This is a genomic window from Jiella endophytica (assembly GCF_004519335.1).
In the GTDB taxonomy this organism is placed as follows: Bacteria; Pseudomonadota; Alphaproteobacteria; order Rhizobiales; family Rhizobiaceae; genus Jiella; species Jiella endophytica.
This window is the reverse complement of sequence record NZ_SOZD01000008.1, coordinates 1-113,428: the sequence shown is the minus strand read 5'-3', so window position 1 is coordinate 113,428 and position 113,428 is coordinate 1. Positions and strand designations below refer to the sequence as shown.

General features: G+C 66.7%; 100 protein-coding genes, 3 tRNA genes, 1 rRNA gene and 1 pseudogene (1 of these 105 cut by a window edge). 66 read left to right on the top strand and 39 right to left on the bottom strand.

Features of this window, described 5'->3' with window-relative positions; all coding sequences use genetic code 11:
• Window positions 1-1,442 carry the 3' portion of a TIGR02302 family protein gene (locus tag E3C22_RS21280; protein ID WP_134763895.1) on the top strand. It extends 1,258 nt beyond the left edge of the window, so 1,442 of the gene's 2,700 nt are visible here — the last part of the coding sequence; its start codon lies beyond the left edge, outside the window; the stop codon is at window positions 1,440-1,442.
• A gap of 267 nt (window positions 1,443-1,709) precedes the next feature.
• The gene (locus E3C22_RS21275; RefSeq protein ID WP_134763894.1) at window positions 1,710-3,074 is read left to right on the top strand and encodes an aspartate aminotransferase family protein; all 1,365 of its coding nucleotides are present in this window, start codon (window positions 1,710-1,712) and stop codon (window positions 3,072-3,074) included.
• Between the two features lie 188 nt (window positions 3,075-3,262).
• On the opposite strand, the gene E3C22_RS21270 is transcribed toward E3C22_RS21275, so the two are convergent.
• Entirely contained in the window at window positions 3,263-3,529 is a 267-nt protein-coding gene (locus E3C22_RS21270) for a hypothetical protein (RefSeq protein ID WP_134763893.1), read from the bottom strand.
• Window positions 3,530-3,915: 386 nt separating this feature from the next.
• Here E3C22_RS21270 and E3C22_RS21265 point away from each other — a divergent pair, with 386 nt between their 5' ends.
• Both E3C22_RS21265 and E3C22_RS21260 read left to right on the top strand, forming a co-directional pair.
• Window positions 3,916-4,491 carry a HupE/UreJ family protein gene (locus E3C22_RS21265; protein ID WP_134763892.1) on the top strand — a complete coding sequence of 192 codons (576 nt, stop codon included), beginning with the start codon at window positions 3,916-3,918 and terminating at the stop codon, window positions 4,489-4,491.
• Window positions 4,492-4,710: 219 nt separating this feature from the next.
• A complete protein-coding gene (locus E3C22_RS21260) occupies window positions 4,711-5,016 on the top strand; it encodes an urease subunit beta (protein WP_134763891.1) in 306 nt (101 codons plus the stop codon).
• A 252-nt stretch (window positions 5,017-5,268) separates the two neighbouring features.
• Here the strand turns inward: E3C22_RS21260 and E3C22_RS21255 are convergent, their stop codons facing one another.
• Window positions 5,269-5,691: a hypothetical protein gene (locus E3C22_RS21255; protein WP_134763890.1), complete on the bottom strand. Its 423-nt coding sequence runs from the start codon at window positions 5,689-5,691 to the stop codon at window positions 5,269-5,271.
• Window positions 5,692-5,948: 257 nt separating this feature from the next.
• Window positions 5,949-6,368, bottom strand: a complete 420-nt coding sequence (locus E3C22_RS21250; protein ID WP_134763889.1) for a hypothetical protein — start codon at window positions 6,366-6,368, stop codon at window positions 5,949-5,951.
• A gap of 182 nt (window positions 6,369-6,550) precedes the next feature.
• Between E3C22_RS21250 and ureC the strand changes: the two genes are divergently transcribed.
• The 5 genes from ureC (at window position 6,551) to ureG (ending at window position 10,745) form a co-directional block, all read left to right on the top strand.
• Window positions 6,551-8,263 (top strand): urease subunit alpha, encoded by a 1,713-nt coding sequence (gene ureC / locus E3C22_RS21245; RefSeq protein WP_134763888.1) that lies wholly within the window; start codon window positions 6,551-6,553, stop codon window positions 8,261-8,263.
• Window positions 8,264-8,307: 44 nt separating this feature from the next.
• Complete coding sequence (locus tag E3C22_RS21240; protein ID WP_245515125.1) at window positions 8,308-8,802, top strand: DUF29 domain-containing protein; 495 nt, start codon at window positions 8,308-8,310, stop codon at window positions 8,800-8,802.
• A 144-nt stretch (window positions 8,803-8,946) separates the two neighbouring features.
• Window positions 8,947-9,384 carry an urease accessory protein UreE gene (locus tag E3C22_RS21235; RefSeq protein WP_134763887.1) on the top strand — a complete coding sequence of 146 codons (438 nt, stop codon included), beginning with the start codon at window positions 8,947-8,949 and terminating at the stop codon, window positions 9,382-9,384.
• Between the two features lie 12 nt (window positions 9,385-9,396).
• Window positions 9,397-10,116 carry an urease accessory protein UreF gene (locus tag E3C22_RS21230; protein ID WP_134763886.1) on the top strand — a complete coding sequence of 240 codons (720 nt, stop codon included), beginning with the start codon at window positions 9,397-9,399 and terminating at the stop codon, window positions 10,114-10,116.
• Complete coding sequence (gene ureG / locus E3C22_RS21225) at window positions 10,113-10,745, top strand: urease accessory protein UreG (RefSeq protein WP_134763885.1); 633 nt, start codon at window positions 10,113-10,115, stop codon at window positions 10,743-10,745. The genes E3C22_RS21230 and ureG overlap by 4 nt, the downstream gene beginning before the upstream one ends.
• Window positions 10,746-10,805: 60 nt before the next feature.
• On the opposite strand, the gene E3C22_RS24595 is transcribed toward ureG, so the two are convergent.
• Entirely contained in the window at window positions 10,806-11,384 is a 579-nt protein-coding gene (locus E3C22_RS24595; RefSeq protein WP_167591853.1) for a DUF1499 domain-containing protein, read from the bottom strand.
• A gap of 380 nt (window positions 11,385-11,764) precedes the next feature.
• Between E3C22_RS24595 and E3C22_RS21215 the strand changes: the two genes are divergently transcribed.
• Window positions 11,765-11,841 (top strand) — tRNA-Arg (locus E3C22_RS21215).
• A gap of 98 nt (window positions 11,842-11,939) precedes the next feature.
• On the opposite strand, the gene E3C22_RS21210 is transcribed toward E3C22_RS21215, so the two are convergent.
• Window positions 11,940-12,332 carry a GFA family protein gene (locus E3C22_RS21210; protein WP_134763883.1) on the bottom strand — a complete coding sequence of 131 codons (393 nt, stop codon included), beginning with the start codon at window positions 12,330-12,332 and terminating at the stop codon, window positions 11,940-11,942.
• A 468-nt stretch (window positions 12,333-12,800) separates the two neighbouring features.
• Here E3C22_RS21210 and murA point away from each other — a divergent pair, with 468 nt between their 5' ends.
• From murA to E3C22_RS21185, 5 genes and pseudogenes are all read left to right on the top strand, one after another.
• Window positions 12,801-14,090, top strand: coding sequence for a UDP-N-acetylglucosamine 1-carboxyvinyltransferase (gene murA, locus E3C22_RS21205; RefSeq protein ID WP_134763882.1), 1,290 nt, complete (start codon window positions 12,801-12,803; stop codon window positions 14,088-14,090).
• A 304-nt stretch (window positions 14,091-14,394) separates the two neighbouring features.
• Window positions 14,395-14,613 carry a translation initiation factor IF-1 gene (gene infA, locus E3C22_RS21200; RefSeq protein WP_019994787.1) on the top strand — a complete coding sequence of 73 codons (219 nt, stop codon included), beginning with the start codon at window positions 14,395-14,397 and terminating at the stop codon, window positions 14,611-14,613.
• Window positions 14,614-14,632: 19 nt separating this feature from the next.
• Window positions 14,633-15,238: pseudogene (locus E3C22_RS21195) on the top strand (Maf-like protein); the annotation flags it as partial.
• A gap of 371 nt (window positions 15,239-15,609) precedes the next feature.
• The gene (gene yacG, locus E3C22_RS21190; protein WP_134763881.1) at window positions 15,610-15,807 is read left to right on the top strand and encodes a DNA gyrase inhibitor YacG; all 198 of its coding nucleotides are present in this window, start codon (window positions 15,610-15,612) and stop codon (window positions 15,805-15,807) included.
• 358 nt (window positions 15,808-16,165) lie between these two features.
• Window positions 16,166-17,302, top strand: a complete 1,137-nt coding sequence (locus E3C22_RS21185) for a sensor histidine kinase (protein ID WP_134763880.1) — start codon at window positions 16,166-16,168, stop codon at window positions 17,300-17,302.
• Between the two features lie 139 nt (window positions 17,303-17,441).
• Here the strand turns inward: E3C22_RS21185 and E3C22_RS21180 are convergent, their stop codons facing one another.
• Window positions 17,442-17,843, bottom strand: coding sequence for a response regulator (locus E3C22_RS21180; RefSeq protein ID WP_134763879.1), 402 nt, complete (start codon window positions 17,841-17,843; stop codon window positions 17,442-17,444).
• A 312-nt stretch (window positions 17,844-18,155) separates the two neighbouring features.
• Between E3C22_RS21180 and E3C22_RS21175 the strand changes: the two genes are divergently transcribed.
• On the top strand, window positions 18,156-20,435 hold the full coding sequence (locus tag E3C22_RS21175) for a two-component system sensor histidine kinase NtrB (RefSeq protein ID WP_134763878.1): 2,280 nt from the start codon (window positions 18,156-18,158) through the stop codon (window positions 20,433-20,435).
• Window positions 20,436-20,528: 93 nt separating this feature from the next.
• On the opposite strand, the gene E3C22_RS21170 is transcribed toward E3C22_RS21175, so the two are convergent.
• Window positions 20,529-20,825, bottom strand: a complete 297-nt coding sequence (locus E3C22_RS21170) for a hypothetical protein (protein ID WP_134763877.1) — start codon at window positions 20,823-20,825, stop codon at window positions 20,529-20,531.
• Window positions 20,826-20,944: 119 nt separating this feature from the next.
• Between E3C22_RS21170 and E3C22_RS21165 the strand changes: the two genes are divergently transcribed.
• Window positions 20,945-21,847: a LysR substrate-binding domain-containing protein gene (locus tag E3C22_RS21165; protein WP_134763876.1), complete on the top strand. Its 903-nt coding sequence runs from the start codon at window positions 20,945-20,947 to the stop codon at window positions 21,845-21,847.
• A gap of 151 nt (window positions 21,848-21,998) precedes the next feature.
• Here the strand turns inward: E3C22_RS21165 and E3C22_RS24685 are convergent, their stop codons facing one another.
• Window positions 21,999-22,763, bottom strand: a complete 765-nt coding sequence (locus E3C22_RS24685) for a cell wall hydrolase (RefSeq protein WP_425364999.1) — start codon at window positions 22,761-22,763, stop codon at window positions 21,999-22,001.
• Window positions 22,764-23,005: 242 nt separating this feature from the next.
• Here E3C22_RS24685 and E3C22_RS21155 point away from each other — a divergent pair, with 242 nt between their 5' ends.
• On the top strand, window positions 23,006-23,452 hold the full coding sequence (locus E3C22_RS21155) for a host attachment family protein (RefSeq protein WP_134763875.1): 447 nt from the start codon (window positions 23,006-23,008) through the stop codon (window positions 23,450-23,452).
• 89 nt (window positions 23,453-23,541) lie between these two features.
• Here E3C22_RS21155 and E3C22_RS21150 read toward each other — a convergent pair whose 3' ends face one another.
• Both E3C22_RS21150 and E3C22_RS21145 read right to left on the bottom strand, forming a co-directional pair.
• On the bottom strand, window positions 23,542-23,994 hold the full coding sequence (locus E3C22_RS21150; protein ID WP_134763874.1) for a GNAT family N-acetyltransferase: 453 nt from the start codon (window positions 23,992-23,994) through the stop codon (window positions 23,542-23,544).
• Window positions 23,991-24,830 (bottom strand): AAA family ATPase, encoded by an 840-nt coding sequence (locus tag E3C22_RS21145; RefSeq protein ID WP_134763873.1) that lies wholly within the window; start codon window positions 24,828-24,830, stop codon window positions 23,991-23,993. The genes E3C22_RS21150 and E3C22_RS21145 overlap by 4 nt, the downstream gene beginning before the upstream one ends.
• Window positions 24,831-25,100: 270 nt before the next feature.
• On the opposite strand from E3C22_RS21145, the gene E3C22_RS21140 reads away from it, so the two are divergent.
• Window positions 25,101-26,303, top strand: a complete 1,203-nt coding sequence (locus E3C22_RS21140; RefSeq protein ID WP_134763872.1) for an MFS transporter — start codon at window positions 25,101-25,103, stop codon at window positions 26,301-26,303.
• Here the strand turns inward: E3C22_RS21140 and E3C22_RS21135 are convergent.
• Both E3C22_RS21135 and E3C22_RS21130 read right to left on the bottom strand, forming a co-directional pair.
• Window positions 26,270-26,953 (bottom strand): DapH/DapD/GlmU-related protein, encoded by a 684-nt coding sequence (locus E3C22_RS21135; RefSeq protein WP_134763871.1) that lies wholly within the window; start codon window positions 26,951-26,953, stop codon window positions 26,270-26,272. The two genes, E3C22_RS21140 and E3C22_RS21135, sit on opposite strands and share 34 nt — an antisense overlap.
• Complete coding sequence (locus E3C22_RS21130) at window positions 26,928-28,118, bottom strand: OpgC family protein (RefSeq protein ID WP_134763870.1); 1,191 nt, start codon at window positions 28,116-28,118, stop codon at window positions 26,928-26,930. Before E3C22_RS21130 ends, E3C22_RS21135 begins: the two co-directional genes overlap by 26 nt.
• Window positions 28,119-28,523: 405 nt before the next feature.
• Between E3C22_RS21130 and E3C22_RS21125 the strand changes: the two genes are divergently transcribed.
• The 3 genes from E3C22_RS21125 to E3C22_RS21115 all read left to right on the top strand — a co-directional run bounded on the left by E3C22_RS21125 (window position 28,524) and on the right by E3C22_RS21115 (window position 32,066).
• Window positions 28,524-29,114: an SCO family protein gene (locus E3C22_RS21125; RefSeq protein WP_134763869.1), complete on the top strand. Its 591-nt coding sequence runs from the start codon at window positions 28,524-28,526 to the stop codon at window positions 29,112-29,114.
• Window positions 29,115-29,274: 160 nt separating this feature from the next.
• Window positions 29,275-31,185 carry a cation:proton antiporter gene (locus E3C22_RS21120; protein ID WP_134763868.1) on the top strand — a complete coding sequence of 637 codons (1,911 nt, stop codon included), beginning with the start codon at window positions 29,275-29,277 and terminating at the stop codon, window positions 31,183-31,185.
• Window positions 31,186-31,187: 2 nt separating this feature from the next.
• Complete coding sequence (locus tag E3C22_RS21115; protein ID WP_134763867.1) at window positions 31,188-32,066, top strand: 50S ribosomal protein L11 methyltransferase; 879 nt, start codon at window positions 31,188-31,190, stop codon at window positions 32,064-32,066.
• 92 nt (window positions 32,067-32,158) lie between these two features.
• Here the strand turns inward: E3C22_RS21115 and E3C22_RS21110 are convergent, their stop codons facing one another.
• Window positions 32,159-32,362: a hypothetical protein gene (locus tag E3C22_RS21110; RefSeq protein ID WP_134763866.1), complete on the bottom strand. Its 204-nt coding sequence runs from the start codon at window positions 32,360-32,362 to the stop codon at window positions 32,159-32,161.
• 295 nt (window positions 32,363-32,657) lie between these two features.
• Between E3C22_RS21110 and E3C22_RS21105 the strand changes: the two genes are divergently transcribed.
• On the top strand, window positions 32,658-34,478 hold the full coding sequence (locus E3C22_RS21105) for an aminopeptidase P family protein (RefSeq protein WP_134763865.1): 1,821 nt from the start codon (window positions 32,658-32,660) through the stop codon (window positions 34,476-34,478).
• Between the two features lie 39 nt (window positions 34,479-34,517).
• Here the strand turns inward: E3C22_RS21105 and E3C22_RS21100 are convergent, their stop codons facing one another.
• Window positions 34,518-34,940, bottom strand: a complete 423-nt coding sequence (locus E3C22_RS21100; protein ID WP_206027003.1) for a BA14K family protein — start codon at window positions 34,938-34,940, stop codon at window positions 34,518-34,520.
• 222 nt (window positions 34,941-35,162) lie between these two features.
• Between E3C22_RS21100 and E3C22_RS21095 the strand changes: the two genes are divergently transcribed.
• Complete coding sequence (locus E3C22_RS21095; protein WP_134763864.1) at window positions 35,163-35,795, top strand: DsbA family protein; 633 nt, start codon at window positions 35,163-35,165, stop codon at window positions 35,793-35,795.
• Window positions 35,796-36,738: 943 nt separating this feature from the next.
• Here E3C22_RS21095 and E3C22_RS21090 read toward each other — a convergent pair.
• Window positions 36,739-37,632, bottom strand: coding sequence for an ATP-binding protein (locus tag E3C22_RS21090; RefSeq protein WP_134763863.1), 894 nt, complete (start codon window positions 37,630-37,632; stop codon window positions 36,739-36,741).
• Between the two features lie 242 nt (window positions 37,633-37,874).
• Here E3C22_RS21090 and yajC point away from each other — a divergent pair, with 242 nt between their 5' ends.
• From yajC to E3C22_RS21065, 5 genes are all read left to right on the top strand, one after another.
• Window positions 37,875-38,216, top strand: a complete 342-nt coding sequence (yajC, locus tag E3C22_RS21085; RefSeq protein WP_134763862.1) for a preprotein translocase subunit YajC — start codon at window positions 37,875-37,877, stop codon at window positions 38,214-38,216.
• A gap of 128 nt (window positions 38,217-38,344) precedes the next feature.
• Window positions 38,345-40,942 carry a protein translocase subunit SecDF gene (gene secDF / locus E3C22_RS21080; protein WP_134763861.1) on the top strand — a complete coding sequence of 866 codons (2,598 nt, stop codon included), beginning with the start codon at window positions 38,345-38,347 and terminating at the stop codon, window positions 40,940-40,942.
• Between the two features lie 3 nt (window positions 40,943-40,945).
• Window positions 40,946-41,329: an Mth938-like domain-containing protein gene (locus E3C22_RS21075; protein ID WP_134763860.1), complete on the top strand. Its 384-nt coding sequence runs from the start codon at window positions 40,946-40,948 to the stop codon at window positions 41,327-41,329.
• A 114-nt stretch (window positions 41,330-41,443) separates the two neighbouring features.
• Window positions 41,444-42,307: a phytoene/squalene synthase family protein gene (locus tag E3C22_RS21070; protein WP_134763859.1), complete on the top strand. Its 864-nt coding sequence runs from the start codon at window positions 41,444-41,446 to the stop codon at window positions 42,305-42,307.
• 34 nt (window positions 42,308-42,341) lie between these two features.
• Window positions 42,342-44,141, top strand: coding sequence for a DUF4153 domain-containing protein (locus tag E3C22_RS21065; RefSeq protein ID WP_167591852.1), 1,800 nt, complete (start codon window positions 42,342-42,344; stop codon window positions 44,139-44,141).
• 30 nt (window positions 44,142-44,171) lie between these two features.
• Here E3C22_RS21065 and trmFO read toward each other — a convergent pair whose 3' ends face one another.
• On the bottom strand, window positions 44,172-45,593 hold the full coding sequence (trmFO, locus tag E3C22_RS21060; RefSeq protein ID WP_134763857.1) for a methylenetetrahydrofolate--tRNA-(uracil(54)-C(5))-methyltransferase (FADH(2)-oxidizing) TrmFO: 1,422 nt from the start codon (window positions 45,591-45,593) through the stop codon (window positions 44,172-44,174).
• A gap of 481 nt (window positions 45,594-46,074) precedes the next feature.
• The gene (locus E3C22_RS21055) at window positions 46,075-46,218 is read right to left on the bottom strand and encodes a DUF1127 domain-containing protein (protein WP_134763856.1); all 144 of its coding nucleotides are present in this window, start codon (window positions 46,216-46,218) and stop codon (window positions 46,075-46,077) included.
• Window positions 46,219-46,614: 396 nt separating this feature from the next.
• Here E3C22_RS21055 and E3C22_RS21050 point away from each other — a divergent pair.
• From E3C22_RS21050 to E3C22_RS21005, 10 genes are all read left to right on the top strand, one after another.
• Window positions 46,615-46,699 (top strand) — tRNA-Leu (locus E3C22_RS21050).
• Between the two features lie 85 nt (window positions 46,700-46,784).
• Window positions 46,785-48,149 carry a trigger factor gene (gene tig, locus E3C22_RS21045; protein ID WP_134763855.1) on the top strand — a complete coding sequence of 455 codons (1,365 nt, stop codon included), beginning with the start codon at window positions 46,785-46,787 and terminating at the stop codon, window positions 48,147-48,149.
• A 183-nt stretch (window positions 48,150-48,332) separates the two neighbouring features.
• Window positions 48,333-50,750 (top strand): mechanosensitive ion channel domain-containing protein, encoded by a 2,418-nt coding sequence (locus E3C22_RS21040; protein ID WP_245515124.1) that lies wholly within the window; start codon window positions 48,333-48,335, stop codon window positions 50,748-50,750.
• A gap of 224 nt (window positions 50,751-50,974) precedes the next feature.
• Window positions 50,975-51,607 carry an ATP-dependent Clp protease proteolytic subunit gene (locus E3C22_RS21035; RefSeq protein WP_134763854.1) on the top strand — a complete coding sequence of 211 codons (633 nt, stop codon included), beginning with the start codon at window positions 50,975-50,977 and terminating at the stop codon, window positions 51,605-51,607.
• A 236-nt stretch (window positions 51,608-51,843) separates the two neighbouring features.
• Window positions 51,844-53,112: an ATP-dependent Clp protease ATP-binding subunit ClpX gene (gene clpX, locus E3C22_RS21030; RefSeq protein WP_134763853.1), complete on the top strand. Its 1,269-nt coding sequence runs from the start codon at window positions 51,844-51,846 to the stop codon at window positions 53,110-53,112.
• Between the two features lie 238 nt (window positions 53,113-53,350).
• The gene (gene lon, locus E3C22_RS21025) at window positions 53,351-55,771 is read left to right on the top strand and encodes an endopeptidase La (protein WP_134763852.1); all 2,421 of its coding nucleotides are present in this window, start codon (window positions 53,351-53,353) and stop codon (window positions 55,769-55,771) included.
• Window positions 55,772-55,942: 171 nt separating this feature from the next.
• Window positions 55,943-56,218, top strand: coding sequence for an HU family DNA-binding protein (locus E3C22_RS21020; RefSeq protein ID WP_134763851.1), 276 nt, complete (start codon window positions 55,943-55,945; stop codon window positions 56,216-56,218).
• Between the two features lie 574 nt (window positions 56,219-56,792).
• Window positions 56,793-57,161 carry a hypothetical protein gene (locus E3C22_RS21015; RefSeq protein ID WP_134763850.1) on the top strand — a complete coding sequence of 123 codons (369 nt, stop codon included), beginning with the start codon at window positions 56,793-56,795 and terminating at the stop codon, window positions 57,159-57,161.
• Between the two features lie 436 nt (window positions 57,162-57,597).
• A complete protein-coding gene (locus E3C22_RS21010; RefSeq protein WP_134763849.1) occupies window positions 57,598-58,212 on the top strand; it encodes a hypothetical protein in 615 nt (204 codons plus the stop codon).
• Window positions 58,213-58,563: 351 nt separating this feature from the next.
• Window positions 58,564-59,856 (top strand): flagellin N-terminal helical domain-containing protein, encoded by a 1,293-nt coding sequence (locus tag E3C22_RS21005; protein ID WP_134763848.1) that lies wholly within the window; start codon window positions 58,564-58,566, stop codon window positions 59,854-59,856.
• A 298-nt stretch (window positions 59,857-60,154) separates the two neighbouring features.
• Here the strand turns inward: E3C22_RS21005 and E3C22_RS21000 are convergent.
• Window positions 60,155-60,229 (bottom strand) — tRNA-Val (locus E3C22_RS21000).
• A gap of 202 nt (window positions 60,230-60,431) precedes the next feature.
• Window positions 60,432-61,121: an HAD-IA family hydrolase gene (locus tag E3C22_RS20995; protein WP_134763847.1), complete on the bottom strand. Its 690-nt coding sequence runs from the start codon at window positions 61,119-61,121 to the stop codon at window positions 60,432-60,434.
• 468 nt (window positions 61,122-61,589) lie between these two features.
• Here E3C22_RS20995 and E3C22_RS20990 point away from each other — a divergent pair, with 468 nt between their 5' ends.
• The 5 genes from E3C22_RS20990 (at window position 61,590) to E3C22_RS20970 (ending at window position 63,833) form a co-directional block, all read left to right on the top strand.
• The gene (locus E3C22_RS20990; protein WP_134763846.1) at window positions 61,590-62,318 is read left to right on the top strand and encodes a peptidoglycan-binding protein; all 729 of its coding nucleotides are present in this window, start codon (window positions 61,590-61,592) and stop codon (window positions 62,316-62,318) included.
• A gap of 80 nt (window positions 62,319-62,398) precedes the next feature.
• Window positions 62,399-62,599 carry a hypothetical protein gene (locus E3C22_RS20985; protein ID WP_134763845.1) on the top strand — a complete coding sequence of 67 codons (201 nt, stop codon included), beginning with the start codon at window positions 62,399-62,401 and terminating at the stop codon, window positions 62,597-62,599.
• Window positions 62,599-63,027, top strand: a complete 429-nt coding sequence (locus E3C22_RS20980) for a hypothetical protein (protein ID WP_134763844.1) — start codon at window positions 62,599-62,601, stop codon at window positions 63,025-63,027. Before E3C22_RS20985 ends, E3C22_RS20980 begins: the two co-directional genes overlap by 1 nt.
• Window positions 63,020-63,391 carry a hypothetical protein gene (locus E3C22_RS20975; RefSeq protein ID WP_134763843.1) on the top strand — a complete coding sequence of 124 codons (372 nt, stop codon included), beginning with the start codon at window positions 63,020-63,022 and terminating at the stop codon, window positions 63,389-63,391. Before E3C22_RS20980 ends, E3C22_RS20975 begins: the two co-directional genes overlap by 8 nt.
• Before the next feature lie 124 nt (window positions 63,392-63,515).
• Window positions 63,516-63,833, top strand: coding sequence for a DUF1476 domain-containing protein (locus E3C22_RS20970; protein ID WP_134763842.1), 318 nt, complete (start codon window positions 63,516-63,518; stop codon window positions 63,831-63,833).
• A gap of 39 nt (window positions 63,834-63,872) precedes the next feature.
• Here E3C22_RS20970 and E3C22_RS20965 read toward each other — a convergent pair whose 3' ends face one another.
• The 14 genes from E3C22_RS20965 to E3C22_RS20900 all read right to left on the bottom strand — a co-directional run bounded on the left by E3C22_RS20965 (window position 63,873) and on the right by E3C22_RS20900 (window position 82,873).
• A complete protein-coding gene (locus E3C22_RS20965; protein ID WP_134763841.1) occupies window positions 63,873-64,436 on the bottom strand; it encodes an RBBP9/YdeN family alpha/beta hydrolase in 564 nt (187 codons plus the stop codon).
• Window positions 64,437-64,565: 129 nt separating this feature from the next.
• Window positions 64,566-65,495: a YceI family protein gene (locus E3C22_RS20960; RefSeq protein ID WP_134763840.1), complete on the bottom strand. Its 930-nt coding sequence runs from the start codon at window positions 65,493-65,495 to the stop codon at window positions 64,566-64,568.
• A 63-nt stretch (window positions 65,496-65,558) separates the two neighbouring features.
• Window positions 65,559-66,272 carry a hypothetical protein gene (locus E3C22_RS20955; RefSeq protein ID WP_134763839.1) on the bottom strand — a complete coding sequence of 238 codons (714 nt, stop codon included), beginning with the start codon at window positions 66,270-66,272 and terminating at the stop codon, window positions 65,559-65,561.
• 65 nt (window positions 66,273-66,337) lie between these two features.
• Entirely contained in the window at window positions 66,338-68,122 is a 1,785-nt protein-coding gene (locus tag E3C22_RS20950; RefSeq protein WP_134763838.1) for a S8 family peptidase, read from the bottom strand.
• Between the two features lie 167 nt (window positions 68,123-68,289).
• On the bottom strand, window positions 68,290-69,327 hold the full coding sequence (locus E3C22_RS20945) for a hypothetical protein (RefSeq protein ID WP_134763837.1): 1,038 nt from the start codon (window positions 69,325-69,327) through the stop codon (window positions 68,290-68,292).
• Between the two features lie 103 nt (window positions 69,328-69,430).
• Window positions 69,431-70,453, bottom strand: coding sequence for an OmpA family protein (locus E3C22_RS20940; RefSeq protein ID WP_167591851.1), 1,023 nt, complete (start codon window positions 70,451-70,453; stop codon window positions 69,431-69,433).
• A gap of 82 nt (window positions 70,454-70,535) precedes the next feature.
• A complete protein-coding gene (locus E3C22_RS20935) occupies window positions 70,536-71,621 on the bottom strand; it encodes a trypsin-like serine peptidase (protein WP_134763835.1) in 1,086 nt (361 codons plus the stop codon).
• A gap of 11 nt (window positions 71,622-71,632) precedes the next feature.
• Window positions 71,633-72,385, bottom strand: coding sequence for a hypothetical protein (locus E3C22_RS20930; protein ID WP_134763834.1), 753 nt, complete (start codon window positions 72,383-72,385; stop codon window positions 71,633-71,635).
• A gap of 40 nt (window positions 72,386-72,425) precedes the next feature.
• On the bottom strand, window positions 72,426-73,607 hold the full coding sequence (locus tag E3C22_RS20925) for a hypothetical protein (protein ID WP_134763833.1): 1,182 nt from the start codon (window positions 73,605-73,607) through the stop codon (window positions 72,426-72,428).
• Between the two features lie 184 nt (window positions 73,608-73,791).
• Window positions 73,792-74,331, bottom strand: coding sequence for a hypothetical protein (locus tag E3C22_RS20920; RefSeq protein WP_134763832.1), 540 nt, complete (start codon window positions 74,329-74,331; stop codon window positions 73,792-73,794).
• Window positions 74,332-74,434: 103 nt separating this feature from the next.
• Window positions 74,435-75,904 (bottom strand): hypothetical protein, encoded by a 1,470-nt coding sequence (locus E3C22_RS20915; RefSeq protein WP_134763831.1) that lies wholly within the window; start codon window positions 75,902-75,904, stop codon window positions 74,435-74,437.
• A gap of 119 nt (window positions 75,905-76,023) precedes the next feature.
• Window positions 76,024-79,134: a caspase family protein gene (locus E3C22_RS20910; protein WP_167591850.1), complete on the bottom strand. Its 3,111-nt coding sequence runs from the start codon at window positions 79,132-79,134 to the stop codon at window positions 76,024-76,026.
• Window positions 79,135-79,448: 314 nt separating this feature from the next.
• Window positions 79,449-80,474: an OmpA family protein gene (locus E3C22_RS20905; protein WP_134763829.1), complete on the bottom strand. Its 1,026-nt coding sequence runs from the start codon at window positions 80,472-80,474 to the stop codon at window positions 79,449-79,451.
• 176 nt (window positions 80,475-80,650) lie between these two features.
• Complete coding sequence (locus E3C22_RS20900) at window positions 80,651-82,873, bottom strand: di-heme oxidoredictase family protein (RefSeq protein ID WP_134763828.1); 2,223 nt, start codon at window positions 82,871-82,873, stop codon at window positions 80,651-80,653.
• Window positions 82,874-83,386: 513 nt separating this feature from the next.
• Between E3C22_RS20900 and E3C22_RS20895 the strand changes: the two genes are divergently transcribed.
• Window positions 83,387-84,808 carry a mannose-1-phosphate guanylyltransferase/mannose-6-phosphate isomerase gene (locus E3C22_RS20895; protein WP_134763827.1) on the top strand — a complete coding sequence of 474 codons (1,422 nt, stop codon included), beginning with the start codon at window positions 83,387-83,389 and terminating at the stop codon, window positions 84,806-84,808.
• Window positions 84,809-84,855: 47 nt separating this feature from the next.
• Complete coding sequence (locus tag E3C22_RS20890; protein WP_134763826.1) at window positions 84,856-86,298, top strand: phosphomannomutase; 1,443 nt, start codon at window positions 84,856-84,858, stop codon at window positions 86,296-86,298.
• Window positions 86,299-86,429: 131 nt separating this feature from the next.
• Here the strand turns inward: E3C22_RS20890 and E3C22_RS20885 are convergent, their stop codons facing one another.
• On the bottom strand, window positions 86,430-86,912 hold the full coding sequence (locus E3C22_RS20885) for a Dps family protein (protein WP_134763825.1): 483 nt from the start codon (window positions 86,910-86,912) through the stop codon (window positions 86,430-86,432).
• 334 nt (window positions 86,913-87,246) lie between these two features.
• Window positions 87,247-87,723: a hypothetical protein gene (locus E3C22_RS20880; RefSeq protein ID WP_134763824.1), complete on the bottom strand. Its 477-nt coding sequence runs from the start codon at window positions 87,721-87,723 to the stop codon at window positions 87,247-87,249.
• A 201-nt stretch (window positions 87,724-87,924) separates the two neighbouring features.
• On the opposite strand from E3C22_RS20880, the gene E3C22_RS20875 reads away from it, so the two are divergent.
• The 8 genes from E3C22_RS20875 to E3C22_RS24680 all read left to right on the top strand — a co-directional run bounded on the left by E3C22_RS20875 (window position 87,925) and on the right by E3C22_RS24680 (window position 94,149).
• Complete coding sequence (locus tag E3C22_RS20875; RefSeq protein ID WP_134763823.1) at window positions 87,925-88,194, top strand: DUF1289 domain-containing protein; 270 nt, start codon at window positions 87,925-87,927, stop codon at window positions 88,192-88,194.
• Window positions 88,195-88,406: 212 nt separating this feature from the next.
• Window positions 88,407-89,492 carry an acyltransferase family protein gene (locus E3C22_RS20870; RefSeq protein WP_245515123.1) on the top strand — a complete coding sequence of 362 codons (1,086 nt, stop codon included), beginning with the start codon at window positions 88,407-88,409 and terminating at the stop codon, window positions 89,490-89,492.
• 338 nt (window positions 89,493-89,830) lie between these two features.
• Entirely contained in the window at window positions 89,831-90,970 is a 1,140-nt protein-coding gene (gene dnaJ / locus E3C22_RS20865) for a molecular chaperone DnaJ (protein WP_134763822.1), read from the top strand.
• Between the two features lie 120 nt (window positions 90,971-91,090).
• Window positions 91,091-91,717 (top strand): class I SAM-dependent methyltransferase, encoded by a 627-nt coding sequence (locus tag E3C22_RS20860; RefSeq protein ID WP_245515122.1) that lies wholly within the window; start codon window positions 91,091-91,093, stop codon window positions 91,715-91,717.
• Between the two features lie 150 nt (window positions 91,718-91,867).
• A complete protein-coding gene (locus tag E3C22_RS20855) occupies window positions 91,868-92,485 on the top strand; it encodes a class I SAM-dependent methyltransferase (protein ID WP_134763821.1) in 618 nt (205 codons plus the stop codon).
• Window positions 92,482-93,066, top strand: coding sequence for an NADPH-dependent FMN reductase (locus E3C22_RS20850; RefSeq protein ID WP_134763820.1), 585 nt, complete (start codon window positions 92,482-92,484; stop codon window positions 93,064-93,066). Before E3C22_RS20855 ends, E3C22_RS20850 begins: the two co-directional genes overlap by 4 nt.
• Window positions 93,067-93,264: 198 nt before the next feature.
• Entirely contained in the window at window positions 93,265-93,882 is a 618-nt protein-coding gene (locus E3C22_RS20845) for an HdeD family acid-resistance protein (protein ID WP_134763819.1), read from the top strand.
• Between the two features lie 30 nt (window positions 93,883-93,912).
• Window positions 93,913-94,149, top strand: a complete 237-nt coding sequence (locus E3C22_RS24680; RefSeq protein WP_134763818.1) for a hypothetical protein — start codon at window positions 93,913-93,915, stop codon at window positions 94,147-94,149.
• On the opposite strand, the gene E3C22_RS20835 is transcribed toward E3C22_RS24680, so the two are convergent.
• Entirely contained in the window at window positions 94,101-94,850 is a 750-nt protein-coding gene (locus E3C22_RS20835) for an SDR family NAD(P)-dependent oxidoreductase (RefSeq protein ID WP_134763817.1), read from the bottom strand. The genes E3C22_RS24680 and E3C22_RS20835 overlap by 49 nt on opposite strands.
• 204 nt (window positions 94,851-95,054) lie before the next feature.
• Here E3C22_RS20835 and E3C22_RS20830 point away from each other — a divergent pair, with 204 nt between their 5' ends.
• From E3C22_RS20830 to hrpB, 6 genes are all read left to right on the top strand, one after another.
• A complete protein-coding gene (locus E3C22_RS20830) occupies window positions 95,055-96,275 on the top strand; it encodes an ABC transporter substrate-binding protein (protein WP_167591849.1) in 1,221 nt (406 codons plus the stop codon).
• Between the two features lie 65 nt (window positions 96,276-96,340).
• A complete protein-coding gene (locus E3C22_RS20825) occupies window positions 96,341-96,634 on the top strand; it encodes a toxin-antitoxin system TumE family protein (protein ID WP_134763816.1) in 294 nt (97 codons plus the stop codon).
• Window positions 96,610-96,960, top strand: a complete 351-nt coding sequence (locus tag E3C22_RS20820; RefSeq protein WP_134763815.1) for an HVO_A0114 family putative DNA-binding protein — start codon at window positions 96,610-96,612, stop codon at window positions 96,958-96,960. Before E3C22_RS20825 ends, E3C22_RS20820 begins: the two co-directional genes overlap by 25 nt.
• Window positions 96,961-96,996: 36 nt before the next feature.
• The gene (locus E3C22_RS20815) at window positions 96,997-98,721 is read left to right on the top strand and encodes an ABC transporter permease (RefSeq protein WP_134763814.1); all 1,725 of its coding nucleotides are present in this window, start codon (window positions 96,997-96,999) and stop codon (window positions 98,719-98,721) included.
• 8 nt (window positions 98,722-98,729) lie between these two features.
• Window positions 98,730-99,455, top strand: coding sequence for an ATP-binding cassette domain-containing protein (locus E3C22_RS20810; protein WP_134763813.1), 726 nt, complete (start codon window positions 98,730-98,732; stop codon window positions 99,453-99,455).
• Complete coding sequence (hrpB, locus tag E3C22_RS20805; RefSeq protein WP_134763812.1) at window positions 99,452-101,950, top strand: ATP-dependent helicase HrpB; 2,499 nt, start codon at window positions 99,452-99,454, stop codon at window positions 101,948-101,950. Before E3C22_RS20810 ends, hrpB begins: the two co-directional genes overlap by 4 nt.
• 50 nt (window positions 101,951-102,000) lie before the next feature.
• Here hrpB and E3C22_RS20800 read toward each other — a convergent pair whose 3' ends face one another.
• Window positions 102,001-102,495 carry a YciE/YciF ferroxidase family protein gene (locus tag E3C22_RS20800; protein WP_134763811.1) on the bottom strand — a complete coding sequence of 165 codons (495 nt, stop codon included), beginning with the start codon at window positions 102,493-102,495 and terminating at the stop codon, window positions 102,001-102,003.
• Window positions 102,496-102,770: 275 nt separating this feature from the next.
• Between E3C22_RS20800 and E3C22_RS20795 the strand changes: the two genes are divergently transcribed.
• The 3 genes from E3C22_RS20795 to E3C22_RS20785 all read left to right on the top strand — a co-directional run bounded on the left by E3C22_RS20795 (window position 102,771) and on the right by E3C22_RS20785 (window position 106,517).
• Window positions 102,771-104,105 (top strand): ActS/PrrB/RegB family redox-sensitive histidine kinase, encoded by a 1,335-nt coding sequence (locus E3C22_RS20795; protein ID WP_134763810.1) that lies wholly within the window; start codon window positions 102,771-102,773, stop codon window positions 104,103-104,105.
• A gap of 617 nt (window positions 104,106-104,722) precedes the next feature.
• Complete coding sequence (locus E3C22_RS20790) at window positions 104,723-105,262, top strand: ActR/PrrA/RegA family redox response regulator transcription factor (protein ID WP_280988021.1); 540 nt, start codon at window positions 104,723-104,725, stop codon at window positions 105,260-105,262.
• 547 nt (window positions 105,263-105,809) lie between these two features.
• Window positions 105,810-106,517, top strand: a complete 708-nt coding sequence (locus E3C22_RS20785) for a class I SAM-dependent methyltransferase (RefSeq protein ID WP_134763808.1) — start codon at window positions 105,810-105,812, stop codon at window positions 106,515-106,517.
• 102 nt (window positions 106,518-106,619) lie between these two features.
• Here the strand turns inward: E3C22_RS20785 and E3C22_RS20780 are convergent, their stop codons facing one another.
• On the bottom strand, window positions 106,620-106,874 hold the full coding sequence (locus E3C22_RS20780; RefSeq protein ID WP_134763807.1) for a DUF3297 family protein: 255 nt from the start codon (window positions 106,872-106,874) through the stop codon (window positions 106,620-106,622).
• A 572-nt stretch (window positions 106,875-107,446) separates the two neighbouring features.
• On the opposite strand from E3C22_RS20780, the gene E3C22_RS20775 reads away from it, so the two are divergent.
• Together E3C22_RS20775 and E3C22_RS24840 are read left to right on the top strand one after the other, a co-directional pair.
• Window positions 107,447-108,949: a L,D-transpeptidase family protein gene (locus tag E3C22_RS20775; protein WP_245515120.1), complete on the top strand. Its 1,503-nt coding sequence runs from the start codon at window positions 107,447-107,449 to the stop codon at window positions 108,947-108,949.
• Window positions 108,950-109,463: 514 nt separating this feature from the next.
• Window positions 109,464-110,375, top strand: a complete 912-nt coding sequence (locus E3C22_RS24840; protein ID WP_245515119.1) for an extensin-like domain-containing protein — start codon at window positions 109,464-109,466, stop codon at window positions 110,373-110,375.
• A 56-nt stretch (window positions 110,376-110,431) separates the two neighbouring features.
• Here the strand turns inward: E3C22_RS24840 and E3C22_RS20765 are convergent, their stop codons facing one another.
• The gene (locus tag E3C22_RS20765) at window positions 110,432-112,408 is read right to left on the bottom strand and encodes a M23 family metallopeptidase (RefSeq protein ID WP_134763806.1); all 1,977 of its coding nucleotides are present in this window, start codon (window positions 112,406-112,408) and stop codon (window positions 110,432-110,434) included.
• Window positions 112,409-113,351: 943 nt separating this feature from the next.
• On the opposite strand from E3C22_RS20765, the gene E3C22_RS20760 reads away from it, so the two are divergent.
• Window positions 113,352-113,428, top strand: a 16S ribosomal RNA gene (locus E3C22_RS20760); the annotation flags it as partial.

The window sequence follows — 113,428 nt, the reverse complement described above, 5'->3', positions numbered from 1 at the left end:
TCGATCTCACCGAAAGCCCCTATGCCGGCGCGAAGGTGGCGCTGACCCTCGTTGCCGAGGACGACGCCGGCCAGACCGGCCGCTCCGAGTCCAGGGTGCTGACGCTGCCGGAGCGGCGTTTCCTCAATCCGCTGGCGAAGGCCGTGGTGGAGCAGCGCCGGATTCTCGCCCTCGACGCCAACCAGGCGGACCGCGTCGTCGAGATGCTCGACGCCGTCACACTTCGCGGCGACGAGTTCATCCCCAATCCGTCCGACTATCTCGCGCTGAAGGCCGTGCGCACCCGCATCGCCACGGCCCACGACGACGATGCGCTGCGCTCTGCCGCGGACTTCATGTGGGAGATCGCCCTCGGCATAGAGGATGGCGACCTCTCGCTGGCCGAGCGCCGGCTGCGGGACGCCCGCGAGAAGCTTGCCGAGGCGCTGGAGAACGGCGCCTCGAACGAGGAGATCGACAAGCTCATGCAGGAGCTGCGCGAGGCGATGCAGGAATACATGCAGGCTCTCGCCGAGCAGATGAAGAACATGCCGCCGATGAGCCAGGAGGAGATGCAGTCGCAGAACTTCCAGGAGCTGCGGCCGCAGGACCTGCAGAAGATGCTCGACCGGATCGAGGATCTGGCGAAGTCCGGCTCGAAGGACGCGGCCCAGCAGCTGCTCTCGGAGCTGCAGCAGATGATGGACAATCTGCAGGCCATGCGGCCCGGCCAGCAGCGCCAGGGGCAGGGCCAGCAGAACCAGATGCAGCAGCAGATGAACAAGATGGGCGAACTGCTGCAGCGCCAGCAGCAGCTGCGCGACCAGACCTACGATCTCGGCCGCCAGCAATATCGTCGCCAGCAGGACGGCCAGCAGCAACCGGGGCAGGAGGGCCAGCAGCAGCAGAATGGCGGCCAGCAGCCGGGCGGCGAGATGACCGCCGAACAGATGCAGGAGATGCTGAAGCAGCTGCAGAAGGAGCAGGGCCAGCTTCAGAAGGAGCTCGATGCCATGGGCAAGGAGCTCGAGGGCATGGGCATGCAGCCCTCCGACGATTTCGGCGAGGCCGGCAAGGAAATGGGCAGTGCCGAAGGCGCGCTCGGCGACGGGCGGGACGGCGAGGCCTTCGGCCATCAGGGCAAGGCCCTCGATGCGCTGAGGCGGGGCGCCCAGAACATGATGCAGCAGATGCAACAGGCGATGCAGCAGGGCCAGCAGCCCGGTCAGGGCCAGATGGGGCCGGGCTTCGGCGGCCGCCAGATGAACCAGTCGAGCCGCGATCCGCTCGGCCGCCAGCGCAACACCCAGGGGCCGGATTTCGGCCAGGATGTCGGCGTGCCCGACGAGATCGACACCCAGCGCGCCCGCCGCATCCTCGACCAGATCCGCAAGCGGCTCGGCAACCAGCTGTCGCCGCAGCAGGAGCGCGACTATCTGGAGCGGCTCCTGCAGACGCCCTGATCGCTTCGAGCGTTTCCGAGCGGTCGTACCTAGGCTCGCGCCGCAGGCGATCCGGCAGGAGATTACGGGGGATCCCGGCAGGCCCTTATGCCGCTGCGGCAGCGTCCCGCACCCGGCAAATCCGCATCGGCGGCGCATTGCGGGCATGGCGAAGGCCGGGTGATCGGCCTATAAGACGGAACGGGGCTGCCGCTCGGCCGCCCGCCCCGTCACGGCGCTCGAGCTGGTGCCTCGTGCCGGGCCTGCCATCCTCCCCTGGAGTTTCCGATGACCCTGCAGCCGAACTCGATCGAGGCGCGCGACGTCGCCTATCACCTCCACAGCTACACCAATGCCCGCCGGCACGAGGAGGTCGGCCCGATCGTCATCGAGAGCGGCGAAGGCGTGCATGTCACCGATACGGACGGCAAGCGCTATATCGAGGCGATGGCAGGGCTCTGGTCGGTCGCCGTCGGCTTCGGCGAGAAGCGCCTCGCGGATGCCGCCAGCCGGCAGATGCAGAAGCTGAATTTCTACCACACCTTCACCCACAAGTCGCATCAGCCGGCGATCGAGCTTGCCGAGAAGCTGATCGCCATGGCGCCGGTGAAGATGTCGAAGGTCTATTTCACCAATTCCGGCTCCGAAGCCAACGACACGATGATCAAGCTGGTGCGCTATCGCGCCAATGCGCTCGGCCAGCCGGAAAAGAAGAAGATCATCAGCCGGATCAAGGGCTATCACGGGGTGACGCTGGCCTCCGCCAGCCTGACCGGGCTCGTCAACAACCACCGGGCCTTCGATCTGCCGATGGAGGGCATCCTCCACACGACCTGCCCGCACTACTGGCGCGAGGGCCATGAGGGCGAGAGCGAAGAGGATTTCGCCAGCCGCTGTGCCGCCGATCTCGAGGCGATGATCCTCGCCGAGGGGCCCGAGACGGTCGCCGCCTTCATCGGCGAGCCGGTGATGGGTGCGGGCGGGGTGATCGTGCCGCCGAAGACCTATTGGGAGAAGATCCAGGCGGTCCTGAAGAAATACGACATCCTGCTGGTCGCCGACGAGGTGATCTGCGGCTTCGGCCGGACGGGCAACATGTTCGGCTGCCAGACCTACGGCATCGAGCCGGACATCATGACCGTCTCCAAGGCGCTGTCGTCCTCCTACCTGCCGATCTCGGCATTGATCATCAACGACCGCGTCTATCAGCCGGTGGCCGACCAGTCCTCCGAGATCGGCACCTTCGGCCACGGTTTCACCGCCTCGGGCCATCCGGTGGCGGCTGCGGTTTCGCTCGAGAACCTCGCGATCATCGAGGAAAAGCGTCTGGTCGAGCACGCCGCCGAGATCGCCCCCTATTTCCAGGAGCAGCTCGGCTCGCTGCTCGATCACCCGCTGGTCGGCGAAGTGCGCGGTGTCGGCCTGATCGCGGCAGTCGAACTCGTCACCGACAAGAAGGCGAAGGTGGCGATGCAGCCGCCGGGGGCGATGGCGGCGGCAGCCTTCGGCCTTGTCCAGGCGAATGGCGTGATTTCGCGGGCGATCGGCGACTGCCTCGCCTTCTGCCCGCCGCTGATCGTCGAGAAGGAGCATATCGACACGATCGTCGCCGCGACCCGCAAGGGGCTCGACGAGTTGAAGGCGACGCTCTGAGCTTTGCGACGCTGCAGAAAATGCAAGGGCGCGACCCGTCCAGATGGCCGGTCGCGCCCTGTTATCACTACGCAGTCACTCTGCCGGGTGCTCTCGGGGCGGCCATGTCCACACGCGTGACCCGCGATGGCCGGGCATGAAAGAAAAATCGCCCCTTCGACATCGGGCGACGCACCCTGCCTTGGATGTCAATTCGTCGTGATTTCCGCAGTGACGAGAGCAGTGACTGGTTCCGAGGCATTGCCGGTCATCATCGTATCGGCAGCGCCCGCAGGCGACTTGCCGACGAAGCGATAGCCCTGTTCGACCTGGGAATAGTAAGCCGGCCCGGTCCTGTCACCAATGGTGACGATGCGGACGATGGGTGGCTGGCTGTCTCCAGCCGGGGCCGCAAAGCCGGCAATGGCGATCACCGCGCCAACGGCCATGAGGCCGCAGAGGATGCGACGGCTCATCAGTTTGCTCCAACCTGTCGTCGGAAAGCTGCCCCGATCATTCGTGCCGGCGCTCTGACTTTCCTTAGCGTCAATGTGTCGATGGATCGACCCGTTTGCAATAGAACGAAAAAGTGAGCGTCTGGTTTCACCCTGCGGGGCGCCTCTCGCAAAAGTCGGTGTTTCCCCGCAAGCCCAACGCGCGGATGCGGATTTTCCGGCGGAAGGTGAAGGAAGTCTGTGCGCTTGCGAGAAAGGCTTTGACAGGCGCGCCGGGCGACAACATCATCTGCGGCGCTCGTTCCGGTCGTCCTCCCGACGGCGCGGAGCAGGGCCTATCGCAATCTCATCGACGGCTGGGGCGCGACCCAAGTCGGGGCGCCGGTCGACCAATTCCGAGGGACTTCATGCCGAAACGCACTCTTCTCGCCGCCGCCGCGGTTCTCGCAACGCCGCTGCCGGCCTTTGCCCATCTCAATCCGGCCGAACACGGCTCGTTCCTCGCTGGCGTCTCGCATCCGCTCACCGGCCTCGACCATAACGTGGTCATGCTTCTCGTCGGCGTCTGGGCCGCGACCTTCAGGGGCTCTGCCCGCTTCGTCATCCCGGCGGCCTTCGTCGGCATGATGCTGGTCGGCTTCGGCCTCGCGATGGCCGGCGTCACGCTGCCCTTCGTCGAGCCGGCGATCCTCGCCTCGGTCGTCGCCGTCGGTCTGCTGGTGGCACTTGCGGTGCGCGTTCCCGCGTTGGCCGCTGCCGCGATCGTCGGCGTCTTCGCGATCTTCCACGGCCACGCCCATGGCTCCGAGCTCGGTGCCGCCGTGGCGCTTTCCTATGCCGGCGGTTTCGCTCTGGCGACGGCCGCCCTCCATGGTGCCGGCCTCTGGCTCGGTTCGGCCGCGGTGCGTCATGCCCAGCCGATCGCCATCCGCGCTGCCGGTCTCGCCGGCGCCGCGGCCGGCCTGATGCTGTTCGCCGCCTGACGCCATGCTTTCGAGGCGGCCTGCCGGTCTCGGCCGGGCCGCCTCGCTTCACTCGAGCGCCGTGCGTCCGAATGGACGCACAAAGGATGCTCCAGGTTATTGAATCTGCGCATCGCGCTTCCAGAAAATCGATTCCGATTTTCGCGCCGATGCTGCAGAGCGCAGGCGACGGTCTTGCGTAGCTGAACGAACCGCTGACGGCAGGACGAGGGCGCGCGCATGATTCCCGGCGAGATCATCACCAAGGACGGCGAGTTGACGCTGAACGAGGGGCAGGAAGCCATCGCTCTGACGGTCAGCAACACCGGCGACCGGCCCGTGCAGGTCGGCAGCCACTATCATTTCGCCGAGACCAATCCGGCCCTCGATTTCGACCGGCAGGCCGCGCGGGGCATGCGGCTCGACATTGCGGCTGGAACGGCCGTCCGCTTCGAGCCCGGGCAGACCCTCGACGTCTCGCTCGTGCCGCTGCGCGGCGAGCGTAAGGTCTTCGGCTTCAATGCCAAGGTGATGGGACGTCTCTGAGCGGCGCTGCGCTGCCGCCTACAGCATCGGCCCGAAAATCGGAATCGATCTTCGGAAAGCAGGATGTGGAAAATCAAAGACAGCGCGGCCTCTGTGCGTCCTGTCTGACGCGCGGCGCCCCAAGGTAGGGCCCGCGGCCCTTTCGGCTCTGGCCGTGTCCCCATCCTGAAGCCGCGTCGCTTTGAAAGCCGCGGCCAGGTTCAGTTTCTTTCAAGACGACCGTTCCCCGCAGCCGGCAGGCACGCCGGCCGCTCAGTCGCCGGCCGCGTCGGGCGTCGCGCTCGGCGCAGCTTCGAGGCCGGAGCGGATGGAGCCGAGATCGATCCCGACGCGCGGGGAGGGCAGCCTCGGAGCCTGTCCCTGCTGCGTCGAATACGGCGTCGTATCGTTGGGGCCTGAAAGGCCGTCACCCATGCTGAGGCTGGTGGTCGCGCTGGTGCCGAGATTGCCGGAACGGGCGAGGGCATCGACATTCGAGCTGTCGATCGCCGAGTTGCCCTCGGTCGCGCGAAGCTGCGTCGCGTCGGGAGATGCGTTGTTGCCGGACTGAACGCCGCTGCCGATGGTGGAGGAAGAGCCGGCGCCGACGGTCTGGGCCGCTGCACCGCCTGCCAGCGCCGCTCCTGCGAGAAGGGCGATGGCCGCAGCAAGCGCGCTGAAATTCGTGATACGCATGAGAATTCTCCATCAGACACGGAATGCGGCGCAGCCTGGCGAAGACGTCAGTCCGCTCCGGGGTTTCTGACCGTTCCTGCCTCGCTCGCCCGTCTGCGATTGCCAGGGTGGCACTTTGCCAGCCGGCCGCTCGGCGAATCGAGGACAGATGAGCCCGGCGCCCGGGCGGCAGGATACCGCCGGAATGTGTCGTTCCAACAATCTGCCAGCGACCGTCTTGGTTCCCCTGTGACGCCGGATGGCAAATCAGCCTTTTCTCAGGGATCCCGTCGGATGATGGCGCGATGCGACCCGCTGGAGCTGCCATGGGTCACTTCGCTGGAGCCCAAGGCGCCGGGACCCTCCTTGGCGAAGCTTCCGGCCCGGCCCGGATCGAGGCGCGGATCACCCTCCCGTGCCCGGCGCTGGATCGATGCGTCGTCGCTCGATCCCCGCGGCACGCGGGGGGTGAGATAGCTGTCGTCGTAGTCGCGGCCGTAATAGCGCTCTTCGACCGTGTCGCCGAAGACCGGGGCGTTGCGGATCCGGCGGTTGTTCAGCTTCGGCGGCGCACCGCCGATGCGCTTTCCCGCCATGGAGGAGCCGGGCACGATGATGCCGGGGCCGGGATCGAACGGTTGCGCCGCCGCCGGCAGGGCCAGCGTCGTTGCGGCAAGGAGGAGGGCGGCGCTTCGCATGGCGGTTGCTTCCCTGAATCAGTCGGTCTCGGCGCGGGCGGGCCTTCATGCCCTTGCTTGGCGCATTCGCCCGAATGAGTGAAGACAAGCTTTCGCGACCGACATATGCTGCCCTTGTTGCAGCGCGGTCCCGCGCCGCCCGTCCGCCTCGAAGGTACGCCGCTTTCCACGAAAGAGACGCCATGCCAGCCAAGATCTCGCGCGCTTCCTACGCCGCCATGTTCGGTCCGACGACGGGCGACAGGGTCCGGCTCGCCGATACGGAGCTGTTCATCGAGGTCGAGAAGGACCTGACGACCTATGGCGAGGAGGTGAAGTTCGGCGGCGGCAAGGTGATCCGCGACGGCATGGGCCAGTCGCAGCATTCGCGCGCCGACGGGGCGGTGGACACGGTGATCACCAATGCGCTGATCCTCGATCACACCGGCATCTACAAGGCCGATATCGGCCTGAAGGACGGGCGGATCGTGGCGATCGGCAAGGCCGGCAATCCCGACACCCAGCCGGGCGTCGACATCGTCATCGGGCCCGGCACGGAGGCGATCGCCTGCGAGGGCAAGATCGTCACCGCCGGCGGCTTCGACAGCCATATCCATTTCATCTGCCCGCAGCAGATCGAGGAGGCGCTGTTTTCCGGCGTCACCACCATGCTCGGCGGCGGCACCGGCCCGGCTCACGGCACGCTGGCGACCACCTGCACGCCCGGCGCCTGGCATCTCGGCCGGATGATCCAGGCGACCGACGCCTTCCCGATGAATCTCGGCTTTTCCGGCAAGGGAAACGCGTCGCTGCCGGCGCCGCTCGTCGAGATGATCGAGGGCGGCGCCTGTGCCATGAAGCTGCACGAGGACTGGGGCACGACGCCGGCGGCGATCGACAACTGCCTCTCCGTCGCCGACGATCACGACGTCCAGGTGATGATCCACACCGACACGCTGAACGAATCGGGCTTCGTCGAGAACACCGTCGACGCCTTCAAGGGCCGCACCATCCACGCCTTCCACACCGAGGGGGCCGGCGGCGGCCACGCGCCGGACATCATCAAGGTCTGCGGGCTCGAAAACGTCCTGCCGTCCTCGACCAACCCGACCCGGCCTTACACGGTGAACACCCTCGAAGAGCATCTCGACATGCTCATGGTCTGCCACCACCTCGACGCTTCGATCCCGGAGGACATCGCCTTCGCCGAATCGCGGATCCGCAAGGAGACGATCGCCGCCGAGGACATCCTCCACGACATGGGGGCCTTCTCGATCATCGCCTCGGACTCACAGGCCATGGGCCGCGTCGGCGAGGTGATCATCCGCACCTGGCAGACCGCCGACAAGATGAAGCGCCAGCGCGGCCGCCTCACCGAGGAGACCGGCGACAACGACAATTTCCGGGCCAGGCGCTACGTCGCCAAATACACCATCAATCCGGCGATCGCCCACGGCATGGCCGGGGAGATCGGCTCCATCGAGGTCGGCAAGCGGGCCGATCTCGTGCTCTGGGACCCGGCCTTCTTCGGCGTCAAGCCGATGATGGTGCTCCTCGGCGGCATGATCGCGGCCGCGCCGATGGGCGACCCCAACGCCTCGATCCCGACGCCGCAGCCGGTGCACTATAGGCCGATGTTCGGCGCCTATGGCAAGGCGATCGGCGCCTCCGCCGTCACCTTCGTCTCCGGCGCGGCGATGGAGAGGAATCTGAGAGACGCGCTCGGCTGCGAGAAGACCTTTCTCGGCGTGAAGAACACCCGCGGCGGCATCGGCAAATCGGCGATGATCCACAACGCCGCAACGCCGAAGATCGAGGTGCATCCCGAGACCTACGAGGTGCGCGCCGACGGCGTGCTGCTCACCTGCGAGCCGGCGAAGGAACTCGCCATGGCGCAGCGCTATTTCCTGTTCTGAGGCTGCGCCGGCCCTGCGGCAGGGCGCGGCGGAAAGGACGAGCGATGATGTCGACGCTTCGCGACACGATGGCACGGCCCGGCAAGCCGGACGACGCGGCGGCGGGCGCTGCGGATTACGACAGGGATTTCTATGCCTGGACGCAGTCGCAGGCGGAGCGACTGCGCAGCGGGCATGCCAATGCCATCGATTGGGAGAGACTGGCCGAGGAGATCGAAAACTTGGGCGGTTCGGAAATCGGCGAAATTGAAAATCGGCTGAATGTCCTCATCCTTCACCTTCTGAAATGGCGGCACCAACCATCGCACCGCTCCAGCGGATGGAAGGGGACGATCCTCGAGCAGCGGCGCCGGATCGCCAAGCGGATGATCCGCAGCCCCAGCCTCAAGGCGCTGCCCGGCCAGATCCTGCAGGAAGAATACGCATCCGCCCGCCTCAAGGCCGCCGGCGAAACGGGGCTTGCCGAAGAGGCCTTTCCGGCAGATTGCCCTTTCAGCGTCGAACAGATCCTCGACGAGGCTTTCTACCCGGAGGCCTGACGCGGCGCCGGAATTGCCCATCGCTTGATGATCGGCTCACGCCCTGCAACACGTCGCCGCCCCGGGATTTCGGATCGCCCCGCTGGCGAAACGCTCGCTGCGGGCGTATTTCTGTGAGCCAACGAAACGATACGGTAAGTTCACATGATCGTCGGAGACAAGGTCGTCAGACGGGGCGAGTGGGCGGAGGCGGCCGACACGATCACGCTCGACGAGACGGCGCGCCACCGTCGGCGCATGGCGATGGTTTCCGATGGCGGCATCGCTTTCCTGCTCGACCTGCCGGAAGCGACGCTGCTGCGCGAAAGCGACGGCATCCTCCTCTCCAACGGCCAGATCATCGTGGTGAAGGCCAAGCCCGAGCCGCTCTACGAGGTCCGCGGCCGTGATGCGGCCCATCTCGTCGCCATCGCCTGGCAACTCGGCAACCGCCATCTCGCCGCGCAGATCTTTGCCGACCGGCTGCTGATCCGCCGCGACGCGGTGATCCGCACCATGCTCGAAGGCCTCGGCGCCTCGGTGGCAGAGACCGAGGCGGCGTTCGATCCGGAGGGCGGCGCCTATCACGCCCATCCCCACTGACGAGCGCTGGCGATGTCGCGATCCAGCTGGTCGAGGGAGGCCGATGCCGGCCTGAACGGCGTCGCCGCGGGAAGCCCGGCGCATCTCGCGCCGCTGATGACGCTGTTCTCGGCAAGCTTTCCGACCGGCGGTTTTGCCTATTCCCACGGCCTGGAAGCGGCGGTGCGCGAAGGATACGTCACCAGCGCAGAAGCCGTTCGCGACTGGATCGACTTCCTCCTGCGGCAGGGCAGCGGCTGGAACGATCTCGTCCTCGCCGCCGGTGCCCATCGTGCGGTCGCGGAGGCAGCCTCGCCGGATCTTCGCGAGCTCTGCGAACTGGCCACTGCCCTGTCCGGCAGCGCCGAGCGGCGCGTCGAGACGACTCGGCTCGGCGAAGCCTTCGTCGCAGCGGCGAGCCCCTGGATCGGCGAATCCCCTTTCGACGGGATACCCATGCCCCTGCCCGTCGCGGCCGGGGCGGTGACGGCCCGTGCCGGCCTGGCGCTGAACGAGACCCTCGTCGCCTACGCCCATAACTTTGCCGGGAGCCTTCTCGCGGCGGCCGTGCGGCTGGTGCCGCTCGGCCAGAGCGAGTGGGTCGGCGTGATGCACGATCTCCTGCCGGTGATCGAGACGAGCGCTCGCAACGCCGCGCGATCGACGCTGGACGACTTGGGGTCTGCCGCCATAGTCTCGGAAATCGCCGCAATGCGGCATGAAACGCTCGGCACGAGGCTCTTTCGTTCATGACATCGGCACATGGCCCCCTCAGGGTAGGAATCGGCGGGCCGGTCGGCTCCGGCAAGACGACTCTGACGGAAAAGCTCTGCAAGGCGGCGCGCGAGCGCTGGTCGATCGGCGTCGTCACCAACGACATCTACACGCGCGAAGACGCCGAGGCGCTGGTGCGGATGCAGGCGCTTGCGGCCGATCGGATCATCGGCGTCGAGACCGGCGGCTGCCCGCACACGGCAATCCGCGAGGACGCCTCGATCAACATCGCGGCGATCCGCGAGTTGAGCCAGCGACACCCGGATCTCGACCTCGTCCTCGTCGAATCGGGCGGCGACAACCTCGCCGCCACCTTCTCGCCGGACCTCGTCGATCTGTCGATCTATGTCATCTCGGTCTGCCAGGGAGACGACATTCCGCGCAAAGGCGGCCCGGCGATCACCCGCTCTGATCTCCTCGTCGTCAACAAGACCGATCTCGCGCCCCATGTCGGAGCCGATCTCGAGCGGATGCGGCGTGATGCGGAGGCGGGACGGGGAGCCTTGCCGACGGTCTTCACCGACCTGTCGCGGGCGAAGGGCGTGTCGGCGATCCTTGATTTCCTGGCGGCGACGGGCGGTCTTTCGCGGATCGAAGCTGCGGCCTGACCGCCGATCATCGATGGCCGCCCGCATCGCTGGGGTCCTGCTGATTCTCGAACGGCAGCCTTACCGCAGGGCGGCGGCAGCCGGCGCCCGGCCGATCTGCCGGTTTGGGCCGGACGTTCGCTCGAGGTCTGCCGCGATCCGCCGCAGTCGCTGGCGATTGGCGCCGAAATCGCCGCGCCCGAGCAGCGAGCGGGAATAGAGCTTGAGCGCCGTACGGCCGTCGCCGGCGATCGTTGCCCTGGCATCGAGCGTGTCGGGAAATTCCAGGACGCGGCTGCGAAAGACGTAGCGCCGATAGGTCTCGTCGCGCCCGTCGTCGACCCGTTTGCCCTGACCCATGGCGATCACCACGGGGTCGAACCTGGCCATGATAAGCTGCGGGGCGGCGTCGAAATGCGGCAGTTCGAAATCGACCCGCTGGCGGCAGGTGCCCTTCGAGCAGGCGAGGGCGTCGTTCGGAACGCGGCGGCGGACGAGATGGTCGAAATCGACGGGCCCTTGGTCGGCCGGCCCGCCGATCCATTCCCAGACACGCTTCGGGCCGGCAATGACGAAGCCGCCCGCGACGACGGCTGTGACACCGAGGACGCCGACGGCGATCGATCGGCGACGCGGGTGGTATCTCGAAACGCGGGACATCGGCGCAACAGCTCCGGTCGAAAGCGGGATCAACGGCGCTGGTGCTTCGCTTGTTCCGCCAGAAGGCCCAGCGCTTTCTCCGCCCATGCATCGGTGCCGATGGGGCCCGGCGGCGGTTTCCCGTCCCTTGCTCAATCGGCGAGAGACAGCCCTGGGGTCCAGAGCGCCATACGTCCGAATGGACGCACAAAAGACACCGTAACTTATTGAATCAACGCACCGTACTTTCCGAAAATCGATTCCGATTTTGCGGCCGATGCTGTAGTCGCGGCGGATCAGGTCGCACTGCAACGGGAAGATCGTCGGCGCACTCCCTTGCCGCAGCACGGCATATAGTTTAGGGGAACCGAAGCTGATTATCCGGCGCCTGACGCCGATCCGCACCCGTAGCTCAGCTGGATAGAGTGTCGCCCTCCGAAGGCGAAGGTCACAGGTTCGAATCCTGTCGGGTGCGCCAGTTTTCCGCCGCTGTCTTGGCCAGCGTGGCCAGATTACCACGGTCATCATCGAACGTCGCCCACAGTCATCACAGGACGTCGCGGAGGCTCCTGCTGGCTACGGCCCGCCGTCTTTCCCGGTTTCGCGGTCGCGCTCGAAATGCGCTGCCAGCGGAAAGGGCGGCAGCCAGGCTTCGCGGCGGATGGTCCAGTTTTCATAGGTCGGGGTCAGCTGGTCAGGCTCGTTGAGGGAGCCGAGATGCAGCTCGATCTCGCCCCCGCTGCGGGCGAACACCGACGAGCCGCAGCGCGGGCAGAAGAACCGCCCGGCATAGTCGCGGGCCTCGCCCTCGATGGTGACTGCCTTCTCCGGATAGATGGCTGCGGCGTAGAACAAGGCGCCGTGATGCTTGCGGCAGTCGAGACAGTGGCAGATGCCGACCCGGTCGGGCCGTCCCGACGCCGTGAACCGCACCTCGCCGCAAAGACAGCCGCCCCGATAGGTCTCCATGCCCGTCTCCCTGATTTCGTGACAGCTCGATCCTAGCGACGACTTCGGCTCTCTGCACGACAGGTCGGGCTATGCAAAGGAGACAGCCCCGGCTCTTCCCGATGCGGTTTCGCGGCGGCGAAGTGGCTCCATCGCACGGCCTCGTGCCTTCGCGCGCCGTACGTCCGATAGGACGCCTAGAGGACACGCTGTCTCTTTGATCCTCCGGATCATCCTTGCCGAAAATCGATTCCGGGTTTCGGGCCGGTGCTGTAGCCGTCGGCATCGGCTGCAAGTGAAGTCTGACCGGTTTGTAAGGTTCCATTCATTGGTGTAGAGACAGCCGCCAGGATGGCGGGCTGCCGTACCTCGCGGGAACGCGCCGCCCTTCTTGACGCCACAATGGCGATGGATCGTCGCCGGGCACCCCGCCGTCGATCTTCCCTTGACCCGAGGACACTGCCGGATCGCCGGCCACCAGGAGCGCTCATGGATCGCATTCGCATTCGCGGCGGCAACGAACTCAACGGCACGATCCCGATCTCCGGGGCGAAGAACGCCACGCTGCCGCTGATGATCGCCTCGCTCCTCACCGACGACACGCTGACGCTGGAGAACGTCCCGCATCTCGCCGATGTCGAGCTGCTGACGCGGATCCTCGGCAATCACGGCGTCGATTTCTCGGTAACCGGCAAGCGGCTTCGCCAGGAATCGAGCTTTGGTCGCACCATCCACTTCACTGCCCGCAACATCGTCGACACCACCGCGCCTTATGAGCTCGTCTCCAAGATGCGGGCGAGCTTCTGGGTGATCGGCCCGCTGCTGGCCCGCATGCACGAGGCGCGGGTGTCGCTGCCCGGCGGCTGCGCCATCGGCACGCGGCCGGTCGACATCTTCATTGACGGCCTGCGGGCGCTTGGCGCCGACATCGAGATTGAGGCCGGCTATGCCGTCGCCAGCGCCAAAGGCGGCCTCGTCGGCAACCGCTACAGGCTGCCGAAGGTCTCCGTCGGCGCGACCCATGTGCTGATGATGGCCGCGACCCTCGCCAAGGGCGAAACCATCCTCGAAAACGCCGCGCGTGAGCCGGAGATCGCCGATCTCGCCGCCTGCCTGACGGCGATGGGCGCCAAGATCGACGGCGCCGGCACGTCGACGATCCGCATCGACGGGGTGCGCTCGCTCTCCGGCGCGCGCCACCGGGTGCTGCCGGACCGGATCGAGACCGGCACCTATGCCATGGCCGTGGCGATGACCGGTGGCGACGTGACCCTCACCGGCACAAGGGCGGACCTCCTGCCGACGGCGATCGAGACGCTGGCCCGGGCCGGCGCCGCGCTGACGCCGGTGGAGGACGGGATCCGCGTCTATCGCAATGGCGGCGGCATCGCGCCGGTGGATGTCAGCACCGATCCCTATCCGGGCTTTCCGACCGATCTGCAGGCGCAGTTCATGGCGCTGATGACCAGGGCGTCGGGAACCGCCAAGATCACCGAGACGATCTTTGAGAACCGTTTCATGCACGTCCAGGAACTGGCGCGGCTCGGCGCGAAGATCTCGCTCGCCGGCCAGGTCGCGCGGGTCGAGGGCGTCGAGCGGCTGAAGGGGGCGCCGGTGATGGCGACGGATCTTCGCGCCTCCGTCTCGCTGGTCATCGCCGGCCTCGTCGCCGAGGGCGATACCGAGGTGAACCGGGTCTATCACCTCGATCGCGGTTTCGAGCGGCTCGAGGAAAAGCTCGGCAATTGCGGCGCTGAGATCGAGCGCATCTCCGGGTGAGGCCGGGTCGGCCGCGTTCGTCTTCCGGAAATCCCGGAGCCTTCGGACCGGCTTGCAATTTGCGGCGATTGCGCCGATTTAAGGGGCGTTTTCCGGTTGACCGTGCCAGGCTCGGCACGCACACGGCTTCATGGCCGCCCGTCGCAAGGACTTTCCGAGGGAAAACCTTCGTCGGGCACGCCAGCCGTCTTGACGTAGTGCAACATCGACGCGATGCGGCGGCACCGGTCCGCTCATCGCCCCATCTTGCGGCGCCGGCCCGTCCGGGCGCCGCAGCCGAACGAATACTAGGATCGCACAGCGTATGGCAAAAGAAGAAGTTCTCGAATTTCCGGGCGTCGTCACGGAGCTGCTGCCGAATGCGACATTTCGGATCAAGCTCGAGAACGACCACGAGATCATCGCCCACACGGCGGGCAGGATGCGCAAGAACCGCATCCGCGTCCTGACCGGCGACAAGGTGCTGGTCGAAATGACGCCCTACGACCTGACCAAGGGTCGCATCACCTACCGCTTCAAGTAAGCCTCGAAGCCGCGCCCGGATGTCTTCCTTGCAACGCCTGGTCCTTGCCTCCGGCTCGCCGCGGCGGCTGGCGCTTCTCCAGCAGGCGGGCGTCGAGCCGGACCGGCTGATGCCGGCCGACATCGACGAGACGCCGCAAAAGAGCGAGCACCCGCGCTCCCTCGCCAAGCGCCTGTCGAAGGGCAAGGCGGAGGTGGCGGCGCGGCGGCTGCGCGAGCTCGACTACGGGCCTGCGACCATCCTCGCGGCAGACACGGTGGTTTCCGTCGGCCGGCAGATCATGCCGAAGGCGGAGCTTGCCGAGGACGCGCTGGCCAATCTTAGAACGCTCTCCGGCCGCACCCACAGGGTCTATACCGGGGTCTGCGTCATCGGACCGAACGGCGCCCTGCGTCAGCGCCTGATCGAGACGCGGGTGCGCTTCAAGCGGCTGTCGCGCCAGGACATCCAGAGCTACGTCGCCTCGGACGAATGGCGCGGCAAGGCCGGCGGATACGCGATCCAGGGACTGGCGGGAAGCTTCGTCGTCCGGCTGGTCGGCTCCTACACCAATGTCGTCGGGCTGCCGCTCGCCGAGACCCTGGCGCTGCTTGCCGGCGAGGGCTACGACATCCACGCCCGCTGGCGCGCGCCGCAGATGGACGTGCCGCCCGAGGACGAGGATCCGGACGAGGATTTCGAGGACGACCGGAAGGCCGAGGCGTTAAGCGACGAGCGGCAGTGGGGCTTCCGGCCGGTGGCCGCGCCGCCGCCGCGGGCTCTGCCGCCGGCGCAGGCGACGCCGCGTGACGACGTGGCGGATGACGAACTCAAGGATGCAGCGCCGGCGGAGCGCCGCAAGGACGGCGAGGGACATTCCGACGGCCTTGCGATCGCGGTCGGCGGGCCCACCGGCGACGAAAAGGCTGCCTCGACGTCTGACGCGCCGGGCGATCCGGCCGGACCGCGGTCGGGCGATGACGATCGCCGCAAGGAGCCGTCGGCGGACGAACGACCATGACCAAGGCAGCCGAACCACCGACGCCGCTGCGCCCGAAGCGCAAGTGCCCCGAATGCGGCAAGCCCTCCGACCGCGCGACCTTTCCCTTCTGCTCGCCGCGCTGCAAGGCGGTAGACCTCAATCGGTGGCTTTCCGGCAGCTACGTCATTCCCGGACCTTCCGTCGACCAGACAGGCGAGGGCGAGGAGAGCTGAGCGGCCTGCCGCCTGCTCTTTCCGTTTGACGGACATTTTTTCGGCCACGGCGGGGTTCGACTGCGTGTCCGCGGAATCTGGTATCCGCCCGCCCGGGGCCCCAAAGCCGGTCGGACGGCCCTGAAGGCTCTCAACGCCGCTCTCTTTTTGTAGATTCACCCCTCGACATCAGACCGTTTTGTCGATGCCGCGAAGGGTCGGGTCGCCCACCCGCCTCAGTTCCCGGATTGTTCATCCGCATTTATATTTTCTGCCGACTAAAGCAGGTAGTTTTGCTTATTCAAGCTAAGATAGACGAAGAAGATACCCTTAAGTAAATTTCAAGATAGCGATTCGGAATACCGCGAGGGGACGCGTTGTGGGCAGTCTGCTGCATCTGGAAAGCAAATGGGGCGGAGAGATCCTGAGAGGCGATCCCGCCGTTCTGCCACTCCCCGATGATCGCGATCTCCAGCTCGAACGGTTCTGCCGGCTCGCCCAGCAGACGCTGCGCGCACCGGCTGCCATCGTCACCATCGGCTCCGACCATCGCCAGTGGGTGAAGGCGTCGCAGGGCAGGGAGGTCGCCGACGCCCTGCCGGCAGAAGAGCCGCTTCCCCTCGAGATCTTCGGCCGTGTCGTCGAGTCGGACCAGCCGGTGGAGCTGCAGTTCGACGCGGCGGCCTGCGAAGGAGGGGCGGCGATCTGGATCGAGACGGGGCCCGCCGCCTCGCTGCTCGCGACGCCGCTTCGCGACCGCGACGGTGGCCTTCTCGGGACGCTGTCGGTTCTCGACGCCCGGCCCCGCAAATGGAACGCCTGGCAGCGCGACGCGCTGACGACGATCGCGGCGATCGTCGAAAATCACATCGATACCGACACCAAGGTCGCGGGCATGCGGGCCGAGCAGTGGCGCTCGGACCTCGTCGCCCGCGAGATGTCGCATCGCATGCGCAACGTCTTCACGGTCGTCTCGGGTTTCGTGACGATCTCGGCGAAGAACCATCCCGGAAGCGCCGGCCTCGCCCAGATGATCCTCGGCCGCATCGAGGCCTTCGCGACGGCCAACGACTATGTCGTGTCGAAACAGTCTCCGCTCGCCGCCGCATCGGACAGGGCGGAGCTTGCAGGGCTGATCGAGGTGCTCTGCCGGGCCTATGACTCCTCCGGCCGGATCTCGGTCGAGGGGGGCGCGCTGCCGGTGAACGAGAAGGCTGCGCTGGTCATCTCCCTCGTCATCCATGAGCTCGGCACCAATTCGCTGAAATACGGCTCCCTGTCCTGCCCGGACGGCCGCGTGGCGATCCGCTGCGAAGAGGCGGGAGCCCGTTTCCGGATCGTCTGGCGCGAATATGACGGCCCCTCGATCGACTGTCCGCCGACCCGCATCGGTTTCGGCTCGCGGATGTGCCAGCAGGCCGTGGCGGGCAGCATCGACGGCAAGGTCACCTATGACTGGCGGCCCGACGGGCTGACGGTCAGCATCGACGCGGCCCGGGCGGCGTTGATCAAGTGAGCCGCGCGGAGCAGCTGCGGGCCAGGGATCTCCTCACGGCGTACGCTTCGGGACATCACGGACGTGCCGCTCGGGCCGCCGCGCAGCCGCAGGCATCGCCGCAACGGGCGAAACTTGCCGGCGCGTCTCCGGCGATCGCTCAGTTGCAGTTGGCCGGGCTCATCTCGATGACCGGCGCCTGCGCCGACAACACGGTCAGGATACCGCGCCTGATGCCGTCGAGCGTATAGGGCTTGTCGATGCAGACGGCCGCGGGAGCGCGTCCGCGGACCTCGTCGCTGCTCCCCGACACGAACAGGACGGGGACGTCGACGAAGTCCCTGATCCGCTCGCTCGCCGAAACGCCGTCGCCACTCTTCAGGCGGAAGTCGGAGATCACCAGATGCGGGCGGAGATCGATCGCCGCCTGCACCGCATCATCCTCGCTGGCCGCTGTGCCGCAGATCTCGAAGCCGATCTCCTCCAGCATCTGCGACAACATCATCGCCGCGAGGAAATCATCCTCGACGATGAGAACTCGGTCTATTCCGCTACCCTGCACCGGACTTATCCTTTCGGGTCTGGTCACGTTGGAAAATAACGCAAATAAAATTTCTTTATTATCATCTATTGACTCACTAATAGAACGAATTTAAACTTGCCCGGGTATACGTAATTTCCGAAGTCCTCTGTTAGCTGGCTGAGGCAATCAGGCGATATTTTCTAAGTATAACTGATAGTGACAAATGATCGGGCCGGGACGAAGTCTGCCCACGTCGATTTGACTGTCGATAGCGGGGTTGATTGTATCGAAGTAACAGAAATCGATGATCTGAAAGGCCAAGGTCATGCCTGACCACCCGACCATTCGGGTATGGCTCCATTGAGCCTGGTCACCAAACTGTCCCTGGCGATGGTCGGTCTGGTCGTGGCAACGGCGCTTTCGGTCGGCCTTCTGATCTACGGCCAGACGAGCCGGGTGGCGCTGCCGCTGGCGCTGGACAGCCTGAGCGACAATACCGGTCTCGTCGCCTCCTATCTGGACGGCTACCTCGCTGCGCCCGAAGACGACATCGTCGCGGCCGCCTCCATGCCGGCCGTCCTCGACTACGTCGCCCGCGCCGATCGGCCGTCCGGCAGCGGCGAAGCGCCGCAGGCTGCGGGGCTCACGACGAACGTCGCGCGGGAATTCACCGCCCTCCTTCAGGCCAAGCCGCAATATGATCAGCTGCGGCTGATCGGGACCGCGAACGAAGGGCGGGAGATCGTGCGCATCGACCGACGCGGACCGGGGGGGCGGCTGCAGCGGGTCGGGGAGGCGGACCTCCAGAGCAAGGCGAGGCGCGACTATTTCGAGAGGATCTTCGCCGAGGAGGGCGACGGCATCTACGTCTCGCCGATCGACTACAATCGAGAGGACGGCGTCGTCGAAGATCCGCCCGTGCCGACGATCCGCATCGGCAAGCGCATTCTCCTCGACGGGGTCGCGAGCGACTATTTCGTCATCCTCAATGTCGACCTCAGGCCGGTGTTTCGCCATCTCGGCAATCTCGACATGGCGGAAGGAAAGATCCGGCTCGTCGACGAAGCGGGAAACTACCTCGTCAACGCCGCGGCGCCCGAGCGGGTGTTCGGCTTCGAGCGGGAGAAGAGCTTCACGGCACCGCAGGACTGGCCGCAGATCGCGGCGGCGCTCGATGCGGCGGAGCCATCCGTCATCGTTGCCGAGGGTGCGAATGGCGAGGCCGAGGCGATTGCTGCCTGGCCGCTGCTGCTGGCCGGATCACGCCGGGTGACGCTGCTGCAATCGGCCGGCGTCGACGGCCTCCTCGCGGCGGCGCGGTCCTCGATCGGAACGAGCAGCCTCTTCGGCGCAGTGCTCTGCGGCCTGATCGCGGTCCTTCTCGCGGTGTTTCTGGCGACCCGGCTCGTCCGCCCGATCCGGCAGCTGACGAAGGCCGTCGACGATGCGACGAACGGCCAGCCGGTCGAGTTGCCGACCGCAGCGGGCGGCGAGGTCGGGGCACTCGCCCGGGCGACCGAACGCTATATCGAACGCGAGGCCCTGCTCTTTGCCCTGGTCCGATCCTCGCATGATCCGGTTCTGACCAAGGATCTCGACGCCGTCATCACCTCGTGGAACGGCGCTGCGGAAAGGCTCTACGGCTATACGGCGACGGAGGCGGTCGGCTCGCGGCTCGACATCATCATCCCGCCGGACCGCATGGAGGAACTCGACCGCTTCATGGCCGAGATCCGCGCCGGCCGGCGTGTCGGATCGTTCCGCACCGTCCGCCGGTCGAAAGCTGGTGAGCGGCTCGACGTCGAACTCACCATTTCGCCGATCCGCAACGCCTCCGGCGAGATCATCGGCGCCTCGACCGTCACCCGCGACATCACCCGCATGCTGCAGGACGCGCGGAGCCTGCAGAGGCTGCAGGCTGAGGCAGCGCACACCTCGCGCGTCACCGCAGCGGGGCAGATGGCCGCAACGCTTGCCCATGAGATCAACCAGCCGCTGACCGCCGTCGTCAACTACGTCAAGGCGCTGCAGCGCCTGCTTCAGGACGGCGGAATGGAGCTGGAGGCAAAGCCGCTGATCTATGCGCGCAAGGCGATCGAGCAGAGCAACCGCGCCAGCGAGATCGTCAAGCGGGTGCGCAGCTTCATCGGCAATCGCCAGACCAATGTGTCTGCGGCGAGACTCAACGACATCGTCGAGGACGGCCTTGCCGTCGTCTTCATGGGCCGCGAGGCCGATCGGATTCTGGTCGAGCGCGACTATGCGAGCGACCTGCCGGAAGTCTATGTCGACCGTACGCACATTCAGCAGATCGTCGCCAATCTCACCGGCAACGCCCTCGAGGCGATGGCCGAGATGTCCGACCGCAAGCTCACCGTCGCGACCCGGCTGAACGGCGAGACGATCGTCGTCAGCTTCGCCGACACCGGAATGGGGGTGGACCAGTCCATCGTCGAGCGGCTGTTCGAGCCGTTCACCACCACCAAGCCGAACGGCATGGGCTTCGGGCTCAATATCAGCCGCTCACTGGTCGAGGCCCATGGCGGGAAGCTCTCGGTGCAAAGCAGCCGCCGGGGCGCCGTCTTCGAATTCACGCTGCCGGTGGGGCCGCCGATCAGCCTTCGCCACTGATCGCGGGACGGCGGTTGTTCCGCCATCCCGCAGCTTCGCGCCACCCCCGGCCTTCTGGGGACAAGGCAATGCGCCTGTCAGCCGGGGGTATGCTCAATCCGTCCGGCCATGCTTGGACGCGGGGCGGCGGCGCTGCATCTCCTCCAGAAGCGTCAGCGCATCGACCTCCAGCGGCATGCGCGACGCCGCCTCGACCTGGTGGCGCTCGAGCCCGGTGATGTCCCGCAGGACGTCGTCGTCGACCCGCAGCAGCGTGGCGATCGCGTCGCGGCGCAGCTTGTGATGCCGCCGCTCCTCCGACCAGCCGCGCAGCCAGCCGTTCGCCCGGCCTGCCCGGACATTGCTTGCCGCGGTGTCTTCGATGCGCGGCGAATAGACCCACTGAAACATCTCGTTCTCCTATGCCCTTCGATGAGAGCGAAGGTGGGCGAACGGGATTGATGAGTCCAACGAAAAGGATTAACGTGTAATGTGAGCTAATCTCATTGATAACGAAAAAGGCCAGCGTGATGAACCAGATGCTGCCGGCGATCGGCAATCTCGACATCGATCTTGCCCGGACATTCGTGGCGATCTGCGAGACGGGCAACTTCACCCGGGCGGCGGAACGGGTGTTCCGCTCGCCCTCGGCCGTCAGCCTGCAGGTGAAGAAGCTCGAAGAGACCTTCGGGCGGCCGCTGTTTCGCCGCGAGACACGGTCGGTGGAGCTGACCGTCGACGGCGAATTCTTCCTCGGCTATGCGCGCAAGATGCTGCGGCTGAACGACGAGGTGGTGGAGTATTTCCGCAAGCCGCCGATCGAGGGGCGGGTCTCGCTCGGCGCGCCTTACGACGCCGGCATTTTCGCGATCCCGCTGATCCTGAAGATGTTTGCCTCGACGCATCCGCATGTCGATGTCGACGTCCGGCTGGAATCGAGCGGCGAACTCCGCCGCCAGTGCCTTGCCGGCGAGATCGACGTGGCGCTGATGGCGACGGACGAGCATCCGGGATTCCTCGCCGTCGAGGCGCATAGCGAGCCGCTGGCCTGGATCGGGCTGCGCAACGGCTCGGCGGCGAGGCGCGAGCCGCTGCCGCTGGCGCTCGCCGATCAGGGCTGCCTGTGGCGGGCGGCGGCACTCGATGCCCTCGACAAGGCTGGCGCCGCCTATCGCGTCGCCTATACGAGCAAGAACTGCCAGGCGCAGATCGCAGCGGTGGAGGCGGATCTGGCGATCGCGCCGCTGCCCGTCAGCGTGGTGTCGCAAAGGCTGGTGCGCCTCGACACGCCGGGCGGCCTGCCGCCGCTCGGCAACTACCGGGTCTATCTGATGAACCGCGAAGGAGCGGGGCCGGTTGCCGATGCCCTGCGCGAGCACGTCCTTGCCAGCTTCCGCGAGATCGCCGGCCGCGGCGCCCGGATTTTTGCCTGAGCGTCTCCTGCGACGGTGCGGGCTGCTGCGACGCTAGCGCGCCGTGCGTCTGATAGGACGCACAAAGGACGTGCTATCTCTTTGATTCACCGCATCGTGCTTTTTCGAAAATCGATTTCGATTTTCGGGCCGATGCTGGACCGGCGCCGCCTCAGTAGCCGCCATTTTCGCGGATGAGATCGTCGATGCTGATCGGCTGCAGCACCGCCTCGCCGGCGCTGCTCGGTGCGGCATTGCTGGCGATCGTGGTCATGCCGGCTCCCGGCGGCGTTGCCGGCATCGGCACGGCCTGCGGCTCGGGGGCTGCCTGCCGGCGGACGGCGACCTTCGCCGGCGACGAATAGCTCTGCTGCGCCGGCGTCGTCTGGTAGCCGAGCAGCATCACCCGCGCGGCGCGGTTCGCCGCCTCGAGCCCCGGCGGGTTGACGAAGGCCGGGTCGCTCTTGCGGCGGGCGTTCTTGCGCTTGTCGTAGAAGACGTTGCCGCCGGCTTCCACCAGGTAGTGCATGTTGGTGTAGGGGAAGGTCATGCCGGCGGTGTGGAAGAACTTGGCGTTGCCGACATAGCGGTGGCGGCCGCCCTTCAGCACCTTGGTCGCCATGTTGGCGGCAAGCCGGCTGCCCTTGCCCATCGAGCGGGAGAGGACGCCGGGGGCGAACTGGTTCGGCTGGCCGACCACGGCGCAGACGGTGTCCGGATAGAGCTTGCTCTCCACCCGGTTCATCACCACCGTGCCGACGGCGAGCATGCCCTCGGGGCTCGAGCGGTTGGATTCGAAATACATCACCCGCGTCATGCATTCGTGCTCGCTCATCACCCGGCGCCCGAACAGCGAGGACGCGCAGCCGGACAGGCTGGTGACGAGCAAAAGAAGGATGGCGGTTCTGAAGGCGCGGGCCGACGTCGGTGAGAGCATTGCGGAACTCGGATGGCCGATTGCGATTCGGGCGTATCGAGTCCGCGATATTGTCCGGCAGGGCTTAACGGGTGGTACCGAACTGCCATGTTTCCCGGATTTTTGCCCGGCAAGGTTAACATTTTCAGAAAATTCGCGGCAATCGGCCACCCCGGTCGATCGGGCAACGGACCCGCGCCTCGCACGTTGTCAGGACGAGGCCGGTGACGGCCGAGGAAAAGAGCAGAAGAAGGGCTGACGTCATGTTGGACAAGCCGATCGACTACAAGACCTGGATCCTCGTCGCCGATGGCGAGAAGGCACTGTTTCTTCAGAACATGGGTGACGGCGAACTGCCGAATTTCGAGATCCGCCGGGTCGAGGAACAGGACAATCCGCCGGACCGCGAGCAGGGCGCCAACCGCCCGGGGCGGATGAGCGACGCCGGCACGTCACACCATTCCGCGGTCGAGGACACCGACTGGCACGAACTCGGCAAGGAGCGCTTTGCCGCCGAGATCACCGGCATCCTTTACAAGATGGCCCATCGCGGCGTCTTCGAGAAGATCGTCGTCGTCGCGCCGCCGAAGATCCTCGGCGAGATGCGCCAGCACTATCACAAGGAGGTCGCGGACCGGGTTGTCGGCGAGATCGCCAAGGACTTCACCAACCATCCGGTCGACAAGATCGAGAAGCTGCTCGCAGCCTGATCGTCGCTGATTTTCAGAACAAGGGCCCGCGCGCCGGAAGCGGCGCGCGGGCCTTTTCCGTGCAAGGCTTCAGCCCGATCGAACAGGCTTCAGCCGGCTGGCCGCTGATATTTGATGAAGGGCGTCTTCTCGCCGATCCGGTCGTAGAGCATCCGGCCGGCATAGTTGAACTCCTGCGTCGTCCAGTAGACCGAAGGACAGCCGGCCTCGTCGGCAACGCGGTAGACCGCCTCGATCAGTGCCCGGCCGACGCCTTTGCCGCGGATGGCGGGATCGGCGAAGAGATCCTGCAGGTAGCAGACATTCTCGATCCTCCAGCAATGGCGGTGGAAGAAGTAGTGGACGAGCCCGACCGGCCGTCCGTCGAGGACGGCGAGGAAGCCCTTGGGATCATAGGGCTCGTTGCCGAGGAGCCGGGCGAAGGTCGAGGCGTAGACGTCGTCTGAGACCTTCGACTTGTAGAATTCCAGATAGCCGGTCCACAGCCGGCGCCATTCGGACTCGTCGGAGGCAACGATCGGGCGGATGACGAGGTCGCTCATCCCTGCCGCCTTGCCAGAAACGCCAGCCGCTCGAAGAGATGCACGTCCTGCTCGTTCTTCAGGAGCGCGCCGTGAAGCTTGGGCAGCACCTTCGTCGGGCTCTCGCGCAGGTCCTTCGCCTCGACGTCCTCGGCGACGAGGAGGCGGATCCAGTCGAGCGCCTCGGAGGTCGAGGGCTTCTTCTTCAGGCCCGGCTGTTCGCGGATCTCGTAGAACTGGGTGAGGGCGGCGCGCACCAGCTCCCGCTTGATGCCAGGGTAATGGACGTCGACGATCTGCTGCAGCGTCTCGGCGTCGGGAAACTGGATGTAGTGAAAGAAGCAGCGGCGCAGGAAGGCGTCCGGCAGTTCCTTTTCGTTGTTCGAGGTGATCACGACGATCGGCCGATGCTTCGCCGCGATCGTCTCGCCGGTCTCGACGACGTCGAAGCTCATCTTGTCGAGCTCCTGCAGGAGGTCGTTCGGAAACTCGATATCGGCCTTGTCGATCTCGTCGATCAAGAGCACGACCCGTTCCTCGGAGGCGAAGGCGTCCCAGAGCTTGCCGGGCCTGATGTAGTTGCGGATGTCGTGGACCCGCTCGTCGCCGAGCTGGCTGTCGCGCAGCCGCGAGACGGCGTCATATTCGTAGAGGCCCTGGGCGGCGCGGGTGGTCGACTTCACCGTCCACTGGATCAGCCTGAGGCCGAGGGCCTCGGCGATCTGGAAGGCGAGTTCGGTCTTGCCGGTGCCGGGCTCGCCCTTGACGAGAAGCGGGCGCTCGAGGGTGATCGCGGCGTTGACGGCAACCATCAGGTCCTTGCCGGCGACATAGGTGTCGGTTCCTGAAAAGCGCATGCATCGTCCCTGTCGCTGCGGCCTCTTCCGGCCCTGTCTGGCGTCGCCGCAACCATAGGCGGCCCCGTCGCCGTTGCAAGGCGGAGGATGTTCGAGGCGAAGACTGTCCGTTCGACCTTTTCGGGCGGTCCGCATCTGGATTGTTCCGCAACCGCGAATACGTTTCGGCGAGACGGGCGGAGGCAATCCGCCCTTTTTCGTTTCCGGCGCCTGCCGGCGCAGACGCCGCCGCCGCCTCGGCGGCGGGTCCCCGTGAAGTGAAAGCCACCGATGAGCCAGACTGCGACGAACACCGCCCCCGCCAATGACAGCGCCGGCCTCGGGCCGGTGCTGACCTTCCTGTTTGCGCTGTCCTGCGGCGCTCTCGCCGCCAATCTCTATTACGCCCAGCCGCTGGTTTCGCTGATGGGCTCAGATCTCGGCCTCGCCGTCGCTGCGGAAAGCTCGATCGTCACGGTGGCGCAGATCGGCTATGCCATCGGCCTTATCTTCCTGGTGCCGCTCGGCGATCTCGTCGAGAACCGCAAGCTCATCCTCCTGACCATGGGGGCCAACGTGGTCGCCCTGACGGGTCTGGCGCTGGCGCCCGGGCTGACGCTGCTCTTTGCCGGCATGCTGATCGTCGGCATCACCTCCTGCGCGGCGCAGATGCTGGTGCCGCTCGCCGCCAATCTGGCGCCGGAGGAGGAACGGGGCGCCGTCGTCGGCAACGTCATGAGCGGGCTTCTCGGCGGGATCCTGCTCGCCCGGCCGGTGTCGAGCTTCCTTGCCGACTATCTCGGCTGGCGCGGCGTCTTCGGCCTGTCGGCGGCGCTGATCGCGGTTCTCGCCGCCGTCTCGCTGGTGCTGCTGCCGCGCCGCGAACCCGGCGGCGAGCGGGGCTATCTCGCGCTGATCCGCTCGCTCGGCCGGCTGTTCGTCAACGAGCCGGTGCTGCGGCGCCGCGGGCTCTACCACGCGGCGATGTTCGCGGCCTTCTCGCTGTTCTGGACGGCGGCGCCGATCATCCTGATGCGCGACCCGTTCGATTTCTCGCCGAGCGGCGTCGCGCTGTTCGCTCTCGCCGGCGTCCTCGGCGTCTTCGCCGCGCCGGTGGCGGGACGGCTCGCCGACCGCGGCTTTTCCCGCATCGGCACGGTCTGCGCCATTGCGATGGTGGTCGCCGGCTTCCTCGTCTCGACCTTCGGCACGACGTCGCTCGCAGCGCTGGTCTTTGCCGCCGTCGTCGTCGATCTCGGAGTGCAGGCCAATCTGGTCTTCGGCCAGCGCGAGATCTTCCGTCTCGCACCGGATATCCGCAATCGCCTCAACGCCGTCTACATGACGACCTTCTTCATCGGCGGGGCGCTCGGCTCGGCGCTGGCGAGCCCGGTGCTGGAAGTCGGCGGCTGGCTCGGCGTCTGCGTCCTCGGCATGGCGATGCCGGGGGCTGCGCTCATTTATTTCGCGCTGGTGGACGGCGCCGGGGACTGACGCTCCCACTTGTCGAGAAACGCCTCGATCGGCAGGACCTGCATGTCGGGAATGGCGTCGAACAGCGTTTCCAGCGGCCAGTCCCACCAGGCGAGGGCGGTGATCCTCGCGGCGATTTCCGGCGGGAAACGCTCGCGGATTGGCTTTGCCGGAACGCCTGCGGCGATGGTGAAGGGCGGAATATCGTGGGTGACGACGGCGCCGGCACCGACCACCGCGCCATTGCCGATCGCAACGCCCGGCATGACGATCGCGCCATGGCCGATCCAGACGTCGTGGCCGATGGTAACGGCGTCCGCCTTGCGCGCCTCGACGACGCTCTGGTCGACGGGAAGCCAGCGGAAATATTCGTTCGGCCGGTAGCTCACCTTGTGGGTGGTCAGCCGCTCCATCGGGTGGGCGAGGGCGTTGATCCTGACATTCGCCGCGATCGAGCAGAACCTGCCGATGCTGGAGTGGATCGCCTCGCCGCCCCGTTCGAAATAGGAAAAGTCGCCGAGCTCGACCTCGCGCAGGACGACACGCTGGCCGATCTCGCAATAGCGGCCGAGTTTGGTGCGCTTCAGCTCCGCAGTCGTGGCGATCTTCGGCTCGCTGTCGCGAAAGCGCAGTTCCTCGAAATTCTCAGGTCGCGGAGTTTCTGGCTGCATCGGGTATCGCGGCAGGTTCGGTTGCTTGCGCATATCCGTAGTCCTGATCCTCGGGCGACGCCACCACCAGCGAGGATACCGGCTCGCCGGAAGGCTCGCGACGCGTCCGCCCAAGGTGGTGGGCGACGGCGAGCTGGATGGCGAGGCCGATCGCGATCGCGGTGAGTTCCAGGGCCAGCGGGAACGAGCCATGGCAGATCACGACGGCGGCGGCGGTGTTCGACAGGACGATGCCGGTGACGAAGATCGGCAGGCTGTTGCGGCCGGCGGCGTGAACTGGCCCCAGCCATGACCACGCGAAGACCCGCTTCAGAGCGTCGAGATTGAAGACGACATAGGCGATGGCGAGCGCGTTGAGGACGCGCAGCGGGCCCTCGCTGGTCTTCGACATCAGGAGATGGCGCACCGGCGAATCGGCGCTGACTTCAAGCTGCATGTAGAGATTGGCGGGGATCGCGACCAGCGCGAAGAGGGCCGCCGCGACGAACACCGGACGCGAATAGGGAAACGGCTCCTCGCCGCGCTTGATCCTGAGGCCCGCCAGAAGGCCGCACAGGAAGATCAGCTGCCAGGAGAACGGATTGAAGAACCAGCCGGATCTCGCCTCGGCAAGGTTCGTCAGGTTGAGATGGAGGAGGCCCGCCGCCAGCCAGAGCCCCAGCGAAAGGCCGAGGGCGAGCATTGCCGAGCGCTGTGCGATGCCGAGAAACAGCGGCACCGCCGCGATTAAAAGGACATAGAGCGGCAGGATGTCGAGATCGGCCGGCATGTAGCGCAGCGACACGGCTTCCAGAGCGTAGCGCCAGGGCGCGGCAAAGACCGGGTCGAGCGCCCAGGCAGAGCGCAGCTCCTGGCTCCAGGGCAGCGGCAGCATCGCCACCGCGGCGAGCATCGCGGCAAGGAGAACGAGATGCACCCGGTAGAGCTTGAAGGCCCGCCGCCACGTCCGCGAGCCGACCCGGCCGAGATTTGCCCGGCCGCCGGGCGGCGCATAGGCGAGCGCAGCGGACATGCCGGCCATCATGACGAACAGCTCCGCGGCGTCGCAGAAGCCGCGGCTCTGCTGCAGCAGCGTCGAGAAGGACACATCGGAATGGTCGACGAAGATGAACAGCAGCGAGATGCCGCGCACGAGGTCGATGCGGGTTTCGCGGGAGCCCGGCATGGAGAGGACAATCCGGTAGAGAGGCGGGGCTCCGATCTAGCACCGCATTGGCTTACGAAGCGTAAGGATATTTCGTCGCCTTTGTCCGGTGGAGAAAAAGTGACCGGGCGAGTCTTCCGCCCCGTCGCACCGGCGCCGGCAATGGGCTAGGGATGGCGGATGGTGAGCCCGCCGACGGAACCGATGCCCGACAGCGCGAAGAAGACGGGTGGCCCCATCCGCCTTGCCGCCGCCGCAGCCGCGATCGCGGTGCTCGGGCTCATCGCCGTCGTCGGTTTCTCCCTGTGGCTTGCAAAGGGCGAAGCGGTTTTCGTAAGGCTCGCCGCAGACGCCTGGGCGAGCTGCTTCTGACCGCTTCGCCGCGCCCCGACAGGGCTGGCCACGCAATCTTCCGGAGTTCGCGGGATGAACACGCGCACGATCATTCAAACCGGCCTTTGGGCCGTCGTGGCTCTCGTCGCCGGGATTCTCGCCGTCACCTACTTCAATCTCGTCGGCCAGAGCAGCGCCTCCGGCGAGCCCTACGGCACACCCTTCACCCTGGTCGACCAGAACGGCACATCCTTCAGTTCCGACCAGCTGAAGGGCAAGCCCTATGCGCTGTTCTTCGGCTATACGCATTGCCCCGACGTCTGCCCGACGACGCTCTTTGAACTCGCCTCGCATCACGACGAGATCGAGAAGAAGGGCGGCGACTTCCGCATCGTCTTCGTCACCGTCGATCCCGAGCGCGACACGCCGGCGATCCTCAAGGACTATGTCGACGCCGTCTCGCCGGACATCGTCGCGCTGACCGGTGAGAAGGGCGATGTCGCCAGGATGGCGAAGGGCTGGGGCGCCTTCTTCGCCAAATCGGGCGAGGGCGAGGACTATCTGATGGACCACACTTCGACGACTTTCCTCATCGACGCGGAAGGCCATCTCGCCGGCACCATCGCCTATGGCGAGGACCCGAAGACCGTCACCGGCAAACTCGACAGGCTGGCCGGCGTCTGAGCCGTCGATCGCCGGATGACCGACCGCGTCGGCGCGATCGACGCGCATTGATTGCGGACGGGCCATGGGCCGTTTCCGCCACCGCCATATCTTTCTCCATCGACGACCGTGCTGCCGGGCGAGAGCCTCTGCCGCCCCGAACCGACAGGATCCCTCGCTGATGCACGATCTTGCCATGCAGCTCGCCATCATCGGCATCGCGGGCATCGCCTCGCAATGGCTGGCCTGGCGGCTCCAGATCCCCGCCATCGTCATGCTGCTCGGCGTCGGCCTCGTCTTCGGCCCGCTGACCGGCCTGATGAACCCGCGGGAAGATTTCGGCGAGCTCTATACGCCGCTGGTCTCGACCGCCGTCGCCATCATCCTCTTCGAGGGCGGGCTGACGCTCAATCTCCGGGAGATCCGCGAAACCTCGACGGCGGTGCGCCGCGTCGTGCTGGTGTCGGGGCCGATGGTCTGGCTGATGACGGCGCTCGCCGCCCACTATGTCGGCGACATGGCCTGGCCGGTCGCCATCATTCTCGGCGCGCTGCTCGTCGTCACCGGCCCGACCGTCATCATGCCGCTTCTGCGCCACGCGCGGCTGCGCACCCGGCCGGGCTCGATCCTGCGCTGGGAGGCGATCCTCAACGATCCTGTCGGGGCGCTCTTCGCCGTCATCGCCTTCGAAGCCTATCTCGTGCTGCGCGGCGCCCACGATGCCGAACACCTGATCCTGACCACCGTCGCCGCTATTGTCCTCGCGATCCTCGGCGGCATCGTCGCCGGGCGGGCGCTGACGACCTTTTTCGCTCGGGGCCACGCGCCGGAATATCTGAAGGCGCCGATTCTTCTCGCCGTCGTCGTCGGCATGAATGCGCTGACGAATCTGCTGCTCGAAGAGGCCGGGCTCCTCACCGTGACCGTCATGGGCGTCACCATGGCGAATGCCCGGCTCGCGAGCCTTGCCGAGCTCCGCAAGTTCAAGGAGACGATCACCGTCCTTCTCGTCTCGGGCCTGTTCATCATCCTAACCGCTTCGCTGCAGCGCTCGGTGATTCTCAGCCTCGAATGGCGGGTGGTGGTGTTCCTCGCGCTGGTGCTGCTGGTCATCCGGCCGATCGCCATCTTCGTCTCGACGATCGGAGCGGGGCTCGGTTTCCGCGAGCGGCTGCTGGTCAGCTGGATCGCCCCGCGCGGTATCGTCGCCGTCGCGGTCGCCGGCCTGTTCGGCACGACGCTGTCGCGGATCGGCCTCGAGGACGCCGACCGGATGGTCGCCTACACCTTCGCCGTCGTCGCCGCGACGATCATCCTCCATGGCTTTTCCCTGCGGCCGCTCGCCCAGCTCCTCGACCTTAGGGTCACCAACCGGCCCGGCATCCTCATCGTCGGTGCCTCGCGCTTCTCCATCGCGCTGGCGCGGCGGCTGAAGGCGCAGGAGGTGCCGGTGCTGATCGCCGACGCCAACTGGTCGCATGTCTCGGAAGCGCGCCTCGCCGAGGTCGACGTCTGGTTCGGCGAGATCCTTTCCGAAGAAGCGCACCATTCCCTCGATCTGTCGCGCTTCGACCACATGATCGCCGCGACCGACAACGACGCCTACAATGCGCTGGTCTGCACCGATTTCGGCGCCGAGATCGGCCGCTCCGAGGTGTTCCAGATCGGCTCGACGGCGGGCAGCCAGCAGACGTCGGGCGCCCGCCACGCCATGCATTTCACCATCGGCGGCATGCCGCTGTTCAAGCCGCCGCGCAGCTACAACGACCTGCGCGACAACGTCATCGACGGCTGGACCTTCCAGGCGACGCGGCTGACGGCGGAGTTCCGGCTCGAACAGTTCCACGAGAGCCGGCCGGAGGGAACGCTTCCGGTGCTGTGGATCAAGCCCTCCCACGAGATCGTTTTCGCCGTCGGCGAGGGCGCCGGAGAGCCGGCGACCGGCGACACCATCATCTCCTTCGGGCCGCCCCGCGCCGAGCGCGAGCAGGAAAAGATCGTCCGCGGCACCTTGACCGAACGCGAGGCGCGCAGGGAAAAGGCGCGCAAGACCTCCGAGGAGGTTTCCAGGCAGAGCGAAGGGACGAGCTGACGGTGCAAGTGCGCTATTTCCTGACGGCCAGGCGCCCGGACGCCGAGGCCGCCTATTCCCGCATCGAGGCAGCCTTCGAGGACGAGGGCGCGCCGATCGCCATCATCGAGATGGACGAGGCGGCGGCCCTGTTCGAGGTCTCGGCCTATCTCGAGGTCGCCGAAGGCGAGGATCGGGCCGAGGAATTCAGGGCGGGGGCGGCTGTCGGCCCCGATGTCGCGATCGGTCGGGAGGACCTGCCGGAAAAGGACTGGATGGCGGCGGTGCTCGCCGAGCTGAAGCCCGTGCGGGCCGGCCGATTCGTCGTTCACGGCGCCCATGACCGCGAGCGGGTCGGCGCCCATGAGCTGGCGATCGAGATCGAGGCCGGGATGGCCTTCGGCACCGGCCACCACGGCACCACGGCGGGCTGCCTGACGATGATCGACAAGGTGGTCCGGCTGAGCCGGCCCCGCTCCGTCCTCGATCTCGGCACCGGCAGCGCGGTGCTCGCCATCGCCCTTGCCAAGCTGGCCCGGCTCGACGTGGTGGCGACCGACATCGACCCCGTCGCCGTCGCCGTCGCTGCGGCGAATGCCAAGGCCAACGGCGTGGCGAGGAAGATCGAGGCGGTCGTCGCGGGCGGCTTTGCCTCGCCGGTGGTGCGTCGGCGCGGGCCCTACGATCTCATCGTCGCGAATATCCTCGCGGGACCGCTGATGCGCCTTGCTCCGGATTTTCGGCGCAACGCCACGCGCGACGCCAATATCATCCTCTCGGGCATTCTCGTCGGCCAGGCGGCGGCGGTGCGCGCGGCCTTCCGCGCCCAGGGCTTCGTCCACCGCGAGACCCTCGTCCGGGGCGAGTGGGTCGCCCTGCACCTCGTCCGGGCGGCTGGGTGATGCCAGCAAAAAGGCCCGGCCACCGAGAACGGTGCCGGGCCTCTTGAATGGATCGCGCCGGTGAAGGGACGGGATCGTCCCCGGCGAATGCCTTACGAACGCTGGGGCGCGCGGCCTTCGAAATGCGACGCGGTCTCGGTGCCGAACGCCTCGGGCGCGAAGCGCTTGCCGTAGTGGGTGGCGATGTAGCGGCGAGCCTCGCGCTCGCGGGCTTCCATCATCCGGTTGATGACGGTGCGCATGATGCCGACGCTCTGCTGGCGCGGGCGGGTAGTGGTGGTCTCGTTGCTGGCCATTTGCCGATCTCCTTGAGAAAGCTGTTTCCGGCCTCCCGTTGCAATGCAATATGCCGATTACGGACGCCCTGCGGTAGCGCCTTCGCCGCATAGGTCCATCCCACTTATTGCAACGCAGCATGGCCCGCCGTTTACCGGGTTGTAACCCTTGCCGGACGGGTCGCGATGGACGCCCTCGGGCCCGCACTTGCGGCGCCGGGCAAAATGCCGGACACAACGCGCTTCGGTATTGTCGTGATGGCGCCCCGGGAAACTGCCGGCAGGTCTCCGGCGACGGCGCAGCGAAAGGGCAGACATGTTCCAGAACTTCGACAATCGTAGCGATTTCTCGCAGAGCGCTGCGCGGATCGCCGAACTGCGGCAGGTTCTGAAAGAGGCCGGCGTCGACGGCTTCATCGTGCCGCGGGCCGACGAGCATCAGGGCGAATACATTCCGCCTTCGGCCGCGAGGCTGGAATGGCTGACCGGCTTTTCCGGCTCGGCGGGCGTCGCCATCGTTCTTAAGGACCGCGCCGCCATCCTGGTCGATGGGCGCTATACGCTGCAGGTGCGCGATCAGGTGGATCTGTCGGTGGTGACGCCGCTCTCCTCGATCGACACGCCGCTTTCGGCCTATCTGAAGAGCGAGGCGGCCGGAAAGAAGATCGCCTACGATCCCTGGCTGCACACGATCGGCGAGGTGGAGCGGCTGAGCGAGATCATGACCGCTTCCGGCGGCGAACTGGTGGCGCTGGCGGACAATCCCGTCGACCGCATCTGGACGGATCGCCCTCAGCCGCCGAAGGGGCGCGCCTTCCTGCATGGCGACAATCTCGCCGGCAAGAACGCGGCGGCGAAGATCGGCGAGGTGCAGACGGCGATCGCCGAAGCCAATGCGGATCTCACCGTCCTCACCGATCCGTCCTCGATCGCCTGGCTGTTCAACATCCGTGGCGCCGATGTCGACCACACCCCGCTGATGCTCGCCTTCGCGATCGTCCCCGCCGACGGCCGGCCGCGCCTCTATGTCGATCCGGACAAGCTCGAGCCCGGCATTGCCGGCCATCTTGCGAGCCTTGCCGATATCGGCTCGCCGCAAGCCTTCGAGCCGGACCTTGCCGACCTGGTAAAGGCTCGCGCGGCGGGCCTCGACCCGGCTCTGGCGGCAGCGCGCCTTGCCGAAATCGTCGAGACCGCGGGCGGGCACATCGTCGAACTCGCCGATCCGGCGCGGCTCCCCCGGGCGATCAAGAACGAGGGCGAACTTTCCGGCAGCCGCGCGGCGCATCGCCGCGACGGCGTCGCGATGGTGCGCTTCCTCGCCTGGCTCGACCGCCAGGTGCCTGGCTCGATCGACGAGATCGGCGCGGCGGAGCGGCTGGAAGCCTTTCGGGCGGAGGCAGGGGAGGCGGACGGCGTTTCCCTCGCAGACATCTCCTTCGACACGATTGCCGGCGCCGGGCCGAACGGCGCCATCGTCCACTACCGGGTCAACCGCGACACCAACCGCACGCTCGGGGCCGGCGAACTCTTCCTCATCGATTCGGGGGCGCAGTATCTCGACGGAACGACGGACATCACCCGCACCGTTCCGATCGGCGAGCCCGAGCCGATCATGCGGACGCGCTTCACCCAGGTCCTCAAGGGGATGATCGCGATCTCGCTCGCCCGGTTTCCGAAGGGGACGCGCGGCGTCGACATCGACGTCCTTGCCCGCATCGCGCTCTGGAAGGCCGGCTGCGACTATGCCCACGGGACGGGCCATGGCGTCGGCGCGTTCCTCGCGGTGCACGAGGGCCCGCAGTCGATCTCCCGGCGCGGCATGGCGGTGCTGCATCCGGGCATGATCGTTTCGAACGAGCCCGGCTACTACAAGGAGGGCGCCTTCGGGATCCGCATCGAGAACCTCGTCATCGTCAGGCCGGCCGAGGACATCGCCGAGGGCGATGCCCCGATGCACGGCTTCGAAACGCTGACGCTGGCGCCGATCGACCGCCGGCTGATCGATCCGGTGCTGCTCACCGAAGAAGAGCGCGGCTGGCTGAACGCCTACCACGCTTCGGTTCGAGAGACACTGTCGGACGCCCTTTCCGCGGACGACGCCACCTGGCTGGAGGCTGCGACCCGGCCGATCTGAGCCGGGCCGCCGAGCACCTTTCGCCGCGCCGCGCGAGGCTCAGCGGCAGAGACGCCGGGGCCCGTGATAGGGCTTGAAGGTGCCCGAGCGCGCATCGAAGGAGCGATATTTCGACGCGCAATAGCGATACCAGGCGCGGGAGCGAACGCGCGGCGCGTCGTAGCGCGGATAGACGCGATAGACCGGGCGCGGCCGGTAGTAATACGGGTCGTAGTAATAGGGGTCGGCAAGGCCGATGCCGATTCCGATCCCGAGGATGCTGCCGATCACCGCGGCGGCGCCGATGCCATGATGATGATGGTGATGACGATAGTGGCGATGCCGATGGCCGGCCTCGGCGGTCACGGCGCCGATCATCGGGGTGCCGGTCGGCACGGCGACCGGCGCGACCGTCAGCGCGACGGCGGTGGCCACGGCGATCAGCGACAGCCGCCGGAACCAGAATTTCGGGGCGAATGGCATCTTGTTTCCTCCCAGGTTGCAGATGAAAGACGGCCCCGCCGCCGAGGCCCAAATCCGGCGGCGACCCGACCTCGCCGGATCTCGCAAGAGCTTGGAAATTCAGACAGAAACGAATTTGTTGACGTATAGTGAACCATACGCCCGCGCATTGCAACTGCCGGTGGGCCCTGCGGCATTGCAGAATGGGCGCCGCGATGCGACAAAGCGACCTGGAGGCTGCCGATGATCGCCCATCTCGTCTATTTCGCCGATCCGATGTGCTCCTGGTGCTGGGGCTTTTCCCCGGCCATCGATGCGATTGCGGCGAAACATCCCGATCTGCCGATCCGGCTGGTGCTCGGCGGGCTGCGGCCGTTCACCAGGACGCCGATGGACGAGGCGGCGAAAGCCAGGACCCGGCAGCATTGGGAGCATGTCGAGGCCGCGAGCGGCCAGCCCTTCGACTACGGCTTCTTCGACCGCGAGGGTTTCGTCTACGACACCGAGCCGGCGGCGCGGGCGGTGGTGGCGGCGCGCCGGCTCGATCCGGCCCGGGTGTTCGCGCTGAAGCGGCGGATCGCCCACGCCTTCTATGCCGAGAACCAGGACGTCACCGATGCCGCTATCCTCGTCACGCTCGCCGACGAGGAAGGGCTCGACCGCGACGCCTTTGCCGCGACCTTCGAGGCGGATGCGACCCGCGAGGAGACGCTGGCGGATTTCGCCGTCAGCAAGGCCTCCGGCGTGACTGGATTTCCGACGCTGGTCGCGGGTCCGGCCGGCGACAAGGGGGACCGCTACGAGCCGATCGCCCTCGGCTTCCTGCCTGCGGACGAGGTGCTCGCCCGCGTCGACGCGTTTTTCGAAGGCCGCTGACGCTGCCGATCCGCCGGGCGCTGCGCGCGTCGGTGTGGGTTGCAGGTCGAAACGACCGCTGCGGTCGAGCAAGAGCACAATGATTTCAGTGGCAGTCGTCTTTGCGCCAAACGTCGGTGCCCCACTTGTTCTGTCCCACTGCGTCAAACCGCATAGCGTGCATGCAATTTAAACAAGGACTTTTGACGAAAAGTCTCGACATCCGGCCAAAATTATGCTTTCCTTACGGTAGGAATTGGCGGAATGTCTTTTGTTTTTCTTGGGTTGAGTGAGCTTTTGACGGTCGTTTGAAAGTCATTCCGTTTGGGATGGCAAGTCGACGTGTCCTGGGAAAGGCGAACCGCTGCCGAGTAAGGTCTGGCAGGGTGCGGACTGGCTGGATGAGGACGGGCCCGGCGAGGAGGGGGACGACCGGTCAGTGACGATAGCCGACGACCGGCCGAGCCCGACTGCTCGGGGCGCGACTTGGCGACCGAAGCAAGCGATCGACGCGCTGAGCCATCTGGATCTCGGCGAGCCGAAGGGTGTGTGCCGGCAGGAAGGGGCGCCTGCCGGCCGCACCTTCGCCTTGTCCCGCCTGTCGAATGCTTGCAAGGACCAGCCCCACCGGCACGCCTGAAGGGCCGAATGCCCTTCAGGGCAGCGGCTCACCCGGCCCCAATTCTGCGGCGACGGGGCTATCTGTCGATCATCGTCGGCTATGGCAGCAGTGAGCGACGGGCGCCCGAATTTCAGTCCGGCCGCTCCGTCGCCCGGCCGGAGCGCCGTGCGTCCCGTATGGACGCACAAAGGACGCTCTCAGTTAAGGACGCTCTCAGTTATTGAGTCACCGCATCGTGCCCTTCAAAAAATCGAGGCCGATTTTCGGGCCGATGCTGCAGGCCGTGCGGCTGGTACGTCCCGCCCACGTCCTGCTTCGTCTCGTGAGACGCTTGCCGGGCTGCTAATCGGCGATTTCGAGCGGTCGGCCGAGGCGGCCGGCAAGGTCCATGATGAATTGGTGGGCGACGCGGCCGGAACGGCTGCCGCGGGTGGTCGCCCATTCGAGCGACTGGCGCCGTACCTCGTCCGGCTCGATGACGTCGCCAAGGCCATAGGCCGCGACATAGCCATCCACCATCGCGAGAAATTGATCCTGGCTGCAATTGTGGAAGCCGAGCCACAGGCCGAAGCGGTCCGACAGCGACACCTTCTCCTCCACTGCCTCGCCGGGATTGATCGCCGTCGAGCGCTCGTTCTCGATCATGTCGCGCGGCAGGAGATGGCGCCGGTTCGACGTCGCGTAGAACAGGACGTTGGCCGGCCGCCCCTCGATGCCGCCCTCCAGCGCCGCCTTCAGCGACTTGTAGGCGGTGTCGTCGTGATCGAAGGAAAGATCGTCGCAGAACAAGAGCACCGGGGCAGGGGCCCTGACCAGAAGCGTCATCAGCCCCGGCAGGTGGTCGATGTCCTCGCGCGGGATCTCGACCAGCCTCAGCGCCGGCCTGCCGCTGGCGGCGATCTCGGCATTGACCGCGGCATGCACGGCCTTGACCAGCGACGACTTGCCCATGCCCCTCGCGCCCCAGAGGAGGGCGTTGTTGGCCGGCAGGCCCTTGGCGAAGCGCAGCGTGTTGTCGAAGAGGATGTCGCGGGAGCGGTCGATCCCCTTCAGAAGGACGATCGGCACGCGGTTGACCCTTGTCACCGGCTTGAGGCCGATCTCCGGCTCGAAGACGAAGCAGTCGGCCGCGTCGAAGTCGGGCTGGCTCGTCTCGCGGGGCGCGAGGCGGGCAAGGCTCGCGGCGATCGTCTCGAGGCTGGCGGCGATGCGGGCGAGGTCAGTGTCGTTCGGCATGGCTAAATCCGTCGATCGGGCGGGATGCTGGGCTGTCGGAGAGCGTCAGGGAAGCCGGCGTGATGGGATCCCGCCTCCATAGGCGCGGATTCGATCCTCTGCAAATGCCGAGGCTTGTTGCATTGAGGTGGGCCGTTCGTATATTGCGGCCACGTCTGGACGGGTCTCCCTCGGGAAATCCGCGCAATTCGACGGCCCCGTTGTCGGCCGTTCGCCGAAAACTCTTTCTGACGAGGTCGATAATGTTCGTGTCCGAGGCTTTCGCCCAGTCCGGTGGTGCTGCCGGGGGTGGAAGTGAATTGTTGTTCAGTATTCTTCCCTTCATCGCGATCTTCGCGATCATGTACTTCCTCATCATTCGCCCGCAGCGGACGCAGATGAAGAAGCGCGAGGAGATGCTGAAAAACATCCGGCGCGGCGACACGATCGTGACCGGCGGCGGCATCGTCGGCAAGGTGACCAAGGTTCTCGACAACGGCGAGGTGGAGGTGCAGATCTCCGATCAGGTGCGCGTCCGGGTGGTGCAGGCATCGGTGACCGACGTCAGGGTCAAGGGCGAGCCGACGGCCGCCAACACCAAATAGCCGAGTTCTTGTTCCAACGGCAGCCAATGCCGTAATCTCGCCAGCTCTGCCGCAGATGCGGCAAGACGGCGACCCACGCTGAAACCGGACCCGGGCGCGGCCCGCGGTCCGACACTTGCGAGCCCGCCATGCTCTATTTCTCGCGCTGGAAGACGATCCTGATCTGGCTGACGGTGCTCGTCGGCATCGTCTATGCCGCGCCGAACGTGCTTCCGCGCAACGTGACCGACAGTCTGCCGGAATTCTGGCCGACCAAGTCCGTCACGCTCGGGCTCGACCTCCAGGGCGGCTCCTACATCCTGCTCGAGGTGGACCGCGCTTCGCTCGTCAAGGAGCGGCTGCAGGCGGTGCAGGACGAGACGCGGCAGCTCCTGCGCAAGGAGCGGATCGGCTATTCGGCGATCACCGCCAACGACCGCTCGGTGACCGTGCGGCTGCGCGACCCGTCGCAGGCCGATGCCGCGCGCACGGCGCTGCAGCCTCTGACCCAGCCGATCTCCAGCGGCCTGATGTCCGGCGGTTCGGTCTCCGAGGTGGAACTCGCCGCACCGCAGCCCGGCGTCATCGCCGTCAATCTCAGCGATCAGGGCATCGACTACCGTGTCTCCGCGGCCGTCACCCAGTCGATCGAGGTGGTGCGCAAGCGCGTCGACGAACTCGGCACCACCGAGCCGGTGATCCAGCGCCAGGGCGACGACCGGATCATGGTCCAGGTGCCGGGCCTCGGCGATCCGCAGCGGCTGAAGGAGCTTCTCAACCAGACCGCCAAGCTGACCTTCCAGCTCGTCGACCAGAGCGCCAATGCCGAACAGGTGGCCAAGGGTTCGCGGGCGCCGGCAGGCTCGGAACTCCTCTACACCAACGACAGCACGCCCCAGCCGGTGCTGGTCAAGAACCAGGTGATGGTCTCCGGCGAGAACCTCACCGACGCCCAGCCGGGTTTCGACCAGCAGACCAACGAGCCCGTCGTCAACATCCGCTTCGATTCGCAAGGGGCCCAGCGCTTCGGCCGGGTGACCCAGGCCAATGTCGGCAAGCCTTTCGCCATCGTCCTCGACAACAAGGTGCTGTCGGCCCCGGTGATCCGCACCGCCATTCTCGGCGGCCAGGCGCAGATCTCGGGCTCCTTCACCGTCCAGAGCGCCAATGATCTGGCCGTGCTGCTGCGGGCCGGCGCGCTGCCGGCGACGCTCGACATCATCGAGGAGCGGACCGTCGGGCCGGGCCTCGGCGCCGATTCGATCGCCGCCGGCGAGATCGCCGGTGTCATCGGCGCGGTCGCCGTCGTCGTCTTCATGCTGGCCGCCTACGGCTTTCTTGGCGTCATCGCCAACATCGCCCTGGCGGTGAACGTCGTCCTGCTCTTCGCCATCCTCACCGCCATCGGCTCGACCCTGACGCTGCCGGGCATCGCCGGCATCGTCCTGACGATGGGCATGGCGGTCGATTCCAACGTGCTGATCTACGAGCGCATCCGCGACGAGCGGCGACAGGGACGATCGGTGGTCCAGGCGATCGACATCGGCTTCCGAAAAGCCCTGGCGACGATCCTCGACGCCAACATCACCACCCTCATCGCCGCTGTCGTCCTGTTCTTCCTCGGCTCGGGCCCGGTGCGCGGCTTCGCCGTGACGCTGGCGATCGGCATCATCACCACCGTCTTCACCGCCTTCACCCTGACCCGCTGGCTGGTCGCCGCCTGGGTGCGCGGCCGCCGGCCGCGCGAGCTGCCGAAGGGCTGGCTGCGCCTCGTTCCGGAGGTCACCCGCATCCCCTTCATGAAGGTGCGGCTGAAGATCTTCGGACTGTCGATGGCGCTCTGCGTCGCGTCGCTGGCCTCGCTCTTCGCCATCGGGCCGAATTTCGGCATCGACTTCACCGGCGGAACGCTGATCGAGGTGCAGGCGAAACAGGGGCAGGCCGATATCGGCGACATCCGAACGCGGCTCGGCGAGGCAGGGATCGCCGATCCGCAGGTGCAGGAATTCGGCACCGACCGCGAGGCGCTGATCCGCATCGGTTCGGCGGGCGACGTCTCCGACGCCTCGCAGCAGGCGCTGGTCGACAAGGCCAGCGGCGCGATCGCGGCGGATTACGACATCCGCCGCACCGAGGTGGTCGGGCCGACGGTTTCGGGCGAGCTCGCCTGGGCGGCGATCCTCGGCGTCCTCGCCTCGCTCTTTGCGATCCTCATCTATGTCTGGCTGCGCTTCGAGTGGCAGTTCGCCGTCGGCGCGATCATCGCCACGATCAACGACGTGATCCTGACCCTCGGCTTCCTGGTGGTGACGCAGCTCGATGTCAGCCTCTCGACCGTCGCGGCGATCCTGACCATCGTCGGCTATTCGCTGAACGACACCGTCGTCATCTACGACCGGGTGCGGGAGAATCTCCGCAGGTTCAAGAAGATGCCGCTCGGCCAGCTGCTCGACCTCTCGGACAACGAGATGCTGTCGCGCACGACCATGACCTCGGCGACGACGGTGCTTGCCCTGGCCGCGCTGTTCATCTTCGGCGGCGAGGTGATCCGGTCCTTCGTCGCCTCGATGCTGTTCGGCGTCGTCATCGGCACCTTCTCGTCGATCTTCGTCGCGGCGCCGATCCTGATCTTCTTCAAGCTGCGCCCGACCGATGCGGCGGCTGCCGCCAAGGCCGCGGAAGCAGCGGAGAAGGAAGAGGCGGAAAACCCGACCGAGCGCGGCACGATCAATCCCGGCCGGGCCTGATCGATGGTCAAGGGAATCGAGATCCGGCAGGCCCATTTTCCGGGCCGCGCGCCGATCGAGGCATATGGCAACGGCGGCTTCCGCTTTGCCGAGATGTCGCATCGCGGCTCGATCCTGTGCCTTCCCACCGGCATCTACGGCTGGTCGGCGACGCAGGAGGAGCCGTTCACCGGCGAGCGACTGGATCTCGTCTTCGAGACGGACATCAAGTTTCTCCTCTTCGGGACCGGCACCGAGATCCGGCGGCTGCCGCCGGGCCTTGCCGAGCGGATGAAGCGGGCGGGGATTTCCTGCGATCCGATGTCGACCGGCGCCGCGGTGCGCACCTTCAATGTCATGCTTTCGGAGGGCCGGCCGGTCGGAGCGGCGCTCGTCGCGGTCGACTGATCCTCCGCCCCGCAGGACCGCTCCCGGAAGACCGTCACGCCGACTCGGCTGCGGTTGAATGCGCCGGCATCGTCGCCACATCGCGGGAACTAGTGTTCCCTGTTCGGAGTCCGGATGACCGATCCCTGCCGCGAACTGGTCGAGGAAAGCGACCGGGACCGCGCCTTGTCGCTGGCCTTCGCGCCGGAACATCTGCGCGATGATCTCGCCGCGCTCTACGCCTTTAATGTCGAGATCGCCCGGGTGCGCGACCAGATCAGCCAGCCAATGCCCGGCGAGATCCGCCTGCAATGGTGGCGCGACGTGCTCGCCGCCGGGGACGGCGACGCGGGCGCGGATGACAGCACGAGCCAGGCTCCTGGCGGGGGCGAGGCAGGGCACCCGGTCGCGAGCCGCCTCGTCGAGGTCGTCGCCCGGCACCGGCTGCCTGCGGCCGCCTTGGACAGGATGCTGGAAGCCCGAATCTTCGACCTCTACGACGATCCGATGCCGTCACGGACCGAATTCGAGGCCTATGCCGGCGAGACGGCTTCGACGCTGATCATGCTGGCTGCGACGGTCCTATCGCGGGAGGGCGCCGACACGATCGCCGATGCGGCGGGCCATGCCGGCGTCGCCCAGACCGTCGCAGGCACGCTGCGGCTTTTGCCGATCCACCGGGCAAGACGGCAGGTGTACATACCCGCCGACATATTGTCGGCCGCGGCCTGCTCGCCGGAGCAATTGCTCGCCGGCGAGGCCGAGCCCTCTACCCGCGCCATCGCCGCGATGGCAGCCTTCGGCCGCGAGCATCTTGCCGAGGCTCGGCGGCATTTTGCGCATGTGCCGCGGGCACTCCGCCCCGCCTTCCTGCCGGCACTGCTCGCATCGCCATATTTGGACCGCATCGAACGGTCAGGAGCGGGTGCATTGCACGAGCCGCCGGACGTTTCGGCGCCCCGCAAGGCGTTCTACTACTGGCGCTGGATGCGCGGCTGACAAAGGGCGAGCATTGCCCGCAATGCAGAGGGACATGGACGTCGAAAAGGCTCCGAGGCTGCGCAAATGGGCCGGCCGCTTTGCCGGGTCGCTCGCAAGGGGCGCCGAGACGGCACTGCTGCGCTTTCCCGTCGCGGCTCTGTGCGTCGTTGCAATCACGGTCCTCGGCAATCTGTCGATCGCCGACATCGACATTCCCGATCCGCAGAACCTCGTCTGGCTGATCGCGGCGCTCTACGGCGCTGCCGCCGCCTCGATCGCCGCGACGCTCGTCGGCGAGACGAGGGGAGCAGGGCGTCCGACGCAGAGGCTCGCGGCGCTCGTCGCTGCTGTCATTGCCGGCGCCGCGGTGTATTTCTGCGGACGGGCGGACAATCACCTGCCGGCGCTGACCTCGGCGCTGACGCTGGCGATCCCGCTGGCGCCCTATGTCGGGCGGGGCGGGCCGCTGCGCTTCTGGACCTTCACGCTTTGGTCGGCGGTCGGTGCGGCACTCGCCTTCCTGTCCGTGCTTCTCTTCATGCTCGGCCTTTCGGCAATCCTCGAGATGATCCGCTTCCTCTTCGAGATGGGTCTCAGCTCGACCGCCTACGAGCACATCTATGCCACCGCCTTTGCCCTCGTCGGCCCGCTCTTTGCGATGGGGCGGCTGCCGCGCGAATTCGACGAGCGGGTCGGCACCGGCGAGGACCGGCTGATCGGCGGCGTCAGGCTGTTGATCGACTGGGTGGCGACGCCGCTGGCGCTGGCAACGGCGGTCATCCTGCATCTCTACGCCGCCAAGATCGCGCTGACCGCGACGATGCCGAAGAACGAGATCGGATGGATCGTCACCTTCGATGCGCTGCTGGTCCTGTCGCTGCGGATCGCCGCCGAGCCGTTTCTGAGGAACGGCGCCCTGCCGGCGCGGCTGTTCGGGCGGTTGTGGGCCATCATGCTGCTGGTGCCGCTGGCGCTGGCGAGCCTCGGGATCTTCATGCGGATCTCGTCGGAAGGCGTCAGCATCGAGCGCTACTATGTCGCGCTGGCGATCCTCGCCGCCTTCCTCGTGGTCGCGGTGCAGCTCATTCCCAAGCTTGCCGGCGACATCCGGGTGATGGCGGCGATCCCCCTCGTGCTTCTCGGACTGTCCGCCTTCGGGCCATGGGGCGCCTCGGGGCTCACCGGTCGCAGCCAGGTCGCGCGGATCGTCGAGGAGTTCGGGGCGCGGGTGCCGGGGACCGAGAGCATCGCCGTCAGGCCGGCGGCAGGGCGGAGCCAGGCGGCGCAGGCGCGGCTGCGCTCGCGGCTCTACGAGCTTGCCGGGGCCGACCGGCTGGGCGATCTCGTGCCCTATCTCGATCCGGAGGTCGGAGATCGTCTGGACATGGCGCTTAACAGCGAACCGGAGCGGGCGATCGCCGTCGTCACCGACGCCCTTGGCGCCGACGTCTCGGCCTGGACCCATGCACGGCCGCGGGGCTTTGCCGCCTTCAAGCCGGGCGAGGTCGATCTCGCCGGATATGATCGCGCGGCGCTCCACCGGATCGCGACGCCGAACGAGGCTGACGCTGCCGACGAGGCCGACGGGATGGCCTTCAGGCTCGATGGCGGCGCACTGGTCGCGACGCTCGGCGAGACCTCGGACCGGTTCGACCTGGGCGACGCAATCAAGACGCTGCCGCCGGAGCTCTTCTCCGCCGTCGCGCGGCAGGTCACGCCGCCGGCCCTCGATCTTCGGGCAGAGGACGGGAGGCATCTGCGCCTCTCCATCCGGCGGCTCGCCCAGAGCGACGAAGGCGACATCAACTTCCTCGAATTCGACGCCTTCTATCGTTCGGCGGAATGGCGCTGAGGTAAGCGCCGCACGGGCGGGTTGCCGGGGCTATTCGGCGGCCTGCCGCGTTCCCGCCGCGGCCAGCCAGGCGGCAAAGTCGGCGAGCGCCCGGCGGGCGAGGGCGTTCTTCTTGGCGACGGCCTTTTCCTTGCCGCGGAAGCGCTTCTGGCCTTCGGGCTTCTGGATGGCGCCGGGCTCGAGCGCCGGGAACAGGCCGAAATTGACGTTCATGGGCTGGAAGGATCGCTTGCCGCCATCCTCCTCATGGGCGAGATGGCCGCCGGTGATGTGGGCGATCAGCGCCCCCGAGGCCGTCGTCTGCGGCGGCACGGCGATCGACTCGCCGCGCCTTTCGGCGGCGGTGAAGCGCCCCGCCATCAGCCCGACGGCCGCCGATTCGACATAGCCCTCGCAGCCGGTAATCTGGCCGGCGAACCGCAGATGCGGCCGTGCCTTGAGGCGCAGCGTCCCGTCGAGAAGCACCGGCGAGTTCAGATAGGTGTTGCGGTGGAGGCCGCCGAGGCGGGCGAATTCGGCATTTTCGAGCCCGGGGATCATCCGGAAGATGCCGGCCTGGGCGCCGTATTTCAGCTTCGTCTGGAAGCCGACGATGTTGTAGAGCGTGCCGAGCGCATTGTCCTGGCGCAGCTGAACGACGGCGTAGGGCTTGATGTCGGGCTGGTGGGCGTTGGTGAGACCCATCGGCTTCATCGGCCCGTGGCGGAGCGTCTCCGGTCCCCGCTCGGCCATCACCTCGATCGGCAGGCAGCCGTCGAAATAGGGCGTGCCCTCCCACTCCTTGAACTCCGTCCGGTCGCCCTCGACGAGGGCGGCGACGAAGCGCTCGTAGGTCTCCTTGTCGAGCGGGCAGTTGACGTAGTCCTTGCCGGTGCCGCCGGGGCCGACCTTGTCGTAGCGCGACTGGAACCAGGCCTTGTCCATGTCGATCGAATCGAAATGGACGATCGGTGCGATGGCATCGAAGAAGGCGAGAGCGTCCGCGCCTGTGGCACCGGCGATCGCCTCGGCGAGGGAAGGCGCGGTGAGCGGCCCGGTGGCGACGATGGTGGTGCCCCACTCTTCCGGCGGGAGGCCTTCGACGACGCCCCGCTCGATCGTGACGAGCGGGTGGCCGGAAAGGGCTTTCGACACGGCATCGGAAAAGCCTTCGCGATCGACCGCCAGCGCGCCGCCGGCAGGCACCTGATGCCGATCAGCCATGGCCATGATCAGCGAGCCGGCAAGCCGCATCTCGGCATGCAGCACGCCCACCGCGTTGGCGGTGGCGTCGTCGGAGCGGAAGGAGTTGGAACAGACGAGTTCGGCGAGGCCGTCGGTCTTGTGGGCCTCGGTGCCACGCATCGGGCGCATCTCGTGAAGGACCACGGGAAGGCCCGCCTCGGCGATCTGCCAGGCGGCTTCCGAGCCGGCGAGACCGCCACCGACGACATGAATGGGTTGGTTCGACATGAGCCGTATTTAAGCGAGAGACGGGCGATGCGAAACCGTCATCTTCGCCGCGGGCGCATCGCTGCCGCCCATCCGGGAGGCCAGAACGACGAAACCCGCCGGGGGAGGACCGGCGGGCTTCGCTTGTCTGGCCTGCATTTGGGAGGAGGATCTGCAGGCCGTATCCGCTCCGGCCCGGGAGGAGGTGGGCCTTTGCGAAATTCAAAACTCTGAACTGACCGAAATGCGCCCGCCGGGGGAGGACCGGCGGGCGACATCGGTAGGTCTGCCGGTTGGGAGGAGGTTGGCAGACCCGTCTTCCGCCGTAGCCCGGGAGGAGGTGGGCCTTGGCGAAACCTTCAAACTTTGCCCCGAATGCGCCCGCCGGGGGAGGACCGGCGGGCGACATCGGTAGGTCTGCCGGTTGGGAGGAGGTTGGCAGACCGTTTTCCGCCTAGGCCCGGGAGGAGGTGGGCTTCGGCGAAACCTTGAAACTCTTGACTTAGACGGCAGTGCGGCGAGCGACGGCCGGGATGTCGGTGCGGGCGATGCCGAGGTCGGCAAGCTCGCGCTGCGACAGACGGTTCAGCTCGTTGACGGTCTCGCGATAGCGGCGCCAGGACTGGTAGGAGCGGACAAGGTTCATGGCGGAACCTCCTTTTCAATTCGAACTTCAGCCTTCGGGGAAGCGTTTTTTCCGCTTCGTCCCTCGTGTTGATTGCAAAATATGCTGGGCCGCCCGTTGCCGGTAGAGCCTCGGCTGCATGGCAGCAATGCGGATTGTGCAATGCAACATAGAGCATTAATGAATTAGCGAACACAAGGAGTTGGCAGCGATTGCTCAAAAGCGCGCCGTCCCGTTTGAAGTCTATTGGTCAACGAAGGTGCTTTATCCTTGGCGCTCCGCCGGCAGATCGCGGACTGGCGATCGTCCCTTTGAAGCCGATATCCGCCTCCGGAACGGTCGGTTTTGCCCTTTCGTGGTCGAATTCGCGGTGATATAGAGGCCCGCGCTTCGCAACGTCCGTGGCCGGCGCGCCTGGCGGGTGTGGCGGAATTGGCAGACGCACTTGGTTTAGGTCCAAGCGCCGAGAGGCATGGGGGTTCAAGTCCCTCCACCCGCACCATTTGCCGAATTCAACGAGAGTGCGCTCGGCCAGGCCCTGGAGAGGCCGGCCCGCGCAGCGAACAGGATCAAGAAGGTAATACAATATGCAGGTTACGGAAACCAAGGCCGAGGGCCTGAAGCGCGAGATCGAGATTGTCGTGCCCGCCTCGGACCTTGAAGCGCGCCTTCAGACCCGCCTCTTCGAGGCCAAGGACAAGGTGCAGCTGAAGGGTTTCCGTCCCGGCAAGGTGCCGGTCGGCCATCTGCGCAAGATGTACGGCAAGTCGCTGATGGCGGAGATCGTCAACCAGATCCTCAACGAGACGCCGGGTTCGATCATCGCCGAGCGCAAGGAGCGCGCGGCGATGCGTCCGGAAATCGCCATGAGCGAGGACGAGGCCGAAGCCGAGAAGGTTCTGAGCGGCGGGACCGATTTCAAGTTCACCCTGTCCTACGAGACCCTGCCGGACTTCGAGGTCAAGGACACCAGCGGCATCAAGATCGAGCGGCCGATCGTCGAGGTCTCGGACGAAGAGGTCGACGAGCAGGTCGAGCGGATCGCCGAGAACGCCCGCACCTACGAGGAAAAGGACGGCGCCGCCGAAAAGGGCGACAAGGTCACCATCGACTTCGTCGGCAAGATCGACGGTGAGCCCTTCGAGGGCGGTGCGGCCGAGGATTCCGACCTGGTGATCGGCTCGGGGCGGTTCATCCCCGGCTTCGAAGAGCAGTTGATCGGCAAGAAGAAGGGCGACGAGACCGTCGTCGAGGTGACCTTCCCCGAGGATTACGGCGCCGCCCATCTCGCCGGCAAGGCTGCCAGCTTCGAGACCAAGGTCAAGGCCGTGCAGGGCCCGACCGAGACGGCGATCGACGACGAGACCGCCAAGAAGCTCGGCCTCGAATCACTCGACAAGCTCAAGGAGATCGTCCGCGATCAGATCCAGAGCCAGTACGGCCTGGCGACCCGCCAGAAGGTCAAGCGCCAGCTGCTCGACGCGCTCGACAAGGACTATGACTTCGCCCTGCCGGAGAAGCTGGTCGAGGCCGAGTTCGACAACATCTGGAACCAGGTGCAGCGCGAACTGACCGAGAGCGGCAAGACCTTCGAGGACGAGGACACCACCGAGGAGAAGGCCCGCGCCGACTATCGCCGTCTGGCCGAGCGCCGCGTCCGTCTCGGCCTGGTGCTCTCCGAGATCGGCGAGAAGGCCGGCGTCGAGGTCGGCGAGGAGGAGATGCAGCGCGCGCTGTTCGAGCAGATGCGCCGCTATCCCGGCCAGGAACAGGAAATCCTGAAGATGTTCCAGGAGAATCCGGACGCCATCCAGAGCATCCGCGCGCCGCTCTATGAAGAGAAGGTCGTCGACCATCTGCTGGCCCAGGTCGACGTCACCGACAAGACGGTGACGAAGGACGAGCTGATGGCCGAGGACGAGGCCGAAGACGGCGTGGCCGCCGGCGCCTGAGCCCGATCAGACGTCACAATCGCAGAAGGGCCGGCGATCGTCGGCCCTTTTTCGTTCTGCCCCACTGTCGTCAAAGCGATTGGCGATAGGCAGCCCGATTCGACGCCGCTTCGCGGCCGCCACGCACGTTTCCCGCCGGGCGCTTCCCGGCTGCCGGACCCTGAGAAAAGACCTTTCCCGATCATGATGCTGAGCTGCCTGCGTTCCCGCCTTGCCCGCTGCCTGACGAGCGGTCTTGCCGCTTTCGTCATCCTGCTGGCGGTGGCACCGCAGCTGGCATCCGCCCAGTCGCTGCCGTCGCTACCAGGCGCCACCGGCTCGGACACGGCGGCGAGCGGCGACAGCGCGGCGAAGTCTTCCGAGCCCTCGCTCGACGACCTGATCAAGATTCTCGAGAACGACGACACCCGCAAGAAGCTGGTCGAATCGCTGAAGGCGGCGGCCTACCAGGCGCCCAAGGACGGCAAGGCGGACCAGGCGGCCGACGCCAATCCCGAAAAGCCCGGCGAGATCGTCCGGACGCTGCCGGGGCAGGTCGCCGAATATACGCGGATGATCATCGGCGTCGTCGCCGAGAGCGTCCAGGAGGTGCCCCAGTATCTCGAGCTCTCCGCGGACATGCTGTCCGGCGCAAGTTCGATCGACCTCCCCAGCATCCTGCGGGCGATCCTGCCCGTCGCCCTCGTCGCCCTCGTCGTATTCGCGATCCTTTTCGGCAGCCGATATCTCGAGCGGCGCATCTTCGCCCGGCTGGCGCACGGCGCCGAACATGCCAGCCCGATCCGCAAGCTCGCCTATCTGATCCTCTCCGGCCTCGTCGAAGCCTTTGTCGTGGTGCTGAGCTGGGCCTGCGGCTATCTGGTGGCAACGCTCTACAGCGGCACGCGGCCGGGATTCAGCCAGGCACTGTTCCTCAACGCCTTCCTGCTGATCGAGATGATCAAGGTCGGCCTGTCCGCCTTCGTCGCGCCGAACTATCCCTCGCTGCGGCTGACGCCCTTCTCCAACCGGCAGGCGAGCTACTGGTATTTCTGGCTGTCGCGGCTGGTCTCGATCCTCGGCTACACCTTTCTCTTCGTCGCGCCGATCGTGCAGTGGGCATCGACCCAGGCAGCCGCCGAGGCGACCCAGTTCATCGTCGCCTTCGGTTCGCTCTGCCTGACGATCGGCCTCATCCTGAAGAATCGCGGCGTCGTGCGCGAGCGGCTGAAGCGCGCCCGCAAGAACGGCGACACCAGCTTCCGGGCGTTCGTCCATGCGCTGATCGGGCAGATCTGGTGGGTCCTCGCCATCGCCGCGGCGATCGCCGTCTTCGTCGTCTGGCTGCAGAGCCCGCGCGACGGCTTGCAGTTCGTCGCCGTCGCGGCCGGCAAGTCGATCGCCGCCATGGCGCTGGGCGGCCTTCTGTTCTCGACCCTGTCGCGGATGATCGCCCATGGCGTGACGGTGCCGCAGGAGCTGAAATATCGCCTGCCGCTGCTCGAGCGCAGGCTGAACGGCTTCGTGCCGAAGATATTGACGGTGTTCAGCGTCGTCGTGGTGATCGTCGTCTTCACCTATATCCTCGACGCCTGGGACATTTCCAATTTCGCCGGCTGGTTCTCCTCCAACACCGGCCAGACGATCATCGCCGGATTCCTCGGCGCCCTGCTGATCGTGGTCATTGCCGTCGGCATCTATCTCGGCGTCTCGTCCTGGATCGAATACCGGCTGAACCCGAATTACGGCCGGGTCCCGACGGCACGCGAGCGCACGCTTTTGTCGCTCTTCCGCAATGCCTTCACGATCACCCTCGTCGTCGTCATCTCGATGCTGGTGCTCTCGCAGATCGGCATCGACATCGCGCCGCTCCTCGCCGGTGCCGGTGTCGTCGGCCTCGCCATCGGTTTCGGTGCGCAGAAGCTGGTGCAGGACATCATCACCGGCGCCTTCATCCAGATCCAGAACGCCATGAACGAGGGCGACGTCGTCGAATTGAACGGCGTGTCCGGCGTCGTCGAGCAGCTGACCGTTCGCTCGGTCGGCCTTCGAAGCGTCGACGGCACGTGGTACCTGATCCCGTTCTCGTCGGTCGATCAGGTGGCGAACTTCTCCAAGGACTTCGCCTACTACGTCGCCGATATCGGCGTCGCCTACCGCGAGAACGTCGAGGACGTGAAAGCGATGATGATCGACGCCTTCGAGGAGCTGAAAGGCACCAATGTCGGCGAGAACCTGATCTCCGGCTTCGACATGTGGGGCGTCAACGAACTCGGCGATTCGGCCGTCGTCGTGCGTGGCCGCGTGATGACCAAGCCGGGCACCCAATGGGGTGTCGGCCGGGCCTATCGCGAGATCGTGAAGCGGATTGCCGACGAGCGCGGCATCGAGATCCCGTTCCCGCACATGACCATCTGGTTCGGCGAGGATCGCGACGGCAAGGCGCCGCCGATCCGCATGCGCAACGACCCTGCGGCCAGGCAGAAGGTCGTCGAATCGGAAGCCGTGCAGCGCCCGAGCGAGGACCGGGACATGACCAGACACGGGACGAGCGAGGCGGACGGACGGCCGATCCCGCCGGATCAGGTCGATATCGACAGCGCCGGCGGCGGCCGCGGTTAACCGCGACGGCGCGTCCGGCAGGGCGCCACCGCCGCAGTGGCGGTGCGTCGCGGCCGATAGGCAGCAAGGCTTGGCATTTACTCCATTGCCAGACTGCCGGCGCCGCGACCGGCGGACGGGTTGCGAAGCGCCGGCGCTACGCCCTATCTAGGACGAACGCTTTCTTCCGCTGATTCCCGGCGGGAGTGGCACAGCCCATTTTTCGCGACCTTTGAGACACCACGATGAATCACCCGATCGAAACCGCGATGAACCTCGTTCCGATGGTGGTCGAACAGACCAATCGCGGCGAGCGCGCCTATGACATCTTCTCGCGACTCCTCAAGGAGCGGGTGATCTTCATCACCGGTCCGATCGAGGACTCCATGGCGACGCTGGTCTGCGCCCAGCTGCTGTTCCTCGAGGCGGAAAACCCGAAGAAGGAAATCGCGCTCTACATCAACTCCCCCGGCGGCGTGGTGACCTCCGGCATGGCGATCTACGACACCATGCAGTTCATCAAGCCCGCCGTCTCGACGCTCTGCATCGGCCAGGCCGCTTCGATGGGGTCGCTGCTGCTCTGCGCCGGCCACAAGGACATGCGTTTCGCGACGCCGAACGCCCGGATCATGGTGCATCAGCCTTCCGGCGGCTTCTCCGGCCAAGCCTCGGACATCGAGCGTCACGCGCAGGACATCATCAAGCTGAAGCGGCGCCTCAACGAGGTCTATGTCGAACACACCGGCCAGGACTACGAAACCATTGAACGCACTCTCGACCGTGACCACTTCATGACGGCCGGCGAGGCACAGGCGTTCGGCCTGATCGACAAGGTCTATTCATCCCGCGAGGCTCTGGAGAAGGAATTGTCCCGATAGGGGCAATTCGCGCCGGTTCGTCACTTGCCGGCCACAGTTGAACGTCGATAATGTCGGGAATCCTCGTTAAGGGCCACATAAGCAATTGGCGTTATGCCGTATGATGTGGATTGCTATGTGAGGTTCTAAGAGGAATCGGCGCTCCCGCACCGGGTTCGAATGCACGCCCTCGTCGGGCGCAGTTTCGCAGTAGAGACGCAAACGGGTGCCGTTTACCCGATCGGAAGGAAAGACGAATGAGCAAAACGAGCGGCGGCGATTCCAAGAACACGCTCTATTGCTCTTTCTGCGGAAAGAGCCAGCACGAAGTCCGTAAGCTGATCGCCGGGCCGACGGTCTTTATCTGCGACGAGTGTGTCGAACTCTGCATGGACATCATCCGCGAGGAAAACAAGTCCTCGATGGTGAAGTCCCGGGAAGGCGTGCCGACCCCGCAGGAGATCATCGCGGTTCTGGACGACTACGTCATCGGCCAGTCCTACGCCAAGAAGGTCCTGTCGGTCGCGGTCCACAATCACTACAAGCGCCTGGCGCATGCGGCGAAGAACAATGACGTCGAGCTGGCGAAGTCGAACATCCTGCTGATCGGCCCGACCGGCTGCGGCAAGACGCTGCTCGCCCAGACGCTGGCCCGCATCCTCGACGTGCCGTTCACCATGGCCGATGCGACGACGCTGACCGAGGCCGGCTATGTCGGCGAGGACGTCGAGAACATCATTCTGAAGCTTCTGCAGTCGGCCGACTACAATGTCGAGCGGGCGCAGCGCGGCATCGTCTACATCGACGAGATCGACAAGATCTCCCGCAAGTCTGACAACCCGTCGATCACCCGCGACGTCTCGGGCGAGGGCGTCCAGCAGGCGCTTCTGAAGATCATGGAAGGCACCGTCGCCTCGGTGCCGCCGCAGGGTGGCCGCAAGCATCCGCAGCAGGAGTTCCTGCAGGTGGATACGGCGAACATCCTGTTCATCTGCGGCGGCGCCTTCGCCGGCCTCGACAAGATCATCTCCGACCGCGGCCGCAAGACCTCGATCGGCTTTGCCGCCAACGTCGAATCGCCGGAAGACCGCCGTTCGGGCGAACTGTTCCGGAAGGTCGAGCCGGAGGATCTGCTGAAGTTCGGCCTGATCCCGGAATTCGTCGGCCGCCTGCCGGTGCTGGCGACGCTCGAGGACCTCGACGAGGTCGCTCTGGTGCAGATCCTGGAGCAGCCGAAGAACGCGCTGGTCAAGCAGTATCAGCGGCTGTTCGAGATGGAGAATGTCGACCTGACGTTCCATGAGGACGCGCTGAAGGCCATCGCCCGCAAGGCGATCGAGCGCAAGACCGGCGCCCGCGGCCTGCGCTCCATCATGGAGGCGATGCTGCTCGACACGATGTTCGACCTGCCGACGCTCGAGGGCGTCCAGGAAGTCGTGATTTCCGAGGAGGTCATCGACGGCAGCGCCCGTCCCCTCTACATCTACGCCGACCGGGCGGATGAAAAGGAAAACGTCTCAGCGTGACGAATCGTCTCGCCCCTTCGGACTTCCAATCGTCGGATGCCCGCCCCGGTTAACCGTGGCGGGCATTTCTTTGTCTTGCGTGGATCTGTTGCTGCAGCGCCAAAAGGCGCCGGAGCGCTTGAAAATCAGGGATTCCGACGCCAGATTGGGTTCGGCGAATGGCCTCTCGCGCAAGCGCTTAGGATTAAGGTTTACGCTTGAGGGCCGCACACGGCCTTGGCCGTAGAAAGGAAAAATCATGTCCAACACGCCAGAACGCCCCGAGGTGGATGAGACGGCGCTGTTTCCCGTGCTGCCGCTTCGGGACATTGTTGTGTTTCCGCATATGATCGTGCCGCTCTTCGTCGGCCGCGAGAAGTCGATCAAGGCTCTCGAGGAGGTCATGGGCGCGGACAAACAGATCCTGCTGGCCACCCAGAAGAACGCCGGCGATGCCGATCCTGCGCCCGACGGCATCTATCCGGTCGGCACGGTGGCCAATGTGCTGCAGCTCCTGAAGCTGCCCGACGGGACCGTGAAGGTCCTGGTCGAAGGCGTGTCGCGGGCGATGATCCGCTCCTTCACCCAGCGCAGCGAATGGCACGAGGCCGAGGCGGATGTCGTCGGCGATGGCGAGGACGATCCGGTCGAGGTCGAGGCGCTGGCGCGTTCGGTGGTCTCGGAGTTCGAGAACTATGTCAAGCTGAACAAGAAGATCTCTCCCGAAGTGGTCGGCGCCGCCGGCCAGATCGAGGACTATTCCAAGCTCGCCGACACCGTCGCCTCGCATCTCGCGATCAAGATCCCTGAGAAGCAGGAAATGCTCTCGCTGTTCTCGGTGCGCGAGCGCCTCGAGCGGGCGCTCGGCTTCATGGAATCCGAGATCTCCGTGCTGCAGGTGGAAAAGCGCATCCGCTCGCGCGTCAAGCGCCAGATGGAGAAGACCCAGCGCGAGTACTACCTCAACGAACAGATGAAGGCGATCCAGAAGGAGCTCGGCGACGGCGAGGACGGCCGCGACGAGATGGCCGAGATCGAGGAGCGCATCAAGAAGACCAAGCTGTCGAAGGAGGCGCGGGAGAAGGCGAATGCCGAGCTGAAGAAGCTCAAGCAGATGTCGCCGATGTCCGCCGAGGCGACGGTGGTGCGCAACTATCTCGACTGGCTGCTGGGCCTGCCCTGGGGCGTGAAGTCGAAGATCAAGATCGACCTGAAGAAGGCCGAGGAGATCCTCGACGCGGACCATTACGGCCTCGACAAGGTCAAGGAGCGCATCGTCGAATATCTCGCCGTGCAGAGCCGCCAGAACAAGCTGAAGGGCCCGATCCTGTGCCTCGTCGGCCCTCCGGGCGTCGGCAAGACCTCGCTCGCCAAGTCGATCGCCAAGGCGACCGGCCGCGAATATGTGCGCATGGCGCTTGGCGGCGTTCGCGACGAGGCCGAGATCCGGGGTCACCGGCGGACCTATATCGGCTCGATGCCGGGCAAGGTCGTCCAGTCGATGAAGAAGGCGAAGAAGGCCAACCCGCTGTTCCTGCTCGACGAGATCGACAAGATGGGCATGGACTTCAGGGGCGATCCGTCCTCGGCGCTGCTCGAGGTGCTCGATCCCGAGCAGAACGCCACCTTCATGGACCACTATCTCGAGGTCGAATACGACCTGTCGGCGACGATGTTCGTGACGACGGCCAACACCCTCAACATCCCGGCGCCGCTGATGGATCGGATGGAGATCATCCGCATCGCCGGCTACACCGAGGACGAGAAGGTGGAGATCGCCCGCCGGCATCTGCTGCCGAAGGCCGTGCGCGACCATGCCCTGAAGGACGGGGAGTTTTCGGTTTCCGACGACGCCCTGCGCGAGATTGCGCGCCGCTATACCCGCGAAGCCGGGGTGCGTAATTTCGAGCGCGAGCTGATGACGCTCGCCCGCAAGGCGGTGACCAAGATCCTCAAGGGGGAGACCACCACCGTCGAGGTGACGGCCGAGAACATCTCCGACTATCTCGGCGTGCCGCGGTTCCGCTATGGCGAGGCCGAACTCGACGATCAGGTCGGCGTGGTGACCGGGCTTGCCTGGACCGAGGTCGGCGGCGAGCTGCTGACGATCGAAGGCGTCATGATGCCCGGCAAGGGCAAGATGACGGTGACGGGCAATCTGAAGGACGTGATGAAGGAGTCGATCTCCGCTGCGGCCTCCTATGTCCGCTCGCGGGCCCTCGACTACGGCATCAAGCCGCCGCTGTTCGACAAGCGCGACATCCACGTCCACGTGCCGGAGGGAGCGACGCCGAAGGACGGGCCGTCTGCCGGCACCGCGATGGCGACGGCGATCGTCTCCGTCATGACCGGCATTCCGGTGCGACGCGACATCGCCATGACCGGCGAGATCACGCTGCGCGGCCGGGTCCTGCCGATCGGCGGGCTGAAGGAGAAGCTGCTCGCCGCGCTGCGGGGCGGCATCAAGAAGGTTCTGATCCCCGAGGAGAACGCCAAGGATCTGGCGGACATCCCCGACAACGTGAAGAACGAGCTCGAGATCGTCCCTGTCTCGCGCATGGGCGAAGTCCTCCAGCATGCGCTGGTGGAGCCGCTGAAACCGGTCGAATGGTCTGAAAAGGAAGAACCTTTGGCAGGACCGGAACCGGTGGAGGAGGGCGCAACGGCTGTTGCGCACTGACCTCACCTCGCGGATTATGTGAGAAATGCCGCCTTTACGGGCGGCATTTTTTTACACACCCGGCAATTCCAGGCTCTCGGACATTGCCGAATTAGAGCCTTTCCGCAAAAGTGATCGCTGGTTCTCTGTATGGAATCAGATGGGCTCAGACGCCCGACAAGGAGGATGCCTATGAATAAAAATGATCTCGTCTCGGCCGTTGCCGAACAGGCGGAGCTTTCGAAGCAGCAGGCCGGCTCTGCGGTCGATGCCGTTTTCGACGCGATCGAGTCCGCGATGTCCAAGGGCGACGATGTCCGCCTGGTGGGCTTCGGGACCTTCTCGGTCTCGCACCGTGCTGCCTCGAAGGGACGCAATCCCTCGACCGGCGCCGAGGTGGACATTCCGGCTCGCAACGTGCCGAAATTCGCGCCCGGCAAGGGCCTGAAGGACGCCGTCAACAAGTAAGACCGTTTTCGGGTCCGGCCTGCAGACGCAGGCTGGACCCGCGGCCGCTTTCCCGAAGTTTCAGGATACCGTGATCGCGACCTGTCGCTGGCGGGTTTTCGGGGCGGTTGCGGGCAGTGGCCCGCACGACAATCGATACCCTTTGCATGATCGCTTGCCCGGGGCGTGCCCCGGCAAGGGGCATCGGACCGATGTCCAACGCTATCCCGCGCATCGCCGTGTCGTTGCCGACCGGCCCGGGACACCCGTCCGACGGCGTCAAATCGCATCGACCGGCCATCCAGTCTTCCAATCCCGACAGATCCTTTGTCCCGTTGCCTCCCGACAGGGCACCGAGCGCCGGCGGTCGTCTGTATGATCGCGCGTTCTGCCGATTTGCGCGTGCGGGGGCTGGCGCGATGCGCCTGAGTTTCCGCCTGCGAGGCCTGGCCGGAGATTGCGCGTCGTCAAGGACGATCACGCCCGATTGATCATCGGAGTTGGTAGGTGGCTGAAAACAAAGATGTTTCGGCACCGCAACTGAACAGCCGAGTGAGCATTTTACAGGCATCGGAAATATCTCAAGGACGATGTCATGAAACTCCTCGTCGCGGCTGCGGCCGCCACCCTTTTCGCTGCGCCTGCCTTCGCCCAGACCGGGACGGGCACTGCCGCGGAGACTTCCGCCCAGATGGATTCCTCGCGCTCCAACGAAGAAGCGCCGACGACTTCCGGCTCGGCGACCGACTGCGCCGCGAATCCGACCGCGGCCCAGTGCGACGACGCGGCCACGACCAACTCGACCGGCTCCACCATGTCGACGAGTGGTGGAACCATGAACAGCAACGAGGCGACCAACTCGGATTCGGCCGGTTCCTCGACTGCCAAGAGCGGCGACATGGGCAACGGTTCGGACACCACGGCGCCGGCAGGCGGCCTCGTTCCGGGGCAGACCAGCAACTGACCTAGCTGAAGGCTTGTCTCGCGCGCGACCGCGCGCTTGCGATGAATGAGCAAAGCTTTGGGGGATCGCCCGAGTGACATGGGCGGTCCCTTTTTGCGTGGCCAGAGCCACGGCTGGACCTGTCGCTATCAGTGACCGTGGGACGTAACCTGCGTCCTTGTGGGCGCAATTACACCCGGACGATTGGCCTGTCGTTTCAGGTTGCGATGGACTGCCAGCAACCCAGCCGGCAGACGCTGCGGGATCTTTTCTCCCCTCGCACGCCGCTGCGCGTCACCTCGGCCGGCAGCCGCTCGCAACAAAACGTCATCCAACGGTCCGATTTATGCCGGGATGGGATCGGAGATTCCGCGCGACGCTGAATCGATGGCGCCCCGCTGCTGAAAGCGGAACGGGGCGATCGTCGGAATCGACGGAGAAGCGGATGATCGGTTTCGTGCTGCGGCTGTCGCGCCGCTTCGCTTCGCAGGCGCTGCTTTCCGGTTCGGTGATGGTGGCGCTGCATGCGCTGGGCGGCGGGGCAGGGCTGACGACGCTGATCTTCGGCAAGGAGGATGGGCCCGCTCCCGCTGTCGAGGCGCCTTTGCCGACCGCCACGATCGGGCCAATGCCCGGGATTGATCAGTCGCCCGCTGCAGAGCCCGCCGGGGCGGATGCGCCGCCAAGCCAAACCCTGGCCGATGCGACGTCGGCGCCGAAGACCTCGTCGGAGCCGGCCGGGCGGCAGCTGGCGGAAGCGACGCCGCCGAAATCGCGCAGCGGCAAGGATCAGACGATCCCCGCAGGCGTCATCCTGTTCGACACCTGCTTGCGCGGCTGCGAATCCCGCGATCCGCTGCTGGCCGATGACGAAATGCCGAAGACCGGCTCGGGCCGAGGAGCGGCGAGCGGCACTCACTCATCGTTCGCCGCGCAAGCCGAGCCCGATGATCCCGACCTTGCGGCACGGATCACCCGGCCCATCGCGACGGGCGCGCGGTTCGTTTCCGGCGAGGTCGGGTCGCTGGTCGACGGTGCCGGATCGGCGTTGTCTTCGGCCGTTCACTGGTAGCGGCAAGGCGGAAGCGGCTCAGAGGCTCGCATCTGCCAACATCGATCCGGAACGAAGAATGTCAGCGATGACAGGGGCTTGCCGGGCCGTGGCGAGACCTCTCGCCGGATGCAGGACCGCGGATTGCGCACTCGACCGCGTTTACCGATCATTAGGGCTAAATTCTCTTTTCAACCACGGGGCGGCCTATCGTTCGTCGCCGTTAGGTTTTTCTAACGAGCTGGCGCGGCATCAACTCCCCATCGCGATGCGTCCCCCGACACCACTGCCGGGCGCAGGCATGACGCCGTATCGCGTTACCGGCCAGCCCGGAATGTCCCAATCTTGTGCTTGCGTATGGGACGCAGACTGATGACCAGCATCGTTACCAACACCTCCGCCATGACGGCTCTCCAGAGCCTTCAGTCGATCAACGACTCGCTCGACACCACCCAGGGCCGCATCTCGACCGGCTACCGGGTTTCGGAAGCCAAGGACAACGCCGCTTATTGGTCGATCGCCACCACCATGCGGTCGGACAACAGCGCTCTGTCCGCCGTCGCCGATTCGCTCGGCATCGGTGCCGCCACCGTCGACGCCGCCTATACCGGCCTCGACTCGGCCAAGGACATGCTCGATTCGATCAAGGCGAAGCTGACCACAGCGACGTCGGACGGCGTCGACAAGTCGAAGATCCAGTCCGAGATCACGGCCCTCCAGGGCCAGCTGAAGACGATCGCCGACTCGGCCTCGTTCTCCGGACAGAACTGGCTGTCGACCGGCTCTTCCACGGCCTTCGCCAAGGAAATCGTTTCCACGATCGCTCGTGACACTTCGGGCTCGCTGACCGTCGGTTCGATTTCCGTCGACATCACCAATATCCGCCTCTTCGGCGACATCGACGCCGGCGGCGCGCAGTCGGGCATTCTCGACAAGACCATCGACCTCAACACCTACACCAACACCTCTGGCGTGGCGGCAACGGTCGAGACGACGGCGGTTTCCTTCGCCAACACCGACGACCTCGTGAGCTTCTCGGTCAAGCAGGGCGGCGCTGCGGCGAAGACCGTCGAGATCACCGACCAGACGCTGCTCGATGCCGGCCTGACCGACACCACGATCCGGTCGAACGCCGACCTCGCGGCGGTCCTCACCCAGGCGCTGAAGGATGCCGACATCACCGGTATCGACGTCTCGATCGACGGTTCCGACAACGTCGTGTTCTCCTCGACGGACACCTTCTCGCTGGGCGACGCGGCCGCCTCGGGCACTTCCAGCATCACCGCAGCCAGCCTCGGCCTCAACACAACGGCGACCGCGACGTCGGCGGCCTCGGCCGGGGCGATCTCCGTCATGGACATCGACATCAGCTCGGTCACCACCACCGACATCAAGAACTACATCAAGGTCGTCGACGAGGCGCTTTCGCAGGTCACCAGCGCGGCATCCAGCCTCGGTGCCATCCAGAACCGCGTCGAGATGCAGACGGAGTTCGTCTCCAAGCTGATGGACACGATCGACACGGGCGTCGGAACGCTGGTCGATGCCGACATGACCGAGGAGTCCACCCGGCTCAAGGCGCTGCAGACCCAGCAGCAGCTCGGCGTCCAGGCGCTGTCGATCGCCAATGCCTCTTCGGAATCGTTGCTGTCGCTCTTCCGCTAAGGGCAGCGGCGCGGGATCCTCATCCCGCTCGATCCGTTCGGACCGTGAGGATCATCTCGATCCTTGGTCTGTTCCCGACATCTGGAGGGCCCGGCCATCGCCGGGCCTTCGTCGTTTGCGCCGAGCCTTCGACACGACGGTCCACAGGCATGCGTCCAGCGCGGTCATGCGGTCTCGCAACGGCAGGGACCGGCAGGCACGACGCACAGGACAAGGGACGAGACCGCGCGGTTCCGCGGTGTCGGCTCACTCGAAGCCGGCGGGCACTTGGCAGATTGTTGGCTGTGGCTGGATGAAATGGTGGGCGCGACAGGGATCGAACCTGTGACCCCTTCGGTGTGAACGAAGTGCTCTCCCGCTGAGCTACGCGCCCGCATCCGCCTTCGGGGGCGATGCCGTCTTTCGTCCCGCACGTTTCCGGCGGACATCCGCCTCACACTTTTCTGGATACGCGCTCGGCGCCGCTGGCGACGCAAGGGCTGCCTATAGGGCTCGTCGGCAGCTTCCGTCAATAGCCGATCGTCACGGCAGCGCATTCCATTGGGCCGCGGTCACGGCGAGAGGCGGTGGATCGCCTATGGCAGGTCGCCGGCCCCGCCGGAGATCAACCGGGCGACGAAGGCCGGCGTCAGTTCGGCATAGTCGGTGATCTTGGCCGAGGCTCTGCCGCGGGCCGCGGCGTCGGGCGCATAGCCGAAATCGACGAGCACCGAGGGGACCTTCGCGGCGAAGGCCGATTCGATGTCGGCGGCGGAATCGCCGATCATCAATGCCCGCTCCCTCGCCGCGCCGGCTCGCTCGATCGTCGCTTCGATATGGGCAGGGTGCGGCTTGCGGAAGGCCACGGTGTCGGCGCCGCAGATCGCCGCGAAGCGGTCGGCAAGACCGAGCGTCTCGAGGAGCAGCGTTGCCAGGCCCTCGCGCTTGTTGGTGCAGACGGCGAGCCGGTAGCCGGCACCGGCAAGGCCGTCCATCGCCGAAACGACGTTCGGATAGGGACGCGACCGATCGGCGATATGCGCCGCATAGTGGTCGAGAAAGCGTTCCAGCGCGGCTTCCATCTCCGGCTCGGTCAGGACCCGCCCGCGGCGCTCATAGGCGGCGGTGAGCATGGCGCGGGCGCCGTGGCCGGCATGGGGACGAACGACGGCCAGCGCATCCGCCTCGTGACCGTCGACGCCGAGGCAATGATTGAGAGCGGCGGCGAGATCCGGCGCGGTGTCGACCAGCGTGCCGTCGAGATCGAAGATGACGATGCCGGCCATGCGCTGCTTCCTCCTGTCCCGGGCCGTCGCTGCGGCGAGGCGGATCCTTATGCTGAGGGCGGCAGGCGAGCGTCAAGGCCGCGGGCGGTCGTGGATGCCATGTCCCGCAGGCTGAGCGTCCGGGTCGGTTCCGAGATCGCTGCCGCGATGGGGCGTTTTGCGAAGGGTCGCTGACGAAACGCTCTTGATACGTCACGCAACCTGTAGTACAAATCAGGAACATCGGGTCTGCCGCCCCGTTTTAGGCGCGGCCGACAGGGTGTCGGCTGCCACCGATGTCGACGCTGACAAATCTTCTCCTGCCAGTTCCGATCTCCATAGGCTTCAGGCGAGGCATTCGAGCCTGAACGCGGGCGTGGCCTGCTGGCCGACACTCCGGGCCTGAGCCTCTCCACGACATGATCGCCCGGTGCGCTTCCAGCGTGCCGGGCTTTTTCGTTTTCACGATCCCCATCGAAGGAGCGAACCATGACATTCGAAGCCTGGCTGCAGAGCCGGCTGACGGCGCACGGATTTGCCTGCGGGCCGATCGACGGCGTCGTCGGCCCGATCACCACGGCGGCGATCCGCGCATTCGAGGCGGCGAAGGCGTTGCCCGTCGACGGCATGGCCGACGAGGCCGTCGTCTCGGCCCTCAGGCAGTCGTCGAGCCGGGTCGATCCTAAGACCGCGGCCGCCGTCGAGCATCGCGAGGTGCCCGAGGCGGAGGTGCAGAAAATTGCCCTCGTCGGCAACACCTGGCCGCGGCAGAGCGGCGTTCCGGCATTCTACGGCGCAGTCGGCACCCGCCAGACGCGGATCGAGGTGCCCTTCGACATGGTGCTCGCCTGGTCGAAGACGACGCGGGTGAAGACGATGACGCTGCACGAGAAGGTGGCTGCGTCCGCGACCCGGGTGCTGCAGCGCGCCGCCCAGACCTATTCTGCGGCCGACCGTGCGGCGCTCGGCATCGATCTCTTCGGCGGCTCGCTGAACGTTCGCCGGATGCGCGGCGGCTCGGCCTGGTCGATGCATGCCTGGGGCATTGCGATCGATTTCGATCCCGAGCGCAACCAGCTGAAATGGGGCGTGCCGCAGGCCCGGCTGTCCCACTCCGACGCCCTGCCGTTCTGGCAGGCCTTCGAGGCCGAAGGCTGGCTCTCCCTCGGCCGGGCGCGGAACTACGACTTCATGCATGTCCAGGCAGCGCGGCTCTGAGGCCGCAGGAAAGCCGATAAGCGGGCGAGCGCAAGCGTCCGTCGCCGATCCCATCCCCCGATCACCGGAAAGGACCTCTCATGGATATCGCCAAGATCGCCAAGGCCATCGCGGCCACCGGCGCGACCATCGCCGCCACCGGCACCACCGTCTTCGCCACCGTGCCCGACGGTGTCGAGATGCCCTGGTACGCCTGGCTGGGGCTCGGCGTCTTCAACGCGCTGCTCGGCTTTGCCGTCGTCTATCTGGCGCCGAAAAACGCCGCGGCGGACGAGCGGTGATGATCCTCGTCCATGTGCGGAAGAAGGCGCGCAAGCGGGCGTCGGAATGGTTCTGCGCCCTCAATCTGGCGCTCTTCGGCCTGACCCTGCTCCTGCCCGGCGCGACGTTTTCCGCGCCGGGCTATGCGGCGTTCGACGCGGTGCTCGGCGAGGTCCCGACCGGAGCGCTGGCGCTGGCGCTCGGGCTCACCTGGGCGGCCGGGCTGGTGGTCAACGGCGTGCTGCAGAACCTCACCTCGACGGTGCGGGCGACCTGCTGCTTTGCCGGGTCGATCGTCTATGCCCTGATCACTGCCGCTTACACGATCGGAGCGGCGAGGAGCGGCCTGCCGAGCCCGGGCGCTGCCGGCAACGGCGCGATCACCATCCTTGCGCTCTTCTGCCTCTATTGGATCGGCGAGGAGAAGGGCTGCCGCGACGATGTTTGACGCAAGCACGCTTCCCGAATGGGTGCTGTGGATCGGCGGCGGCTTCGGCGTCGCCGTGTCCACCGTCGTTCTCAAGCTGGGGCTGAAGAGCGGCGAGAGGACCGGCGAGACATCGGAACCCGCGCGCCTCGACGCGGCGCTGGTCGACGGCGTTTCGGTGCGTCATCTGGCGGCGTCGGTCGAGGGGCTGTCGCTGACCATGCGCGACCTCGACCGGCGATCTGCCGAGCGGGCGCGGGAGAGCGGCCACACGGCCGTCCAGCACGCCGAGGCGCTCGGCGATCTTGCCCGCGATCTCACCCGGGAGGTCCAGGAACTGCGGCTCGAACTGCGCCAGATCCGGGCCGAACTCAGCCGCGGCTGACGGATCGCCAGCCTGCGCCCGGATCGCTGTGACGGAAGGGAGGAATCGGCTTCAAAAAGCGCCGATCTTTCCTTATGTCAGGAACGACCCGCCCGGCACGGGCCCACAGCTGAGGAAACACGGCATGTCCTTCAACGATCGCGCCCAGGATTTCGAGTCGCGCTACGTCCACGATCAGGAGCTGCGGTTCCGCATCGAGGCGCGGCGCAACAAGCTGCTCGGGCTGTGGGCGGCGGAAAAGCTGGGCCTCAGCGGCGAGGACGCGACGCGCTATGCGCAGGACGTCATCAACGTCGCCTTCCAGACACCTGGCGACGACGGCATCTTCCAGAAGCTGAGGGCCGATTTCGACGGCGCTGGCGTCGACCAGTCGGACCACCAGATCCACCGCCATATGGGCGAGTTCCTCGCCGAGGCCGAGACCCAGCTCCGCAACGACTGACCGCCGGCTGCCGGCAAAACCGGCAGCAAGGGCAGGCACTCAGTCGCCCGGCCGCGGCAGCTGGCTCATGAAGCGGCCGAAGGTCAACAGACCCTCCGGCCAGGGACCATGGCCGCTCTCGGCATTGACGTGGCCGACGTCGCCAGCGTCGACGAACAGCGATCCCCAGGCGCCGGCGATGTCCTCGGCGGCGTCGAAGGACGAGAACATGTCGTTGCGGCTGGCGACGACGAGGCTCGGAAAAGGCAGCGGATCGCGCGGATAGGGGCCGAAGGTGCGCAGATGCTTCGGCCGGATCGCCTCGTCCGCAACGTCCGGCGGTGCGACGAAGAAGCCGCCGGCGATCGGCCGGTTGATCTTCGGCAGCGCCTGGATCGCCGCGGCGACGCCGAGCGAATGGGCGACGAGGACGACCGGCCTTTCGCAGCCGTTCACTGCATCTGCAACCGCGTCGGTCCAGTCGTCGACGACGGGCTTCGACCATTCCAGCTGATGGACCCGGCGGGCGGTCGAGAGCTTGCGCTCCCAACGGCTCTGCCAGTGATCGTCCGGTGATCCCTTGTAGCCGGGAATGATGAGGATATCGGCTTCGGCAACGCGCATGTCCTGCAGATGCGAAGTGGCGCCGCCGAAGTCAACACTTCGCCGGCGCCGAAAGTTTGAAGCCTCGCCCGGCGGGTCCGCCCGAGATGCCGGGCGAGAGCCGGCCACGCGCTTGCGCCGCCTCGCCGGTCAGCTGGCCGGCACGAAGGCGAGCTCGAAGGTCACCGGCGAGGAGGGCGTGATCGGGATGTCGCCGGCGGCCTCGCTGAGCTTCTGCAGCCCGTCCTGCATGTTGAAGTCGGCGGTCGAGACGGTGACCGGCTTGGCCGAACTCACCGCCACCAGCCCGTCGCCGAGCTTCGAGATGACGACCGGGACCATCAGCTCCTTGCTGACGCCGTGGATCGACAGGGTCACCGGCAGTTCGTAGCTGATCTGCGCATTGTCGAAGAGCGAGTCGATCTGGGCCGGATCGAACTTGGCGGTGATCGTCGCTTCCGGGAACTGCTCCACGTCGAAGAGCAGGAAGCGCATCCTGACGTCGCGGATGTCGATGCCGGTCGAGACCGATTCCAGCCGGATCTTCACCTCCGCTTCGCCGCCAGGGGTCACCGAGCCAGTGAGATCGCCGAACTGGTGGGTCTCGACGACGGTGCCCTTCTTGATGGTGACGAAGTTCAGCCGCGAGCGGGCCTTGTCGAGGCTCCAGCCGTGGGAGAAGAACGCCGCCTTCGCGCTCGGCTCCGGGGCTGAGGCCTCGCCCCGCGCCGATTCCGGCGTCGCGGCGGTGACCGCGGCGACGCTGGTGCCGTCCGGGGCGGGCGGTGCGCCGGACGGCGCCTTCACCCAGCCGTCGACGTTATATTTTACGTTGGCGACGGTATAGAATTCGAGCCGGTGCCAGGTGTTGCCGGCGCCATCCGAATGTTCCTCCATGACGCAGGCCTGCGTCGCCTCGGGGAGGATGGCGACGGCGAGCCCTGCGCCGGCGTCGGGCTTGTCGAAGAGTTCGGTCCGGCTGTCGATCGCCTCGTAGAACTCGCAGGCTCCGGCCTCGCCGGCGAGGCACAGCATCGCCGCGATCACGCCTGCTGCCGGCATCATCTGTCTGATGAGCATGGGACGCTCCTTTTTCGCCTTGTCTGAAAGGGGCCGCCAGCGAAGCGGCGCGTTCGTCGGGCTCTATTGGCAGCCGCTGGCCGCCCAGGTGGAGAGCGCCTTCTTGTAGGGCCCGCCATAGGGATGCTGGATGCGGATGATGCTCGCGGGGTTCGCCATGTAGGACTTGCCCTGGTCGCAGAGCCTGTCCTTGTTCCACTGGTGGCAGGAGGTGCACTGCTTCTTCCAGCGGGTTTCCGGCAGGCCCTCGATCGGCGAGAACAGGGGCAGGCTGTTGGCGAGCTGTTCGATGCTGCGGCCGCGCACCGGGAAGGGACCGAAGGGCACCGGGTCGCTGAAGTTGAGCGTCACCGGATCCTCGCCGCCCGCCGGGGCGTCGCCCGTCGAGGGCGGCGCTGCCGCCGTATCGTCGCCCGGCTGCGCGTCGCCGGGTTGGCCGTCGCCGGCCACCGGGGCGGGGCCGCCGGCAGGCGCCTCGACTTTGGCGAGGTAGCGCAGCGACGTCCAGCCCTCGACCTTCTGGGTGGCGCTGCCGTCCGGCCGGCTCTTCGACACCACCAGGCCCCAGTCCTGCCCGCCCGCCGGCTGGTTGCTCGAAACGCAGACGAGTTCGTTGTAGCGCAACACGTCGAGGATCGTGCCGAAGACGTTCGGCTCGGCCCGCATGTTGAGCAGCCGGGCCTCGACGCGATAGGTGTCGCAGGACTGGGCGAGCGCCGGGGCGGCGAGGGTCAGCGCTCCGACGACGGCCGCGACGATGCTGATGATCCTAGGCATGAGGTACCTCGTAACTTTGACTCAAGGGGGCGAAAGGGCTCATTCGCCAGGCATTGCGGCCGGCGTCATCGGGAAGAGCGGGCGACGGAGGTCGCCGGCGCGTCGGCCGGCGGCGAAAGCTGAAGAAGCCCGGCCCCGCAGCCTTTCGGGCATTCGGTGCTGGAGCGGGGAAGGGCGGTCGAGACGAGCGCCTGGCGGGCTTCGGCGGCGGTGATCGCCGGCCGTTCCGAAGCCAGCGCCGCCACCGCGGCGGCGACCAGCGGCGAGGCCATGGAGGTGCCCTGGTAGGGCGCATAACCGCCGGAGACCATCGAGACGATGCCGTCGGGCACCATGTTGCCGTCGTCGTCCCGGGTGACGTCGCCGCCGGGGGCGAGAATGTCGATGCGGGGACCGAAATTCGAATAAGGCGTCATCACGCCGCGCGCGTCCGATGCTCCGACGGTGATGACGCCGGTGCAGCTGGCGGGCGTCGTCTGACGGGCATCCTCGGCGCTGTTGCCGGCAGCGACGACGATGATCGTGCCGGCGGCCAGCACCTCGTCCACTGCCGCCTGATAGGCGACCGGGCAGGCGGAGGGGCCGCCGAGCGACATGTTGATCACCTTGGCCGGATTGGGGTTCGCCGGAACGCCGGTGACCGCCAGCCCGGCAGCCCAGCGCATCGCGTCGATGATGTCGGAGGTGGTGCCGCCGCAGCGACCGAGGGCACGCACCGGAACGATGCGGACGGGAACGCCCGGATAGCCGATGCCGATGCGGTTGTCGCTTCGGGTCGCGCCGGCGATGCCGGCGACATGCGAGCCGTGCCAGCTGCTCTCTGTCGCCGGCGATCCCTTGAAGCAATGGTCGGCAGGCGCGCCGTCGCCGGTATCGGTGGCGTCGGCATCACGCCCGCCGCCGTCATTGGCGACGAGGTCGAGCGAGATGAAATCGTAGCCTGGCAGCACCCGCTCGGTGTCGAGATCCTCGTGGGCGGCGACGAGGCCGGTATCGACGATCGCGACGATCGGGGCCGGACCGGTGAGCTGGCGATGGGCGTCCCGCCAGGTCTGAAAGCCGGTGCCACCCGGCAGGGCGGTGGCCGAGAAGGTCTCGGCATGATCCAGAAGTTGCCACTGGAAGACGGCGAACGGATCGTCCGACAGCTGCGGCACGGCGTTGGCGAGCGGCCTTTGCCCCGGCAAAGGCTGCGGCGCGCTGCCGATGCCTGGCGCGTTGCCGCGGGCGACCGGCGCGGGAAGCCGCCCGGCGTTCGGCGCAGGACCGGCGCCGAGAATGGCATTGATGCTGTCGGCCGCGGAGGAGCCCTGATTGGCGAAGAGGAAGAGGTCCGGCTCGACGGCCTCGACCTGCGGCATCTGGCGCAGTTCCTCGACGAGATGGGCGGCGTCCGGAGCGAGGTTGGCGGCAAAGTCGTTCGGATCGGCGGGGACGGCGGGAGCGGCGGGGCGGCCGCTCTGCTCGTTGCTCGCCGCGGGCAGCTCGACGACGAGGCTCTGGCCGCCGCTGGCACTCGCCGCTTCGATCGCGGCGACGACGGCGTCCATCCGGCCGTCGGAGGATTCGCGCTGGCGGCGTGACGCCTCGGTCTTCAGGCTCTCGCGGTTTTCGCCGGCCTTGAGGGTGACGAGGACGCGGGTCGGATTGATCAGGCGGGGCGCCTGGTCCGCCAGTGGCGAACCGATCGTCGGCTTCAGCAGCTGGCCCGCGGGGGCGGGTGTCTGCTGGGCGAAGGCCGCGCCGGCAAGAAGCCCGGCTGCGAGCGATCCGGTGAGGAGGCCGGCGCCCTTCAGGGCGTGGGCGGGCAGCCGGCGGGAACTCTGGGCACTGCGATCAATCCTACGCATCTCTCGGAAGCTCCAGGATATTTCGACGGGCGAAAGGGGGATGGTCGGGTCGGGCGGCGATATCCGTCCGCTGCGGTTGCGGGCCTGGCAGGCATGCCGGCCATTGCGTCTCATGCTCGAGGGGATGATGCGGCGCCCGTCCGGTCGGGACGGGCGCCGCAGTCATGTCAGTTCTCGCGGATGCCGAGAGCTTCGACGACGATCTCGTTCGAGCCCTGGGTCTGCGGTTCGGCGACGACGCCCATCAGCTCCAGCATCAGCCGGATGTTGCGCAGGATGCGCTGCTGGTCGGAGCGGGTCTTGTAGGAGAAGGTGATCTCGGAGAAGTCGGACGAGCTGACGTCGAGGTCGAGAGCGCACTTCCAGTAGGCCATGTACTCTTCGACGGCGTTCATCTGGCGCTGCTCGAAGCCCCGGAAGGTCACCGAGAAGGTGGTCGGGATGTTGTCGCAGACGCCGCCGCCGACACCGCCATGGGGAAGCGTCGCGACATCGGTCTCGATCGCGTCGTTGACCGGCGCGTCGTCGATGAGGCCTGCCTTGCCGGCACCGCCGCCGCCATACTGACGGCCGAGCAGCGCGGCCAGCTGGATCGCCAGCTTGTTGCCGGCATTGCGGGCGAGCTTCTCGCCGTTGAGCGAGACGAACTCCTTGATGCAGTGCGGATCGGCCGGGGTGCCGTTCAGCCCGGCGGCGCAGCCGGAGAAGGACACGCCCTTGGTGTCGAGGTCGAGATTGTCCGAGCCGACGAAGCGGCCGCTGCGCACGTCGATGGCGCGGTAGTTCAGCGACATCTGCAGCTTGACGATGCCGCTGTAGGGCTCGGTCACCGCACGGGCGTAGATCGTGTAGGGGACGACGATGTCCATCTGCGGGTTGTCGATCGAACGCACCACCGAGATCAGCTCCTCGTCGGTGCGGCGCTGGCGGTCCTGCTGATAAAAGTTCAGCGTCAGCGCGGTCTCGTCATAGACGTCCATGCCTTCGATGCCGTACTGGCGCAGCCGCGACTGATAGGCCGGGGCGTTGAGCGTCTGGTTGATCGTCGAAAGCACCGCGTTCTGGATGCGGTTGTTGCGAACCAGGCTCTCCTGGTCCCAGTCCTCCTGCATGACGAGGAGGTTGATGGTGGCGGCGCTGGCCGCTCCGGTCAGGGCGCAGATGCCGAACATCGCGGCAGCAGCGGTCTTGGCAAGCATCTTCATGGGGGATCTCCGATTACTGAAGGGTTCACTGGACTGTTGAACTGATGGCACGGCGTTGCGGCCGGTCCTGAAAGGCGAAAGGTCTTGCGTGGCGTGCCCTCCCTCAGTTCGCGATCGCGGAGTTCTGATTGTCCGCCGGACTGGCCGGCGGGCGGGCGACCGGAGTCGTGGCGTCGGCCTTCGGCGCCGGATCGGGGTCCGGTTCGGGCGCTTCGACCGCCACGGGCTCGGGCTGGCTGCGGCGGATGTCGCCGCAGGGGACCGGCGTCGGGCGATTGCCGAAATCGTCGAGGCCGGTGTCGGCGGGACGCGGATCGGCGATGCCCTCGGTGCCTTCGCAATCGACCGCGGCAGGTCCCGGCCCGGCGTCGTAGGCGGCAAGGCCGAGGTCCTCGGCGCTCGGCGCCGCGCCCTTGCGATAGGTCGGGCGGGGCGCCTCGAAGCGCTCGGAGGTCGGGCCGGAATAGCCGTCCTCGATCAGGGTGATCTCGACCCGCCGGTTGATGCCGTCGCGCGGCCGCTTGCGATCGGCAAGCCGCGTCTCGCCGAAGCCGACGACGATCAGCCGGTCGGGATCGATGCGGAAGTTCTTGACGAGGTAGCGCTTGGCCGACAGCGCGCGGCTTTCGGAAAGCCACTGATTGTAGCCCTCCTTGCCGGTCGAGTCGGTGTGGCCGGCGACGAGATACTGGCCGCCTTCGAGCTCGCTCGCTTCCAGCGCATAGCCGAGATCGTCGAGCACCTCGGCCGTCTCCGGCGTGATGTCGAAGCTGTCGAAATTGTAGTAGACGGCGAGATCGACGGAGTGGTTGTAGTTGAGGATCACCTTCTTCACGCCGCGGTCCGGCAGCGGGATCTCCATCTCGATGATGCGGTTGGCGTAGGCCGCGTCGGAATAGCGGCTGCGGGCGGCCGGTTTCAGCGTCCGGATGATCCGCTCGGCCCGTTCGCTCATCGCGCCCTTGGTCTGCTGCGCCATGGCCGGACTGCCGGCACCGACGAGCGCCGGCGCCGCCGAGGCCATGAGCGCTGCCAGGAGCAGCCGCGCCAGCCGGGTGCGGCCGTGCCGGCGGGCAGGCCTTGCGCCGCTTCCGGCGCCGTTCGTTCCGACTGTCGAACCCGTCATCTTCGCCATTTCCTTCAGCCTTCTGATGCGGTTGATCGGTTGTCCCGAGGGGAGTGGAAACCCCAGAGCGTTTCGCTCGGCCTCACTGGCCGATGAGGTCGTTGTAGGGTCTGGCCGGATCGCCTTGCCCGATCGCCTCGTTCGAACTGGCGGCAGCGGCCGGCTGGCGGGCGCTGGTCGGCTGGGCGTTGGTCGGTTGGGCGTTGGGCGCCGGCTGGGTCGCGGCGGCGGCGGTCGGAGCATCCGGTGGCGTCGGCGTGGCGGCCGCGGCGACGGGCGCCGATCCGCTCGTTGGCGGTGCGAGGTGCAGGAAGGCGCTCTCGGCGATCACGTCGGTGACGTTCGAGCCCTCGTTGAAGCTGTTCGGGTCGTTCTCGTTGAGCCCGCCGGTGTGGTGGATGCCGACCACCTGCCTCTCGGAGTTGAAGATCAGCGCGCCCGATGAGCCCGGCAGCGTATCGCAGCGATGGCGCAGCTTCGGCCCGTCCGCCTGCTTCTCGGCCGCATAGCAGCGGAACTGCGTCATCATCTTCGGCTGGCCGGCGGGATGATGGACGATGGTCAGGCGTTCGAGCGGGCGCGAGCGTTCGCGGGCGAAGGGGATCGGCAGGAGGCCGGCGGGCGCCGGGCCGGCGAGCCGCGACAGCGAATAGTCGAGATTGGGGTCCTTCTCGACCGGCGTCGTCTCGACGGGAATCCGCGTCGTCTGGCTGTCCGGGCCATAATAGTCGAGGAGGATCGAGGCCTCGAGCACCTTGCCGGAAAAGCCGGGAATGCAGTGGTAGTTGGTGAGGACGAGATTGCCCTCGACGATCGTCGCCGTGCAGGTCGACAGGAACTGCTGGCCGTTCTCCTCGACTTTCAGGTCGAGCCGGCCGATGGCCCGCGCCAGGCGCCGCATCGGATCGTCCTCGCGCAACAGGCCGATCGGCTCGAAGACGTTCTGCCGGTCGACGACGTCGCGGGCGGCGTCGCCGAGCGACTGGTGCAGCGGCAGGACGTCCTTGCCGTAGTCCTCGGCCGGCAGCTTGAAGTCGACGGCGCCTGCCGCCGAGGGGAGGGCGGCGGCACCGAGCATCGCCGCGGCGAGAAGTGCGGCAAGCCGGCGTCTTGCAAGCGCGGCAGTGGGGGCGGCATTGGGGGCGGAATGAAAGGCGGGGCGCGCCATGACGAGGCTCCTCAGCTTCCGGGAGTTCTGTTGACGAGTCTGAGGCCGAAGCTCTCGACGGTCGGATTGGCGGCATCGATCTGGTCGTCCCAGACCGCCTCGACGCCGATGGTCAGCGCCTTCACGTCGAGCGGCCGGATCGGCGTCATGATTTCCCGGCCGGGGCCGAGGGCGATGCCGGAATTCAGCCGGCTGTCCGAGACGATCGCGACGGTCTTCAGCTCCTCGCCGACCCGGACGACGACCGTGCGCTTGTCGGATTCGTTGCGAAGCCCGAGGAGGCACAGCTGGCCAAGATCGAAATCCACCGTGCCGCCGACATTCGGGCTGTGGCGCACGCGGGTCGACGGGCGGATGTCGAAGAGGACGTCCTGGCACTTCTCGCCGGGAAGCGGGTGCACCGAGATGACCGCGAGGTTTTCCACCGGGTGGTCGCTGGTGACCCAGCGTTCCTCGCTGCCGCGGTCTGGCGCGGCGGCAGGGGCGGCCTGATCCTGCGGCACCGGTTGAGGCGCCGGCTGCGGCGCCGCCTGGGGCGTGCCGGGGAAGGGCTGCGGCCGGATGCCGGGCGTTCCGGCATCGGCACCGGCGGCGGGCTGCTCGCCGCCGAGGATGGCGTTGATGTCGGCCTGGGCGAGTGCCGGAACCGGCGAGGCGAGGCCGGCGGCGACACAGGCGGCAAGGCCTGCGGCCAGCGCGAGAAGACCGCGCGGCCGGGCGAAAAGGACGGTGGAGCGTCCGTCGGAGCGAAGCATTCGGGTCATGCCATTCCTCCCTCGTGACGGAACGCCGCCAGGCGGCTTGCTAGTCGATTGCGATGCTGACGCGGCTTTCGAGCCCGGTCGGGTCGCGCATCACCGCGTCCGCCTGCATGGGATCGGGCGGCCGGGTGAAGTAGAGCAGGGTGGATTCCCCCGACGACAGTTCGCCGCCGGTCAGGACCGAGGCTCCGCCGGGGATCGCCAGGCTGGTCAGCCTCGCGTCGACGAACAGCTTCTGCGCCTGGTCCGACAGGTTGCGCAGCCTCAGGCCGCACAGCCCCTCGCGGGCCTTCAGGGCATAGCCGCCCGCCTGCCGCAGCGCCGGTTCGATGGCAAACTGGCCACCGGTGTAGATCTTCTCCTGACATGCCGCTCTCGTCTCCGCGTAGAGCCCGTCCACCGCGAGGTTGTCGCTCGCGGCGATCAGGGCCCGTTCGGGCTGCCGCCCCGTCTCGGGAGAGGGAGTGGAACGCTCAGACGACAAAACGGCGTAGCCGGCGGCCGCCGCGGCGAGAATTGCGGCAAGGCCGGCGACCGCAAGGACCGGCCGGCCGGGCCTGCGCCCTTCGGGAAGGGCCGCTGCGCCGCCGGCGGCGGAGAGGCCGGCGAGTGGCATCGGCGCTGCGAGCGGCAGGACCTCGGCGCCGGCTGGCTCGGATCCGCTCTCACCGGTGTCGATCGCGAGGTCGAACGCGTCGAGAACCTCCGCCGCGCTGGCGGCGATCGTCAATTCGACGCCGAACTCCTCGCAGAAGGCCTCGATCGTCTCGCGCTCGGCAACGCTCTGCGGCGGCGGGACGACCATGACGGCCCGCTGGCCCAGCGTTTCCGCCTCGGCGAAGATCGGCCGGGAAAGCTCGAGCTTCAGCGGGATGTGGTAGTCGGCGCTCTGCGGATTGAGATCGGCATCGACCATGCCGGTCGCCCAGACCAGCATCGGTTCGGCCTCGGTGAGCCTTCCGGCGGATTCGAGCAGATGGGCGATGAGCACCGGCAGTTCCCAGGACCTGCCGCAGTCGAGCGCGTCCGAGAGGCTGAGTTCGACCGACGGCAGATCCGCGACGACGAGGCGGAGCGGCCCGTTGACGAAGCGGTGGTAGTCGGAAGACAGCGCCAGCGGACGGAAGTCGCCGGCCGTCGCCATGTAGCTCGCCGGCACCCGCGGCCGCCGCTTGATGGCGCGCAGTTCGACCGGTTTCGCGGTAGTCGGGATGATGACACGCATACGCCTTCGCGCGTTGACGCTCGCCGCGAGACGCGCCGCATCGAGAACAGGGTCGGAAGCCGGACTGTGCGTGAACTGACGCACGGTTTCAAGCGCTTGCATCCGATTGTTCTCGATACCTTCCTCGCAAACTTCATGATCGGGCCGCTTTGGCCTTGCGGAAGTTGCGGTAATTTCGACCGGGTTACGACAAGTAGATTTCCGTCTTCGGATCCTTCAGGAGATCTATCACTCTGCGATCGCCGTCCGATGACGGATCGAGCCCGATCTGAAGCACACCGCCAATAGGATTACCCAACGGAATGTCGAGTGACAATCTCATTTCTTCATGGATCAAGGTAAGGTGACGGGGGAGCTTGCCTTCGGCGTCGGCCGAGACGACGACGAAGAAGGCGTCGCCCTCGTCGACGAGCTCCATCCGGAAGCCGCCGATGGTGCGTGCGACGTCGGTCTCGGTGCTCGCCGCCCGGGCGACCGTCGAGAAGGCGAGGCTGCGGCTCTGGAGATAGCGGCGGCGTAGCCTGAGGAGGCCGATCGGCACCGGTCCGGCGCCGGCATCGGCGGTCCGGCCGGCGAGAAAGCTGGCGATGTCGACGCGGCCGGTGCGTTCGGCCGGCTCGAGGCCGTCGCCCGCCAGGTCACGCGCCGCGCGGCGATCGGCAAAGCGCCGCTCGGCTTCTGCGAGAAGCTCCGGGGTGGTGATCTGGTCGAGGCGGATGGTCACGGTCTTATCCCTTTTCGGTTCGGCCCCTCTTCGGACCTTGTTCTTTGATCGCTACGGTTCACTCGTCGGTGCTGCGGATCGCCCCGTCGAGGCGTCGCGAATGTCAGCCGGCATAGAGCCGGCGAAGCTGCTCGGCGAAACGCGACCGGTCGGCTTCGAAGCCGATGTCGAGGTCCTCGTTGCGCCGCGCCCGGCCGCGAACGGCCGTGCGGTATTCGGCGAGCGCCCTTGCCAGCGCCATCAGCGGCCGCTCGACGGCGGAAAAGGCGATGCCGAGCTCCTCTCGCGGCCTTGCCAGAGACTGGCTGCGCCGTGTCTTGAGGAGCGCGACGCCCTCGGCTCTGATGGCATCGGCCCGGGCATTGCCGGTCGCTTCTTCGGTGCGGACGGCAAAGGCGATCTTCAGCCATTCCGTCATCGCGGTTTCGAGCTCACCGATCTCGCCCATCAGCACGCCGTAGCGCCGGGCTTCGACGCAGGTGACGCGCTCTTCGAGCGAGAGGGTGGCCTTGCCTGTCCTCAGAGAATTGGAAAGCGCAGACTGGATCGGGTGAAAGGCAAGCAGCCGCAGCGTTGCGACCGGCAGGCTGCAGCCGAAGCCGCCGGCCGAGACGATCGGCGCGGCCAGCATCTCCTCGCGCTTCTTGATCAGCTTGACGTCGCTCTCGGCGATCGCCTTCAGGGCCGCCGCAGCGGCGCTCTCGCCGCCCTGATACGCCGCGGCGGCCTGCTCCGCCTCCTCCGCGACGTCGCCGAGATCGTCCTCCTCGGTGTCGAAGGGGTCGACGAAATCGACTGCCAGCTCGGCCGAAATGCCCGGCGCGTCGATCTCGCCGGCCCGCCGCATGGCGGCGCGCGAGCGCGCATCGGCCAGCGCGTCGACATAGTCCTTCAGGGCGAAGAAGCTCGCCTGATAGGTCTTGAAATGGGCGTTCGCCTCGGCCGACCAGAATTCGAAGACCGTGTCGTCGGTAATGGTGTCGCCGACCCCGGCGAGATAGGCGCGCAGGATCGAGAAGGCCGACGTCGCGTGGCCGTCGTCGAAATGCTCGGTGCGATAGCGGTAGAGGATCCTGGCGATGGACCGGACCGCCGTGTCGATGGCGGCCTTGTCGGTCAGCCCCGCCTTCAGGCAGGCATCGAGCAGGCCGGCGACCTCTTCCGAATGGCCGAAGCCATTGCAGGAGATCAGGAATTCCAGATATTTCTGGAGCAGCTTGTGGCGAAAGCGGTCGAGCAGGAGACCGCCGCCGGGCAGTTTCAGGTGATAGGATCCGCCCTCGTTGGCAGAGACGGCCGGATGCCGGCTGGCGCCGAGATGGGCGAAGCAGTCATTCGCCGGCATCCAGAGAAAGTCGAGCGCGCTGGACAGCCCGGCGCCGGTCTCGCCGAGGAGTGCCAGCGTGCCGGCCAGCGCCCAGACCGGCTTGTCGCGGTTGGAGCCCCAGCCATTGGCGATCGTCTGGGCCAGTGCGAGGCGGAAGCGCTCCGAGGCGTTGGTGCCGTCGACGAGGGCCTCGAATTCCGTTCTTGCGGTTTCGGACCAGGTGAAGAGCGTGTCGGGCTGCCCCATGCTGATTGCCTCTCGCGTCCTTGAAAGGGTCAAGTCTTTGAACGGGTCGAGGGGCCGGGCCGCATTCTTGCGTCCCGTCCCCTCGCATGGCGGCCCACGCAACGCCTTTTCGCGTCGTTTCAGCCCTTCTCGTCGAATTCCCGCACCAGCTGGCGGGCATGATCGGCATAGCGGCCGGTGGGGCGCTTTCTCAGATATTCGACGAGGGCCTCGCGGGAGCGCTCCACCAGGACGGTCTGCCAGTCGGTCTCGTCCTGCAGCATCTCGATCCGGTCGCGTGCCTCGCGCAGATGCTTGCCGCTCGGATATTGCAGCACGTAGCGGCGATAGGCCTCGACCGTGTGGAGGTTGGAGACTTCCTCCCAGGTGGCCTCCTGGGCGAGCAGGCTGGTCAGCCGCTCCTTGATTTCGGGGACGTAGACGCTGGTCGGATAGTGCTCGAGAAAGGCGTCGTAGTCGGCGGAGTTCGAGGAGAGCATCACCGTCTTGTAGGACTTCAGATCCTCGCTCTCGACGGCGGCGGCCCGCTCCGGCGCATGCGGGATGGTGATCGGGTTGTCGTCCCGGGAGGCGAAGTCCGGCCGGCTCTCGATCTCGGCGACGAGCTTGATCGCCTCGCCCATCCGGCGGCAGGCGCCGCAGACCGGCGGCAGGTCGTTGCAGCTGGCGAGGTAGCGCAGCAGCCCGTCATAGGAGCGGTCGGCCGGAAACTGCGTCTCGACCGTCTCATGGGCACGCTGGCAGATGCCGGCGACCTTCTTCTCGCCGTCGCGCTTCTTGGTGCAGTCCTCGCAGTTCTGGACATAGTACCAGTAGGCGTCGAGGGTCCCGTCCTTTTCCGCCGCGGCCCAGAGCGCCTCGTCCTTCAGCGCGCCGGGATCCGGTTGCTTCAGCGCGGCGAGGCGATCCTCCAGCGGCTTCTTGTCGCCGCAGCATTCGCAGCCCTGCAGATAGGCGCCGATCTCGAGTGCGCTGCCGCGCTTGAGGAGTTCGGCGGCGTGCCGCTCCTCGGCCCGGCAGATCGCCTCGCGCCGCCGTTCGGTCTGGACGAGATCGCGGAGCTCCTCCTTCAGCGGGCAGTAGACGCAGCCGCGAAGATAGGGCTGGATGCCGCCGAGGTCCTTGGATTCGAGGATTTCCCGCGCGGTGAGCAGTTCGTAGTGCTCGCGCTCGGTTGCCTCCTCGCGGCCGATGCCGTCGCCGGGCAGGGTGAAGATGATGTCGCCCGCCGCGGCGCCGTCGATTTCCGGCGTCTGGCGGAATTCCGGACGCAGCTGCTTGATGCGGCGCGACATCCGTGTATCGAGGAAGCTCTCGAGTTCCGCCACGGTGACGCGGCCGTCGGCATTGCCGCCGAAGCGGGCCTCGTCGGCCTCGCCGTAGAGCGCCGAGACGAGGGCATCGGTGAAGACGCCGTGGCGGTAGTCGGAATCCCAGACGGCGACCTGATCGGAATGGGCCGCGGCAATCAGCGTCACGCCCTTGCCGGCCTTCAGCACCGGGGCCGCGCCGGAATTCGGCGCGCTGATTCCGGTGACGAGATCGCCGGCGTCGGAGCGGCCGGAAAAGCAGCTCTCCAGCATCACCACCACCCGGCCCTTCGGGAACGCCTTTTCGCGCATGGCGGCGAGCTGGCCGATCATGGTGTTGAGGTCGTAGCCGGTCAGGTCGAGCCGGTCCGGCCGGCTGTCGGCGCCGAGGAGATAGGGCGTGCGGTCCGACCCGCCGCCCATGAAGGAGCGCGAGCCGTGGCCGACGAAATAGACATAGACCTCGGCATTCGGGCCGCTCACCTGGTTGGCGATGGTGCCCGGCTTGTCGGCGTCGCCGAACAGATATTCGAGCTCGGCCTTGGTCAGATCCTCGTAGCGGGTGATGTTCGCCGGGGCGAGGCCGAACTGTTCGACGAAGAGCTTCTCGATGGCGCTCGCGTCGTTGCTGGCGTAGCGCACATCCTCGGCATAGCGGTAGGTGTGGTTGGCGATGATGAAGAGATGGCGCTGCGGCTGGCCGGTGTCGTCGGCAGCGGCGGTGGCGTCCTTGGTCGCCGCGTCCGCCTGCACGGTCTGATCGGCCTGGTCGACCGGGGTGGCAGCTGCCGGCTGGTCGGCCTTGGCGGCGTCCGCGGGCTTTTTGGGGGCCGTTTCGGGTTTGGAGGCGGTTGCGGGAGCCGCCGGCTCCGTCGCGGCTTCGACGATGGCGGCCGGGCGGCAGCCGTCGAGCATGCCGTCGTCGGCGACGGCCAGGGCGCGGCGCCGCGCCAGCACCGTGTCGGCCTGGCGGATGGTGATCGTCAGGTCGACGATGCGGCTGTCGCGCTCCGGCAGGCGGTAGGCGACCTCCATGACGATGCCGCCATCTTTCGCGTCGCCGTCTTTCGTGCCGCCCTCGGGCGTGTTCTGCCCGGTCATCAGCGCCGGCAGAGGCTTGCCGTCGAGCCAGGCGGCGAGCTCGCCCTCCTGCATCTGGAAATAGGCGGTGGTGAAGGTGTCGGCGGCGCGCTGCGACAGCGAGCAGTTGCCGTCGATCCGCATGTCCGGCCGGAACGACAGGCTGGCGGCGCTCGACAGCTTCGGCGCGACGCCGGCGAGCACCGACTGGTAGGCGCCGGAGAGCTCGACGAGGTCGACGCTGGAGCCGCGGAAGTCGCCGATCGCGGTGAAGGACGGCAGGTGAAGATTGACGCCGACGGTGCGGTTGCAGCTGTAGGAGCCGGAGCCGGAGCGCGCGAAGATCGAGATGGTCAGGCGCGAGACGTCGACCGTCGGCCGCGATGCCTGGACGGCGACGGCGAAGGTCGAGGCGTATAGCCGGTTGACCATCTGCTCGAGCTGGCGGCCGCTCTCGCCGCCGGAGCCGAGGATCGGCAGAAGCACGCGGGCGTTCTCGGCGGTGTTGACGTTGATCGCCAGGCCCGAGCCCCGGATCGCGTCCTGCATCGCGCCGTTAATGCGCGAGCGCAGGCTCTCCGACACGTGCGGGTCGCCGGCGGGAAGGCCGAGATAGGTGAGATCGTAGGGGCGGGGCGCGTCGGGCGCGATGCAGTTGGAGGTGAGGATGCCGGCGATCGCGGCGGTCACCTCGGCGCGGACGGTGTCGACGACGGGCGCTCCCGGCCGCAACACTTCCCTCTCGGCAGCGCCTGCTGCAGTTCCGGCAAAAACCAGGGCGAAAAAAGTGTAGACGAAGAGATGACGCAGGAGAAATCCGCTTTTCAGAACTCCGCACATCGCCGTTGCGTCCTTTATGACCGTGATAAGTCTATCATGAAGCCGTTCGATTGGAAGCCATGGGGACGGTTGCTCGCAAGAGAGGGCCGCCGCAAGTCTCGAAGGCCGGAATGATGCAATCTTACGTAGCGTGACTGAGACATGAACACGCGGCTGCGGGAGCATCGGGTGTCGCTGGGCCGTCGCCGGAGGCCTGGTGCAGCGAATTCGACATTCGAGCTCCGATCGATGTGGGCTGCAGATCAGATGTCGGAATCGAACCGCTCGCCTTGGCGTGTCGAACGGGCCGGCGTTGGCCGGCCCGCTCCGATCGGTCAGTGCCCGACCTTGCAGACCTCGATCAGCCGGCCGCCGCCGAAATCGTCGAGATCCTGGAAGCCCGCCGCGACGACGCGTCCCTCGACCCTGTAGCCGGCATAGGGATAGGCCGGCACACTGCAGGTCGGCTCCGCCTCGACGGCGTCGCGATCGGCGACCCGGTCGCCGGCCTTGTCGAGATCAAGGCCGAGCAGCGAGATCACCACCTGGCGGTTTTCCGCGGCCAGCGGATCGTCGATCCCGGGCGCCGTCGCTTCGCCGATCGGCGCTTCGACAAAGCGCTCGACCTGGATGTCGAACTTGTCGGCGAGGTAGGACTTCACCGTCTCGATGCGCTTCTTCGAGATCGCCTCGTTCTGCTCGCGGGTGCCGGTGGCGTCGGTATAGGCCGAGATCAGGATGCGGACGTCAGTCTCGGCATAGGCGAGAAGGATGTTGCCGATGCGGTCGAGATCGGCCGTCGCCGTCTCGCTGAGATCGCCGCTGCCGGACGCAAAGAGGATCGGCCGGCCGACATCGCTGCGCGGCTCGGGCTGTTCCATCTCGGAAGCCATGCCGTCCATCTCGTCCGCCGGAGCGGCAGAGTGGATGACCCGGGCGAAAGGCGAATAGGTCCGGTAGGTGGTGATCAGCCGGCCGTCGCGGTTCACCGTGCCGAAATCGTCGAGGTCGGTGAGGTCCCGGCCGTAGCCGTAGTCGTCACGGTCGTAGCCGTAGTCGACATAGCCGTAGCCATGATCGCCGTAGCCATGGTCGCTGTAGCCATGACCGTACCCATAGTCGGCATGGCCGTAGCCGCGGGAGACATATCCGGCGCGGTGGCCGTAGCCGCCGGAAGAGCCGTAGCCGCCGCCATAGCGCGGGGCGTAGTGGCCGGTGGAGCCGGCATTGATCACGTGGTTGATCTCGGCAGCGCTGGCGCGCGGCGCGTAGTAGCCGTCGGCCCGCGCGGCCTGCGGCTGGAGCGCCGCGCCGGAGAGCATCACGGTCAGGATGGCAGTGGTCGAAAGGATCGAGCGCATCGTTGATCTCCTCAGGGTCGAAAAGCTCGCTGGATTTCGCTTGCCGAGTGGAAGCCCCAGACCCGATCCGGCGGGGCGGGGTGCAAAAGCCGACGCCCGACCGCGAATTTCGGGTCGGGCGTCGTCCGGTGCTGATGGTCGGGACCCCGGGAAGGAGGGCCGCCGGGCTCCGGCGTTCAGCGGTTCTGGTCGACGGCGTCGAAGCCAGTGTCCCGGGGCAGCCGGAGGGTGTGGAGGAAGGCAATCAGGGCGTTCTGATCCGCCTCGGGCAGCGCCTGGAAGGCGGCGACCGCAGCGTTCGCCTCGCTGACATAGCCGGAACCGTTGTCGGCACAGGCATTGTCGGAGTGCTTCAGGATCGCGTCGCGGATGCTGAGCGCCCGGCCGTCATGCAGCCAGGGACCGGTATCGGCGAGGCCCCAGAGCGGCCGGGTGACGAACTGGTCCCGCGGCACGAAGACGCCGGCACGGTCGGTCTGCTGATGGATGACGTCGGCGAGGCAGCGGCCCATCTTGTGGCGCTTCAGGTCCGAGAACAGCGGCACCACGATGGCGCCGGTGGCGTCGGAGGCAAGCCGCGGCTGCGCGGCGAGGAAGACGCGGTCCTCGAAGGGCGTGTTCATGTTGAGATTGAAGGCGAAGGCCGCGCCCGCCGGCAGCTGCCGGCCGGTCGATTCCTTGGCCGTTGCGGCCGCGGCGACCGCCCGTTCCTGGGCGGCGGTCTGGCCGCCCTCGAGGAACTCCTGCTCGACCGGCAGCGGCAGGCCGCGCGGCGCCGCCTGGCCGAGGCCGACACCGTTCTCGGTGACGGTCAGGACAGGGGCGGTGCCGGAGGATTCCCGGGCGACGATCCGCATCGATTCCTGGTCGGGGCGCGGGTCGTGGACCCGGACGACGGGGTTCAGCACGGTCTTCGACGACTGATGGCAGGTGACGCAGGCGACCGACGGATCACCGCCGGCGCGGCCCTCGAAGATGCTGCGGCCGCGCGCCACCTCGGCCACCTCGCCGGCGTCCGTCGGCGTGAAGACCGAGGGCGGGCGGGCACCGAGGGCAAAGGTCGTCAGCGCCGTGACCTCGCCGATCGAGACCTCGTGGACGAAGCCGTCGCCATCGGGGTCGGGATTGGCGCCCTGGGCGATCAGCTCGTCCGGAACCATGCCGAAATGGAAGTTCAGCGCGTCGCGCACGAAGTTGCGCATGTTCGAGGCGATGCCCTTCCATTGGAAGGGACGGACGATGAAGTCCTCGCTGACGCCCTCGATCCGGTCGCAGCGCTCGGTCAGGCCGGGCTCGCTGCCGCAGGGCTGCAGGAGTTCGCCAGGGGCAGGTGCGCCCTGGTCGACGCGCACCTGGTAGCGGCCGAAGCTGGTGCCCTTGGAGTTCAGCCGGATCTCGTACCACTGGCCGCGGTTCTGCACCGCCTGGTCGATCGCCGCGCGGCGCTGGGAGAGAAGGTCGAAGCTCATCTCCTCGGCGAGCTTCTGGGTATAGCCGGCGCCGAAGACATGCGGCGGATTGCGCAGGAAGACGGCATACATGTTGCCGGGATCCGTCACGCCACGCTCGGCAAAGGCGTCGACCACCCATTTCGGGGCCGGCAGCTCGAGCAGCGGGTTGATGATCGCCGCCGAAGTCACCGCACCGGCGCCGGAGACGCGGTCCGGACGCACCGTCCGGCCGGGAGTCGCGCCGCCGGCCGGCGTCTCGAAGCCAGCGACGTTGTGGCATTCGAGGCAGGCCTGCGCATCGAGGCCATGGACGCGCATCCAGGGGATCTGGGCAAAGGCGGCCATCGGCCCGATGCCGTTGCCGTTCATCTGGTGGCGCTTCTGCTCGCGCGGGCCCGTCGGTCCCTCGCCATAGCCCTCGACGGAGGTGAAGGACTGGGTGAACAGGTGGCGGCCGATCTCCATCATCTGACGGAAGCCGACATTGCCGCTGGAAATCTCCTCCTGCGAGAGGCGGATGCCGGTGCCGAGCGAGGGTTCGTCGCCGCTGGTCAGCCGGGCGAGGACCGGCGCGCCGGCGCCGGGCATCGGGGCCGGGCCACCGCCCGAATAGTTGGGGTCGGCGTCGGCGGCGGCCGGCTGTTCGGCGGCGGCCGGCGGGGCGATCGGTTCGGGATCCGCCTTGGCGGCAGGGTCCGGCTGCGCATCCTGCTGCGGATCGGGAGCGGCTGCGGCAGGCGGCTGTTCGCTCACCGGCGGCTCTGCGGCTGCGGGCGGCTGCTCGGCGGGCGGGGGGGCCTGCGGGTTCTCGACCTGGGGCTGGCGCTGGCCGCCGCCGAGGATCGCGTCGTTGATGGCGTCGCTGAGCTGCGCCTTGAGCGGCGTCGACGCGCCGACGAAGAGACACAGCGCCGTGCCGGCGAGGATGGCATTGCGGTGCTTGGGCATCGGTTCAGGCCTCACGGATGGGGAAGGGGCGTTGCAGGCGTCGCCGGCTCGGGCAAGCCGGCGCCGGGAAAAGGGAGTGAAGCGGATGCGTGCGAAGGAGCCGGTGCCTGCCCTGTCGGTCATGATCACTCATCGACGATCCAATCTCTGCAGCGTGCCGGGTTCGCCACGGCCGCAGTGGAAGCACCAGAGGGATTTGCGCGCTGCCCGGCACGCATGGTCGGGCGGGCAGCAGCGATCCCGGGACGTATCGCGGCCGGAAGGTAGCCCTGATCATTTTGCTTACGCAACGGAAATTAATGTGATCGGTGTTGCGCGTGCAGAGCTTGGGCGACGCGTCGGGCGGCTTGCCGCCCGTTCACCATGATCGGCGTGCAGCCCGTCGGTCGGCGGGCCGCGTGATATGCTCGCCCTATGGAAAGCCGCGGCGAAGGACGGTATGGCTTGCACCGACCCCGCGGGGGAGCCAGCAACCGTCTGACCCGGCCGAAACCACAAGCGGTGAATTTCTCCATGGCAGCATCGCCCACCATCATCCCGATCATCATGGCCGGCGGCGCCGGGTCCAGGCTTTGGCCGGTGTCGCGTGACACGATGCCGAAGCAGTTCATCCAGCTCCTCGACGGCGGGCTGTCGGCCTTCCAGGCGACGATGCGCCGGGTGGTCGGCGAAGGCTTCGGCCGGCCGATCGTCGTCACCAACAACGACTTCCGCTTCATCACCGCCGAGCAGCTGGCGGCGCTCGGCATCGAGGCCGAGATCGTGCTCGAGCCCGAACGCCGCGACAGCGCCGCGGCCGTCGCCGTCGGCGCGCTGATGGCCGAACGCCAGGGCATCGGCGGCGTCTGCCTGCTGCTGGCATCGGACCACGTCATCCGCGACGAGCCGGGCTTTCGCGAGGCGGTGCGCAAGGCAGCGAGCGTTGCCGCGACCGGCCGGATCATGACCCTCGGCATCACCCCGGACCATCCCTCGACGGCCTATGGCTACATCCATCCGGGCGCCGAGAGCCTCGGAGAGGGCGCCCGCTCGATTGAGCGCTTCGTCGAAAAGCCCGACCGGGCGACGGCCGAGGGCTACATCGCCGAGGGCTATGTCTGGAACTCCGGAAACTTCGCCTTTTCGATCGAGGTGATGCTGGGCGAGCTCGAGGCCCATGCCCCGAACGTCCTGTCCGCCGCCCGCGAGGCGGTCGACAGGGCGGCGCGCGACCTCGACTTCGTCCGGCTGGATGCTGCCGCATTTGCCGCCTCGCCGACGATCTCCATCGACTATGCGGTGATGGAGAAGACCCGGGCGGGCGGCGTGCTCGCCGCCGAATTCGGCTGGTCGGACATCGGCTCGTGGGATTCGCTGCATCAGGTGAAGGACAAGGACGACAACGGCAACTGCCTCGAAGGCGACGTCCTGGCGATCGAGACGACCAACAGCTTCGTGCGCTCGGAAGAGACGCTGACCACCGTGCTCGGCCTCGACGACGTCGTCGTCGTCACCACCCATGACGCGGTGCTGGTCGCCTCGATGGCTGCCGCACCGCAGGTGAAGACCCTCGTCGGCGAATTGAAGAAGGCCGGCCGGCGCGAGGCGGGCGAACACCTTCGCATCCACCGGCCCTGGGGCTGGTACCAGCGGATCGACATCGGCGACCGGTTTCAGGTGAAGCACATCTGCGTCAAGCCCGGCGGCCGGCTGTCGCTGCAGCGTCACCACCACCGCGCCGAGCACTGGGTGGTCGTCCATGGGACTGCGGAAGTCACCATCGACGGCGAGGTGAAGTTCTATCACGAGAACGAGGCGGCCTATCTGCCGATCGGCTGCGTCCACCGGCTGCACAATCCCGGCAAGATCGACCTGAAGCTCATCGAGGTGCAGGTCGGCAGCTATACCGGCGAGGACGACATCGTCCGCATCGAGGACGTCTACGCCAGAAGCTGAGGGCCTCGGCGCGGCGCTCTTCTGGCAGGCAAAGGACGAGGACGGACATGACCAGCCTGAAATTCGGCACCAGCGGGCTGCGCGGCCTCGTCGGCGATCTCCTCGGCTGGCCGAGCTACGGCTACAGCCTCGCCTTCCTGCGCCATCTCGACGTGGCGGGGCTCGCACGCAAGTCGCGCGAGCTGCTGGTCGGTCGGGATCTCAGATCGAGCAGTCCCGAGATCGCCGGGCTTGTGCTCGCCGCCGCAGAGGCTGCCGGCTTCGAGCCGATCGACTGCGGCGCGTTGCCGACGCCGGCGCTGGCTCTTGCCGCGCTGGAGCGCCAGGCCGCGGCGATCATGGTCACCGGCAGCCACATTCCCGACGACCGCAACGGCCTGAAATTCTATTCGCCGGCCGGCGAGATCGGCAAGGCGGACGAGGCCGGCATCCTCGAGGCCTTCGCGGCCCTCGGCGAGCGGGATCTCCTCGAATTCGAGGCGCGCGGCGAATGGCAGCGACCAGCCCAAACCCTCGACGCGGTGACGCCCTATATCGAGCGCTACGCGGCCTTCTTCGGGCCGGACGCCCTCACGGGTCTCACCATCGGCGTCTACCAGCATTCCTCCGTCGCCCGCGACATCCTGGCGGAAACGCTGGAGAGGCTCGGGGCCGAGACGCTTCGCTACGGGCGGGCTGACAGCTTCATCCCGGTCGATACCGAGGCGCACCGGCCGGAGGATCTGGAACTCCTGAAGGGCTGGGCCGCGGAAAAGCGCTGCGACGCTTTCGTCTCGACGGACGGCGACGCCGACCGGCCGCTCGTCGCCGATGCCGAGGGCACGGTCTTGCGGGGCGACGTCATCGGGCTCCTCACCGCCCATCATCTCGGCTTGTCGACCATCGTCACGCCGGTAACCTCGAGTTCGGCGATCGAGCGTTCGGGGATCGCCAGGACCGTCCGGCGCACCAGGGTCGGCAGCCCCTTCGTCATCGCGGCGATGGAGGAGGGCGCGAAGGCGGGCGAGCCCGGCATTGTCGGCTTCGAGGCGAATGGCGGCCTGCTTCTCGGCTCCGACGTCGAGCGCGAGGGGCGCAGCCTCGCGGCCCTTGCGACCCGCGACAGCCTGCTGCCGATCATCGCGGTCCTCGCCGAGATGGCCGCGACGAAGACGCCGCTGGCAAAGCTCGTCGACGGGCTCGATGCCGGGTTTACCGCGGCCCATCGCCTGCAAGAGGTACCGGCGAGCGAGAGCTCACCGTTTCTCGAAAGACTGGCGGGCGACCAGGCCTATCGCGAGGCGTTCTTCTCGGCCATCGGCGAGGTAACCGACGTCAACCACCTCGACGGGCTGCGGATCTCCCTTCGATCCGGCGAGACGGTGCATTACCGCGCCTCGGGCAATGCGCCGGAGCTTCGGTGCTATGTCGAGGCGGCCAGCGGCGAGGCCGCCGGCAGGCTGCTCGAATGGGGGCTTGAAGCCGCGGAAAAGGCGCTCGCCCGTGGCTGAGCGCATCCCCAAATTGGCCGCGCTCTGAACGCAAAAACCCCGCCGGCATCGGCGGGGTTCGAAATCATCGCAACATTCTCGGGGACGCCCGGCCGCCCGTGGGGATCGGCCGTGCCCCGGAATGGCCCGGATCAGGCCGCCGAGCCGCGCAGATGGGCGCGCAGCATCCAGGCAAACTTGTCGTGCACCTCGATGCGGGCGGTGGCCATGTCGTTGGTCGCCCAGTCGCCATGCTGGTCGGCGACGGCGGCGAGGGCCGAGAGCGTCGAGGACAGCGTCTCCTGGTCCTTCAGGAGGACCTCGATCATCGTCTTCGCGTCGGTCTTGCCGTCATGCTCGGTGATGGCGCTGCGCGACAGGAAGACGCTGAGCCGGCCCTCGGCATGGGCGTCCATCGCCTTGATGCGCTCGGCGAGAAAGTCCTGACCCTCGAAGTGATCCTCGTAGATCTTCTGGAACAGCTCGTGCAGCGGGCCGAAAGCCATGCCGGTGACGTTCCAATGGAAGTTCTGCGCCTTCATCGTCTCGACGGCCGTTTCGGCCAGCGCCTGGGTCAGACCCTCGACGATCTCTTCCTTGGCGGTCGGTTCCATCTTCGCGGCCACGAGAGCCATTGCAGTCTCCTTTCTCAAATCTCGAATCGCAAACGCCCTGCGGCGTCCTTGGTTTCCCACAATAGAACGCTTCTAAAGAACATGGTACCCCGAGCCCCGAAGAATTTTCCGGACATGGCACACCCGTTTCCGCAAACCCGGATTGTTGGGCATCAGGCGTGTGCCACCGGCGTTCTGGCCGCCCTTGGAGCGCGCCGATAAGAGGAGCTTGATGCCGGAACCTGGCAGGCGAACGCCGTCGGCCGGACGGGCAAGGTCCGTGCGAGGGTGCAGGGGCGTGCGGGATGAAGCCGGGGGTCGAGACGCGATTGCTGCCATGCCGGCCCCTTCTGGCTCAAAGGTGGTTGGCGAATGCCTCGGCGAGGAAACGCAGCCAGCGCCGGCCTTCAGGCCCGACGCGCCAGGAGATCAGCGCGGAGCCGGCCTTGCGGTCGCCCTCGCGCCAGGCATCGAGCAGGCGGAGCAGCCAGATCTCGTCCTCCGACGGCCGGCGGGCGCCGGGGCGATAGAGGGAGAGCTCGCGATTGGCGTGTTCGTCGAGGGCCCGGAAGAAGATATTGGCGAGATCGTCGATCCTCGCTTCCGCCTGGGCGGACAGGACGAGGCAGGCGCGCTCGACGTCCGGCTTCGGCGACAGCCGGCTCTTCAGCGCGAACCAGCGCAGGCGGTTCAGCCGGACGACGTCCTCCTCGGCGAGCTGCGGCACCCGCTGTGCCACCGTCGGGCACTGGAAGGTTCCGCCATCGCGCTGAAAGGGGAGAATCACGGCACCGGCGAAAGCCGGTTCTGCATAGGCGAATGCTGCGCTCATCGGGTCGTCCGTCGAGGATTCCCGGCTTTCCGGCTGATGCGCACCGGCCAGTCTGGAATCATTCAAAAACTTGACAATCACTGTCAGCCTTTATAGCAGCCAAATCCGCCGGGTCAAAGTGACGATCCGCTGCGTTGCGTCCACCTTGGTCGGACGCCTGCTTTTCCCGTCCCGGCGAATTGGCCGGGCTCTTTTCAGAGGATGTTCGTGGCGAAACGATGGGCCAAGGCGCCGTCGCCCTGTATCGGCGTCTGCAAGTTCCGCGGCGAGGATGGCAGCTGCATCGGCTGTTCGATGACCCGCCGCGACAAGAAGCGCTTCAAGCGGCTGGAAAAGAAGCCGAAGAAAAAGGCGTTCTTCCGCGAACTCGTCGCAAGGCTGGTCGAACGCGGCCGGCTGTCGCGATGGGAGCGGGTCTATCGTCGCAAATGCGACCGCAAGGCCGTTCCCTGTCCGCTCGACCGGATCTGACTTCGCATAAGTCTCCGCCGCGGGATCCACTGTTGCGCCGAACGGTCTGCGCCAGCTTGTCCGGCAATACTGTCAGCCGGGCGCTGGTCTCCCTGCGGTTGCGGGCGTCTTAACCGAAAATTCGGCATTTCGTTGCGGCGGCCGATGAACGGCGGAACAATGGATCGCCGTGGCGACGATTAAAGTCGCCGCACCTTCGGCGGAGGCCTGCCTTGTATTTCCGGATCTTCGATTGCTGGCGCTTCGTCGCCGCGATCCTGATCATGGCCTATCATTTCCTGTTCTGGGCGCCTTACGGCGTCGAGACGGGAACGAGCGTGCTCTATCGGCTGCTGCCGCTGCTCGACATGTTCTTCATGATCTCCGGCTTCTTCATCACGACCCGCTATCAGGCAAGGGTCGGCGACCTTGCCTCCTATGGCCGGTTCATGCGGGCCCGCGCGGCGCGCCTCTTGCCGCTGCACTACGTCATCACGCTATTCTTTGCCGCCGTGGCGCTCCTCGCCTTTGCGATGGGCGCGCCGAACTATCCCTGGCGGCACGACCTTGCGGCGCTGCCGTTCCACCTCCTGCTCCTGCACGCGCTGGGGACGACCGACGGGCTCGCGCTCAACTATCCGTCCTGGTCGATCAGCGCGGAGTTCTTCTGCTATGCGCTGTTTCCGCTGGTGCTGATCGTTCTGAGGCGAGGCGGGCTCGCGGCGCTTCTGGCCGCCATCGCTTTGTGGATCGGCGTCCTCGAGATCGCCTCGGCGCGGGGCTGGTTTCCAAGCGGTCACTGGATGACCGCCGATTCCATGGGCGCCTATCGCGCGCTCGCCGATTTCATGATCGGTGCGGCCACGGCAGTCGTCGTCGAGCGCCGGCTGCTCGACGTCAGGAGCCACTGGCCCGGTCTCCTGACGACGGCGCTGGTCGTCGTCGCCATGCTGGCCGGCTGCGACTACTATGTCGTTATGCCGCTGATGATCGCCGCGCTGACGCTGACGGCGCTCGCCGAGACCGCCGCGCCCGATTCGACCGCGATGCTGGCGCCGCTGATGCCGGTGACGCGGGTCGCCTTCGGCATCTACCTGATCCATCCGGTGATGGAGTTCATCTTCCTCGAAGTCGTCTGGTATCACGGCCTGCGGCAGATGAACGTTATCGACTTCTATGTCTTCTGGACCCTGCCGATGCTCGCGACGGTGGTCGTGGCGGTGCTTTCCGGGATCTACTTCGAGCCGCTCTGCGCCAGGATGCTGAGTTCCCGCAAGGGGGGATCGCCCCGCGCCGGGCCGGGTCTTGCCTCGGCCTGAGCCTTTCGCCGAGGGGCGGCCGCCCAAAGCCCGGCGGACTATGCCTCAACTGCGGCCTATGGTATCGGCGAGCGAACGTTCCTAAATGAGCGGGCAGTCTGCAGCGCGAAGTCCGGCGCGGAACACCATTTGCGCGACGATCGAACGCTGCGAAAGATGTCGCCATCTGTGGTGGCGGTCGCGATTCCGTCCGCCCATGACCGATGGCATCTACGGTTCAAGGTCCGGCGCCGCCCGGGCCATCACGAATGTCCGGATCGCTCGGCGGCACGAGCGGCGGGCGGTCGCACGCCACGCGGCCGCGGCGTTGGCCGGCACGACAATTGATGGAAGCGTGAATGAAGGTCGATTACTACGAAATGCTCGGCGTGGCCCGCGACGTGGACGAGAAGGGGCTCAAGAGTGCGTTTCGCAAGCTCGCCATGCAGTTCCATCCGGATCGCAATCCGGGCGACGCCGAAGCCGAGATGAAGTTCAAGGAGCTCGGCGAGGCCTATGAGGTCCTGAAGGATCCGCAGAAGCGCGCTGCCTATGATCGCTTCGGCCATGCCGCCTTCCAGAACGGCGGCGCCGGTGCCGGCGGGTTCAGGGGCGACTTCGCCTCGTCGATGGCCGACATCTTCGACGACATCTTCGGCGAGATGATGGGCGGACGCGCCCGCGGGCGGCAGGGCTCCGGCGGCCGCGAGCGCGGTTCGGACCTTCGCTACAACATGGAGATCACCCTCGAGGAGGCGTTTTCCGGCAAGACCGCCGAGATCGGCGTGCCGACGACGATCCAGTGCGACGTGTGCTCGGGCTCCGGCGCCAAGCCGGGGTCGAGCCCGAAGGCCTGCCCGACCTGCGGCGGCGTCGGCCGGGTGCGGGCGGCGCAGGGCTTCTTCTCGATCGAGCGGACCTGTCCCAACTGCCAGGGCCGCGGCCAGGTCATCACCGACCCCTGCGACAAGTGCGGCGGCGAGGGCCGGCTCCCCGAGGAGCGCAGCCTCTCCGTCAACATTCCCGCCGGCATCGAGGACGGCACCCGCATCCGGCTGGCCGGCGAGGGCGAGGCGGGCCTCAGGGGCGGGCCGGCGGGCGATCTCTACATCTTCCTGTCGATCCGTCCGCACGAGTTCTTCCAGCGCGACGGCGCCGATCTGTTCTGCAAGGTGCCGGTCTCGATGACCACCGCCGCGCTCGGCGGCAACATCGACGTCCAGACCCTCGACGGTAATGCCAGCCGGGTGAAGATCCCCGACGGCACCCAGTCGGGCAAGCAGTTCCGGCTGCGCGGCAAGGGCATGCCGGTGCTGCGCTCGCAGCAGACCGGCGATCTGTTCATCCAGGTGGCGATCGAGACCCCGCAGAACCTCTCGCGGCAGCAGCGCGAGCTGCTGGAGGAGTTCGAGCGGATCTCCTCGAAGGAAAATTCGCCTCAATCCAGCGGCTTCTTCGCCCGGATGAAGGAATTCTTCGAAGGGTTGAGCGACGGCTGAGCCGCCCCATCTTCAAGATACCGTTTCGTATCGGCGGCTGATGTTCAGGACACGCCGGTTCCCGCAACAGGCCGGACTCGTATCGTCCGGCGAGTCTCCCGGTGGGATGGAGGAAAAGGCGTGCTCGAACTACCGCAGCGGCGATCACCTGCAGCCGCGCGCCCGCGCATCAAGGTCAGCGACGAGGCGCGATTCTTTCGCGGGTGGCTGCAGCGGCCGTTGATCACCGGAGCCGTATCGCCTTCCTCGCGGGCGCTCGGCCGCGCTATGGCGGCCTATGTTCCCGATCCCGCAGCCTTCTCTGCCAATTCCAAGGTTCTGGAACTCGGTCCCGGCACCGGCGTCGTCACCCAGATGCTGATCGCCCGCGGCGTACCGGAGCGCTCGCTGGTGCTCGTCGAATATTCGAGCGAGTTCTGCAAGCTTCTGAAGAAGCGCTTCCCGGACGCCGAGGTCATTCAGGGCGACGCCTATTCGATCGGCGCTTCTCTGCCGCAGTGGATCGGCGTCGATCCTCTTGAGGCGGTGGTTTCCAGCCTGCCGCTGTTCACCCGGCCGGACGAGATGCGCGAGACGGTCATCGGACGCTCGCTCGAGCGGATGCAGCCTGGCGCGCCCTTCATCCAGTTTTCCTATGCCCTGACCCAGCCGGTGAAGCCGGCGCGGATCGGCGCGCGGCTGGAGCTCAGCCCGTGGATCAAGCGGAACCTGCCGCCGGCGCGCGTCCTCGTCTATCGGTCCGCCTGATCCGTCCCCGGGCGGAGAGCCCGGCAATGCACGACCGGCGAGGGCGGCAATGCCGCCGGAAACGATCGTGGCGAAGCAGACGATGCAGCGTGTGGCGGGCAACCCGCCCCGTTCCGAGACGACCCGTTGTTCGAGTCCTGAGGGTTTATCATGAGCCGACCGAATCCGCAGTCCCACGAGAGCGACTGGCTCCCCTTCCTGGCGACCTGGGTGCGCAGCCCGGCGAAGATGGGCGCGGTGGCGCCGTCGAGCCGGTCCTACTGCCGGATGATGGTCAAGCACGCCACGACCGAACTCGACGGACCGATCCTCGAACTCGGTCCCGGCCTCGGCGTCGTCACAAGGACGTTGCTCGAACAGGGCGTTGCACCCGAGCGCATCACCTCGATCGAATACGACCGCGAGTTTGCCGAAAAGCTGAAGAAGCGCTTTCCGGGCGTCAACGTCATCCAGGGTGACGGTCTCGATCTCGACAAGACGCTCGGTCCGGTCGGCGAGAGCCCGAAATACGCCGCCATCCTGTTCGCCATCCCGATCGTCAACATGGCGCAGTCGACGCGCCAGGCGCTGTTCTCGCGCTATTTCGAGCGGCTCTTGCCGGGCGGCAACCTCACCCAGCTTTCCTACATGGTGACGCCGCCGGTGCGGCCGGTGCCGGGGGTGTTCACCGTCAAGTCCTCCCGCCGGGTCTGGAACAACATCCCGCCGGCGCGGGTGTGGATCTACGATCAGGACCGCCAGAGCGCCGCGGGAGACGTAGCCGCTTGAGCACCAATGTCCTGATCATGCCGGGCTCGCTCCGGCTCGGCTCCTATAATCGCCGTCTCGCTTCGGAGGCGATGCGGCTGATCTCGGTGACCGACGCCGTCGTCAGCCGCATCGATCTCGCCGATTATCCGCTGCCGATCTATGACGGCGACGTCGAGGCCGAGACGGGCGTGCCGCACAACGCCCAGCTGATCGCCCAGCGCATTGCCGCGCAGGACGCCCTCCTGATCGTCTCGCCGGAATACAACGCTTCGATCCCGCCGCTTCTGAAGAACACCATCGACTGGGCGAGCCGGGTGCGGAAGGTGCAGGAGCGCCCCGTCCAGCCCTTCAAGGGCCTCGTCGTCGGTCTCGCCTCGGCCTCGCCGGGCCGCTTCGGCGGGCTGCGTGGTCTCGAGGCGGTGCGTATCGTGCTGCGCGCCCTCGGCGCCGAGGTGCTGACCCAGCAGTGTCTGGTGCCGCGGGCGGCCGAAGGCTTCGACGAGAACGGCCGGCTGACCGACGACGTCGCCCGCTCGAGCCTCGAGACGCTCTGCGAGAAGCTGCTCGACACGGCGCGGAGCCTCACGCGCCACGGCTGAGGCAAAAATTCTGTTCGATCACGGCGCCGTCATCTGGAAAGATCGGCCTGCGGCTATGATCTTGTCGGTGGAGGAAGCCGATGGTCCGGGCTGGACGCTTCCAGGTCGGATCCCGTTTGCTCGCGGCCGAAGCCGCGATCGCGTGACCGTCGGTTCCGACTTCGAATGTCCGATGGGTTCAGAGTTGAGGATGAAACGATGTCGATCGAGCCGGGAACGGGTGATCCGATCAATGCCAGCGCCAAGCAGCGCGAGGCCGTGAAGGCGGTCCAGCGCTATCTCCACGACCACTGGAAATATTATGCCTTCCAGGGCGGCCTGATGATCGTCGTCGGTTTCCTGGCACTGCTCGTGCCCTTTGCTGCGACGCTGGCGACGACGCTGTTCTTCGGCTGGCTTTTGATCCTCGGCGGTGTCGTCGGCGCAATCGCCGCCTTCCGCTCGAAGGAAGCGCCGGGCTTCTGGTCAAACCTTCTCCTTGCCGTCCTCAGCGTCATTCTCGGCGCCGTCATCATCGCCGACCCGTTCGCCGGCAGCGTCACGCTGACCTGGGTGCTCGCGGCGTTCTTCCTGCTCTCGGGCCTGTTCAACCTGTCGATCGCCCGGGCGGTCCGTCTGTCGACGACGCGCTTCTGGCTGGTGATCCTCTCAGGCATCATCGACATCGCACTCGCCGTGTTCCTCATCCTCGGCCTGCCGGGCACGGCGGTGTGGGCGGTCGGCGTATTCCTCGGCATCTCCTTCATCTCGTCCGGCTTCGGGCTGCTGTTCTCCGCGCTCGACGCCCGCAACAACCCGCCGGCGAACAGGGTGTGACGATCGCAAGGGACGCGAAAAAAGGCCTGGATGGTCGACCGCCTGCTGGCTCAGACGCCGAAGACCTATGCCGAGGAGATGGGGATCGATCTCGCCCGCAATTCGCCGATGCCGCTATTCCTCTGGCTGGTCGCGATCGTTATCTTCTCGGCGCCGATCTCGACGGCGCTTCGGCTGAGATCCACAGAGGCTGAGCTTCAGCGTCACATCGCCGGTGGTCAGACGTGCTGGCCGCCATTGATGTGGAGTTCGGAGCCGCTGACATAGCTCGACTGGTTCGAGCACAGGAAGAAGATCACGTCGGCGACCTCCGAGGTCTGGCCGAGCCTGCGCAGCGGGATGTCGTCGATCATGTTCTCGGTGCCCGGCGACAGGATCGCCGTCTCGATTTCGCCAGGCGCAATCGCGTTTACGCGGATCCCGGCCGGGCCGAAATCGTGGGCCATCTCGCGGGTCAGCGAGTTCAGCGCCGCCTTCGACGTCGCATAGGCCGTCCCGGCAAAGGGATGGACGCGGCCGCCGGCGATCGACGTGACGTTGACGATCGAGCCTTTGGCAGCCGAAAGCTCGCGGAACAGCCCGCGCGCCAGCATGATCGGCGCGAAGAAGTTCACCTGGAAGACGTCGCGCCACATGTGCATCGGCGTCTGGATCGAATCGAGCCGCCCACCGCCGCTGGCCTTCGGGGAGATCGCCGCATTGTTGACCAAAGCGTGCAGCTGCGAGCCGTTCGCCTCCAGCCGCCGGCGGATCTCCGAGGTGGCGTAGCCGACGTCTTCCGGATCCGACAGATCGACCCGGATGTGGTCCTCGGGGCCGGCCGGCCAGGGGCAGTTTTCGGCGAAATCCTGCCGCGAGCAGGTGATCACCCGCCAGCCTTCCCGGGAGAAGCGCTTGACGGTGGCATGGCCGATGCCCCTCGATGCGCCGGTCAATACCAGCGTCTTGCGTTCGTCGCGCTCGCTCATGTGCTGCGTCCTCCGGGCCGGCTCGATGGCCTGCCGTGGGTTTAATCGAAACTCTGCCGTCATTCCTTATCCGAAGCGCCGGCCGTTGGCACCGGGTCATGCGTCATGCTTAGTGTGCGTGAAACGGAAACAATTCGTCTCGCCGAGCGAAGCTATGACGAAGCGGGCACCGCCGCTGCGGCAAAGAAGGGTCGAGGAGAGGATATGGTTCAAAAGCGGATCGCTGCCATGGTCGTCGCAGCCGGGCTGACGCTGACGGGCGCTGCGAAGGCCGAGGAGGCTGTGCCCGCAGGCTGGCAGACGGTGCTCGACCAGGCCAAGGGCCAGACCGTCTATTTCGACGCCTGGGGCGGCTCGCAGAACATCAACGACTATATCGGCTGGGTCGGCGAAACGGTCGGCGAGCGGTTCGGCATCACGCTGAAGCATGTGAAGCTCGACGACACCGCCAGCGCCGTCTCGACCGTCGTCGCCGAAAAGGCCGCCGGCAAGGACGATGGCGGCTCGATCGATCTCATCTGGATCAATGGCGAGAATTTCGCCGCGATGCAGGAGCAGGGGCTGCTCGCCGACGGGTTTGCGACGACGCTGCCGAACTGGCGCTATGTCGACATCGCCAATCCCAGCGTGACCGTCGACTTCACTTTGCCGACCGAGGGCCAGGAATCGCCCTGGGGCGGGGCCAAGCTGGTGTTCTTCTCCGACACCGCCCGCTCCGGGTCGGTCGACGACATGCCGAAATCGGCGGTGGAACTGCTGGACTGGGCAAAGGCCCATCCCGGCCGCTTCTCCTATCCGACGCCGCCGGACTTCGTCGGCTCGAGTTTTCTCAAGCAGGTGCTGGTCGAGACTGTCGCCGACAGGGATGCGCTGCAGAAGCCCGTGGACGAGGCGAGCTTCGCGACGGTGACGAAACCGCTGTGGGACTGGCTCGACCAGATCCAGCCGGTGCTCTGGCGCTCCGGCCGCGATCATCCGCAGAACTATCCGGCGATGAAGCAGCTTCTCGCCGACGGCGAGCTCGACATCATCTTCGCCTTCAATCCGGCCGAGGCCTCCTCGGCCATCGCCGCCGGCGAACTGCCGGATACGGTGCGCTCCTTCGTGTTTCCGGGGGGCACCCTCGGCAACACCCACTTCGTCGCGGTCCCCTACAACTCCTCGGCCAAGGCGGCGGCGAAGGTGGTCGCGAACTTCCTGATCTCGCCAGAGGCCCAGCTTCGCAAGGAGGATCCGCGTTACTGGGGCGACCCGACCGTGCTCGCCATGGACAAGCTCGCCCCGGAGGACCGCGACGCTTTCGCCGAGATCGACCGCGGCATCGCCACCCTGCCGCCGGCGAAGCTCGGACCGGTGCTCGCCGAGCCGCATCCGACCTGGATGACGCACATCGAGGCCGAGTGGCAGAAGCGCTACGGAACGTGAGGTGATTGTGATGCAGTGTTGGAGCAATTGACAACGCATGGTGCCGCTGGTTTCATTCCTGTGAAATGAGGGCCGAACTTCTGATACGCGAGCGGCGTCAGGTCGCTCCGGATGCCTTCATCGACGCAAAGGTATGGCGTGTTCCGTTGCCCGTTCGCGCTTCGGACCACGCCTTCAAATACTCGCTGGCGCTTGTGGCTGGCGATGTCTGCGTCTTTCGCTACGACAACGAGGCGGGCAAGGGCGATCATCTGCATCGAGGCTCGGTCGAACTGCCCTATCGCTTCGTCTCCATCGAGAAGCTGATGAACGATTTCATTGGGGATGTACGAGAATGGCTGATGCAAAGAACACCGTGAAACTCTCTGTATCCTCGGACGAAGACTTCAGAAGAAGGGTCGAGCAGGCATTCACGGGTATTCCTCAGGGCAATCACATCAGCTTTGCGACCCCGGAGCTTCTTTGGCAGACCCTGACGGCAAAGCGCTGGGAGATTCTCAGGGCGATGACTGGAGCCGGACCGATGGCGATGCGGGAGGTCGCTCGTCGTGTGGGACGCGATGTCAAAGCGGTTCACGGCGACATTACGGCCTTGATCCATGCCGGTGTCCTGGAGCGAAGCAAAGCTGGCGTCGTGTTCCCTTACGACGCCATCCACGTGGATTTCGTCGTAGAGGCGGCATGAATGTTCGGGCTGTGATTGCCAGTTGCCAATGCCGTCATGGCTGATGACCTGCCGGTGCGTCGTTCTCGATCAGTCGCCGCCGTCGCCGTTCCCCTGATCCTGGCTCTGCCGGTAGCCATCGGGCTTGTCGGCGTTCTCCTGCCGGCCTTCGGCTACCTGCCAGCGCTCGGCGGCGATGACTTCTCGCTCGATCCCTTCCGCCAGCTCCTGGCGACGCCGGGTCTGATGGTCTCTGCGCTGCTTTCGCTCGCCAGCGGCCTTGTGACCACGGCGATCGCGACCCTCGGCGTCGCGCTGCTCCTCGCAGCCTATCATGGCACCACCGCGGTCCGGGTGATGCGGCAGGCGCTGGCGCCGCTGCTCGCGGTGCCGCACGCCGCGGCGGCCTTCGGCCTTGCCTTCCTGATTGCGCCCTCCGGCCTGATCTTCCGGCTCCTCGCCTGGCCGCTCGGCATCACCCGTCCGCCGGATCTCCTCATCATCGGCGATCCGCTCGGCCTGTCGATGATGGCGGCGCTCGTCGCCAAGGAGATGCCCTTCCTGCTCCTCGTCGCTTTCGCCGCGCTGCCGCAGGCCGACCCCGACCGGCGCCTGCGGCTCGCGGCCTCGCTCGGCTACGGCCGGATGGCGGGTTTCCTGCTCACCGTCTGGCCTGGCGTCTACCGGCAGATTCGCCTGCCGGTGCTGGCGGTCGCGGCCTATGCCTCTGGCGTGGTCGACGTCGCGCTGATCCTCGGGCCTTCGACGCCGGCGCCGCTGGCGGTGCGGCTCGTCGCCTGGATGAACGATCCCGACCTTTCGCGGCGCTTCGTCGCCTCCGCCGGCGCACTTCTGCAGCTCGCCGTCACGGCGGCGGTGCTCGGCACATGGTTCGCGGGCGAGCGCATCGCGGCCGCGATCGGCCGACGGATCACCACGGGCGGCAGACGCTTCGGCCGGGACGGGGCGTTGCGGCCGGTGGCGGCGATGCCGGTCATCCTCGCCGGCGGGGCCGTCTTCTTCGGTCTCGTCTGGCTGTCCGTCTGGTCGATCGCGGGCTTCTGGGCGTATCCGGCGATCCTGCCGCCGAGCCTCAGCCTCGCCACATGGAGCCGCTCGCTCGCCGGCGCCGGCGGTCCGCTCGCCAACACCTTTCTCGTCGCGATCCTATCGGCGAGTGTGGCGCTTTTTCTGGTGATCGTCCTTCTCGAAGCCCGGCGCCGGCAGTTCCGCGCCTCGGCGGGGCGGGTGGTCCGGCTGACGCCGGCCGTCGCGGCGCTGATCTATCTGCCGCTGCTGGTGCCGCAGATCGCTTTCGTCTTCGGCCTGGAAGTTGCGATCCTCGCGGCCGGCCTGGAGCCGTCGATCCCGCTTCTGGCCGCCGTCCATCTGGTCTTCGTCGCGCCCTATGTGGCGCTGGCGCTCGCCGATCCCTGGTTCGCCGTCGATCCGCGCTACGAACAGGTCTCCGCCAGCCTCGGCCACGGCGCGGTCACGACGTTGTTCCGCATCCGCCTGCCGATTCTCACCCATGCGGTGCTGACGGCGCTCGCCATCGGCTTTGCGACATCGGTCGGGCAATATCTGCCGACGCTGCTGATCGGCGCAGGGCGGCTCACCACCATCACCACCGAGGCGGTGGCGCTCTCCTCAGGCGGCAACCGGCGGGTTATCGGCGCCTATGCGCTGCTGCAGACGCTGCTCCCCTTCCTTGCCTTCATTCTCTCGGGCACGTTGCCGCGCTTGCTCTCGGGCGGGCGATTGGCGATGAAGCGCGGATGAACCGTCCGATGGCAAATCCGCCCGGCAGCGCCCCGACCGGCCCGGTCGACGGGCTGACGTTCCAGGGTGTCGAGATATCGCTCGCCGGCCGGCGGCTGCTCTCTCTCGATCGCGTCGTCGCCCCGGGCGAGACGCTGACCGTGATGGGACCGTCGGGTTCCGGCAAGTCGACACTCTTTGCCTTCGTCGCCGGGTTTCTCGATCCGGCCTTCACCGCCCGCGGCCGGATCGCCCTCAACGGCACCGATCTGACCAAGTTGGCGCCACAGCGCCGGCATCTTGGGCTGGTGTTTCAGGATGCGCTGCTCTTCCCGCACATGTCGGTCGGCGAGAATCTTCTCTTCGCCCTGCCGCCCGGGATTCGCGGCGGCAACGCGCGACAGGCGGCGGCGGAGGCGATGCTCGCCGAAGTCGGGCTCGCGGGCCTGTTCTCCCGTGATCCGGCGACCCTCTCCGGCGGTCAGGCGGCGCGGGTGGCGCTGGCCCGCACGCTCCTCGCCGAACCGCGGGCGCTGCTTCTCGACGAGCCCTTTTCCCGGCTCGACCAGGCTTTGCGCGCCGCGACCCGCGACCTCGTTTTCGCCCGCATTCGCGAACGGAACATCCCGGCGATCCTGGTGACCCACGACCCCGCCGACGCTGCCGCAGCCGGCGGCGATCTGGTGGTGATCGGCGAGGCGGAAGCCGGCGAGGGTGAAACTGTCGGAGCGCCGACGGCGGCGACCGCCCCATGAGCGCCGGCTGGGTGCATGAACTGCCCGGGGACGCGCGGGGCCTGCCGGTCGTCGAGGTTCTTGGCGAGCTTTCCGACGCCCTTGCGCGTCACGGCAGCGCCGTCCTGGTCGCACCGCCCGGCGCCGGCAAGACGACGCTGGTGCCGATCCATCTGCTGCGCTCGGGGCTTGCCGGGCGCATCGTGCTGATCGAGCCGCGCCGGCTCGCCGCACGGGCGGCCGCCAGGCGCATGGCCTCGCTGCTCGGCGAGGAGGTCGGCGAGACGGTCGGCTGGCGCATGCGCCTCGACACGAAGATCTCCCGCAAGACCCGGATCGAGGTCGTCACCGAGGGCGTCTTCGCCCGCATGGTTCTCGACGATCCCGAGCTTGCCGGCATCGACGCCGTGCTGTTCGACGAGTTCCACGAGCGCTCTCTCGACGCCGATTTCGGCCTGGCACTGGCGATCGACGTTGCGACCGGGCTGCGCGAGGATCTGAAGCTCCTGGTCATGTCGGCGACGCTCGACGGCGCCCGGGTGGCCAGGCTGCTCGGCGATGCGCCGGTGGTGGAAAGCCAGGGAAGGGCCTTTCCGGTGCGGATCGAGCATCGCGACCGGCCGGGCACGATGACGATCGAGGATGCGGTGCTGTCGGCCGTGCGCGCCGCACTCGGCGACGAGACGGGCAGCATCCTCGTCTTCCTGCCCGGACAGAAGGAGATCCGCCGCGTCGCCGAGCGGCTGGAGCCCCTGCTTCCCGAGACCGTCCATCTCGCGCCGCTCTACGGCGCGTTGGAGGCGAGCGAGCAGGACCGGGCCGTCCGGCCCGCGCCGCCGGGCACCCGCAAGATCGTTCTTGCGACGGATATCGCGGAGACCTCCCTGACCATCGAGGGCGTGCGCGTCGTCGTCGATTCCGGCCTGAAGCGGCGGCCGGCCTTCGAGCCCGAGACCGGCCTGACGCGGCTCGAGACCGTCAGGGTGTCGCAAGCTTCGGCGGAGCAGCGGGCCGGCCGCGCCGGGCGCACGGCACCCGGTGTTGCGATCCGCCTCTGGCGGGCCGAGCAGACCGCCGCGCTCGACGCCTTCGACCAGCCGGAGATCCTGGCGAGCGACCTTTCAAGTCTTGTGCTCGATTGCGCGGCCTGGGGCGTCAGCGACCCGGCGCAACTGTCGCTGCTCGATCCGCCACCTGCGCCCGCCGTCAGGGAAGCTGCAAAGCTTCTCAGCGATCTCGGCGCGCTCGACGAAGACGGCCGGCTGACGGCTGCCGGCGAAGCGATGCGCCGGCTGCCGCTGCCGCCTCGGCTGGCTCACATGGTCGCGGCGGCCGATCCCGAGGACAGGCAGACGGCGGCGGAGCTTGCCGTGCTCCTTACCGAGCGGGGCCTTGGCGGCAACGACGTCGATCTTTCCGCAAGGCTCGGCCGGTTCCGCAGCTCGCGCGACCCGCGCTCAAAGGCGGCGCTCGGCCTGGCGCGGCGCATCGCCGGTACGGGGGAGGGCGGTTTGCGCGATGCCAGGGTCACGGAGGCGGCATGGAAGACCGACGGCGATGTCGGCGCGATCCTGGCACTCGGCTATCCTGATCGCGTCGCGCTGCAGCATGGGGCGAAGGGCCGCTTTACCCTCGCCAATGGCCGCGGCGGGATGCTGGATGCGGCAAATGCCCTTGCGCGGGAACGGGCGCTGGTGGTCGCGGAGATGCAGGGGCCTGCTTCGGGCGGCACGATCGTTTCCGCCGCAGTTTTGGAGAAACCGGCGCTCGACCGTCTCGTCGCGGCCCGCGCCGGCGAGGAAGAGATCGTCGAATTCGTCGCCGAGGCGAGGGCGGTGCGGGCGTTTGGGGTGCGGCGGTTCGGCAAGGCAACGCTCGACAGCGTCCCGATGCGGTTGCCGAACGACGACAGGGTTGCGTCGGCGCTCGCCGGCGGTATCGCCCGGCTGGGCCTGTCGCGGCTCGATCTCGGCAAGGAGGGCGAGCGGCTCCTGGCGCGACTGCGCTTTCTCGCGAAAGCCTATGGGCCGCCATGGCCGGACCTCTCCGACGCAGCGCTCGGAGACAACGCCGAAGCCTGGCTGCTGCCCTATTGTCCGGGCGCCGCGAGTTTCGAAGACCTGACGCCCGGCCGGATCGTCGCAGCGCTCGAAGGGCTGATCCCGCCGGAGTTCATGGGACGGCTGGAGATGCTTGCACCGAGCCACTTCGATGCGCCGTCCGGCTCTCGGGTGCCGATCCGCTACGAGATCGACCAGCCCGTCCTGTCGATCCGCGTCCAGGAACTGTTCGGGCTTTCGACCCACCCGACGCTTGCCGACGGACGCCTGCCGCTGACGTTGGAACTGCTGTCGCCGGCGCATCGGCCGATCCAGATCACCCGGGACCTTCCCGGCTTCTGGCAGGGCTCCTGGCGGGACGTGCGGGCCGATCTGCGCGGCCGCTATCCGAAGCACGAATGGCCGGAGGATCCGGCCGTCGCAAAGGCAACGGCGCGGGCAAAGCCGCGCCGTTGACCGTCTCGCTCATCTGAAACGCCGCCGCAGGAGAGCGCCGGCGAAGCGCCTCAGGCTGCGGCCTTGTTGATGCCGCCGACGGCGATCTCGGTCATCGTGCGATCGCCGTGCTCGGTCGCATCGAGGCATTTCTGCAGTTTGTGGGCATCCTCGCTGAGGCCGAGGCGCTTGGCGAAGGCGGCGAGACAGCCATAGCCGGCGATGCCGTAATGCGCCATGCGCTGATACTGGGTGATGATCATCGCGTCGCGGGCATCGGCGTCGGTGATGTCCTCGTCGAGCCCGTGGGAGCGGGCCTCCTTGACGAGGCCCTCCATGCCCTTGCAGAACTCGCCGGTCGGATCGGCGCCGTGCGACTTGATGATCTCGGAGAGCGTCCGGCGGCCTTCCTCGATGCCTTCGACGCCGGCCGTGAGCGCGCGCTTCAGCTCCGGATGGCTGGCCGCCTCGGCGAGCTCCCGCGTCACCTTTTCCGACTGGGTGTTGGCACTGAAGATGTCCTGCAGCTGGTCGATATAGATGTCCTTGAGATTGGCGATAGCCATGGCCGTCTCCTTCAGGTTGGGGTTCGCGGGTCCTCGAGGCGCTGGATGCTGCCTCGGCGGCGAAATGCTCGCCGCCCTGTCCCGCAGGTTGGTCGGTAAATCGCCTTGAGCGGCCCGGCGTTCCCCCATGGCGGCGCTGGTTTCTTGGCTGGCTAGCAATCTTGCCGGGCGATGGCGCAGGACGGTCGGGCGCGCTTGGCGAACAACCCGGGGGGCGTTCATCGCCGACCAGCGCCTTATAATGGTGCACTGAACTTCATTGCGGACTGGACGACATGAACGAAGCAAGCCCCGAGACCCGCCAGCATCATGCGCTGGAATTTCCCAGCAGCATGCGGGAGAGCCAGCGGCTGAGACTGGCGACGCTGGTGCGGCTGCGCTGGCTCTCGGTCGCCGGTCAGGTCACCACCTGCATTGCGGTCGCCTGGGGTCTCGGCTGGAGCTTTCCCGTCCTGCCCTGCTTTGCGCTGATCGCGACATCCGCGGGGCTGAACCTCTATCTCGCCAGCCGCTATTCCGGCAGTTTCCGGTTGTCCTCGACGGCCGCCCTCGCGGTCCTGACTTTCGACATTCTCCAGCCGACCGGCCTCCTGATGCTGACCGGCGGCATCCAGAACCCCTTCATCGTCTTCCTGATCGTGCCGGCGCTGATCGCGCCCGCCACGCAGCCGCCGCTGACGGTCATCGCGATCACCAGCTTCGCCGTGGCGGCGACGACCCTCCTCGCGGTCGTCCATCTGCCGCTGCCCTGGTCGGAGGTCGGCGGCGTGATGCTTCCCGGCGGCTACGTCGCTGCCCTGTGGTTCGCGATCGTCACGACGCTGCTGTTTGCGGCGGTCTATCTCTACCGTATCGCGGCGGAATCCCGCGCGCTCGCCGATGCGCTTTCGGCGACGGAGCTGGTGCTGCAGCGCGAGCAGCATCTCTCCGCCCTCGATGGCCTCGCGGCCGCGGCGGCTCACGAACTCGGCACACCGCTCTCGACCATCGCCCTCGTCGCCAAGGAGATGAAGCGCTCGCTGCCCAAGGACCAGCCGACCCCCGACGACATCACGCTCCTCGTCGAACAGTCGGAGCGCTGCCGGCTGATCCTGCGGCGGCTGACGTCGCTTTCCGCCACCAATGAGACCCATCTCGCCAATCTCTCGCTGCTCGCCCTGATCGACGAGGTGGCCGAGCCGCACCGCAATTTCGGCGTCGAACTGGATGTCGAGGTGGTCGAGCGGGAGGGCGAGGAGCCGATGGCGAGGCGCAATGCCGCGGTGATCTACGGTATCGGCAACATCGTCGAGAATGCGGTCGATTTCGCCCAGTCGGCGGTGCTGATCCGTACCGGCTGGACGAACACCACCGTCTGGGTCGAGGTGCTCGACGACGGGCCGGGATTTCCGCCGGCGCAGCTCAGCCGGATCGGCGATCCCTACATGCCGAGGCGCGACTATCGCGACCACCGCAATGCCGGCGGGCTCGGCCTCGGCCTGTTCATCGCCATGACGCTGCTGCAGCGCTCCGGCGCGACGGTAAAAATCGCCAACCGGCCGAAGAAGGGTGCGATCGCCGCTGTCGTCTGGCCGCGTCCGGTCTATTCGGCGAGCATGTCTTCGGGGTGAGCCGGCCCTGTCGCCGTTGATTCGCCTCAAACGCCCGGGAAAGGTGCCGAAAGCTGCGGTGACGTGTCGCAGTGCCGGGCCGAGGAGCCGGCTTCCTCGATAGCCGGAAAAATAAATCGGGTCGTAAGTCAACCACCATCTTCAACTGAAGTGATCGCCCGCGACGATCATCAGTGCCAGGGCTGACCAATTCGGACAGGACTGGCGAAAGGGCTTTCCCGGCGACGGCTAACAGCCCGTGAAATCATGCGTTTCGGGCAAATTCGCGCGGCGGCAGATCTACTGTGCCGTCGCCAGTGACCTCCACAATAAAACCTGATGTTTTTCGTAGAGTTCGCTGATGCCTCAATGTTTTCAACGCTTCCGATCAGCGCCGCGAAACTGTTTTATGAAAAGATGATGGCGATCAAAAAAAATTTAGTTCACGTCTGACGCATCTGCGCAATTAGTCGCAGCGTAGCTGGGAGAGTTGAGGGCGCGACGTTTGCGCGCACCCACCGTGAAAACCACCTGGACGTGCATTGTGCGTCTGGAGACACCGGCCGGTTGCCGGACCGCATATGGGATGAAAGAGATTGGGCCGCAGAATGCTCGAGCACACAATGACATTGCCAGACATGCCGCTGCCAGTGGGCGATCCGTCGCTCCTGCTCATCGATGACGACAAGCCGTTCCTCCAGCGCATGAGCCGCGCGCTGGACCAGCGCGGCTTCCGCGTCAGCACCGCGGAGAGCATCGCCAGCGGCCTCTCCGCCCTCGAAGACCACGCCCCGGCCCACGCCGTGGTCGACATGCGGCTCAGCGACGGCAACGGCCTCGACGTCGTCGCGGCGCTGCAGCGCAAGCGTCCGGATGCGCGGGTCATCGTCCTGACCGGCTACGGCAACATCGCCACCGCCGTGACGGCGGTGAAGCTCGGTGCGATCGACTATCTCGCCAAGCCCGCCGATGCGGACGACGTCACCGCGGCGCTTTTGCGCTGTTCCGGCATCAAGGTGGAACTGCCGGACAATCCGATGTCCGCCGACCGGGTCCGCTGGGAGCATATCCAGAGGGTCTACGAACTCTGCGACCGCAACGTCTCGGAGACGGCGCGACGCCTGTCGATGCACCGGCGCACGCTGCAGCGGATCCTCGCCAAGCGCGCCCCGCGCTGAGCGGACAGGCAACTCGCGCGAAACGCGGGAACGCCCGGCATCGGCCAGGCTCCCGCCGGTGTGCCGGTTCGGGCGATGAAGACATTCGTCCGCGCAGCCAAACATACGCCTCGATGCGTTGCGGGCCGCCATGCCCGCCGCCACGGTCTCTGTCATATCCCCTGTTCGCGGTGATCGCGCGGTTCGTTACCTCGCGAGCGAGGAGCCGAAGGCCATTTTCGTTCCAAGCTTTGATGTGCCGATCCGATTTTGATCCGATGCCCTGTCAATTTCGGTCGATCGTCGCCGCGGAAATATTCGATCTTGCTTGAAATCGGTCCATTTCGGGACAGTCGTTTCCAGCCCAACCCGACGCATCCCGTAATGAGGCAGGAATGTCTTTGGTATTTTTCCAATCGATATCGCCAGAGAACATCTGTACTCGACAGTATTAATTCACGAAAACGTTGAATCGCTTTGACTAGAAAATTGGTCAGCCGCATTGATCTTCGCGAACTCCTCCGACGTATCTGGTTAACAGATCGTTAATGTTGGAGTTCGCGTTTCGATGACCACTGCAAATCTCGAAGGCAGCAGCTGGGTCAAGCCAGACCCGATGAGTAACCCGCAAAGCCTGGAGCGCCAGTTCCGGACACGGCGCTTTCGCCATGTGCGCCAGCTGCTTGAGGCGGCCCTCGAAAAGCAGGAGCGGATCGAGGTGCTCGATCTCGGCGGCACCGAGGCCTATTGGTCGATCGCCGCGGACTTCATTGCCGAGCATCAGGGCCGCATCTCGATCACCCTTCTCAACAACGAGCCCATCGACCCGCCGAAGAGCGACGTCTTTCAGGCAATTTCGGGTGATGCCTGCGACGGCGAACTCTTCGCCGGCCGCAGCTTCGACGTCGTGCATTCGAATTCGGTGATCGAGCATGTCGGCGAGTTCGGCCGGATGCAGGCCTTTGCGGACAATGTCCGGCGGCTTTCCGACGCTTATTTCGTCCAGACGCCGAACTACTGGTTTCCGCTCGAGCCGCATTTTCGCGTCGTCGGATTTCAGTGGCTGCCGGTCGCAGTCCGCGCCGCGCTGATGCAGCGCTACAATCTCGGCTTTTTCCCGCGGGCGCAGAGCCGCGAGGAGGCCCGCCGCAATGTCGAGGAGATCCGGCTGCTCGACGCGAGGATGATGAAGCGGCTGTTTCCGGAGGCGACGCAGATCGAGGAGCGCGTCGCCGGGCTGACCAAGTCGATCATGGCGCTCCACCCGGCCGGTTGACGCGGGCCTTTCCGGCGAGATCGCGATCGGCCCCTGACGGGCCGGTCGCGTCATCGGAATCGTTTTCCGACCTCGGCGCCCGCGGCGTCGTAGGCGTCGTGCCTATTCGGCCGCGTCGTCGGCCGACTTCCGCCACACCTCGACCGGACCCTTCAGCTTGATGGTCAGCGGCTTGCCCTTGCGATCCATGGCCTTGCCGGCCTGGACGCGGATCCAGCCCTCGCTGACGCAATATTCCTCGACATTGGTTTTCTCTTCGCCCTTGAAGCGCACGCCGACGCCATCGGCGAGCGCAGCCTCGTCGTAATAGGGGCTCTGAGGATCGATGCTCAGCCGGTCGGGAAGCTCGCTGGTCATGTCTGTTACTGCTCCGATTTCGATGGCGCGCACCCTAAACGCATGACGTGCGGTGTTGGGAAGGCCTTGCTCGCGGATATTTCCGCTGAAGGCCTGCAAGTGGCGAAAACCGCTCTGGTCTTTCCACTGCGCTGGTGGTTCGATTCCGACATTTGCGTCCGTCTTGTATCGAGCTCGCGGCAAATGTCGGAATCAGAGAACCACTAGGTCAATCTCTGTTTCTGGTGGAGCTTTCGAATTCGACATTTGGTGCGAAGCCCACAGCGGCCGGGACGCAAATGTCGAATTCGCTCCACGAGGGGCATTACGCCCAAGGCCCGATCCTGGAACACGACGCCATGCGACGTGGTTGATGGGCTCGGGTAGCGGGCAGGGTTCGGGGCGCTCGCCGGATGGCCATTTTCATGTCCGGTTCATCTGGCAAGCCCCAGGATCGAAAGCCATGTTTTGCTGCGCCGAACTGACGAATCGCCGCTTCCGGCGCGGCGACGGGGCGCATCCTGGCCCATCCCGAATGGCTTTGGCGCTGAAGGACGATGCGCCGGACGACGAGGCGAAGGACGATCGAACTGATGACGAGACCGGTACGAGCATGCCTGACGGGCATCATTCTCCTCGGCGCGATGGCTGCACCGGCCATGGCGCAAGGCGCGTCCGAAGGCGGCGCGACCGTTCGTCTCGCCCAGGGCTATGGCGGCGGCGTTCCGGACGGGGCCGTCGAGGTCTATGTCGATCAGTACGGCCAGCGGGTCTATCTCGACCGGCGAGGGCGGGTCATCGGCGTCGACGGCGGACGGGCCAACCGTTTCCAGCGTCGGCGCGACCAGTTTCGCGACCGCCGCGGCGCGATCATCGATGCGCCGCCGCCGCCGGGCGTGACGCTGCAGGGCCGCGTCGATGTCGGCCGGCAGGACGGCTACCGGGACTATGACGGCTACGACAGGCCGCAGACCATCGACCCCTATGACGATAATGGCCAGGACGGCGGCTACGGGCCGGACGGCGACAGGCGCTACTACGAGGAAGGCCCGGTCCAGGCAACGCCGCTGCCGGCACCCGGCGGCGAGGGCGATACGCTCCGCGAGGCGGGGCTGCCGCAGACCAATCAGGACCAGCCGCTCAGCACCGGCCCTGCTGCGGGCACGCTCGGCAGCGAACCCTTCCCGAGCGGTGAAGGCCAAACCATCGAGGAGAGCAATCCGGCACCGGCGGTCGAGGCCCCGGGCAAGGCCGACAAGGCTCAGGTCGCGGCGCTGCAGATCCTGCTCGACCGGGCCGGCATGTCGCCGGGCGTGATCGACGGGCGCATGGGCGGCAACGTCAACAAGGCGGTGGCCGCCTATCGCGAGAAATTCGGCAAGACGCTGCAGACCGGAGATCCGAAGGTTCTCGCCGAGGAACTCGACGTGACCGGCGGCCCGGCGATCACGGAATACGAGATCACCAATGAGGACGTTGCCGGACCCTATGTCGCCTCGATCCCCGGAGACTATGCCGAGAAGGCGAAGCTGCCGGAGATGAGCTTCGAGCGGGTTTCCGAGCGCCTCGCCGAGCGCTTCCACATGGACGAGAACTATCTGAAGGCGATCAATCCCGGCGCCGACTTCAACCGCGCCGGAACCCGCATCAAGGTCGCCAATATCGGCACCAATGTCAGCGGCGACGTCACGCGGATCATCGCCGACAAGGGCCGCGAACAGGTCCGCGCCTATGGCGCCGACGGAACGCTGCTGGCCGCCTATCCGGCGACCATCGGCTCGACCGACACGCCGTCGCCCTCCGGCACGGTCGAGGTCAACCGCGTCGCCTTCAACCCGAACTACACCTACAATCCGAAGGTCAATTTCAAGCAGGGCGAGAACGACAAGGTGCTGACCATTCCGCCGGGTCCGAACGGTCCGGTCGGGACGATCTGGATCGCGCTGTCGAAGCCGACCTACGGCATCCACGGCACGCCGGAGCCCTCGAAGATCGGCAAGACCAACAGCCACGGCTGCGTGCGCCTGACCAATTGGGACGCCACCGAGCTTGCCAAGATGGTCAAGCCCGGCGTCACCGTGGAATTCGCCGAATAGCCTGGCAGAGGCCGCCTTCCGTCATACCCGTCCTCATCGGGCATGATCGGATGGGGAGCCTTTCGGGCGCCTCGTGCGTTGCCTCCCTGTTCCCGGCTACCGGCCGGCCGAGTCAGGACGAGTTCACATGGGCGTCTTCGTTGGCAGTCTCACGAAACGCCATGGGGCGCGCCGGCGCCTTGGCGGCGCATCGGCCCCGGCGCGGTCGCCGAATGGTCGCCGAACCGCCATCGCAAAAATCCTCGCCGCGGCGATGATCGCGGCGCCATCTCTAGTGTTATCCCCGCAAGCGGGCGCCGCCGCCACTTTGCCATCTGCCGACCATGCACCAAAGCCGGTGCCGAGGCCGGACAGCGAACCGGCAAAAGGCGAGACTGACACGAAGTCCCCAAAGGACAAGGCCTCGAAGGACGAATCCGCAAAAGACGCGGCCGCGAAGGACGGGGCCGAAAAGGATGCGCCGAAGGGTGGCGCTCCTGCGGGCCTCGACGAACCGGCAGCCGATCGGTCCGCCGTGCCCCGCAAGGGCAGTCTCGAGCCGGTCGCCGGTGGCACCTCTGCCGAAGAGCCGCTGCCCGATAGCGGACCGCTTCCCGAAAAGCGACCCGACGCACCGGCCGATGCGGAAGCCGAGCCCGTAACGGGCAATGCCCATGCCGACCCGGCGACGCTCCGCTCCGAAGCGGTCAGCGTCACCCCGGAACTTGCCGTGGAGGCTGCCGCCGCGGTGGTCGATGCGCAAAAATGCGAGGGCGAGCTGAAGCGCCGCGGCGTCGAATTCTCCGTCGAAAAGAGCATTTCGGAAGGCCGCTGCGGCGTGCTGCGGCCGGTCTCGGTCGAAAGGCTTTCTTCGGGCATCCGCGTCGGACCGAAGACCGAGCTTCTCTGCCAGACGGTCCTTGCCCTCGACGACTGGGCAAAGGATGCGGTGGTGCCCGCAGCAGCCGCGGCTTTCAGACCGAAGCGCAAGGTCGTCGCGATCAGCCAGGTCTCGACCTATGTCTGCCGGCCGCGGTCCTCGGAGGACAAGATCTCCGAACATGCCCGCGGCAGCGCCATCGACATCGGCTCCTTCACCCTCTCGGACGAGAGCACCGTCGCAGTGCGTGCGGTTCCTGGGACCGGTGGGGCAGCGAACAATGCCGGCGATGAGAATACCGCGAAGCCCGGTGACGACGAGGCCTTTGTCGAGGATCCAGCCGAGGACAGCTCGGACGGTGACAACGACGCCGACGCTGCCGCCGCGAAAAAGCCGACGCCGGCCAGCGGCGAGAATGCCAGCGAGGCGCAGTTCCTCGATCGGATCAGGGCGGCGGCCTGCGGGCCATTCAAGACGGTGCTCGGTCCGGGCACCGATGCCGATCACGCGACGCACTTCCATCTCGACATGGCCGCCCGGCACAACGGCTACACTTACTGCAAGTAGTCACGCCCCTCGCGGTCGTGGCTGCCGTCAGCGGTGACCTTCCGGCGAAACTGCCGTCACTGCGCGGCCAGCAGCGGCGCGTCGACATTGTCCTCGAGCAGCGCGTCGATCCGGTCGCGTTCGCGCTTGAAGGTGGCAAGGTCGGTGCCCTTCAATACCTTGCCGGGCGGGATCTTGATCCGCATCGGGTCGACCGGCTTGTCGTTGACATGCACCTCGAAATGCAGGTGGTTGCCGGTGGAAAGCCCGGTCGAGCCGACATAGCCGATCACCTGGCCCTGGCGCACCCGCGCCCCGGGCTTGATGCCTTTGGCGATGCCGCTCTGATGGGCATAGACGGTTTCATAGCCGTTGGCGTGGCGGATGGCCGTTTCGCGGCCGTAGCCGCTGGACCAGCCGGCCTTGGTGACGACGCCGTCGCCGGCGGCAAGAATCGGCGTTCCCCGCGGTGCCGCCCAGTCGACGCCCCAATGCGGACGGACATAGCCGAGCACCGGATGCTTGCGGCCGGTGGAAAAGCTCGAGCTGAACCGGGCGTTGGGCACCGGCTTCCTCAGAAGGAAATGGCCGGCGCTCTGGCCGTCCTGGTCGAAATAGTCGGCAACGCCCGATTCGGACGGCCGGAAGCGGTAGTAGCGCTTGACCATGTCGCCGAGATGGACCTCGACATAGAGGAGCTCGCCCGGCTCCTCGTCGTCGCCGTCCTTGGTCATCGAATAGAAGACCACGAGACGGTCGGTCGGCGAGAGCCGCGCCTGCAGGTCGATGTCGGTGGCGAGCATGTGGACCAGCTGGCGGCACATGCGAAGGTCGAGGCCATAGGAGAGCGCCGCCTGGAAGATGCCGTCATAGACCGTCGGCATGTCGCTGCGGATCGGCGCCTCGTTCTCGTTCTCGTCGATCGCCTCGGCGACCGAATCTGACATTTCCGGCGAGATCGACGGCTCGAACGGGCCGTCCTGCGTCGCCGCGACGGTGGCGAGATGGTCGCCGCCGCGATAGGCCGACAGCCGCACGACGGCATTGTCGGCCGCCTTGTCGGCGTCCTCGTCGGTGGCCGGCTGGGTCTCGACGCCGATCCTGAGCGCGTCGCCGGGCTCCAGGCTGTCGCTGCCGACGAGCTTTGCGAGCGCCTCGACGGCGGCTTCCGCGCCGGGACCGTCATGGCCGGCGCGGGCGAGGATCTCGGCCATCTTGGCCTTCTGCCGGAACGGCACGATCTCTTCGTGGAAGCGTGGCAGGTCGTCGTCGCGGGTGTCGGCGACCGCAAAGGAGACGTTCTGGGCGACCACCCGGAAGGCGGAGCCGGGTTCGTATTCGGTCACCGGATCGGGATTGAGGCCGAAGCGGAACGGATCGACCGTGCCGAGCGAGGCGACCTGCACCGGCTGGCTGCCGAGGCGCGAGGCGACGGAGCGCACCAGCCCTTCCGCCGCCGTGGCGTCGAGATCGACATTGCGCTCGTAGGAGGTCGGATTGAAGTCGAAACTGGACACCTTCAGCCGGACCTCCGACTCCACCCGCGCGCCGTAGATCTTGGTCGATTCGGCTTCCGTCGCCCGTTCCTCGCCGTCGTCCTCGGTGGTGAAGATCGCCAGCGGGTCGAAGGAGGGATAGTCGGTCGTCGCCTGGTAGCGGGCAGCCAGCAGCATGCTGACATAGCCGAAGGGGAGGGTGCGCAGCACCTCCCGGTCGCCGCTTCGCGTCAGCGTCGAAAGTTCCATGATCTGCCGCGAACGGGCGACGGGGAGGGCGGTGGCGACGACGCGCTCGCCCTTGGCGAGATCGCCGTCGACGGCATCGGTGGCGGCCATCGCCATTGCCGGGCGCGCTGCACCCTGATGTCCGTCGAGGGCGGCCGAAAGCGCAATGCCCATCAGCGCCGTCGATGTCAGACCGGTGAGAAGGGTGCCGCTCAGCCAGCGCGCCGAGACCTGCCGCTTGTCCGGCCGGCGGCGGCGATCGGCGATCAGCGCCGGCGCATCTCCGAGGGCCGGGCGAAAGCTGGGCCTGTCATGCGGCGTACGGTTCATTCCTCTCCCCAGAAGGCCTTGATCCGGAACGTCGGCTCCGTCCGCTCCCGAGAGGAGCAAGCTGGCCTTGACCCAACAAGTTGGCGAAATCCCGGCCGATCCCCTCGGCACTGGTCCCCTCGCCAGCCGGTAGGGACTTCTTAACCGATAGCCGAGCGCGGCCGGTCGCTCAAGCTCGTCAAACGGCAGCACTGGGGAAGGGCTGACGGGCGAGGGGCTGACGGGGGAGGGGCCGCGGCGATGTCTCCGGGCCAAGGCCATTCATGAGAACCCGCAGCCGCGGAACCGGCCCGCCTTGGCCCGCCAGGGCCCGCAGGCGCCTGGAATCGGCTCCCGGCGGGTTTTTTGAAGTTTTTGCGAAAGGGCCGTTGACAGGCCGCGAAACCATCGCCTATATGGCCCTCATCGACGACGGCGGTGGCGCCGGGCCGCTCCAGACGGAGCGGACAGCCTCCGGTTCGGGAGAGAAATCTCCAACCGGATGGTTTTCGCGCCTCCTACGTCGCTATCTTTTGAGTTTTGTCGACGGGTTCGGCCTTCACCACGAGGGTCCGATGTCTTTCGCACTTCTCGCCGATCACCGCCCGTGATCGTGATCTTTGACATTGTTGGTAGTAGAGACAAGAAAGAGAAGCGTGGGCGGCGGAAGTCCTGCGGCTTGGGCTGGTCGGTATCCTTTCCGATTGGTTCGAGTTTGTGAGATGACCCAAGTCGTTTCATGTTTCTTTTGGATGAGAAGTCTCTCCGGTTTGTTTGATGGCTGGCCTGGTCCTTCGGGGTTGGGTTGGCGATCGTGACTGGAGGGAATGGCATCTTTGTCGGCTGTTTCGCAGGATTGCGGATCGGCCTTTTGGCGTTCGGGCTTTCGGGTTCGGTGCCTGGCAGGGATGTTGAGAATTCTCGTCAAAGCTTTGAGACAGTGACGGCTGGGACAACTCTTATCAAACCTGAGAGTTTGATCCTGGCTCAGAACGAACGCTGGCGGCAGGCTTAACACATGCAAGTCGAACGCCCCGCAAG

Coding starts and splice junctions, on each gene's coding strand:
- E3C22_RS20915 (WP_134763831.1), bottom strand. CDS start 75,904: ATGGGGCAGCCCGACACGCTCTTCACCTGGTCCGAAACCGCAAGAACG.
- E3C22_RS20945 (WP_134763837.1), bottom strand. CDS start 69,327: ATGAAGATGCTTGCCAAGACCGCTGCTGCCGCGATGTTCGGCATCTGC.
- E3C22_RS20810 (WP_134763813.1), top strand. CDS start 98,730: ATGGCAAATCCGCCCGGCAGCGCCCCGACCGGCCCGGTCGACGGGCTG.
- E3C22_RS21105 (WP_134763865.1), top strand. CDS start 32,658: ATGTTCCAGAACTTCGACAATCGTAGCGATTTCTCGCAGAGCGCTGCG.
- secDF (WP_134763861.1), top strand. CDS start 38,345: ATGCTCTATTTCTCGCGCTGGAAGACGATCCTGATCTGGCTGACGGTG.
- E3C22_RS20905 (WP_134763829.1), bottom strand. CDS start 80,474: ATGCGCTCGATCCTTTCGACCACTGCCATCCTGACCGTGATGCTCTCC.
- E3C22_RS21015 (WP_134763850.1), top strand. CDS start 56,793: ATGAAACTCCTCGTCGCGGCTGCGGCCGCCACCCTTTTCGCTGCGCCT.
- E3C22_RS20925 (WP_134763833.1), bottom strand. CDS start 73,607: ATGCGTGTCATCATCCCGACTACCGCGAAACCGGTCGAACTGCGCGCC.
- E3C22_RS20900 (WP_134763828.1), bottom strand. CDS start 82,873: ATGCCCAAGCACCGCAATGCCATCCTCGCCGGCACGGCGCTGTGTCTC.
- E3C22_RS20835 (WP_134763817.1), bottom strand. CDS start 94,850: ATGAGCGAGCGCGACGAACGCAAGACGCTGGTATTGACCGGCGCATCG.
- E3C22_RS21155 (WP_134763875.1), top strand. CDS start 23,006: ATGTTGGACAAGCCGATCGACTACAAGACCTGGATCCTCGTCGCCGAT.
- E3C22_RS20775 (WP_245515120.1), top strand. CDS start 107,447: ATGACGAGACCGGTACGAGCATGCCTGACGGGCATCATTCTCCTCGGC.
- E3C22_RS20950 (WP_134763838.1), bottom strand. CDS start 68,122: ATGCGTAGGATTGATCGCAGTGCCCAGAGTTCCCGCCGGCTGCCCGCC.
- E3C22_RS20980 (WP_134763844.1), top strand. CDS start 62,599: ATGATCCTCGTCCATGTGCGGAAGAAGGCGCGCAAGCGGGCGTCGGAA.
- E3C22_RS20960 (WP_134763840.1), bottom strand. CDS start 65,495: ATGCTCATCAGACAGATGATGCCGGCAGCAGGCGTGATCGCGGCGATG.
- trmFO (WP_134763857.1), bottom strand. CDS start 45,593: ATGTCGAACCAACCCATTCATGTCGTCGGTGGCGGTCTCGCCGGCTCG.
- E3C22_RS20970 (WP_134763842.1), top strand. CDS start 63,516: ATGTCCTTCAACGATCGCGCCCAGGATTTCGAGTCGCGCTACGTCCAC.
- E3C22_RS21020 (WP_134763851.1), top strand. CDS start 55,943: ATGAATAAAAATGATCTCGTCTCGGCCGTTGCCGAACAGGCGGAGCTT.
- E3C22_RS20910 (WP_167591850.1), bottom strand. CDS start 79,134: ATGTGCGGAGTTCTGAAAAGCGGATTTCTCCTGCGTCATCTCTTCGTC.
- E3C22_RS20875 (WP_134763823.1), top strand. CDS start 87,925: ATGTTCGTGGCGAAACGATGGGCCAAGGCGCCGTCGCCCTGTATCGGC.
- E3C22_RS21265 (WP_134763892.1), top strand. CDS start 3,916: ATGCCGAAACGCACTCTTCTCGCCGCCGCCGCGGTTCTCGCAACGCCG.
- E3C22_RS24685 (WP_425364999.1), bottom strand. CDS start 22,763: ATGCTCTCACCGACGTCGGCCCGCGCCTTCAGAACCGCCATCCTTCTT.
- E3C22_RS21095 (WP_134763864.1), top strand. CDS start 35,163: ATGATCGCCCATCTCGTCTATTTCGCCGATCCGATGTGCTCCTGGTGC.
- clpX (WP_134763853.1), top strand. CDS start 51,844: ATGAGCAAAACGAGCGGCGGCGATTCCAAGAACACGCTCTATTGCTCT.
- murA (WP_134763882.1), top strand. CDS start 12,801: ATGGATCGCATTCGCATTCGCGGCGGCAACGAACTCAACGGCACGATC.
- E3C22_RS21005 (WP_134763848.1), top strand. CDS start 58,564: ATGACCAGCATCGTTACCAACACCTCCGCCATGACGGCTCTCCAGAGC.
- E3C22_RS20940 (WP_167591851.1), bottom strand. CDS start 70,453: ATGACGGGTTCGACAGTCGGAACGAACGGCGCCGGAAGCGGCGCAAGG.
- E3C22_RS21125 (WP_134763869.1), top strand. CDS start 28,524: ATGAACACGCGCACGATCATTCAAACCGGCCTTTGGGCCGTCGTGGCT.
- E3C22_RS20895 (WP_134763827.1), top strand. CDS start 83,387: ATGGCAGCATCGCCCACCATCATCCCGATCATCATGGCCGGCGGCGCC.
- E3C22_RS20880 (WP_134763824.1), bottom strand. CDS start 87,723: ATGAGCGCAGCATTCGCCTATGCAGAACCGGCTTTCGCCGGTGCCGTG.
- infA (WP_019994787.1), top strand. CDS start 14,395: ATGGCAAAAGAAGAAGTTCTCGAATTTCCGGGCGTCGTCACGGAGCTG.
- E3C22_RS21175 (WP_134763878.1), top strand. CDS start 18,156: ATGGCTCCATTGAGCCTGGTCACCAAACTGTCCCTGGCGATGGTCGGT.
- E3C22_RS20785 (WP_134763808.1), top strand. CDS start 105,810: ATGACCACTGCAAATCTCGAAGGCAGCAGCTGGGTCAAGCCAGACCCG.
- E3C22_RS20930 (WP_134763834.1), bottom strand. CDS start 72,385: ATGACCCGAATGCTTCGCTCCGACGGACGCTCCACCGTCCTTTTCGCC.
- hrpB (WP_134763812.1), top strand. CDS start 99,452: ATGAGCGCCGGCTGGGTGCATGAACTGCCCGGGGACGCGCGGGGCCTG.
- E3C22_RS21275 (WP_134763894.1), top strand. CDS start 1,710: ATGACCCTGCAGCCGAACTCGATCGAGGCGCGCGACGTCGCCTATCAC.
- E3C22_RS21230 (WP_134763886.1), top strand. CDS start 9,397: ATGTCGCGATCCAGCTGGTCGAGGGAGGCCGATGCCGGCCTGAACGGC.
- E3C22_RS21065 (WP_167591852.1), top strand. CDS start 42,342: ATGGACGTCGAAAAGGCTCCGAGGCTGCGCAAATGGGCCGGCCGCTTT.
- E3C22_RS21130 (WP_134763870.1), bottom strand. CDS start 28,118: ATGCCGGGCTCCCGCGAAACCCGCATCGACCTCGTGCGCGGCATCTCG.
- E3C22_RS20890 (WP_134763826.1), top strand. CDS start 84,856: ATGACCAGCCTGAAATTCGGCACCAGCGGGCTGCGCGGCCTCGTCGGC.
- E3C22_RS20885 (WP_134763825.1), bottom strand. CDS start 86,912: ATGGCTCTCGTGGCCGCGAAGATGGAACCGACCGCCAAGGAAGAGATC.
- E3C22_RS20795 (WP_134763810.1), top strand. CDS start 102,771: ATGAACGAAGCAAGCCCCGAGACCCGCCAGCATCATGCGCTGGAATTT.
- E3C22_RS20955 (WP_134763839.1), bottom strand. CDS start 66,272: ATGCCTAGGATCATCAGCATCGTCGCGGCCGTCGTCGGAGCGCTGACC.
- E3C22_RS21150 (WP_134763874.1), bottom strand. CDS start 23,994: ATGAGCGACCTCGTCATCCGCCCGATCGTTGCCTCCGACGAGTCCGAA.
- lon (WP_134763852.1), top strand. CDS start 53,351: ATGTCCAACACGCCAGAACGCCCCGAGGTGGATGAGACGGCGCTGTTT.
- E3C22_RS24680 (WP_134763818.1), top strand. CDS start 93,913: ATGGTCGACCGCCTGCTGGCTCAGACGCCGAAGACCTATGCCGAGGAG.
- E3C22_RS20995 (WP_134763847.1), bottom strand. CDS start 61,121: ATGGCCGGCATCGTCATCTTCGATCTCGACGGCACGCTGGTCGACACC.
- E3C22_RS21145 (WP_134763873.1), bottom strand. CDS start 24,830: ATGCGCTTTTCAGGAACCGACACCTATGTCGCCGGCAAGGACCTGATG.
- E3C22_RS21135 (WP_134763871.1), bottom strand. CDS start 26,953: ATGCAGCCAGAAACTCCGCGACCTGAGAATTTCGAGGAACTGCGCTTT.
- E3C22_RS20780 (WP_134763807.1), bottom strand. CDS start 106,874: ATGACCAGCGAGCTTCCCGACCGGCTGAGCATCGATCCTCAGAGCCCC.
- E3C22_RS20855 (WP_134763821.1), top strand. CDS start 91,868: ATGAGCCGACCGAATCCGCAGTCCCACGAGAGCGACTGGCTCCCCTTC.
- E3C22_RS20820 (WP_134763815.1), top strand. CDS start 96,610: ATGGCTGATGCAAAGAACACCGTGAAACTCTCTGTATCCTCGGACGAA.
- E3C22_RS21075 (WP_134763860.1), top strand. CDS start 40,946: ATGGTCAAGGGAATCGAGATCCGGCAGGCCCATTTTCCGGGCCGCGCG.
- E3C22_RS21140 (WP_134763872.1), top strand. CDS start 25,101: ATGAGCCAGACTGCGACGAACACCGCCCCCGCCAATGACAGCGCCGGC.
- E3C22_RS20990 (WP_134763846.1), top strand. CDS start 61,590: ATGACATTCGAAGCCTGGCTGCAGAGCCGGCTGACGGCGCACGGATTT.
- E3C22_RS21270 (WP_134763893.1), bottom strand. CDS start 3,529: ATGAGCCGTCGCATCCTCTGCGGCCTCATGGCCGTTGGCGCGGTGATC.
- E3C22_RS21055 (WP_134763856.1), bottom strand. CDS start 46,218: ATGAACCTTGTCCGCTCCTACCAGTCCTGGCGCCGCTATCGCGAGACC.
- E3C22_RS20985 (WP_134763845.1), top strand. CDS start 62,399: ATGGATATCGCCAAGATCGCCAAGGCCATCGCGGCCACCGGCGCGACC.
- E3C22_RS21255 (WP_134763890.1), bottom strand. CDS start 5,691: ATGCGTATCACGAATTTCAGCGCGCTTGCTGCGGCCATCGCCCTTCTC.
- E3C22_RS20975 (WP_134763843.1), top strand. CDS start 63,020: ATGTTTGACGCAAGCACGCTTCCCGAATGGGTGCTGTGGATCGGCGGC.
- E3C22_RS21100 (WP_206027003.1), bottom strand. CDS start 34,940: ATGCCATTCGCCCCGAAATTCTGGTTCCGGCGGCTGTCGCTGATCGCC.
- E3C22_RS21235 (WP_134763887.1), top strand. CDS start 8,947: ATGATCGTCGGAGACAAGGTCGTCAGACGGGGCGAGTGGGCGGAGGCG.
- E3C22_RS21070 (WP_134763859.1), top strand. CDS start 41,444: ATGACCGATCCCTGCCGCGAACTGGTCGAGGAAAGCGACCGGGACCGC.
- E3C22_RS20845 (WP_134763819.1), top strand. CDS start 93,265: ATGTCGATCGAGCCGGGAACGGGTGATCCGATCAATGCCAGCGCCAAG.
- E3C22_RS21090 (WP_134763863.1), bottom strand. CDS start 37,632: ATGCCGAACGACACTGACCTCGCCCGCATCGCCGCCAGCCTCGAGACG.
- dnaJ (WP_134763822.1), top strand. CDS start 89,831: ATGAAGGTCGATTACTACGAAATGCTCGGCGTGGCCCGCGACGTGGAC.
- E3C22_RS24595 (WP_167591853.1), bottom strand. CDS start 11,384: ATGTCCCGCGTTTCGAGATACCACCCGCGTCGCCGATCGATCGCCGTC.
- E3C22_RS20815 (WP_134763814.1), top strand. CDS start 96,997: ATGGCTGATGACCTGCCGGTGCGTCGTTCTCGATCAGTCGCCGCCGTC.
- E3C22_RS21240 (WP_245515125.1), top strand. CDS start 8,308: ATGATGTCGACGCTTCGCGACACGATGGCACGGCCCGGCAAGCCGGAC.
- yajC (WP_134763862.1), top strand. CDS start 37,875: ATGTTCGTGTCCGAGGCTTTCGCCCAGTCCGGTGGTGCTGCCGGGGGT.
- E3C22_RS20825 (WP_134763816.1), top strand. CDS start 96,341: ATGAGGGCCGAACTTCTGATACGCGAGCGGCGTCAGGTCGCTCCGGAT.
- E3C22_RS20965 (WP_134763841.1), bottom strand. CDS start 64,436: ATGCGCGTTGCCGAAGCCGATATCCTCATCATTCCCGGCTACAAGGGA.
- E3C22_RS20935 (WP_134763835.1), bottom strand. CDS start 71,621: ATGGCGCGCCCCGCCTTTCATTCCGCCCCCAATGCCGCCCCCACTGCC.
- ureC (WP_134763888.1), top strand. CDS start 6,551: ATGCCAGCCAAGATCTCGCGCGCTTCCTACGCCGCCATGTTCGGTCCG.
- E3C22_RS20800 (WP_134763811.1), bottom strand. CDS start 102,495: ATGGCTATCGCCAATCTCAAGGACATCTATATCGACCAGCTGCAGGAC.
- E3C22_RS21040 (WP_245515124.1), top strand. CDS start 48,333: ATGATGCTGAGCTGCCTGCGTTCCCGCCTTGCCCGCTGCCTGACGAGC.
- tig (WP_134763855.1), top strand. CDS start 46,785: ATGCAGGTTACGGAAACCAAGGCCGAGGGCCTGAAGCGCGAGATCGAG.
- E3C22_RS21120 (WP_134763868.1), top strand. CDS start 29,275: ATGCACGATCTTGCCATGCAGCTCGCCATCATCGGCATCGCGGGCATC.
- E3C22_RS21170 (WP_134763877.1), bottom strand. CDS start 20,825: ATGTTTCAGTGGGTCTATTCGCCGCGCATCGAAGACACCGCGGCAAGC.
- ureG (WP_134763885.1), top strand. CDS start 10,113: ATGACATCGGCACATGGCCCCCTCAGGGTAGGAATCGGCGGGCCGGTC.
- E3C22_RS21110 (WP_134763866.1), bottom strand. CDS start 32,362: ATGGCCAGCAACGAGACCACCACTACCCGCCCGCGCCAGCAGAGCGTC.
- E3C22_RS21210 (WP_134763883.1), bottom strand. CDS start 12,332: ATGGAGACCTATCGGGGCGGCTGTCTTTGCGGCGAGGTGCGGTTCACG.
- E3C22_RS21035 (WP_134763854.1), top strand. CDS start 50,975: ATGAATCACCCGATCGAAACCGCGATGAACCTCGTTCCGATGGTGGTC.
- E3C22_RS20765 (WP_134763806.1), bottom strand. CDS start 112,408: ATGAACCGTACGCCGCATGACAGGCCCAGCTTTCGCCCGGCCCTCGGA.
- E3C22_RS21260 (WP_134763891.1), top strand. CDS start 4,711: ATGATTCCCGGCGAGATCATCACCAAGGACGGCGAGTTGACGCTGAAC.
- E3C22_RS21250 (WP_134763889.1), bottom strand. CDS start 6,368: ATGCGAAGCGCCGCCCTCCTCCTTGCCGCAACGACGCTGGCCCTGCCG.
- E3C22_RS21165 (WP_134763876.1), top strand. CDS start 20,945: ATGAACCAGATGCTGCCGGCGATCGGCAATCTCGACATCGATCTTGCC.
- yacG (WP_134763881.1), top strand. CDS start 15,610: ATGACCAAGGCAGCCGAACCACCGACGCCGCTGCGCCCGAAGCGCAAG.
- E3C22_RS20790 (WP_280988021.1), top strand. CDS start 104,723: ATGCCGCTGCCAGTGGGCGATCCGTCGCTCCTGCTCATCGATGACGAC.
- E3C22_RS20830 (WP_167591849.1), top strand. CDS start 95,055: ATGGTTCAAAAGCGGATCGCTGCCATGGTCGTCGCAGCCGGGCTGACG.